A 115,343-nucleotide genomic window follows, 5' to 3' on the forward strand; every position below is an offset into this window, starting at 1 on the left:
CTTTTCTTATGGATTTCAGATACTGTCCGAAGTTAGGTTCCAAAGCTCACTCCTCCTTATAACCGAAATAATAAACGAAAATATCGCAAAGTGCAATAAAATTAATTGCAATCAGAAATAAAATGATTTATGATAATATTGCAAATAGCAATATATTGCATTAATCAATATCTGGAGGTTATGCCAATGGGAGCTTTATGGGATGCTGCAAAACTGGCGGAGTTTTTAGGAGTTAGTCAATCGACCATTTATGCAGGAGTGCGGGAAACTGGCCCCGGTAGAATTCCGCATGTCAAAGTAAGGGGGCGTATCTTATTCCAGCAGGAAAAGATCGTGGAATGGCTTGAGATCCAGCCTTCCAACAAAATTCCCGAAGTCGGTATGGAAGTGGAGGGTTAACCATGCAAAAGTTAACATTAAGCGAAGCGCGGGAAGAAGCAGGCTTTTCGTTGGAAGCTGCCGCCGAAAGAAGCGGCTATACGGTCCGTCAACTCAAAGCCATTGAGCGCGACAACAGCCGTACGCCCTGGCACGTATTGCTGTACCTAGCCAGCCTTTACAGTTACCCAATAGGCGCAATTAAGCTGGACAAGGATACCAAAAGCGGCGAAGCGACTTTACGCAGCCTTAGAAGGGACGCGCTATTAACGCAGGAGCAGGCAGCGGAACGAATCGGCATTTCTGTTCGCAAACTTCGAGCGATTGAAAAAGACAGCAGCTGCCTAATGCGTGATGAGCAGCTATTTACGGTATTTTGTGACGCTTACGGCGTGTTCCCGCACTATGTCTACTTGGGGCGGGAAGCCGACTTTATCCAGCAAAGGGGCGCTGCACAATGAACGCTGTTAGCCGGGAACACAGCCGTCACGCCGTATGGCTGGCCGTCAACAGCGAATACGGCGACCGCCTTACAGAAATCACGCGAGAGCATGTCGCGCTGGCAAAGTCGCTTATTATGGACCGGGAAAGCCTTTCAGACAGCGACCGGGGAATATATTCCGCCCGAATCGTCCAGCTGCGCCAGGAACGCGACGCGATTATCCAACAATTCGAAGAGAAATAACAAAGCCCGGCAGCGGGAAGGCTGCCAGGCTTTAGGTATGGCCCGGAGTGCGGGCGAATCATCCCGATTCGATTATACCAGCCTGCGCCCCGGTAAAACAATAAACGGGGAGTGTTTCGAATGGAATATAACGTTACTATGGACCGTCTTAACCAGGCTGCGGACCGACTTTATCGGGCTATCAACCGCATGGAATCGGCTATAATGGACGCAGTAGAAGCTTACAGGCTACAAATGGAAATCATTCGGCAAATGGCCGAACGGGGCATAAGCCCGGAAACGGTCCAGGACGAGATCGAACGGCTGACGGCTGAAATCGAAAGGGAGATTAACGCAGCTGCATAGTGTAGTACATAGCCCTGGCGCATAGCTGGGGTTTTTAACTTTATTAAGGGAGAATAGCGGGGTACAGGGCTTGCAGGGCCTTTCTGACGGTTCAGGGGTAAATATACCCTGCACAGTAGCATCCAATCCACAGCGTACTGCACAGTAGCATCCAATCCACAGCCGGGGCTTTTGTTGCCTGTAGATAACAAAATTTTACAAGAGTTTCGGGGCGTGATAATTTGTTATTAGAAACAATAATCGAATATGGCGTTTACGGCTGGTTCGTCGAATAAAAATCAGCCGGACGGGTACTTTCCGAAATAGATAGAGAAAGATTGCGAGAAAGTGCTAAACCAATGGCTGTTGTCGTGGTAACGCATGACAGGTTGTTTTTGTCAATATCTTTTTGAGCCAGAGCGATCATATTAAAAGTGAGCCACTTTTGTCTTTTGGTCTTACATAAATGTTTAATATTGTAAGGATTAAAGGGTTTAAAAGGTGCCCCCCTAGGGGGGCGGAAATTTGTAAATATGTTCCTTATTCCAATCCGGTCAGGAGATGCCGGAACCGTGTGTAGGCGGCGAGATGGTCAAACGTTTCGTATAGATCGCTGTGTAGATCCGGAAATGGCTTGTCCTGCCCCTGCGGTGTCAGCCGATTCATCTCCTGACGCAATCCTACCACCTGCTGTTCCAGACTCCTGCAGTACGCAGCGAGTGCGGCGATGAGTTCTTCTGTCTCCTGCCCTTCGAACGCCGCCAACGATTCCACATCATACATCGGCTCTCGAGTCTGCTTGTCATCCATGTCCCTGTTCCTCCTTGTTATCACAGGCTAACAGCATATACGGTTCGTCGATGGAGGACAAACTTGGTATCCTGCATCAGGACGTACCAATCGGTATCGAGCTCCAAGCGGCATTCGTACGCTTTGCTGCCCACATACAGAGTAAAGCATTCCCCGCAGTGGAGGGGGGACGGCCGCGCCGACGTGGGTACGCACCAGACATCTCGGTCGGCATCATAGCGGATCGTCTCCCTTTTACGCATCGTGTTCCTCCTGCGCTCGTCGCTGAAGACTTTGACGGAAGCGGTGGGAGTCTCCGTTCATCATCAGAATGTGCGCCCGGTGCGTCAGGCGATCCAGCAGGGCGGCGGTCAGCTTCTCGTCGCCGAACACCTGCGTCCACTCCGCAAAATCCAGGTTGCTGGTCAGAATGCTGCTCCCGCGTTCATAGCGGCTGGAGAAAAATTGAAACAAGAGTTCCGCACCCGCTCTGGAGAAGGGGACATAGCCCAGCTCGTCACAGATGACGACATCATATTTGAGCCACTGCTTCTCCATGTTCAGAAGCCGGTGTTCTTCTTTGGCCACGAGCAGCTCCTCGACCAAGTTGGCGGCAGTGATGAACCGCACCCGGAAGCCCTCCTGCACCATCTGCATACCGATTGCAATCGCAAGGTGGGTCTTTCCCGTACCGCTGTTGCCCAGCATCAGGACATTCTCTTTCTTCTGCACAAACTCCCCCTGCGCCAGCGTCATGACGCGGTTTCGATTCAGACTGGGCAGCAGGTGAAAGTCGAAGGTGTCGAGCGTTTTGCGGATCGGAAACGCGGCGCGCTGCAGCTTCTGCTGCCGCTGGTTCGCTTCGCGTACGGTTTGCTCCTGTTCAAGCAGTGCCAGTAAATACGCTTCGTAGCTTAGATTGCGCTCTTCCGCTTCGCGTGCCAGGGAGCGGTACTGCTGACGAATGGTCGGCAGTTTGAGCAGCTTGGTCAGGTTTTCAAGGAGCAGTTCAGTCGTTTCGCCTCTCACTTCGCAGCACCTCCACGTGTGAGCTCGCCGTAGCGGTTGGGATCGGCTTTCCGAACGCGGTACTCCGCGAGATCCGCCGGCAGGCTGGCTGCAGGCAGCGCGGCCGGATTCGGCTCCTGTCCGGTAAGCTGCTGCACGATCTGGCGCAGTCCTTCGTAGCGGAAGATCCCAGCGGCCTGTGCTGTCTGAACCGTCCGAATCAGGATGTCCATCCCCACTTCACGGTGGAGCAGGAGGAAGCGGACAAATCCGCGGTCGCCATCCGCACCATACTTCGCATTCATCTGCCGATGAAAGCCGCGCAGCTCCTGCGGAACATCCGCCGTCTGCATGGCACGGGCGTCGCGGACGGCTCGCGGTTTGCGAAGCAGCGCCTCCAGATAATGATCGAGCTTCAGGTGGATGCCGCCGTCTTCGTAGACGCGCCGGTGCTCGGCGATCACTTGGTTTTGAGCCACCACGATCACCTGATCGACAAAACCTTTCACCCATACCTGCTGCCCGACATAGTCGCACGGTACGGAATATTGGCTGCGGTCGAACGTGACGGTGGAGATTTTACTGACCCGGCATTCGGCGGTTCTGCAGGCTTCATAATCGGTGGTCGGAAGCGGATGAAGAGCCTGCTTTTCTTTGAGCCACTGCTCGTGAATCGTTTCCTGCGTGTACGGGACTTTCTTCTGCTGCGCACTCCGCTCGCACCAGGCAAGCAGGAGGTCGTTCAGTTCATCAAGCGACTGCACGTGGGGGACGGGGACGAGCGCGTTTCGCCTCGAATCGCCGACCAGACCTTCCACCTGCCCTTTTTCGTTGCCGGCCTCCGCGCTGCAAAATTCGGCTTTGAACACGTAGTGCGCCTGTAGGGCTTGAAACGCTTCCTGCTCCAATCGGTCGCGGCCCTGCAGCACTTTAATGACCGCCGTTTTGAGATTGTCAAAGAGCCCGATGGCGGGGACGCCGCCGAAGTATCGAAAGCCGTGGACAAATCCGTCGAGGAACGCTTCCTGCTTTTCGTGCGGATAGGCGCGGACAAACCGCTTGCGGCTTGCAGATAGCTGCATGCAGAACAGATACACGCGCGTCAGCCGGCCGCCGAGCATCACGTCGGCTTCTCCCCAGTCGAATTGAAACTGCTGCCCCATCTGGAATTCCAGCGGGATATACACTTCCGGCAGCAGCGTCCTGCGCTGGCGTACGAGGCGGCGAATGTTCGATTCTGAGCCGGTAAAGCCGTATTCGTCCACCAGTCGGTGATAGATGCGTGCTGCGGTATGCCGCTGCTTTTTCCACACGTTCTGATCAGCTTTGAGCCACTCGTCGATCAGCGGCACAATCCGCTCGGTTTCCCTGCGGAGCTTCCGTCCGCCGTAAATCCTCCTGCGTTCCATGGTTGTAGGCGGCAGCTCGGCCTCCAGATGTTTTTTGACGGTGTTGCGTGAGATGCCAAGCTTCTGAGCGGTTTGCCGCTGAGAGAGCCCTTCCCGCTCGATGCAATGTTTGATAAGATGAAACTGAGCCACGGTGATCATCCTTTTCTATCCTCTCCGCCAGATTGTCGACAAATCTAGCATACGAGGAACGTGATAGAATTGGAAATTCGGTGGCTCACTTTTATTTTGATCAAACCGCTTCCGAGTGGCTCAATTTTATATTAGCGAATACAACAGGTTAATCACCCAGTAACGCGGGTGGTGAGACAGGCAAGGAGCGTCCCATTCCTAAAAGCAGTTTTTGCTTTTGGGCGTGGGGCGCTTTTTATTTTGAAAAGCAGGAGGTAATCGAAGTGGAACAGCAGGCTTTAAGCCGGGAAGAACTTGTACGCGCAGGCTTTCGGGCGTATTACGAACAGAACCGGGAACGCATTAAGGCAAACAGACGGCGCTATTACCAAAGGCAGAAGGAACGTTTACAGAAAGAAGTAAGTGAAGTTGCACGCAGCATGAGAGAAGCGGAATCAAAACATCGAGAAGAGAACTTGCCATGAAAAAGGAAAATACAGCCCCGAAGGCTGAACGCCCCATGCCGGTGCAATTAAAAGTTTTCATCCCAGCAGAACGTATGGCAGCAGCACTTCGGCATTTAATTCCGGGCGTCATTTTGAGACTGGAACGGGAAGCGCATGAAAAAGAGCAACAGAAGATTGGATAAACAAGCCTTACGGTGAGAGGTTAACCGGGAACCTACTGGCGGCGGTCAACCAGGCATAAGGAGGTAGTACTCAACTTTTAGGGGAGATTAGCTATGGAGGACCGAGAAAAAGAGAAAGGCCGTCCCGAACAGGGCGACCCAAAAAATATAGAGCAAGTTAGTAATATTATACCACAAAAACGGCGAACGGTCGCTAGTTTTGATAATATCCCGGCAGAATTAAAGGCGCTTAAACAGTGGATAAATTGGAATTATGAAACGCGCCCAGGAGAAGAAAAGCCGACGAAAGTACCGAAGCAGACCAACGGACGGAACGCCAGTACAGCGGACCCGAATACCTGGACGACGTTTAACGCAGCTGCGGAAGCCTACAGCGCAGGCAGATTCGACGGCATAGGCTTATGCTTTAGCGAAGAAAACGGCTACATAGGCGTAGACCTGGATAAGATCGACGGCTGGAAGGACGAAGCCGACGACATTGTACGACTCCTGGACGGCTACACCGAAGTCAGCCCATCAAATAACGGTTACCGGGTATTCGTGAAAGGGAAGAAGCCTGGGACGCGAGAAAGAAAAGGCCCTTTCGAAATGTACGACCATACCAGCACAAGATTCTTAACAGTAACAGGGAACCATGTACCGGGTACGCCGACGACGATAGAGGAGCGCCAGGAAGCCGTAGAAAAACTGTATAACGACTACCTGGGGGCAAAGGAGTCAGCCAAAACAAAGAAGGGCGCGGCTAAAAAATCCCCGGAAATGACCGACGACGAAGTTAAAAAGAAAGCTATGCAGGCGGGAAACGGGGAAAAGTTTACGAAGCTGTACCGAGGGGAATGGGAAGAACTAGGCTACCCGTCACAAAGCGAAGCAGATATGGCTTTCACGGGAATGCTGGCATTTTTCACCCAGGACGCCGAACAGATCGACCGTATTTTCCGGGAATCGGGGCTGTACCGTGACAAATGGGAACGGGACGACTACAGGGAGGAAGTGATAGAAAAAGCCCTGGACACTCTTGCAGAAGTGTATACCGGGGGAGGGGGGAAAGAAAAGAAATCACAGGCGGAAGTTATGCTGGGACTGACGCAGGGCCTGGACTATTTTTGCACGGTTGAAGGTATCGCGTACGCTAATATCCCCCTGGAAGGTAAAAGCATATCGGTCCGGGTTCGTAGCGAAAGGTTTAAACAATGGCTGCGGAATCAATATTACGAAACGCATAAAAAGATACCTGGCAACCAAGCTGTACAGGACGTAGTTTACCAGTTGGAAGCCAGGGCTAGTATGACCGGGCCGCAGGAAGACGTTTATGTACGGATTGCTGGCGACTTTCGAACGATTTACGTAGACCTAGCGAACGAACGTGGGGAAGTCGTAGAAATCACAGCGCAGGGCTGGCGCGTCGTCCAGGAATCAAAAGCGCGGTTTCATAAGACCCAGGGTATGCTTCCGCTGCCTACGCCCAAGCGCGGCGGTACGATTAACGAATTACGGCCTTTTGTGAACGTTACGGAAGAAGAATGGCCCTTGCTAGTCGCGTATATTATCGGCTGCTACCATCCGAAAGGGCCGTACCCGCTTCTGATTCTACAAGGCGGCCAGGGTTCGGCGAAATCGACGCAGACCAAGGTTATTCAAAGCCTAGTAGACCCGACGACCGCCGTACTTATGAGCCTGCCGAAAAGCGAAAAGCAGCTGGCAATTACTGCGAAGAACGGCTGGGTAATCAGCTTCGATAACCTTTCGGAATTGTCGCCCAGTATGTCTGACGCCCTTTGCCGCCTTTCTACAGGCGGGGCACTAACAGATCGGACGCTATACACGAACGACGAACAGCAAATTTTCGCCTTTAAGCGCCCGGTAATCCTAAACGGCATTACGGATCTGGCGGAACGCGCAGACCTGGGCGACAGGGCCGTAACGATACACGCGCCCGAATTAAAGCGAAGGGACGACGAAGCGACGTTCTGGCCCCGGTTCGAAGAAGCGCAGCCCCGGATACTGGGAGCGATATTCGACGCCGTAAGCGCCGCGCTGCGGAACCTTCCAGGCGTAAGGCTGAAAAGTACGCCACGAATGGCCGACTTTGCGAAATGGGCCGTAGCTGCGGAAGATGCTTGCGAGCTGAACCAGGGCGCATTTATGAAGGCGTACGACGTTAACCGGAAGGATAACGCGCTGGTAGCCTTGGAACATGACGCGGTGGGGCGGGGCATTGTTCAAATTATGAAAACTACGACTTTTTGGGAGGGGAATTCCGAAAAGCTGATAAAGACCCTAAAGGAGATTAACCCCGAAGAAAGATGGCCGCCCGTAAACAAAATTAAAGGCCATATCGACCGCTGTAGGCCCGCGCTGCTTCACGTTGGTATCGAGATCGAACAGGAGAGAAGCCGCAAGAATTACCGCATTACGAGAGTAACGAAGAAGCCGACCGTACCGCAGCTGGCCGAAATGCCGGGCTGGACGCTGGAGGACGACCACTACAATCGGGTATTACGTCCTAACGTTCTGCTGTCTATCGAAAAGGATGAAGACGGTACATTCATGGCGTATGCTGCGACCTGGCGGGAAGGCCGCGAAATAGGGGACGGCAGGCCACGGGTTACGGAATGCCTGGCCGAAGGCGTAAGCTGGGCCGAAGCGTTCCAGGCCGCCGAAGAATACGCTGCGCGGTTCATGGGGAATGTGTAATTTCCAGATATTAGGTAAAAATCGCTACGGTTGCTACGGTTCGCTACGGTTGTTTTTCCTTTTTATCTAAAATGAAAAAAGAAAAGAAGAGAAGAAACCGTAGCAGCACCGTAAATAGAAAGCGCGTAACGTCGTATATAGATATATCGTGATTTTAACCGTAGCAACCGTAGCGTAAACGCGCAAACCCGCGCCCCGCCTGGGTTTAGGGCGCTACGGTTGTCAAAAAACAACCGTAGCGCAACCGTAGCGTGCTACGGTTGATTAAGACGAACCCCCGCTTTCCGGGCCGCTGGCCTGTAAATATACGGAACAAACTTATGAAGGGAGTATTCAAAAAATGACGGATTGGAACGACGAATACGTACGGGAACTGGAAGATTCCCAAAACTGTGAGTGGGCCGAGGACTACGAGGAATGGCAGCAGCATATGCGGGAGTTGGCCGCCGAACTGGAGGAACTTTGCGACCTGGCAGGACGTTCTGCCGACTCAAAAGTACGCCTGTTCGAAGCGCGGGTAGAATTCGCACAGACCAAGCTGCTAGCCGACGAACTAACGAAGACCTACAGGGTGTACCCCGAACTGCTGCGTGGTCCAGCGCGGAAAGAGTACCTGGCAAAGCTGCGGCAGTGTGACAAAGCGGTATGCAGACTTTTCGAAGCCGACAGCGCGAAGCGCGAAGCGCACCGCGAGGTTATCGAAGCTGTAATGGACCTTAACGATTGGTGGCGGCAGGACCAGGAACGTATGCGGGAGCGTACGCAGCGCCTACGAGAATTGAAGAAAGTACGCAGGGAGGGCTGATAGCGAAATGGCCGAAGAAGCGAACGCCCGCCGACCGCCGCAGGACAGCCTGGGAGAAAAGCGTAAGTTTCACCCGAAAGCCGATTCGCTAAACATGATCGGCGAACGGCAAGGGAAGCCCGCCCTGCTGTGCGGCGCAAAGCGAAAGAACAAAGACGCCAGGTGTCGGCAGTATGCAGGCGCTGGGACCGACCACAGCGGATACGGTCGTTGTAAATTCTGTGCCGGTCGCAGCACTGGGCCGCGTACCCCGGAAGGGAAAGCCGTCGTAGCGCAGAATCCGCGAAAGCATGGCTTTTACAGCCCTGCGTTATATGGCGCAGAGTGTGAGACATACGAACAGCTGCGGGCGAATGGCGTAGTATCGCTGGAAGACGAAATTTTCATGTGGAAAGCGAAGCTGCTGACGTACCTGCAGAAGTGGGAAAGAATTCGCCAAGAGAAAGGCGAAGAAGCTACGCGCGTTTGGTTTAAAGATGGGCACGAAAGGGCTTATTACTATGCCGGTACTGCCGAAGACCGCGTAGTAAGCCGGAACCTGGAAACGCTGGGCCGTCTCGTAGAGAAGTACGCCCGACTTCGCCCTGACGACGGCGAAGACCTGTTAAGCCAGATTAACACCGAACTGCGGGCGGCGTCTAAAGCACAGATAGCCATAACCTGGAGCGGCCCGGCGCAGCAGCGCTTAACTTCGGAAGAAGCCGGGAAATAAGCCGCAATAAGCTTTATCAAAATGAAACATAGTGAACGCACGAAAAAGGGGCGGCGCGAATGATTTACGACGACCACTTTACCGAACTATCCAGGCAGCACCTGGTAACAATAAGCGGCTTTTGCCGCAGCTGCCGGGAAACGGAGATATTCGACCGTTACCTGGTAACTGGCATAAACGAGATAACCGGGACGAAAGAAAGCCGCAGCGTCCAGGTATGCCAGGGCTGCGGACTCGAAGAACCTGGGAGGGCATAAACTTGCGACGGATACAAGACGTTATTTCCAGGAGAAACATAGAGCGCTGGCTAAGAAACTATCAGACGATACAAGCCGGGGACCGTATCGACGACGGCAGGCCAGTAAACAGCGGCCCGCGACCGCTGGACGGCGTAAGCGGCGGCAGGCTGAATAAGATCATGCTGGACAAGGCGCTGGCCGACTTAAAGCGCGAAAGGCCTTTTGTCTGGCGCTGTGTACTATGCCGCTGGGTAAAGCGCGTTACGCGCCGGGAAGCTTTGCAGCTGCTTGAGGTAAGCGCCCCGGACTATGCGGAGGGCTGCCGGGAAGGCGTAGACTTCATTTTTAACCATGTGAACGGTGGGGCCGCTAGCTACATTAAGCTGCTAACCGCAATACGTGACAGCAAGTAGTAAAGAAACAAAGAAATAAAGAAATCTTTACTTATCTTAACCTTCCCGATAGGCGGTAAAATCGGCCCCCTTCCCGATTATGAAAATCGGCAGCCTTCGACGGTGGGCGGTAAACCGATTATCAGTAATAGGTGGGGGTAATATGGCGCGTGAATTCGTAATGGGCGTAAAGCTGACCCTAAACGACGCTTTCAGCGGGCCGATAAAGGCGGCGGCGCGGGCGACGGGGGCCTTTAGGGAAGGCATGGCAACCGCGACCAGTCAAACAAACAGCTTCCGAAAAGGCGTGGAAGACGCTACCCGGCAGTCTAAAAGCTTCCGCGAAGGCCTGGCAGGGGTAGCGCACAGCGCCGACAGCGCAGGGATGGGCCTAAAGGGGGCTGTAGCTGCCATAGGCGGCATTACAGCGGCTGTGGGGCTGTTCAAAAAGTCGGTCGGCGGCGCTATGCAGATGGAACAAACGCAAATGCAAATATCGGCGCTGGTCGGGGACGCTGAAAAAGGCGCGAAATTATTTAATATGTTGAACGATATGGGCCTAAAATCTGTGTTTTCGGAAAGCGACTTCCTAAACGCGGGGAAAGCATTTCTGCCGATAACGAAGGACCTGGGACAGTTAAACAAAATGCTGGGCATTACGGAACGGCTGGCCGCGTCGAATCCGCTGGAAGGCATGGAAGGCGCAGCGTTCGCCATGCGGGAACTGGCAAGCGGGGATATAACTTCTGTAGCCGAACGCTTCAATATCGGTAAGAATGCCCTAAAAGACGCGGGTTTCGATTCGGCGGGCGACGCAATGAAAAACATTATGGCGCTGGATAAGGTACTGAACGACTACGGCTTTACTTCCAAATATATCGAAAAAGTAAACCAGTCGGGCGCTGCACAGTGGGACATGCTACAGAGCAACATGGCTACAGCTATTAAAAAATCAGGTATGGCTGCCCTGGACATGCTGAAAGGGCCGCTAAAGGAATTAAACGACTGGATGGGTGGCGGGGGGCTAAAAGCTTTCACAGATACGCTATCTAAAACCTTGGCGGGTACGGTGAAAGTGGCTATTTCCGTCGGTAAGGCGTTCGTTAAGTATTCAGAACCTATCAAGAACGTAGCGACAGCTGCGGGCCAGGCCTTCAAAATGGCCTACAATATCGTAGCGGGTGCATTACAGGGAATATGGAATGTATCCCGCCCCATTATCGCCGGGATAAAGAAAAACTGGTCCACATGGGGGCTTATTATCCAGATTACCAGCTATGCGCTTGCCGCATTCGCCGTAGGCCTGGGAGCAGTTAAGACGGCCCTTACGACTTCCAGCGTGGCTATGCGGCTGCTAAACGCGGCTATGCTGACGAACCCGATAGGCTGGATTATTCTAGGCATCGGGCTGCTGATAGGCGCATTTATCAAGCTAAACGGCGGCATAGAAGGTACGAAGAAGGTACTGGCAGGCTGGTTTAACCAGGCGAAAGCTTTATGGAAAAGCGACCAGGTACAGGGCTGGGTAAGCAAAGCTGTAACGGCCTTTAACTGGCTGGTACAGAAGGCAGGCGAAGTCATAGCCTGGATTCGCACAAACTGGCCGCAAATCCAGGCGGCCATTGTAGGGGCATTTATGAAAGTATGGTCCGTCCTCGGCCCCGTCGTAACGCAGATCGTAGCGAATATCGTAAGTGCCTTTTCAGCGGTCTATAACTGGTTTATGCAATACTGGCCGGGCATACAGCGTTTCTTTATCCTCTTTTGGGCCTGGGTGGGGCCGTACGTCATGGCTGCGCTGAAAATCCTGTGGTCCGTCATTTCCAACGGTTTCACGCTGATATGGAACACCGTACAAAACGTCTGGAACATGATAACGGGCGTAATTCAAGTCGCCTGGGGCATTATCAGCGGTATCCTGGGCGTAGGCCTTTCGCTGCTAATGGGCGACTGGAAAGGGGCCTGGGACGCTATGCTGGGTATGCTGCGAAACGTATGGGACGGCCTGGGTAAGTTTTTCAGCGGGCTAGGCGGCCTATTCTACGACAGTGGTAAGGCGATCATTAAGACGCTGGTAGGAGGTATCGAAGCTATGGCTATGGCCCCTGTAAACGCGGTAAAAAACGTCTTCGATAAGGTGCGCGAATTCCTGCCCTTTTCGGATGCAAAGCGCGGCCCGCTGGCCGAACTGACGTACAGCGGCGGGGCGATAATGACGACCCTTTCGGCTGGCGTCTGGAAGAAGGCTAGCAGCCTATCGAAGTCCATAAGCGGGGCCTTCTCCGAAAGCGGCATAAACATAGCCCCGGAACGGGTAACGGCAACGGCCCCGGCAGCCCCAGCTGTGGCAGCTGCGGCCCCCGTAATCAACGTCGGGGACATCATTGTAAACGCGCCCGAAGGAACGGACACCATAGCCCTGGCGCGTGAAGTGATAGACCAGCTTTACAGCCAGGCAAATGCCGCGGCGCGTACCCTTTCGTCGGGTAATAAGGCCGCGCTGCTGGGGTAAAGGAGGAATCGACGAATGAGCGATAACCAGGAAGGCGAAAAGCTGAAAGAAATGCTGGCCGCCGTAGGCAGCAAGCCGGGCGGCAGCTTAAAAGCCAGCAAAGCAGCCTTAACGCAGGAGCAGGAACAGCAGTTAAACGAAATGCTTGCAGCTGTAGGGATTAAAAAAGACAGCGCCCAGCAATAAGAAGTAAAGATAACTTTACCTATTAAAATGGAGGAATGTAACCATGATTAAAGCGTACGAAGACATGCTGGAGAATATCAAAGCGTTCGAAGCCGCCCAGGAAGCGGATAACGGGCAGCTGGAAGCCGCAGCTGCGGAAGTGGAACAGGCCCGCCAGCGGTATAACGCCCTGCTGGAAAAGGCCCTGGAGGACCCGGAACTGGCCGCAGACGTTGCCAAGGCCCAGGGGCTGGTAACTATCGCCGAAGCGAAATTACAGCGCCTATGGGCGAATCTGGACGCTGTAAAGAAGCCGTACCCGGACGGCATGGCGGTAGCCTTTATGAACGTCCAGGCCGAAATTCGCCGCAGAATTGCCGACGGCAGCCTGCTTCGAGAGGAATTTGGCCCCATGCTGGACAAAATGAAAGAGCATATGCAGGGGTATATGGACACGCTGGCCGCTGTATTCGTCAAAATGCACCAGGTAAACAAAAGCCTAGCGCATATCCAGCACAGCACAGCCAGCGCCGTACTGCGGTACATGGGCAAGGAAGAACGCTTCGGCTTAATGGGACCGGAACTGATTAAAGAATCTGACTTCAAGGAATGGGCCTGGGTAGATCATTACCAATACAATAACGACCTGGCAGCGATTCGCAAGGCAGCCCTGGAGGAAACAAGCCCCGAAGCGAGGCTGACCCCTGTGTATTCGCCGAACGTCATTACGCCGACAAGTAAGCAATTCCAGGACGCTAGGCAGCTGTAAAAGAGAAGAAACCCGGCGTAGCCAGGCTGTGAAGCCCCTGCGCCGGGTTCTTTAGTTTACTGCGCCCTTCGGCGTTCGAGGTACGCGCGGCACGTTACCCGAAAAGCGGACTTGGCCGAACGCCATTTCTATAATAATCTTTGCTGACAGCGGATTCTTCAAATGTTCGGTAAACGTCACAGATGGAACTGGCCCTACAGGTGTACCTTCCAGCGACAGCGCCAGGAATTCTACGCGGCGTACTGCTTCGGGGCTTCCTGACAGCTTCCCATTATCGTACGTAATTTCTGCCGTTTCGCCGCCTATCCTAACTTTCGCTGTGAATTTCATACCCCGGCCCCCTCAATTTGTAGGCATAGTCGCGCCGCAGCGTTTCAGCTAGTACCTTTTCGCCCATGCCTTCCAGTTGACGAAGCCGCCACTGGTAATGCTGGGTAATACCCGGCATTCTTACGTCACCTTCAACGAAGTCGGAAATAATCTGCTGCGCTACATGCGCATTTTCAGGGTTTTCAATCAATCCGGCGTAAGTGTAGGCGTTCATACCCCGGCCCCCAGGGCTGCCGCGACTTCTTCCCACAGCTGCGAAACAGGCTTTTTCCCTTCGGCCCACTCCCGCAGGAATGCCAGGGCGGCTTCCGCGTCGCGGTAGGATAGTTCGCTAATCTTTTTATGCAGCGTTGCCCGCTTGTAAATGTATTCGCGGTCTATCGGCAGCGGTGTTTCGTTTATCTCAGCCATAAGATACCCCCATAAAATATTCGGCAGAATAGCAACAGCATTTTAAAGAAACTGTTTTTTTACTTCCTCTGTGATCTTTTTTAATCCCAGGCTTGTCTTCGTGCTGCGCTTCTTCCTGGGGCCGCCGTTGTTCATGTAGCCGAACGGGTTAGGCGCTACGGGTACGTCAACCTGGAATGGTGTTTCGCCGTTAAGGTACGCCTTTAGGACCAGCTTATCTTCGTATAGGACCCCGGATGGAAACAGCCGCCCGATTAGCTCCATTTGTTCCTGGGGCGTCATTTCTTCGTCAAGATATAGCAGCGCTTCGAAATACTGGCTTACAGCTACGTAGTTAAACATTTGCTGCATTACGGCTTCTTTCTTGTTTTCCAGCTGGCGCTTCCGGGCAGTATGAACCTGGCGCTGGCTTTCTAGTTCTGCCTGCTTCGATTCCAGCAGGCCCCCGGAAAATCCCCCGCCGCCTTTAAGCACTAAATCCAGCAGATTGTCGTACATTTGCTGTACTTCGTTTAGCTGCTTGTTTACGCCTTCTATTTCCGCGTCTATGTCCTGGGGGTTGTATTCGAACTGAATATAGCGTCGGGCTGTTTCTTCGTTGTCCAGTATTTCCTTAACCGCCCGGATTAAATTAAAGTCAATGCGAATCGAATTTATGGACATTCCGCAGCCTGGGCTGTAGTCGGGCTTATGTTCGCGTCCATGCTTGTAATAAAAGTGTATGCCGTATTTTATGCTGCCGCTTTGTTTAAGCGAAAGCTTACGACCACAATCGCCGCATGTTACCGCGATATTCCGCATAAGGGCTGGGTAGATCGGGTTACGCCTTTGGTACTTCTCTTTTCGTTTCAGTTGGATTCTATGCCAGGTTTCTTTTGAACGTAGAGGCGGGTATACGCCTGGGGTTACAATCGTTTCGCCGTTTGAAAAGGACTTTTCCATAACGCCATGATAGGCCTTACTGGTAAGGCGCTTACTGATATGCTGGCTATTCCAGGGCTTCCCGGACGGCGGCTTTTTGATACCGTTAAGCACTTCCGCTATTTTTTCGTCGCTTAAACCCTGTTTTAAGTACAGATCGTCAATAGTCGGGATAACCCAGCTGTAGGCTTCGTTAACAGTATGCTTCCCGGTATTTTTGTCGTACAGGTATTCGAAAGGCGGCTTACCCCAGCCCTTACCTTCGCGGGTACGCTGCCGCTTCCCCCTCATCATGCGTTTAACTATTTTCTTCTTTTCCCGTTTGGCGAATAAGTTTTTTAAGTCGCTAAAGAATTCGTCGTCTTCGTCGGCTAGATCGGTTATTTTACCAGGTTCGGCTATCTTTACGCTGTTTTCGCGCAGCTGGCTTTTAAGGTATTCCCAGCTAACCGTATCCAGGCGGGAAAGTCTATCCTGGTCAATACATAAAACTACGTCGCCTTTGTCGTCGTCTACATCGTCCAGCATCTGCGTAAGGCCTGCCTTATCCAGTTTGCCGCCGCTATCTACGTCGCGGTAAATGCCGACGATAATCCAGCCCATTGAATGGGCGTACTGTACTAATTCCTGTATTTGTGCTTTAAGGCTGAAACGGTGTTCCTGTAACTTTGTCGAAACGCGGATATAGATAAATATCCGATAGTCTTTACCAGGTAAGGCGGCTTTATTGAAGTAGTAGACCGCGCTCCCTTTCGTGAAATGATCGGCTATATACTGAATATCTTCTACGGCCTGCATACCAGCACCCCCATAACCGCGTATGCTACTAATGTACTGTTTATTCATTTTACGATAACTAATCGCAGTTGTAACCAATTATCTCCAGATAATAGTCGTGATACAATATGGTAACGAATGTGAGTTTTCCGCAGTATACCGGATTCATGAAAGCATATCGGACGCTCGAATATGTCCATTCCCGCCCCCATAAAATAAAAAATAGATTAATCTACTGGTGCATTTGTGGTATAATCGATTCAAGAAATGCTTACAATGCAAAAGGAGCCGTGCTGAGAACACGACTCCCGATGCAATAGCCGCTTTTAAGGGCGGTAGGCTTGTATTAGGTGTTACGGTAAGAAATGACCGCTACCTTTGGACGAGGGCGGTCATTTCTTTTTCAGGTAGGCAAGCAGCGCTAAAATAAACATTCCGAACAGGAACATCAATTGCAGCGCTTGAAATACCTCCATGGCGTCACCTCCCTTCCGGGAGACTAAGCCAGACCGCCCTCGCAAGCCTATTCTATTGCACACCGATTATAGCATAACGCATCTTGGTAAGATAGCCGCATCGTCCGCCGCTGGATTGACTCGCTCCCGTTGGATTATACATTGTATTTTAGATCACCACGGCGATCCCTTCAAGGAGCAACGCTACGATTTTGATTGACGTGCAGAACGGCTTTTGCACGCGGCTGATCAAGGATTCTCAGCTGCAAATCATGAAACCCGGCAACGAGCATGATAAAAGCCTTGCAAATAGAGCACAAGACCAACAGCAGCCAAACCGGCTGCTGTTTTATGTGTTGTCAAGAAAAAATACCACTCTCCTCACGGGAAAGCGGCATTCGGTGATCAGTGTTTAGTTGGCTGATTTTGCAAACTCTTGAAGAAGATTTTCACTGCTCTTTTCAAGAACCATCGGATACAATTCGACCTTATCCGGAGCTAATGCTTTTAATTCAGAATAGACGGCCGCGGAAGCATACACCTTATCAGACTTCTCGATGTTTTCTTTCAAGAGTGCCTCATCATCTATGCCAATGGCATGGGATTGAATGTGTGTAATATTGGCATCCTGCACCCGGCTGGCCATCCATTGGCCGCCTGCTTTTCCAAGGCAAACGAAGCTGACCTGACTGCCTGGTTTGAGCTGCGCGATTTGGAGGAGCAGCGGCATTTCGATTGTCGCTCCTATGGTTAATACATTTTTTTGATAGCGGGCAAATAATTTTTTTACCTCATCAGAATGATTCAAAGTGGTGACAACGACGTTCGAATAGTCAAGCGCTTCGATCGTGACGCTTTCGGTCGTCAATAGATCCTCTAAAAAAACCGTTTTGATTTCGGCGCCCGTTACCCGTTTAATTTCATCGCGATAGAACGTATGATCATGTCCTTTGCATTCAACGAACAGGAGCCGCAATTGATCCGTCGGTGTTTGATGATGCAAGAGAATATATGCGAGGCTGGCTGTGAAAAATTCGGTTAAGGGAATACCTTGCGCTTCGGCTTCTGCGATTGTCTTTGTGACAAGCTCATGCATAGGTTGCCGCATTTTTTGTAATTCTTTGATTTTGGCGCTGTCGATGACTTGTGTGCCTCGGCCTTTTTGCATGGAAACATAACCTTCGTCACGTAACTGGTTATAAACCAAGTTAACCGTGTTTCGATTAATGCCTAATAAGTCCGCCATCTGGTTTGCGGGAGGAAGCATCTCGCCTGTTTTGATTTTTTCGATGCCGATCAGCCACTTCAATTGTTCTTTGATTTGGGTATTTATACAAAAAGTTAAGTTAGGGTCGACTTTCAAGAGGATATCATTATCCATTAAATATTACCCCTTGCATAGTATACTAGTTATTATCATCATTATACACCTATGCGCAATATATTCAAACCGGCGAAAGATGCAGACCCATTGCACGGTGTTGCGGTTGAGATTCAACCCGATCGGACAATGGATCTGCAGCCGGCAGAAGATCTCCAGGGTAATTTCTAATGAAATCTTGAACAGGACTATTGACACTCCGTAGTTAGCTTATTATCATTAATTACTAAATAACTATGTATTTATGAATGGAGTGAAGAGTGTGAATTCGCATTTTATTGGTTTTCTCATGAAGATGAGGGGGAAGGCCAGGAGCCCCCTGAAAGCCAATCCGTGGAATGCCTTTATGGGGTTTATTGGCGGGTTTCTGGCCATAGGCTTATTAGCTTTCTTGACAAATGTTACTTCCGATTTATGGATTATGGCTCCGTTCGGCGCGAGTTGTGTATTGGCTTTTGCGGTTTGGGATGCGCCCTTCTCACAACCCAGAAATATTATAGGAGGGCATTTCATTTCAACGCTGGCAGGCTTAGCGGTATATCATGCTGCAGGCAATGGTCCTGTTGCGATGGCTATTGGGGTTGGCTTGGCCATCAGCCTAATGGTTTTAACGAGAACAACCCATCCGCCGGCCGGAGCTGATCCATTAGTTGTCATGATGTCTGGAAGCGGCTGGAGTTTCTTGGTAGCTCCCGTTCTAATTGGGGCGGTCATGATTGTGTTAGTAGCTCTTCTCGTTAATAATCAGGACAAAAAGCGTAATTACCCGACGTTCTGGTTTTAATTTCCGGATCGGATGGCGCCATCGGCGTGGGTTCCGCCGTGATGTTCCCGGACCTAGTGTAACACTGCACCGGCCTCCCGATCGGTTCATTAGTTACGTACCACGAAAATGATAAGAAGAAAAAAATAAGCTTGTATATCCAGTTCATCAGGTAACATGACAAATGGATTTCAAGCTTACAGCTATCGGGGTTTGTGAATGGTAACATGATTTCGGATATGATTTGATTACTCCATACCAAAAGCGGCAATGCGCTCAAGAGCCGGCAGATCCATTACACAAAGGGTTCTCTTCCGCAGCTCAACTATTCCGCGTGCCCGCCAGTCATTCAGCACCCGCGTAACCATCACCCTCGAGGTACCCGTCAAAGCGGAAAGCTCCTGATGAGTAATAGCCAGCGAACGAAACCCTTCAGGCTGCCGCTTCCGTACGCGCTGTCCGGCTGCTACGGCGAGATGCGCTATCGAGCAGCCCTTGTTCAAAGAGGTTGGGCACGGCCATTATGCGGCTTGTCACGATCCTGTGATATAAGGCGGACAATATGCCGAGCTTTCAAGCGGCCATCGAAAGTCTCGTTTCAATTTCTTGAATTCCAATTGACATACTTGGTAATAATAGGTAAAGTATAGGATAAATCTATAGCTGTCAACCAGCTTTGGACTTTCTGGGACGCTTCTACGAACATCACGATTTCTCGCAGTATCCGCTTGACGCACCGTTTCCCGATATCGGGGATCTTGGAAGCAACAGCTTCCAGAGCGCAACGGACAAGATGAAAGCCTGGGCCAAGCAGGAGGGTCTCACCCTCCGTCAGGTGGCGCTGCGGGTTGCGACACCGAAGCCGACGTTTATCGGTACGCCGGAAGCCGTTGCCGATAAGCTTCAAGCCTGGTTTGAGGCGGGAGCGGCCGACGGCTTCATTGTCAGTTCAGCCGTGCCAAGGGGACTGGAGGAATTCGTTGATCTTGTCGTGCCGATTTTGCAGCAGCGCGGGTTATTCCGCAAGGAGTACGAATCGGATACGCTGCGGGGCCATCTCGGCCTGCCGGTTCCTGAGAACCGCTACGCGCAGAAACGAAAGGCCGTCACGCAGTAATAAACGTTGGAGAAGAGGATCCCCTCGGAAGACAGCACGAGACTGTCGATACGGGGGGATTTTCGATTTATATGGAAAAGTCTAAAACATCTTCATTTTCCTCGCGCCTGCTGCTTTGTTTTATCCGATACTCCTTTGGTGAGACGCCGACCATTTTCTTAAACGCTTTGGAAAAGGTAAACAGATCGGGGTATCCGACCGATTGCGCAATTTCCGTCATCGTATAATTGGTCTGCTCTATCAGCTGCTTCGCCTCCTTCATCCGCAGCTGTTGAATGTATTGGATGGGCGTAACCCCGTAAGCTTTGCGAAATTGTTTCGTATAATGGGTTCGGTCCACGCCGACAAACTCTGCTGCACGCTCTACAGTAATCCCTTCCACATAATGAATTTCCAAATATTCCTTTCCTTTCTGAAGCCAGGAGACCGTCCGGTTGTCCTGCGCACTGGGCTGGATATTCGCGCCGGAAAGCTCTTCGAAGATGCTGTAGAACATCCGGAGCCTCGCTAAATCCGTATGCTCGTGAGAGCTGACCAGACGGTAAAATTCCCACATCAGTTGAATAGATTGGGGGGTGAGGGCGTCCGCCGCATGGGGAGTGTGCGGCCGGAGACCGATGCGGTCCAGCAAATGGAGGGCTTGCTTGCCGTCAAACGCAAAAAATATTTTGCGCAAAGGGGCATCCGGGTCCGTGTAATATTCATGTATCACCTGAGGAAACAGGCAAAACATATCATTTTTCTTCAGCCTGAAGGTTTGATGGTTTTGAATGAATGTTCCCTGACCCTCCAGTACAAACAGCAGGTAATAGTATGGAGACGTTCGAGGGCCGATATGGTAGTTAGGCTTTGCTATATTATGTCCCAAGCGGATCGGCCAGGCCGCCCCGGATTTCTCGAATTCGGAGGGGGTGAAAAAGTAAATCTCCAGGTATTCATGATGGTCCTCGCGCATATTGCCAGTCATGGGTTTCACCTCATTTTGCTATGTTTATCCGGTTCATTTTGTTCATTATTGTATCATAACGCCACAAAATGACAAATTAAAATCACCTCATAATGACATTGACCCCATCCGGGGCGCTTGCTATAGTTTAATCACAAACTATTCCAAGTAGTTTTGTTGGATATCGACCGGTTCACTGGAGAATGTTCAAAAAAGGAGACTACAAGATGAGCAATCAGCAGAAGGAAATTCAGTTTGGGTGGTTTTTGCCTACAGCGGGTGACGGAAAGTATGTGGGGGTGGCACCGGAAAGAAAACCGACACTCGATTATTTGATCCAGGTGGCTCAGGCGGCGGAACATGCCGGATTCGGGTTCGTACTCATTCCGACAGGGGGAGCTTGTATGGATGCCTGGGTCGTCGGGTCCGCCGTGATGAGCCATACGAAGACGCTGCGGCCGTTGGTAGCGGTTCGTCCCGGTTTGATGGCTCCCGTCCTGGCGGCCCGGATGGCTGCGGCGCTGGACATCCTGTCGGAAGGCCGCGCGATGATCAATGTGGTGACGGGCAGCTCGGTTCAAGACTTGGAGGAGCTGGGAGACCAACTGGCCCATGCTCATGACGAAAGGTACGAAAGAGCACGGGAATATCTCGAGGTCATGACCCGGGCCTGGACACAATCGGGCGGCTTATCCGCTTCGGAATTTACAAGGAGTAACATCGGGTCGGATCCGGAACGGCAGCAGCAGCCTTTTGTCGGCAAGTACTATCAATTTCAGCGGCCGGTAAGTACACCGCTGACGGTCCAAAAACCGTATCCGCCCTTCTATCTCGGGGGCAGCTCTCCGATTGCCAAGAGAGTGGCTGTTGAATATGCAGATACATTCCTCATGTGGGGCGAGCCGCATGCCTGGATTCAAGAGCAAATCAAGGAAATCGAGAGCATACGAGCGGAGTACCGTGCGGAAAAGGGCATTGACCGTCCTCTGCGCTATGGCCTTCGAGCCCAGGTTCTTGTGCGCGACACGGAAGAGGAAGCTTGGGCTGCGGCATGGGAACTGATCAGCAAGGTATCTCCGGAGGCCATAGAACAGGCGCAGCGGCAGTTCGCCCAAACAGACGCAACGAACCAACGCAGGCAGAATGAACTGAGGGAGCAATCCAGGAACGATCGCTTCGTAATCGGCCCTAATCTGTGGACGGGACTGTCGCTGGTGCGGTCCGGGGGAGCGATTCTCATCGTCGGCACCGCTGAGCAGGTGACTGACCGGCTGCTGGAATACGCTGAACTCGGCGTATCGACCTTCATCCTGTCAGGCTATCCCCACCTGGAGGAAGCGGAAATTTTCGGACGGGAAGCACTGCCGCTTTTCCGCAAAAAATGGGCACAAAAGCAGCAATCATAATCCAAATATGGAGTACAGGAGGTCTTCATGGTGAAATGGAATCAAGTTAGATCGATCTTATTGGCTGGCGCCGTATCCTCAATTTCCCTATTATCTGCTTGCGGCGGAACAAGCGGAGGAACAGCGTCTCCATCGGCTCCGGCTTCGGATGCCGCGTCTCCGCAGGCTTCCGACAAGCCGGTCACGATCAGCTTCCTTCATTGGCGGGGCGAGGACGTAAAGTCCTTTAACGGCATCATTGAGCAGTTCCAGAAGGAATATCCGAACATTAAAGTAGAGATGCAAACGATGCCTTCCGATCAGTATCAATCCACAGCGCAGGCGAAGCTTGCCGACGGATCCGTAGGCGACGTTTTTACCTCCTTCCCGGGAGCCCAGTTTCAGGCGTTATCGAAGGCAGGCATTTTTAAGGATCTCACCGGAGAGAAATTTCTGGAGAATTTCAACGAGCCTTTAATTCAGGTCGGGAAGAAAGACGGGAAGCAGCTTGCTATCCCTTATCAGCTCGTATATAACGATCCGATCTATAACGCGAAGCTGTTTGAGAAATACAATCTGACCCCGCCGAAGGACTGGGAAGGCTTTCTGGCGCTTTGCGAGAAGCTGAAGTCGAACGGCATTATTCCGATTGCGTTCGCGGGGGCCGATATCGGTCCGGGACAGTTGATGAACACGATGGTCATGAACAACGGACCGGCCGATATCTTTACGAAGGTCGAAGCAGGAGAAGCGAAGCTGACCGATGAATTTTGGGTAAAGACGTTAACGCAGTTCAAAGAATTAAACGATAAAGGCTATTTCCAGCCGAACGCACTTGGCACGAAGGATGCCGCAGCAGGCGCACTGTTCATCCAGGAGAAGGCGGCCATTCTGGCCAGCGGTTCTTATCAGCTGGCGCAGAACAAGCAGCAGAATCCGAATCTGGTGCAAAAGCTGCTCGCTCCGATCACTGTCACCGCCGACAAAGCCGTCTATGAAGGCGTTCATACAAGCACCTTCCTGTTGGCGGTAAATAACAAGTCCAAGCATCCGGAAGAAGCTAAGAAATTTATTGAGTTCTTAAGCCGCAAGGATATCGCGGGCCAATATGCAAACGAGACAGGGCAGAATGTGACCGTTAAGGATGTGCAATACACCACCGATGAGCTGAAAGCAGCGGCAGAATGGGCGAATAAGAAAACCTTGTTCCAGCCGCGATTTACGATTACAAATGCCGAGAATCAAAAGGCGGTCACCAATTCCATTCAAGCCGTGTTGAGCGGCAAATCGCCAGAGGATGCTGCGAAGGAAGCGCAGGCGATTGTCGATCAGCAGCTGAAGAAATAAGCGATGAGAAATCGTAAGGCTCTATGGCTTTTTATTCTGCCCGGCACCTTGCTCTATGGTTTTTTGTTTCTGTATCCGACGATATCGGGTTTATTCTATTCCTTCACCAACTGGGACGGCGTTTCGCCGTCCTATCGGTTCATTGGCTTGGACAATTACATCCATACGGTACAAAACATTGTGTTCCAAAAAGCGTTGGCCAATAATGTAAAGTTTATGTTGGTTGTCGTTCTTTTTCAAACGCTCATTTCGTTATCCTTGGCGTTGCTTTTGGTCAAAAATACAAAAATCAACGTATTTCTGCGCGCCCTTTATTTCTTTCCAACCATTTTGTCCTCGGTTTCCGTGGGACTGATCTGGGCATTTATTTACGACCCTTCCATCGGCCTGTTGAATACGGGATTGCAACAGGCGGGGCTTCAAGCCTGGACGCAGAGCTGGATCGGAGATGTGAAGATCGCATTGTATTCGATTGCGGCCGTTCAGGTTTGGGCGCATGCCGGACAGATGATGATCGTATTCGTCGCCGGGCTGCACTCCATCCCTGTGGAGCTGTATGAGGCGGCGAAAATAGACGGCGGCGGACGATGGCAGGTTTTTCGTATGGTCACCTGGCCGCTGCTGGCTCCGTCGGCAACGATTGTAGTGGCTTATACCACGATTCAGTCGTTCAAAGCGTTCGATCTCATTTTTACGATGACCGATGGGGGACCAAACTATTCGACTGAAATTTTAACGACTTATATTTATCACCTGGCCTTTGCCAGCTATTCCTTCGGAGAGGCTTCGGCCGTTTCGGTATTGTTTCTCATTTTATTGTCTGTTCTGACGGTACTGCAGTTTAAAGCCCTGCGGGCAGACCGTGTATCGTATTAAAGAGAGGTTGAAGCGTCATGCTGATGAAATGGACTGGCCGACTGATACTGCTTCTGTATGCGCTGCTGATCGCGCTGCCTCTGTATGTCGTATTGATTTCCGCGTTCAAGTCGCCGCGGACGTTTTTTGCCAACCCGCTGAACTGGCCCAAGCCGTTCACGTTGACTAATTTTGTGTCCATGTTCAAGGAGCAGCCGATCTGGAGCTATTTTCTGAACAGCATCATCGTAACCTTGGGTTCCGTACTGTTGGAGCTCTTGCTTGGCAGCATGATCGCTTATGCGATTTTTCGCCTCGGAGGCAAAATAGGCAAAGGGATCTTCGCGTTGTTCGCAGCGGGTCTGATCGTTCCTTCGCAGGTGAACATGCTGCCGATCTACTCGCTTGCGCACAAGCTGGGCTGGTCTGATCAGCTGTACGGACTCGTGCTGGTCACCGTCGCCTTATTGCTGCCGGTGACGGTCTTTATGCTGGCGGGCTTTATGCAGCTGCTCAGCAAGGAAATTCTAGAAGCGGGGAGCATCGACGGAGCGGGAGAGTGGACGCTGTTTACCCGATTTGCCCTGCCGTTGTCCGCCCCCTCGATCGCAGCTGCGGCCTCGTTCCTGTTCGTGATGGTATGGAATGACCTATTGATTCCAATGCTGATGATTAACGGCAAGTCAAAGCTGACGCTGCCGCTGGCCATGCTGCAGTTTCGCGGAGAGTATGTCACCAATTATCCTATGCTTTTAACGGGAGTTGTGGTCACCTCAGTGCCGATGGTCCTGCTGTTTCTGTTCCTCCAGCGCTATTTCGTTGCAGGACTTACCGCGGGTTCGCTTAAGGGCTGACGTCAGGACTTTTGAAAATAAGGATGGCCAGAATGGTTCTTTGCCATATAAACTCTCTCCAGGTATGTCACAGATCATTGCGATTTGCTGTGATTGCAATCACACAGCCGGGCGGTTTCAGCTATTATACTTGGCTCATGGAAAGCAAACAGCTTGTGACAATGGAGGGAATGGTTATGCTAAGCAAAGAAACGATTCGGATCATCAAGTCAACCGTGCCGGTATTGGAAATCCACGGAGTGAACATTACCAAACGTTTTTATCAGCTGTTATTTTTGAATCATCCGGAACTATTGCATATTTTTAATCATGCGAATCAGAAGCAGGAACGGCAGCAGACCGCTCTTGCGAATGCCGTCTACGCCGCGGCCATGCATATCGATCATTTGCCGGCTATTCTCCCCGCTGTAAAGCAGATTGCACATAAGCACCGCAGCATTGGCATTCAGGCGGAGCATTACCCGATCGTCGGGAAATATTTGCTTGTTGCCATCCAGGATGTGCTGGGCGAGGCCGCAACGGAGGAGATTATAGCGGCATGGGCTGAAGCCTATAAAGTCATTGCTGATGTTTTTATTGGCATGGAAGCCGGCATGTATGAGCAGTCCGCGCGGCAGGCCGGCGGCTGGGAAGGGTATCGGGACTTTGTGGTGAAGCGCAAAGTGAAAGAGAGTGACGTGATCTCGTCGTTTTACCTTGTTCCCCGGGATGGCGGGCCGTTGGCCGGTTTTGAACCAGGGCAATACGTAAGCGTCAAGCTGGAAATTCCCGGGGAACAATATACTCAAATTCGGCAATACAGCCTTTCCGATGCTCCCGGGAAACCGTACTACCGCATCTCCGTCAAACGCGAAGAGGGGCATCCGGATCGCCCGGCGGGCAAGGTGTCCGTATATTTGCACCGGCAGGTGAAGGAAGGCGATATCCTCCGGTTATCGGCTCCCGGCGGTGCCTTCACGTTAAACCGCGAGGACCCGCGTCCGGTTGTTTTGATCAGCGGCGGAGTCGGAATAACACCGATGATGAGCATGCTGAATACACTGGCCGATACGGATCCGCAGCGTCCGGTGATCTTCATACACACGGCTGTGAACGGAAACATGCATGCCATGAGGGAGGAAGTTAAATCGCTGCTGCCCAAGCTTCCTCATCTATCGGTTTACTTCTGTTATACAAGACCGACGGATTCCGATAAAACGGCCCGTGTGCACCATCATGAGGGATACTTGAACCTGCCGTGGATGAAAACGGTGATTCCGACCACGGATGCCCAATTCTATTTTTGCGGTCCGGTTTCGTTGATGAAGACGGTATACCGGGCATTGAAAACCTGGGGTATTCCCGCAGCCGATATGCATTATGAATTTTTCGGACCGGCGGGGAGTCTGGACGATGTCGCCGAGCCGGCGGGAGCAGGCGGCTAACCCGATCTGAATTTAAACGTCGGCTTTATTCGATTGGGCCCGCAGCAGCCTGTTGACCGTCTCGCGACGGAGCCCGATCAGTTGGCCGATTTCGTCTTGTGTGAGCACATCCGTCAAAGGTTTGGGTCCGATATAGGTTGCAAACCATTGCTGCAGCTTTCGCAGTTTGTCCGCAGGAGCGATTTGGCTCAATTGGTCTATTCTTTGCTGCATCATGCGAAGCTTGTCCTGCAGGAGCCGGGCGATCTCAAGGCATTTCTCGGGCTCCTGTTTCAAGCTGCCGTACCACTGCTGCGGGGGAAGCGTTTCGATTTCGCTTGTCGTAAGTGCAATAGCCGTTGCGTGATAAGGCATTGGACTGATCAAGGAATGATGAGGAATGATTTCCCCGGGTACGATGATATTGATTAAAACCGGATTTCCGTTTTCGTGTAAGCGTACGATTTTGAGCAGTCCGCTTTTTACGTGATAGAGGGGGCCGGTTTCCCCTTGGCGAAACAGTGTCTCACCCTTATGCAGCAGCATCCCAAACACCTCATTTATTGGAAACGCCCGATGGTTTATGACGGGCGTTTTTTACTTATTTAAAGATATAGACTTTTCCGGACGGCTGCAAGAACATACGAATGGAGAAGGGAGACCGCGTTAAGCAGGAATCCCTTTCAATGCATCTTCCCTTGGAACTGTGTTATGATACTTGTATACTGGAATGGACAAAGGGGAAGTCTTATGCAAAATATTCAACAATTTAAATCGGAATTTTTCAAAGCGTTGGCTCATCCGATGAGAATCCGGATTCTTGAAGTATTAAGCGAAGGAGATAAGAATGTCAACGAACTGCAAAATATATTAGGCTCTGAAGGTTCGGCCGTTTCGCAGCAGCTGGCCGTGCTGCGGAATAAGAATGTGGTTTATGGCCGAAAAGAGGGGACTTCCGTCATTTATTCTTTACGCGATCCATTAATTAAGGATCTGTTGGCTGTGGCCAAACAAATTTTCGATAATCACCTGGTCGATGCGATTACGCTGCTGGAAGATATCCGTAAAGATTAGTTCCGAACAAGGAAAAGGGCAGGAAACGAAGCGTGGTTTCGCTTTAAATCGATTTGATGATTGTACTTTAAAGAGATGATCATTCTTGGCATTTGACAAAGGTGGAACAGGGACGTATCATCCTTTATATATTCAAATAATCAAATATTTAAAGAAAAGAAGGTTAGTCCGAATGAAACCCACTGGCAGATTTAAAGGTTATACCATGATTGCTTTTCGCAAAGATCTGGTTTCCGGACTGATTGTGGGGGTTATTGCCATTCCGCTTGGAATGGCTTTTGCCATTGCATCCGGCGTCAAGCCGGAATATGGGATTTACACAACCATCGTAGCCGGAATTTTAATTTCCTTACTGGGGGGCTCTAAATTTCAAATCGGCGGACCGACCGGCGCATTTATTCCGGTCCTGCTTGCCATCGTATTGCAGTATGGATATGAAAACCTGCTGATTGCCGGATTTTTGGCCGGGATACTTCTCGTCCTGATGGGAATATTTAGATTAGGGACTCTGATCCGGTTTATTCCGAAGCCTGTCACGATTGGCTTTACCGCCGGCATCGCCATTATCATATTCAGCGGCCAGATCGCCAATTTTTTGGGCTTGCGCGATATCGCCAAACATGAAGATTTCTTTTCCAATATGAAAGAAATCGCCATCCACCTACCGACGTTTAACGGCTACAGCATTCTGACGGCGTGTATTTGTTTGGTGATTCTTTTATTGTGTTCCCGGTTTACGCCTAAAATTCCGGGGGCATTAATAGGGCTTATCGTTTCCAGTGTGGTTGCTACTTTGTTGTTTAACGGGGAAGTGGCTACGATCGCTTCGACCTTCGGGCCTATTCCAAACACCCTGCCGCACTTCCAATGGCCGTCTCTGACCTGGGAGAAGATCGAAATGATGCTGATCCCGGCTTGTATTATTGCCATGTTAGGCGGAGTTGAATCGCTTTTGTCCGCGCTGGTTGCCGATGAAATGACAGGAACCCGCCACAACAGCAACCGGGAATTAATCGGTCAAGGCATTGCCAATATGGTGACTCCGTTATTCGGAGGCATACCGGCTACCGGGGCTATTGCACGGACGGCAACCAATATTAAAAATGGCGCCGTTTCCCCCATGTCCGGTATTATTCACGGCTTTATTGTACTATTGGTGCTGCTTCTATTGGCACCGTACGCATCCCTTATTCCGCTTGCAAGCATGGCTCCGATTTTAATGATGGTCGCCTGGAATATGAGCGAGCGCAAAGAATTCGTACGTATCCTAAAGACGAAAACCAATGATTCCATCATTCTCTTGGTCACATTTTTATTAACCATATTTACAACGCTGACCATTGCAGTAGGGATAGGTTTAATTTTATCCGTATTATGGTTTGTCAAGCGAATGAGTGACCTGAATACCGTTTACCAAATGCCGTCGAACCATTCGGCCAAGCAAGTGAAGGTGAAAGCGCTTATGGACGCCGACAGCCGGGAATTGCACCATATGAACATTTATACGATTGAAGGGCCTCTTTTTTTCGGGACAGCTCTTCCTTTGGAAGAGAGCATTCTCGGCAATCTGCATCATAAGTCAAAGATACTGCTGCTTCAGATGGGGAAGGTTCCGTATATCGATACGACAGGGGCGGCCCATCTGGACCGGCTGATCGGGCATGTGATGAAATCGGGCGGTGTGGTGCTGTTATCGGAAATAGGGCAGCAGCCCTTATCCATTCTGGAAAGGACAGGGCTGCTCCAACGTGTAGGTCGTGAGCACGTATTCGGTCATACGAGCGAGGCGATCGAATTTGCTATAAAAAGACCGGCGAGAATCCGCTATGCCGAAAGCACAGCGATGAAATAATTTCGCCTGACGGCATGTCCATGGTGCTGCGAACCGGTACATCCGGCCGGCGCCTGAGAACGATCCGGAAGGCCGGCTGCACCAAAAATGGGCCGACCAACTGCAGTCAAAACGACTGCGGTTGAGTCGGCCCCGATTTTATGTACCCATCTTGTTAAGAGCGCCATGAAGAACAGGGCCGTCCCTCCGTCATTTTCATGACTTTTGGAACGGCCCTTTTTCAATTAAGGATGAATGTTCTTTATAAGGTTAGACCGATTTGGGAACACTGTTTCTGATCGGTTGAGTTTCTTCCGCCGTTTGTCCAGCTGCGGATTCAAGCTGCCCGCCAGGATGAAATTCGTTTTCCGATTTGGCGACGATGACGGTGGCTACGCCGTTGCCGATCAGATTCGTAATGGCGCGCGCTTCCGACATGAACCGGTCGACGCCGAGGAGCAGAGCCATACCCGCCAGAGGGATGGAGGGAAAGGCGGCCAAAGTGGCGGCAAGCGTGATGAATCCCGAACCGGTGACGCCCGCCGCGCCTTTTGAGGTTACCATCAGTATGCCAAGCAGCGTAAGCTGCTGCCAGATGGTCATTTCCACCCCGGATGCCTGGGCGACAAACATGGCGGCCATCGACAGGTAGATGGCCGTGCCGTCCAGATTGAACGAGTAGCCGGTAGGGACGACCAAACCGACGACCGACTTGGAACAGCCGTATTTTTCGAGCTTATCCATCATGCGCGGCAGTGCCGACTCGGAGGAAGAAGTGCCCAACACCAGCATGATTTCCTCTTTAATGTAAGCGATAAATTTAAATATGCTGAAGCCGTATGCTTTGGTGATCATTCCGAGAACGACAATGATAAACAAAGCCATCGTAATATAAACCGAACCCATCAGCTTTCCTAGAGAAGTAAGGGACTCAATCCCGAATTTGCCGATCGTATACGACATGGCGCCGAAGGCGGCAATCGGAGACACTTTCATGACCATGTTTACGACACCGAAAAAGGCGTGCGAAAGTTTATCGAACAGATCAATGACCGGCTTGGCCTTGTCGCCCATAGCGGTCAAAGACAAACCGAACAGGATCGCAAAGAACAGAATCGGCAGCAGATCTCCGCCGGCCATGGCGGCGACGACATTATCGGGTACGATGCCTACAAGAAAGTCGACAAAGCCGTGATTGGATTGTTCCGCCGCTTTCTCCGTGTACTTGGAAATGTCTCCGGTTGCTTTGGAAGCGTCGATCCCTGCACCCGGTTTAACCAAGTTGACAACCACAAGACCGATCGCCAGCGCGATCGTGGTAACGATTTCGAAATATAAAAGCGCTTTCCCTCCGATGCGGCCAACTTTTTTCATATCGCCCATGTTTGCGATCCCGTGCACAACGGTAAAGAACACGATAGGCGCAATAACCATTTTGATTAACTTGATAAAGACATCTCCAAGGACTTTCAATTTTTCGCCCGTTGCGGGAAAGAAATGTCCAAGGAGGATGCCTAGTATGATGGCAATAACGACTTGAACGGTTAAGTTTCTCAAATTGATCCGGAATTTCATGGGACAGCCTCACTTTCACTTTTTTGAAAACGTTTTTTCGTGTCCCAAGTGTATTAAAGAAAGCGGATCAAAACAATAATACGGTCATATTGTTTGTTTAGTATCTTTTGGTCAACGGATCTCATTCATCAAGTCTTTCCCGATGATGACGGTGAATTCCTCGTATAACGGCTCAAAGCGTTTTTTCCAGAGGGCCTTTTCCTCATCGGAAAGCGTGATGATTTGCAGAGACTGATTTTGAAGAAGGGATTGCAGCTGATTCTGGTGCAATAACGATTCACGGTTATTCCAATCCGACGTTTCCTTTAACGCTTCCTGGAGAAGCTGCTGTACGTCGGGAGGGAGATTTTCCCAAAACCGCTTGTTGAATGTGACGACATAGCCAAGATAACCGTGGTTGCTTATCGTCATAAAGCGCTGAACCTGGTACAGCCGTTTGCTTAGAATATTGGAGATGGTATTCTCCTGCCCATCCGCTTTGCCAGTCTCCAGCGTCCGGTAAAGTTCATTAAAAGGCGTGCTGATCGTCGATGCGTTCAGCGCTTTAAACTGCCGCTCCAACACCGTGCTTGGCTGAATCCGGAATTTCAGGCCTTGAAAGTCTTCAGGCGTCCGCAGCGGACGGACGTTATTGGTGACCTGCCGGAAGCCGTTATGCCAGAAGGCGGCTCCTTTCAAACCTTTAGCCTCCAGCGTCGCGAGCAGGCGCTGACCCAAAGCTCCTTGAAGGGATCGGTCGACTTCCTCCTGATTCTGAAAAAGGAACGGGAGATCCATGACAAGCCACATGGGATCGATTTTGTTCATATTAGAAAATGAGGGAGCGATCATTTGAACGTCGTCATGCTGCAGAGCGGCGATTTCGGTGTCTTCCGTGTACAGCATGCCGTTCGGGAACACCTGGACTTCGACCCGGTCCTGCGACTTCTCTTTGACGAGCTGGGCAAAATGAGCCGCGGCGAGTCCTTTGGGCGTATTCTCGGCGACGACGTGGCTGAATTTGATGATAATCCGGTCTTTGAGGCCGGTAAACTCCTCATCGTAAGGCAGTTCGCCCTTGATATCAGGTTGAAAACCGATGACATATGCGGCAAGCAAGCCAAGCACAAGAAAGATGCCGATTCCCGCAACCGTTTTGATATGAACTCACCTCCGGGTTATTGCTATTTCAGCCCTATTATTTCACAATAAGGTAGAAAAATAAACCGCACGAAAGGAAGGGGAAACGGTGAACCGGCTGCGCATCTATTGGAAAATCATGCTTCTTTCGTTCGGATTGGTCCTTTTCTCCCTCCTGATTGGCGGCATTGTACTGATCGGCAGCCTTACCCGGCTCAAGGAGGATGAACTGAGAAACCGGATTACGATAACGGCGCAAACCGTTGCCAATCTGCCGAATGTCATCGAAACCATAGATGATCCCGATGCCGCGGCTCATATTGCTCCGGTTGCGGACAAGATCCGGATTTTAAATCGTGTCTCCTATATCAGCGTGCTTGACATGAACCGGAGACGATTGTCCCATCCGTTATCGGAGCGCATCGGCGGAACGTTCGCCGCAGAAGAGAACGAGACGGCATTCGCCGAGCACACGTATGTCTCAAAGGTGCGAAACGAAGCGGGCGTCGGCCTTCGGGCTTTTGTACCGGTCATGAACGCCGCGCATGAGCAGGTCGGGGTGGTCGTGGCGGGCGGCCTGCTCCCGGGCATAGATGAGCTGATCCGCGAGGAAAAACGTCCGCTCGCCGTTACTTCCCTGATATCGCTTCTGTTCGGCATTTTCGGCTCCGTACTGCTGGCCCGCCATATCAAGCGGCAGATGTTTAATCTGGAGCCCCAGGAAATCGCCAGAATGTTCAGGGAACGTACGGCGGCGTTCCAGGCGATGCAGGAGGGGATTATTGCTATCGACCGGAGCGGAGCCATTACGATATTCAATGAACGCGCCAAACAAATTTTCGGCATAAAACATGATGCGACGGGACGGCCCATCGGCGATGTCATTCCGGAAACCCGGCTGATGGAAGTGCTCGATTCGGGACAGCCGGCGCTGGGCAAGGAACTGAAATTCGGAGGGACGATCCTGTGGAGCAACCTGATTCCGATCCGCGAGGCGGGGGATACGGTCGGAGCCATCGGGATCTTCCAGGATCGGACGGAAGTGACGAGGATGGCCGAGGAATTGACCGGCGTACGTGAATTTGTCCATGCTCTACGGGCGCAACATCATGAGCATATGAACAAGATACACACCGCGGCGGGATTGATTCAGCTTGGAAAACAGCAGGAGGCGCTCAATTATCTGTTCGAAATCGCAGATCAGCAGGAGGAGATCACGCGGTTTCTGCAGCAGCATTTTGACGATGACGGCGTGGCCGGACTGCTTCTGGGCAAGATCAGCCGCGGCAAGGAGCTTGGCATTGAGCTCCGCATTAACCCGAACAGCAGGCTGAAACGCTTTCCGGAGCTTCTTGACCGCCATGACTTCGTACTGCTGCTCGGCAACCTGATCGAAAATGCCTTCGATGCCCTTGCCGATGTGGAAGCCGAGCATAAAGAAGTATATGTCAGCATTGAGCAGAATGAGGAACTGCTGTCCATCGCGGTCGAAGACAACGGGTGCGGCATGTCGCAAGAGACGATTGACCGCATGCTGGAACGCGGTTTTTCCACCAAGGAGGGGGAGAATCGGGGGATGGGCCTGTATTTGCTGAACGATATTGTAACCAAAGGCAACGGCAAGTTAACATGTGAATCGTCGGTCGGTTTGGGCACAACGATGGAAATCATATTTCCGATGAAAGGCGGGACAGGTACACGTGATGAATAACACAGAGAAGCCGTATTTTCGGGTGCTGTTGATTGAGGATGATCCTATGGTCCAGGAAGTGAACCGCCAGTTTGTGGAGCAGGTGGAAGGTTTTCATGTTGTAGGCATGGCAACCAACGGTTTAGAGGGACTGAAGCTGATCGAGCAGTTGAAGCCGGATCTGGTCTTTCTTGACATCTTCATGCCCTCGCTTGACGGAATTGCCACCCTGCAGCGCATCCGCTCTGCAACGATGCCTGTCGACGTGATCGTCGTGACGGCTGCCAAAGATGCCGAGACCGTGCGTTCGATGATGCGCAACGGCGCGTTTGATTATATCATTAAACCGTTCAAGATCGAGCGGGTTCACAAGACGTTGGAGCGGTACCGTGAACGGCACATGACGCTTAAGCCCGGAGCATCGGTAACCCAGGATCAGTTGGATAACATTCTGATTAGCGGCGAATCCGCAGGTGAAGCGGAAATGAAGAAAACGCCGGTGGATTATTGGCAAATTTCGTCTGACGATCTGCCTAAAGGGCTTAATGCGGCGACGCTTAAACAGGTGCTCAGCGTCATGGAGCATCAGGGCGGCCGCCTGTCCGCGGAGGAAACGGCTGCAGGAGTAGGCATCTCCCGCGTGACGGCAAGACGATACCTGGAATTTCTTGAGAAACGCGGGATCGTGCGTCTTGAGGTACATTACGGCACGATAGGCCGTCCCGTCAATAGATATGAATTGCTGCATGATCAAAATGACCAAAAATAAGTGCGATAACGAAATAGATAGGACGATCGCGGGAACGGTTGAAAAACAACCTTGCTTACGATCGTTTTTTTGTTGATTTTTTTAAAAAAACTTATATACAAGAATGGTAGTGTGGTTGTATACTAGTGTGGGAGGAGTTGATCCAGATTGGAATGGGGAAGAAAGATGATGGCCAGATCTACCCGGGATCATGTGTATCAATTACTAAGAGAAAACATTTTAAACATGCAGTTGGAACCCGGAACCAACATTTCGGAGAATGAGATTTCTGAAAAATTCACAGTGAGCCGAACCCCGATAAGGGAAGCCTTTCTTCGCTTGGCTCAAGAGGGCCTGCTGGAAATATATCCGCAAAAAGGTACCGTTGTTTCTTTGATTGATCTGGAACGGGTGGAAGAAGCCAGATTTATGCGCGAGCAGGTAGAAAAAGCCGTCATTCTTTTGGCTTGTGACCATTTTCCAAAGGAATATCTCTTTGAGCTTGAAAAAAATCTGAGAATGCAGGAGCTTTGCACTCAGGAGCACGACTATACCAAATTGTTTGAACTGGACGAGCAATTCCATCAAACGATCTTTGAAGGCTGCAATAAAAAGCGCTCATGGCAGACGATTCAATCCATGAAGATGGACCTGGACCGGATTCGTATGCTGAGATTGGCTACGGATTACAATTGGACCGACATTCTGATGCAGCATCAAGAGATCGTACAAGTGATCAAAGAACGGCAGTCCGATCGGGCTGAAACCATCATACGGCAGCATCTGAATCTGGTTACTCACGATCGGGATGCGTTGAAAATGAAATATCCCGCATTTTTCAAATAGATAAAGCGCTTCCTTGCAAACAAGGAGCGGATCGGATTTGAAAGCGGATACATATTCTGAATTAACATAGGTGGTGATAAGGGGCAACGGATGAAGGTTCTTTTTGCAAACGCTTTAATTCATATGATCATTAGGAGGTCAAAAACATGAAGAAAGCACTCATTTCCATTCCGCTTGCTGTTCTTACAGCAACAACGCTGCTTGCAGGATGTTCAAGTAACGAAGAGGCGCCAGCTTCACCCGGCAGCGCTTCTACGGAACCGGTTGAATTGAATCTTTGGGGAGGCCATCCGGAAATCGATCCCTGGTATAAGAAAATGGCTGAAGAATATAAAAAGAGAAGCCCAATGTAAACGTGACGATTTCATCGTTTCCTCTGCGTGACTTTGAAAAGAAAATTGCAGCGGCCCTGCCTTCCCAAAGCGCGGCGGAAATTGTAACGATCAATCCTGTCGTGGCTTTGCGATATATTGAAGGCGATATGCTGCATAAGGCCCCGGAAGATCTGGCCAAATTGGTCAACACGGAGAGCAGCTTCCCTAAGATCATTTCGGAGACCGCAAATTATAACGGCAATGTATACGGCATTCCGCTTCATATATCGAAAGCCGTTTTATTCTATAACAAAAAAATGTTTGAAGAAGCGGGTCTTAGCGGTCCTCCGACCACGATGGATCAATATTTGGAGTATGCGCAAAAAACAGCAAAACGAGACGCGTCCGGAAAGCTGATCCGAGCCGGACAATCTCTCCGCTTGAGCGGCGGCGGCAGCGGCGTTGCCGAGAAATTCTGGGTTTTGCTCATGCAAAACGGCGGCAGCGTCGTGAAGAAAATAAGCGACGGGCAATATAAAGCGAATTATGACAACGATGCGGGTTTGAAGACGGTTCAAATGTATGTGGACATGGTTCACAAATATAAAACCGATGATCCGACATTGAAGCACGATGCAGAAGCTTTTGAAATGGAAGCGGCGGCCTTCTTCTCACGGGAGTCCTGGGTGGTCGGCGATATTCAGAAGAAAGCTCCAAATCTGCAGTATGATACGGCCCCCATGCCGAAGGCGACTTTGGTTGTTCCTTTTAACTTCCATGTCAGCAAGTCGGCGGAAGGCAATGTTGCGGCGGCCGCTTGGGACTTCATTCGCTTTATGATGAAGCCTGAAAATCAAGTGGAGCTGATGCGCATGACCGGCTGGCAGCCCGCAAGGGAGGATTTGGATTTGGAGAGCCTGTTCAAGGAAGTCCCTCAATATAAGAGCTTCTTTGAAAAACGTGAATTGGAAACGTATCCGCCACTGCCGGAGTTTGATGAAATTATGACCAAGTTTGCAGACAGGCTTGCCAATAAAATATTTACCGATGCCAGCTTAGTGGACAATCCGGACAAAATCAGAGCGTTGTTGGCCGAGGCTGCCAAGGAAACGAATGACATCTTGAAACAATACGGACATCTGGCTCCATAATCAATGACAAATTGGCAGATTCGGTCATTGTATGGCCGGATCTGTCAATATCCTAATGGAAGGGGAATCGTTCTCTTGTCATCAACAACGATTAAACCGGAAGGTTCGCCGGCTAAACGTGTGAAGCGTTCCAATAAACTGACAAGATCAGCGACTTGGTTTTGTTTCCTGGGATTGCTGCCGATCCTTGCCTTATTTACTTATATCCGTCTCATTCCTATTGTCAAAACGTTCTATATGAGTCTGTTTCAATGGGACATGGTTTCTCCTAAGAAGCCGTTTATCGGCTTGCAAAACTACATCACCTTGTTCCAGAATGAAAACTTTCTGATCTCGTTGAAAAACACGACGATTATCGCTTTTAATGTCTTTCTATTCAGCGTACCGTTCGCTTTAATGTTAGCCGTGCTTATATTAAACCAGGTTCGGTTCAAGTCATGGTATGAGGCCATCTACTTCCTGCCCTTTATTGCACCCATGGTTCCGGTGACGGTGATTTGGAAATGGATTCTGGATGCGAACAATGGATTAATGAACTACTTTATTTCATTCTTCGGCATTTCCTCCAAAGCGTGGCTTCTGGATCCCAAGCTGGCTATTGTTTCGGTCATTATGCTGACCGTATGGAAAACGCTCGGGTACAATATGGTCATTTTCATGGTAGGGCTTAAAGGGATTTCCAAAGAATACTACGAAGCGGCTGCCATTGACGGAGCGTCGGGGATTAAGGCGTTTTGGCACATTACGGTGCCGATTCTCAAGCCCATCACGGTGTTTGTCTCGGTCATCACCTTAATCCACAGCTACAATGTATTTAGTCAAATCTATATTCTGGCATCCGACGTGCAAGGCGCTCCGGGTTATGTGGTAAGGGTGCTTGTGTACGATATGATCGAGAACGGATTCCGCTTCTTTAAAATGGGATATGCTTCTGCCGAAGCCGTTATTTTATTCTTGATCGTACTCGCTTTAACGTTGATTCAATTGGGATTGGCTAAAGAAAGAACGTCCTCGAAGAAGGGGCTGAGCTGATGATTCGTACTGTACGTTTACAAAACATACTGGCGGGAAGCGTTCTGATGCTGGGCTCGATCGTCATGCTGATCCCTTTTATCTGGATGATTCTGACGGCATTCAAAACAGCTCCGGAACTGAACCAATGGCCGCCCAGTATGTGGCCGCAGCAATGGAACCTGCACAATTTTGCAGAGGTGTTTAGTAAAGTGGAAATTCCACTGTACTTGAGAAACAGCTTGGGCATGGCCTTGATCTCAGCGGCGTCGATCGTTTTTACTTCGACGTTATCGGGATATATATTCGCCAAGTTCCGGTTCAAAGGCAAGAACTTCTTGTTTGCGCTCGTTCTGGCAACGGCGATCGTCCCTTTTGAGATTTATATGATCCCGCTCTATTTGCAAATGAAGGAATTGGATTTAATCAATACCTTCCAAAGCTTGTTTATCCCTTATTTGATTATGAGCTTCGGGATCTTCTTCATGAGGCAAAACATCATTCAACAAATTCCCGATGAAATCATTGAATCCGCAAGAGTGGAAGGTGCGTCGGAGTGGGGAATTTTTGTTAGAATTATTGTTCCGCTTTGCAAATCTCCGATGAGCGCACTGGCCATTTTTGCCTATATCGAGGCATGGAATGCTTTCGTTTGGCCGCTTCTTGTCATGGGGAAGAAAACCTACTATACGATGGAGCTTGGGCTGGCCATGCTGCAATCTTCATTCGGAATAGAGCTCAATATTATCTCAGCCGGTGCAGTGATTTCCGTTTTGCCGATTCTCATAGTGTTTATCTTCTTGCGCAGATATATTATCGAAAGCGTGAGTATGACCGGACTGAAGTAGAATCCTTTAGACTTTGCAGGTGGTGAAAAGCGTGGCTGCCAATCAGATCGAATTAAAGCCGTTTAAATTATCGAGAAACCGGGTTTGGCGAACATATGCCGGAGGGGAATGCCTGGAGCGGTGGCAGGGCGGCTCCCATCCATCGGACAGCTCTTTTCCCGAGGAATGGGTAGCCTCGACGGTGATCGCTTCGAATGCAGGAAGAGAAGAAGTGGTGGAAGGATTAAGCGAGATTGTACTGGAGAATGGAAAGTCCATCACTTTAAAGGATCTCATCCGTTCCAATCCGGAAGATATCTTAGGCCGTCGGCATACGGCGAAATATGGTTCCGAAACGGCGGTGCTGGTGAAAGTTCTGGACGCCGGGGAGAGGCTGACGATTCAGGTTCATCCGGACCGTGAATTCGCGCAATCCGCCTTCCAATCCGTATTCGGCAAAACGGAGGCCTGGTATATTCTCGGAGGCCGCACCATCGGCGGGGAAGATCCGTATGTGCTGCTCGGGTTCAAACCGGGAATGACGCAGGCCAAATGGAAGAAGCTTTTTGAAGATCAGGATATTCCGGGCATGATCGGCGCGCTGCATAAAATTCCTGTGCAGCCGGGCGATGTCTTTCTTGTGGAAGGCGGGGTTCCGCATGCCATCGGGAGCGGATGCTTTTTAATCGAAATTCAAGAGCCTACGGATTACACCTTGCGGGTGGAAAGAACGACGCCCAGAGGCCATTCGCTGCCGGATCAGGCCTGCCATCAAGGGTTAGGCTTTGAGCGGATGCTGGAATGCTTCCATTATGAAGCCTATGACGAACAGGAAACATTGAGCCGATGGAAGAAAGAACCGGTTTTAGTCAGACAGCTGGCCGGCGGAAGCGAGTACGCACTCATTGATCAAAGCTCTACAGACCGGTTCCGCATGCATTTGCTGGAGATACAAGACGAGCTGCAGGTCGAAGGGAACGGCACATTTTCTATCGCTATTGTGATTTCCGGCACGGGAACCATCGTTTGCCGGGGGCAAGCCCAGGACGTCAGCCAAGCGGACGAGATCTTTTTTCCTGCCGTTCTTGAGCAAGTGAACTGGATCAATACCGGTAAGGAGCCGATGAAAGTGATTCTTTGCTATCCTCCCGAATAAGATGCGGGCTGCTGCCCGATTGGAGGCCGTTGGAAAGCCGATGTGCATGTTTACTGTGTGGAATCCCGATAATCAATGACTGAAAGGCAGGAGCAAGCGTGAGAATGGTATTCAGATGGTTTGGCGAGGGAAACGATCATGTTTCTCTTGACCAAATTAAACAAATCCCCGGCGTAGAGGGTATCGTATGGGCGCTTCATGACGTTCCCGTCGGGGAAGAGTGGCCCATGGACAAAATCATTGAAGTTAAAAACCATGCCGAACACTATGGGTTCAACATCGATGTCGTGGAAAGCGTGAATGTTCATGAGGATATTAAGCTGGGTCTTCCGACCCGGGATCAGTATATTGAAAACTATAAAAAAACGATAGAGAATCTGGCGTCGGTCGGTGTAAAGGTGATTTGCTACAATTTCATGCCGGTTTTTGATTGGATACGAACCGACTTGTACAAGGAGCTGGAGGATGGCTCCACCGCCCTCTTCTATGAAAAGGCGAAGCTGGAACAGATAGACCCGATGGAATTGGTGCATCAAATTGCGGACAATCCAAAGTTTACGATACCGGGCTGGGAGCCGGAGAGATTAGCTTATCTTTCCCAATTATTCGAAGCCTATAAGCATGTAACGGAGGAAGATTTATGGAATAACCTGCACTATTTCCTGGAGCAGATTATTCCCGTAGCCGAGGCGAACTACATCCGTATGGCGATTCACCCCGACGACCCGCCGTGGTCCGTATTTGGACTGCCGAGAATTATTACCAATCGGGAGAACATCAGAAGGCTGTTAAAGCTTGTCGATAATCCATACCATGGCGTCACGCTTTGCAGCGGTTCTTTGGGCGCGAATCCAAACAATAATATAGCGGAGATGGTTCGGGAGTTCGCGGACCGGATTCCATTCGCCCATATCCGCAATGTAAGGGTGTACGATAACGGCGATTTTATTGAGACTTCCCATCGAACCCGGGACGGTTCGGTAGACATATATGATATCGTCAAAGCTTATCATGAGAACGGGTTTACCGGGTATGCCAGACCCGACCACGGCAGACATATCTGGAATGAAGAGTGCCGTCCCGGCTACGGGCTATATGACAGGGCTCTCGGCATCATGTACCTGTGGGGAATCTGGGATACACTAGAAAGACTGCAAAAGGAGAGAGCGTAATGCTGCAGTTGAACAGCAATTTGCAAGGGAAAGTCGCGGTCGTTACCGGTGGAAGCGGAGTCCTGTGCGGGGCCATGGCCAAAGAGCTTGGACGACAAGGCGTCAAAGTGGCCATTTTGAATCTGAATGAAGAAAAGGGCCGAAAGGTGGCTCAGGAAATCAGAAATTCAGGCGGTACGGCCATAGCTGTCCCCTGCAACGTATTGGATGTGGAGAGCGTAAAGAAGGCCGAGGAAATCATTTCGAAAGAGCTGGGCATTTGCGACATCCTGATCAACGGAGCGGGAGGTAATCATCCCAAAGGAACGACGACGAATGAAATCTTAAAATTGGAAGATATTGATAATCATGAAATCACGACTTTTTTTGATTTGAGCAAAGAAGGGTTCGAATATGTTTTTGATTTGAATTTAATGGGTACGCTCATTCCGACACAAATCTTCACCAGGAAAATGATAAACCGCAAAGGCGCGGTGGTCATTAATATGTCCTCTATGAGCGCGCCGTCCCCGATGACCAAGGTTCCTGCCTACAGTGCGGCCAAAGCCGCGATTGACAACCTGACTCAATGGTTGGCGGTGCATATGGCGAATGTGGGCATTCGCGTCAATGCCATTGCTCCGGGTTTTTTCCTGACCGAACAAAACCGGAAGCTGTTAACCAACGAAGACGGGTCTTTAACGGAAAGATCGAATAAAATTTTGGCCCATACCCCGATGCGGAGATTCGGATCTCCCGAAGATCTTCTGGGAACGATGATCTGGTTGGCCGATGAGCAGATGTCGGGCTTCGTAACCGGAATTACGATTCCGGTAGACGGCGGATTCATGGCGTATTCAGGGGTCTGATGATCAGGCGGTGCGAAAGCTGTCCGAAAATGTCGGGAAAGCCCCTCTTGTTGGGAGGGGCTTTCGTTTGTTCAAGATGATTTGGGCTTTATGTTTTCCGCCAGCAGCTCGCCCATCGGCGTCCATTCCGTTTCCTTCGGCCGTTGGGGATACGTGACGGGCAATCTCGGGAACAGCAGCTCCGAAATTCTGTACGCTTCTTCGAGATGCGGATAACCGGAAAGGATAAACGTATCGATTCCAAGAGCCGCATATTCCTTCAGCCGTTCGGCCACTTCGTCGGGGCTGCCGACCAGTGCGGTTCCAACGCCGCCTCTCACCTGACCGATTCCGGCCCAAAGATTCGGGCTGATTTCCGGCTTGTGCCGATTGTCGCGTACGAGCTGGGTCATGCGGCGCTGGCCGACGGAATCGAACCGTTCGAGCATCGCCTGCGCCTCGCGAACGTCCTCTTCAGACACATACTGTATCAGCTTCCGGGCTGCCGCCCATGCTTCTTCCGCCGTTTCGCGGACAATAATCTGGACGCGAAGTCCGAATTTGATCCGGCGGCCGAGGGCTTGGGCGCGGCTTCTCACATCGGCGATTTTTTCCGCTACCATGGCGGGCGTTTCGGCCCACGTCAGGTACGTATCGATATGCTTGGCAGCCACGGCATGGCCCGCCTCCGAAGAGGCGCCTATAAAGAGCGGCGGAGACTGCCGGCTGAAAGGGACGTATTGCAGTTTCGCCCCTTCCACCCGGATATGTTTTCCGTGGAAGGTAACGGTTTCGCCCCTCATCAGCCGTTTCCATACGGTCAGGAATTCGTCGGTCGCTTCGTAACGCTCTCCGTGTGAGAGGAAGATGCCGTCGCCCTTCATTTCGACGGGATCGCCGCCGGTCACCACATTGATCAGCAGCCGTCCGGACGACAGCCTTTCGAACGACGCCGCCATCCGGGCGGCGATGCTTACCGAAATACCGCCTGGACGGACCGCAACGAGAAACTTCAGCTTCTCCGTCGCCTGCATCAGCGCCGAAGCCACGACCCATCCGTCTTCGCAGGCGTGTCCCGTGGGAACAAGCATTCCGGAATAACCGAGCTGGTCCACCGCCTGCGCGATCTGGCGGAAATAGTGCATATTCGTGATTTTGGCGCCTTTCGTGGTGCCCAGATACCTCCCATCGCCCATCGTGGGCAAATACCAAAATATTTCCACGTCGATTCCTCCTAGTATTGTGCTGTGCGGCCTCCTGCGATCAGGGACACCAAATGCTGCCGTAATGCGGCAAATTCCTTGTCGGCGCGCAGTTCATTGAACGACACGCCGCCTTCCCGCCGGAACAGCGGATTGACAAAGTCCTGCACGATCCGCCCGGGGTCCGGCTGCATGACCAAAATACGACGGCCCAGCAGAAGCGCCTCGTCCACATCGTGGGTAATGAAAAACATGCATGTAAGCGTCCGCCGCCAAATGTCGCGTAAATGCAGCTGCATCGATTCCCGGGTGAGGGCGTCCAGCGCGCTGAACGGTTCATCCATCAGTACAATGCTGGGCTTCGCGGCCAGCGTCCTCGCCAATGCGGCGCGCTGCTTCATACCGCCGGAAAGCTGATGCGGCAGCAGGTCGGCCGCCGCTTCCAATCCGACCAGGGCCAGATAGTCGGCGGCTATGCGCCTGCGCTCTTTCCGGCGGACGCCGGCCATCCGCAGGCCGAATGCGACGTTTCCGGCAATGGTCAGCCACGGGAAGAGGTTGGCGTGTTGAAAGACGACGCCAACCTGCGGATCGGGCTTCGTATGAAGCGCGCCGTTGATGCGCACCGAGCCGTCGGTCGGTTCCAAATAGCCCGCGATAATGTTCAGCAAGGAGGACTTGCCGCAGCCCGAAGGCCCCAGCACGCAAACGAACTCATCGGGTTCCAGAGCAAGGTTGATGTCCTGAAGCACATGCAGCGGTGTGGAGCCTTGACGGTACGTTAACGCAATGTCCGTCAGTCGGATCCCCGCCGTGTCCGCCGGTTTTGGAGGAGAAGCGGATAACGCCGGTCGACCGGGTTCCGTCAGGCCGGGAACGGCCGGCGATTCAACATATGCGCACATGATCATGCCACCTTTCCGAGATAGGGTTGTTGCGTTACTTGGTATACAGATCGCTGCGGATGGCCTTTTGGAAGACATCGGCATCCGGCGCGCTTTTAATGGATTTCTGCTCAACGAGGAAGTCGGCCGTTGCTTTCAGCAGCGCACCGAATGCGCCCGGCTGTTCCGGCGTTCCCATATATTTGGCGTCCGTCTGCTGGGAGGCGTCGAGCACGGTAATCTCGTTCATCGCCTTGAGCGTTTCCTCCGGCGTCAGGCCAAGCTCTTTGGACAGCGACTCGGCCGCTTCCTTCGGGTGGTCGCGGTAATACTTTGTTCCTTCGTCAAGCACTTCGATATACTGTTTGACGACGTTCGGGTATTTGGCGATAAAGTCGTTGTGGACGACGCCGAATTCGCCGGTCGGTGCGCCTTGATCGGCAACCTCTTTCGAGTTGATGATGACCTTGCCGCTTGCGGCCAGCAGCTTCGATTGAACAGGCTGCCAGGTATAAGCGCCGTCGATGTCTCCCCGCTGCCAGGCTGCAAGAAGATCCGGCGCCTGCATGTCGATGATTTTGATCGTCCCCGGATCGATATTGGCTTGTTTCAGCGCCGACAGCAGGCTGAAGTGGGAGGTGAAGCCGAAGGTCGTGGCGATGGTTTTGCCTGTCAAATCCTGCAGCGACCGGATACCGGATTTCTCCTGCACGACAAGCGCTTCGCTCTCTCCGATGACGTCATGTATATAGTAGATTTGGTTCGGCAGCCCTTGGGCGATGCCCGAAGCGCCCGGCGGTGTACCGACCAGGCCAAAGTCGATGCTTCCGCTGGCGATGGCGGTATTGACGTCCCGTCCGGAATCGAACTTCAGCCAAGAAATTTTTACGCCGGGAAATTTCTTCTCTGCGAGTCCGAGAGCCTTGGCCATCAGTTCGCCGTTCGGGGATACCTGGTAGCCGATACGGATTTCTTTGGGCAGCTCTGCGTTGGGTTCGCCGGCAGATGCGGCGCCGGTACCGGTCGTTTCCTTTGTGCCGCCGCCGCAGGCGGCAATAAGCAGCAGCAGCGATGCAATGAGGGAAACGGCGAACAAACGGGAAGATATTTTGACGAATCGGTTCATGGTTAATCGCTCCTAATCCATTGTTATTGTTCAATCCAGGGGGATACCCGCCGAATCAGCAGCCTTATCGCCGAATCGATGAGAATCGCAATGATGCCCATAATGATGATCACGGCATAAATAATATCGCTTCGCAAATATTTGCTGGCATCCAGCACCATCCAGCCGATGCCCGAGACGGCTGCGACCATTTCCGCCGCCACGAGGGTGGCGTAGGTTACTCCGACCGCCGTCCGCAGGCCGGTTAACAGATCGGGCAGACAGGAAGGGAAGATGACAAAGAGGTACAGGCGGAGTCCGTTCGCGCCTAACGAGCGGGCTCCGTTGATCCGGTCGACGGGAATGCGGCGGGTGCTGTACACGGCGGCAATGAACATCGGGGCGAAGCCGCCGAGGAACAGCAGAACAATTTTGGACGTGTCCTGAATCCCGAACCAGAGCACCAGCAGCGAGTAGTAGGCAAGCGGCGGAAGCGGCCGGTAAAACTCGATGAACGGATCGAAGATGGCGCGGAGCAGACGATTTCTCCCGCAGACAATCCCAAGCGGCACCGCTGTAAGGAAGACCAGGATCAAGGCGAGGAAAATCCGCCGGAAGCTTGCGCCGATATGGGCAAGCAGGGTCGATCCTTTGTAACCCTCATGGACGATATCGGCGAATGCCGACCATACCTCCGAAGGGGAGGGAAGGAACAGCGGGTTCACCCACGCATGGCGGCTGGCTATCCACCATAACAGCAGGACGGCGATGACCGAGCAGGCGGAAATGGCGAGATAAAAGCCATTTCCCGGGGACGACCGGCGGCCGTTGGATTGGCGGATTTTGATGGCCACACGATCACATCCTTTCGTTCGAATCTTATTAATCGGATTGAAATAGTAGGTTTTTGCGGCAAAATGACGAAATAAGGCGCAGTCCGATCATGCCCGCAGCGATGGCGCTTAGTTTAGAACAGCTTCCGTTTGCTGTATGTTTCATGGAACAGCAGGATGCCTGCCGCCACGGAACCGGCTGAGCCGATTCCTGTGAATACGGCGCAAGCCGTGCCGATCGGGAGGAGACAGGCCTGGTTGGCGTAAAGGCGCAGCTCCCTGCAGCGCAAACCGGCGGGAGGCCCCCCGGTACCGTCGCCGGAAAGCCGTGGGAGCTTTCAGTCCGGGCGCCCGAGCCCGCCAAAGTACACGTACGGCCGCCCCCTACGGTTGCGGTTCACGGCTCTCCACCTTGGTCAGCAGGTAGGCCAGCACTTCGGAACGAAGCTGATCGTCGAGCGGAGCGAACCCGAACAGCTCGCAAAAGAATAATCCGTCCGCCGCCAGCCGGGCAACCGTCGCTTCAACCGGGTCTTTGCATTCCTCCGTCATCCGGCTTTGCCAGAGTAGGTACCGCTGCCGCATGGGTTCAAGCAGATTGGGTTGATTCGCGGCGGCCGCCAGAATACCGAAACTCATCTCCAGATCCTCCTTGCTGATCTCGAACGTCTTGATCAGATACGCCTGCGCCCACCGGTTGTTAAGCGCGGTGTTGCGGGCGGCTTCTTCATCCGTGTCCGAATCGAACCGGTCCAGAAAGTCATCCAGGGCAGCCTGAATCAACGCTTCTTTCGTGGGAAAGTGATAGAGCAGACCGCCTTTGCTAACGCCCGCCTCTTTGGCAACGGCATCCAGCGTCAGATGGGAAGCCCCCAACTTTCTGACCAGCCGGCAGGCTACCTGCAAAATCGTGGTGCGTTTCGAATTTCGGTTCATGGCTCACCTCCATAATTTACTATACTGTCCGGACGGTACAGTCGTCAATACAAAATTCGTATAATTCCTATATATAAATAGGGATTAGATACGGCCTGCTCAATGAATTCGCTTCGAAACCGATGCGGGAAATCCCGAGAGAAGCCTGGCTACCTATCGTTCTATAGCGGTCCGTTCATGCGGGAAGGTTCCGCGCGCGGTCCAAGATATGTTTTACACTCCATTAACACTGTCCTAACAATCGAAGGTTAACCTTAGAACGTTATCCGCTTGTACTGTGCAAGGCTTGGATATTCATTTGGTTGCAGGAGGTGATGAATGATGGAGCACAAAAAGAATCGGTTCCGGCGATTGAAGCTGACAGGTATCGCGGCTGTGACGGCTTTGCTGCTGTTCGTGTCCTGTACGGGCGAACCGAGCACAAGCGGGGGGGCGGCTGAAGGCGAATCGTTTTCGAATCCGGTAAAGAAAGCGGCGTTTTATGACACGTCACTGCATCAAGACAAACTGGCCATCCGATACTTTGACCTGGAAGCCGGGGAAAAATCGGGTGACGCCATCCTGCTTACGGCTCCTGACGGCAGGCAGCTGCTTGTCGATGCCGGTATTCCATCCGCCGGACCGCAAATCGAGGAGAGGCTTAACAAGCTTGGCATCCATAAGCTTGATGCGGTTCTCAGCACCCATCCGCATATCGATCATATCGGCGGGTTAACCACGCTTCTTCTGACGAAACCGGTAGGGGCATACTATCACAACGGAATTCCTCACGATACGGAAACGTACAGGATGGTGCAGAAGCTGCTGGAGGATAAGCGCATTCCGCAGACGAAGCTCCTTGAAGGAGAACGGCTATCGTGGGCATCGGATGTAACGGTCGAGGTGTTGAATCCTCCGGTCGGCACAACGCCCGGGTCCTTTGAAAAATGGGGAACCGAGGAGCTGAATAATCATTCGCTGGTGCTGCTGATTACCCATGGGAGCAACCGCATTCTTTTGACAGGCGACTTGTACAAAAACCAGGAATACGCTCTCGTCGAGAAGTATGGAGATCGTCTGCAGGCCAAGCTGCTGCACGCCCCGCATCACGGAGACATGACCTCTTCGTCCGGCCCGTTTATTAGAAGCGTTCGGCCGGAGATTGTAATGATCAGCGCGAATGTTTTGCAAAGCCTGGATATTCTTAAACGCTATGAGAAGGAAAACGCGACGGTATACAGCACCGGATTGAATGGAAACGTCTTGTTTGTGTCCGACGGTGAAAAGGTGACCGTGTATCCCGAGCAAACTCGGCAAAACATTACAAAACCATAACAATACCATAACATTCTCATAACAATCGGGTAGTAGACTGGGATTAATCTTGATTCCGTTGGTAGCACAAGATTCTGCTTAAAGCTCCATGCCTGATGCTTACAAGCGGGATATGGAAACAATTTCATAATGAAGCGGACGGGTGGAGACGATGAGAAAACCCAAAAGCGCGCTGCTTACGATGTATTTTGTAGGGGGTGGTCTGTCTTTTGGTCGGGTTTCTTGAAGTCTCTTTTTTAATTTCCAATGATTTTTACTAGTGAAGGGAGCCGAAATGCGGCATGAAAATGAAAAAATGGATGACAGCGATGGCAGCCGGTACACTGGCGGCGAGCTTGGCTGCCTGCTCCGGCGGAACAACGACGGAAGGAACGGCTCAGGCGGATGCCGGGTTGAAGGATGATACTACTCCGGTAACCATTCAATACTGGCACTCCCATGCCGAGGCCCAAATGGAAGGCTTGAACTACATGGTCGCCGAGTTTAGCAAGAAATATCCCCATATTACGGTAGAACCCGTTTTCCAAGGCGCTTACGCCGAACTCCATAAAAAGCTGCAGGCAGCCGTTGCGGCGGGAGACGTGCCGGCCGTTACCAACGTGGAAGTATCCTCCCTGCCGAACTTTGCCAACAGCGGTGTATTCGCCGATTTAACGCCATGGATTCAAAGAGACAAGGTGCAGTTGGATGACTTCTCCAAAGGGATGCTGCAGGCTTACGCATATAACAACAAGCAGTACGGCTTCCCTCTGATTGTCAGCACAAGCGTATTCGTGTATAACAAAACCTTGCTGGATCAGTTGGGCGTGCAGCCTCCGCAAACGTGGAGCGACATTGACGCCTTCAACGAGAAGGTGACGCAGAAGGAGAATGGAAAGACGGTTCGCTATGCCTTCTCCGTGCCGGGCTGGGATACCTGGTACTACGATCCGTGGCTGGTGAACGGCGGAGGAACGATCCTCACCTCCGATATGAAAAAATCGGCTGTGGAGACACCGGAGTCACTACGCTATATCGAAAAATTCTATAAGTGGAAAAATGAAGGGCACATGCATATCGGATATGGAAAAGGGGCATCCGACAACATGCGGCAAATGTTCCTGAACGGTCAGATCGCCATGGTTCAGCACACGTCCGCCATGCTGAAAATGTATCGGGAAAATGCCGGGTTTGAAGTGGGCGTATCGTTCCTGCCGGGTGACAAACAGCGCACCTCCAATATCGGGGGAGCGGGTATCGTCATGATGGAGCAGGAGGATGCGAAAAAGAAGGAAGCCGCCTGGAAATTCATCGAGTTCATGACGTCTTCCGAACACAATATTAAGTGGGCCGAATCGGTTGGCTATTTGCCGACGCGCAAATCGGCGATTTCCTCGAACGAAGGCAGCGAATATTTCAAAAGATGGCCGCAGTATAAAGCGGTATTCGATAATTTCGACAGCGTGACCCCTCGCCTTCAGCATCCGGCTTATCCGGAATTCAGCAAGCAGTATTTGGAAGTGATGGGGAAAATGGCGTTAAACAATGAAGACCCGGTCCCCCTGATGAAGGAAGCCGCTAACAAAATAAACGATATCTTGGCGGATTTCGAGTAAATGAACATGAAGAAGGAATGGCATGCTCATCACAGCGGGAAGGCGGCGTCCGTTACGGAAGCCGCTTCCTCTCGCCGCCGATCCGGTCCCTTACGGTGGGAAGCCCTGAAGGATTTTTCGTTTGCTTTGCCGGCATTGGGATTTTTAGGTCTCTTTTTGTACTATCCGCTCTTCTATTCCATTTATATCAGCTTCACAAATTGGAACATGACCCGTCCCATCAAAAAATTTGTCGGGGCGGACAATTATGTCCGATTGTTAACCAGTGAGGATTTTTACCAATCTTTGAAGGTCACCATGATCTATACCGGGATGGACGTCGTGTTCACGCTGGTCGCCGGATTGCTGCTGGCGCTGCTGTTTAATGTGGCCAATTCCCGCTTTTACGCTTTTATGCGCGGCGTGATCTTTCTGCCCTATTATGTATCGATGGTCGTAGCCGCGATGGTATTTATTTGGATATATAACAATCAATACGGTTTGCTTAATTATCTCATAGGCATGCTTGGATTCGAGCCGGTCAATTGGCTGGTGGATCAAAAGACGGTGCTTCCCGCGCTTGTGGCCGTTTCCGTGTGGAAAGGCGCGGGCTTTGCGATGATTTTATTTATCGCCGGTATGCGCGGCATACCGTCAGAATATTATGAGGCGGCGTCCATCGACGGTGCCGGCCGGTACCATTTATTCCGTCATATTACGCTGCCTTTGCTGTCGCCTATGACATTATTTCTGGTGATCACGACATTCATCTCATCCATGCAGGTATTCCAATCGGTAGACATTATGACGAACGGAGGGCCGCTGAAGGCGTCCAACGCATTGGTCTACTGGATTTACACTATGGCGTTCGACGAATTCAAGACAGGGCGGGCTATGGCCTTGGTCATCATTTTGTTTGTGATGATTCTGGCGCTTACTCTTGTACAATGGATGATCAGCCGAAAGAAGGTGCATTATGAGGGGTAGCCGAAACCGTCTGACGGCCGCGGCCGCGGTAAGAGCCGCAGCTGCGGTCATCGTGACCTTGCTCATGTTCTTTCCTGTGTTTTGGATGCTGGTAAGCTCCTTGAAGACCCAGTTTGAAATGAGGTCGGCCATTCCGACATTATGGCCCCAATCGTTCGCATGGGAAAATTATATGGCAGCCTTTCAGGTGATTCCCTATGCGCGTTTTTTCGGCAACACGCTCATCATGTCCCTCGGGATGGTGGTGCTGCAATTGAACGTATCGCTCATGGCGGCGTACGCCTTTGCCAAGGGGCGTTTTCCGGGAAGGGAGCCTTTGTTTTTCCTCGTGCTCGCAGCTATGATTGTTCCGGATCAGGTCACCTTCGTGCCCGTATATGTCATGATGTCCAAGCTGGGCTGGCTGGACACCTATTGGGCGCTCATCGTCCCGCACGGCGCATCGGCATTCGGCATCTTTCTGCTTCGTCAGGCGCTGAAGTCCCTCAATAACGATGTATTGGAAGCGGCCCGCGTCGACGGTGCCGGCCGGTTCGGGTTGCTGTACCGCATTCTGCTTCCTATGGCGCTTCCGACCGTTGTGACGCTGGGCGTTCTCATTTTTATATCCGGCTGGAATTCCTACTTCTGGCCGTTAATCATGACCAATTCCAACGAGATGCGTGTATTGACCGTCGGGATTGCCATGCTGCGCGATTCCATCGCCGGCAACGAAGCCATGGAGTTTCATATCATCATGGCGGCGAGTGTGATGGCGATTATCCCTATTGTGATTATCTTTTCGCTTATGCAAAAGCATATTGTGGCCGCTATGGCCAATTCAACCTTTAAATAAATATACCGCGGCACAAATTCGGGAGATATGGTAACAGGTAGTAGTAGGCTGGTAGGGGAAGGCTGCTTCGGAATCATGGAATAGTTCATAATATGGAGGTAGTGATGGATGGAAATCAGAGGCTTAGCCCATCGAGGATATCCTCTAAAATTCCCGGAAAACACAATACGCGGCTTCCGAGCCGCTTTGGAGCTTGGTTTTACCCACGTGGAGCTTGACGTGCATCTGACACGCGACGGGGTTCCCGTCGTCATTCATGACCCCAGCGTCAATCGGACAACGAATGGGCAAGGACTCGTCAAGTCTTATACGCTTCAGGAGCTTCGCGAGCTGGATGCGGGGGATGGCGAGCGCATTCCGACATTGGAAGAAGCGTTGCTGTTCGCCAAGGACAGAATGATTGTTGATATAGAGCTGAAGCAAACCGGCGATTTTTATCCGGGCTTGGAAGAAGCGGCAGTGGATGTGATCCGGCGCACCGGGATGGAGAAGCAGGTCATTGTGACTTCTTTTGACCACTATGCCGTCGAACGGACGCGCAAGCTGCATAACGGGCTTGATTTGGGGCTGATTATTTATGGTGCAGCTCCGGCGGTTTTCCCGTATATGAAGGAATGGAACATCCGTTACTTGTCGATGAAGTACGTTTTTTTGACACAGGCCTATATGGAAATGTGCCGGGCCGAGAACGTTCAATTGATCGTCTGGACACCGGACGACGAGAAGACGCTAAGCTCTTTGACCGCTTATTCCGACCTCCTGGTCTGCACGAACAATTTGGAGGGCTGGGCGGCTGCTTTGAGGCAAGCTTAGCATTACCGGTATGTGAGGCGCGCGTTGGGACTGCACGGCGGGTGGTCAGACAGACCCCATCAAAAGCTTCATCTAAACCACGAATGGTTCTTCCTCGAAAGGGCTTCGCTTCAGAAGCTCTTTTCTTTCGATCGGCCGAATGTGAAAGCGATATTAGCCTCAAAGCAAGAGGGTTTTTGCCGGTCATTAACGAATGTTTATAACAGAAAGGAAAAAAATGTGATCGGTTTCTAAAAGACCGAATATCAAAATTACAAAAACTGTAGTGCCGCCATCATTGTACAATAGAAATAACAAACGTTTGAGGAGTCGGTCACAATGGATTTGGGAACAGCGTTTGATTATGCCATTGAGAGATACCCGAACAAAATCGCTCTTGTGCAGGACCATAAAGTGTTGACCTTTCAGCAATTGAATGAAGAAGTAAACCGGCTGGCCTTTTCTCTTCAAAAACTGGGAATCGTCAAGAGGGACCGGGTTATGGCGCTGCTCAAAAACCGGCTGGAGACGGTTTGTTTGTTTTGGGCCGTACAAAAACTGGGCGCGATCTTTACGCCGATTAACCTTCGCCTTTCTCCCGAGGATACGCAGTACTGCATCAATGATGCGGAACCCAAAATCGTTGTATACGAGAAATTCAGTCAGCGCTCCGTTCAATGCGCCAAATTTAATGAGCGTCCCATTCTTATCAGTCTCGATCCGGATGAAGGCGACCTTTCTTATCAGGAGTTGATTTCCAGAGGGATCGGCGATTTTTCCGGTTTTTCCCATAATGATAGCGACGATATAGCCGTCATGCTGTACACTTCAGGCACGACCGGGGTGCCCAAGGGGGTCCCGAGATATCACAAAAATGAATATGCCTCCACGATGGCGCACATTATCCAAAACCGCTATGAAATATTCGACAGCACGCTGGGGGCCATGCCTTTATATCACACGATGGGGATCCGCTCGCTTCTTTCCATGTGCGTATTGAACGGCAAATATGTGCTATCCCCGGACTTCGACGTTCGAAAAGCCCTTGCGCTTCTGGCTGAAGAAAAGATCACCTGCCTCTATATGTATCCGAGCATGTACCTGGAATTGTTGAAGGATCCCCGCTTTTCAGATTTTGATCTGTCCTCTCTTCAGAAAATCGGCTATGCAGGTGCACCGATGTCTGCGGCGCTAACCAAAAAGTGTTTTGAGATGTTAAAACCGGCTCACTTTATCAATCATTATGGGAGTACGGAAATCTATACCTTCACCACCTGCTCGAACCTGGATAAAAAGCCGGGATGCGCCGGAAGGCCCGGGATTCATCAAAAAATCCGGCTGGTTCCAACCGACGGCTCCCAAGCCTCTTCTTCCGATGCCATCATCCGCCCGGGAGAAATCGGGGAAATCACGGTCCAGGCCGAATCGATCGAAGCCTTTAAAGGGTATTGGAACCGGCCGGACGCAACTAGAAAAGCGATCCGGAATCATTGGTATCATACGGGCGATTTGGGATACTTTGATGAAGACGGAGATCTGTATGTGGTCGGCCGAGTGGATGAAATGGTGATTTCGGCGGGAGAAAACATTGCTCCTACGGAAGTGGAGGAGGTTTTGCTTCAGCACCCTAAGGTATGGGAAGTCGTAGTTATGGGTGAGGAGGATGAACGCTGGGGACAGATTGTTGCCGCATTCATCGTACCAAAAGACAGCAGTCTCACGGCCCAGGAACTCGATCAGTTCTGTAAGCAGCATCCCAAGCTGTCCAATTTCAAACGGCCGCGGAAGTACGTTTTTATCAACGAGATTCCAAAAAGCCCTTCGGGAAAAACGCTGCGCCGCGAATTGCGGAAAGAACATTTAACGATCACGGAATTATAAGGCAGGAGGGACGGTCTTGACTGGACTACTGATTGTAGACGATGAAGCGGAAAGTCGCCAAGCCATTCGTTTAATCATTGAAGAAAGCCAGTACAACTACCTCTCCGTTTATGAAGCGGCTTCTGCCGAGCGGGGGTTGTTTCTGTTAAAGCAAAATCAGCCGAACATCGTCATCCTGGATTTGTCTTTGCCCGATTTGGACGGGATCAAGCTGGGGAAAAAGATGATGGAAATGAATCCGAAGGTTTCGATCATCGTAGCGACGTATTTGAAAATGTTCGAAACCGTACAAATGGCCATGAACGCAGGATTTTCCAAATATTTTCTGAAACCGCTTACTGACACGGAGCTGCTTACGGCCTTGGACGGCCTTCTGCTTCCGGGGTTAATGATGGAAACCAATTATTTGGGGACCCCGCCATCCCCCTCCAAACCGGTCGAGATGGATCTCGGAAATCCGATTCAAAGCGTAATCCGGTATATTCACAACCATTTCTACGAACCGATTACCTTGAACGAAGTGGCCGATTGGGTGTATCTTAGCGCTTCTCATTTCAGCCGTTTGTTTAAAGCGGAGATGGGCGTTACGTTTATCGAATACTTGACGAAATACAGGGTGGAACAATCGAAGCGGCTTATCAAAATGACCTCGCTGCCGATTGAAGTCATTGCGAATAATACCGGATTTGCGAATGCCGGCTATTTTGCCACAACCTTTAAGCGGCTGGAAGGGAAGACGCCTACAGAGTACCGAAGTTTGTTTTCCAATTTAATGAATAATTAGCATAATTGTTAAAATGAGATTGAAGCAATAACAAAACCGTTCCTGACGAATCTTTTTTACAATAAAAATACGGACTCGCAGAGACGACGAGTGAGGTGAATGACACATGCTTGAGATCGCGAAAGCGCTGCAGCAATGTTGGACGAACAAGGAACGAGCCGCATTGGCGACGATTGTGGATGTGGATGGTGCGGCATACCGGCGGGAAGGAGCAAGGTGTCTGGTCCTGGAAAACGGGAGCGTCATCGGAACGCTCAGCGGCGGCTGTGTGGAGGGGGATTTGCTCGAGCATGCGCGGCAGGTGATAGACACGGGCATCCCCCGGGAGATCCGCTATGATTTCAGGTCGGAAGGCGACCTGTTCTGGGGATTGGGAGTGGGCTGCAATGGCGCCCTGACGATTTGGCTTCAGCCTTTTGACCCCGTGCATCGACCCGAACAAGCGCAGCGGCAGCTGCAAGCGTTTGAACAAAGGGTGTCCGCTCTTAATGAATATACATCGGGCCTGGTGCTGGAATCGAAAGATCCGGCCCGGGTTCCGGCGGGCTCATACTTGATTTTAAACCGCGGGGAAACGGAATTCGGGGATCCTGCCAGTGCCGGTGTAACGTGCGGACTTGCGAACAATACGGTACACGGCGTTTCCGTTAAGCTGTTTGTAGAAACGGTGAAGCCCAGGCCCAGATTGATGATATTCGGGGCCGGTGCAGATGCCGTTCCGCTGGTGGAGGGAGCCAAGAGGCTTCACTGGCATGTGACCGTAGCGGACCATCGCCAGGATTACCTCGATCGGGATCATTTTGCGGCAGCGGATGAGCGTGTGCTGATGTCCCGACATCAATATTCGCATATGTCCGTTATGAATGAAGCTTATGTTGTCGTGATGACGCACAACTACGAGCTGGACCGCATGCTGGTTCAATCGCTGCTCCCCGGTTCGATCTCGTATTTGGGGGTGCTGGGATCCCACAATCGGATTCAGCGTATGCTCGATGAGATTCAGGCGGACTGTGGAGAGCTGAACGAGGAGTCATTGGAAAAGCTTCACTCCCCTGTCGGTCTGGATATCGGAGCGGATTCGCCGGAGGAGATCGCTTTAAGCATTCTATCCGAACTGGTTTGCCGCAAAAACGCGCGCAGCGGCCAATCCCTCCGGCTGCGCAAGGGGCTCCTGCATGAACGGCAGTATAGCGGCAGGCTTCTCGTGGTGAACCTATGAAACGATCGGTATGGTTAGTCATCCTTGCCGCCGGTTATTCCAGACGCATGGGCATGCGGAAGCAGCTTCTGCCGATTGGCGAGGAGCCGATGCTCCGCTATGTGGCCCAAAAAGCCCTGCGTGTAAAAGCGGCCGGCGTCGTCGTTGTCGTTAATGCCGAATTTCCCGAACTGGCCGCCGCCATTCACGATTTGCCTCTGGTCGTCTTGTCCAACTCCGAGTCCCATCTTGGGATGAGCTCCTCTCTCCGTTTAGCGGTGGATTACCTCGCCCGCGTATCGGCGGATGCGGGATGCATGCTGCTGGCGGATCAGCCGGGAATGGATCCGTCCGTCATCGAGCAAGTGCTGGCGGATTACGAGAACAGCGGGGCGCCGATAGTCCAGGCCGCGTATCAGGGCAAGCCGGGTCACCCCGTATTGTTTAGCCGGACGGTATTCGATGAATTGCAGCAGGTCACCGGCGATCAAGGCGGGCGGGAGCTGATCAAGAAATACGCGGAGGCGCGGCGGCTGGTCCATGTGCCGGCAGCCGAGCCGGAAGATATTGATGTCTATGAAGACTATGAAAGACTGAAGGAGAAGGGAGGCTTCCATCGATGAATCCGAATCGAATTGGCCGGCCGATGTCCCGGGTGGAAGATGCCAGACTGACTTCGGGACAGGGCACCTACATTGAGGACATGAATCCGCTTCCCAATATTCATCATGCGGCGATCCTGCGCAGCCCGTATCCCCACGCAAAAATCAAAGCGATTCGAACGGACAGGGCGGCGCAAATGCCGGGGATAAAGGGGATTGTTACCGGACAGGACATTGCGGGGATGACAGCGCCGTTCCCCGTAGGAGTTACCGCGCCGGTAAAATATTATTCGCTGGCCGTCGGGAAAGTGCGATTTGTAGGCGAGCCTGTCGCTGTGGTCGTAGCGAAAAACCGGTATTTGGCGGAGGATGCGCTTGAGGCGATTGAAGTGGAATACGAACCGCTGCCTGCCGTGGTTGACATTGAAGAAGCGCTGGAAGCGGATGCCCCGCTGCTCCATGAGGAGGTCGGCTCCAATGTCGCCAATCATCGTACTTTTGATTACGGGAATGTGAATCAAGCTTTTGCTGAAGCGGATATCGTATTAAAGCATAAGTTTCTGTATCCAAAATACAGCGCCACCCCGGTAGAGACCTATGGGGTGATTGCCCATTACGAGTCCAGCGGCAACCATTTGACAATCTGGTCGAATTTTCACGGGCCCTTCACGCTGCAGTCGGTGATGGCGGCCGCGCTGCAAATGCCGAGCAATCATCTGCGGATCATCATCCCCAAGGATGTGGGCGGCAGCTACGGCATCAAATCGGGCGTATTCCCTTACATGGTCCTGATGGGAGTGGTCTCCAAAAAGCTCGGGCTGCCGGTCAAATGGATCGAGGACCGTCAGGAGCACCTGATGGCCAGCTCCAGCGGAACCGACAGGGTGACCTGGATCGAGGCGGCGGTGCGAAAGGACGGAACCGTAACAGGGTTGAAGATGAAAATGGTCGATAACGTCGGCGGCTACATCCGGGCTCCTGAGCCGGCCTGCCTGTATCGAACGCACTCCAACAGTACCGGAGCGTACCGGATTCAAAATCTGTTTATGGAAACCATCGCCGTCATGACAAACAAGTGCCCTACGGGTCTGATTCGGGGATATGGCGGTCAGCAGCTGTATTTTCCGCTCGAACGGATCATGCAAATGGTCGCCGACAAGCTTGGAATGGATCCGGCGGATGTCATCAGACGAAATCTGATTCGGGCGGAGGAATTTCCTTATCATACCGCTTCCGGAGGGATATACGACAGCGGAGATTATCACGCTGCCTTTGAGAAAGCTCTGGAGAGCGTCGATTATAGGCGGTTCCGGGAGCGTCAGGCGCAGGCCCGTAAGGAAGGCAAATATCTGGGAATCGGGTTGGCGTGTATCGTAGAACCTTCCGGATCGAATATGGGGTATATCACTATTGCCCTCACTCCGGAGCAGCGGGCGAAGTCACTGCCCAAATCGGGATGCGCCGAAGGGGCCACCGTATCGATCGATCCCTCAGGCGGGATTTCCGTCCGCATCAGCACGACGCCAACCGGTCAAGGCCATGAAACGGTTGCGGCCCAAATCGTAGGGGAAGTGCTGGGCGTAGATCCGCGGTCAGTCCGGGTGATTGCCGAGATGGATACCCTGACGAGTCCCTGGTCGGTGGCATCGGGGAGCTATTCCAGCCGGTTTGCCCCGATCGGGTCAAGCGCCGTTTATCAAGCGGCTGGAAAAATTAAACAAAAATTACTGTATATTGCTTCTGGTCAAATGAACAAGCCGACAGAGAGTCTGGACATTCAGAACGGTAAAGTGGTGGCCTTGGACGATCCGCAGCAGCAAATTTCATTGAAAAGACTCATCGGCTCGGCGCACTGGAACCCGCAGGGCCTGCCGGCGGGGGTGGAGCCCGGCATCCATGAAACCGCTTTTTATTCCATCCCGACTGCGCTTCCGCCGGATGAGAACGACTTTGTTAACGGTTCGGCCACCTACGGCTTTGTGGCTGATGCGGTCACGGTCGAGGTCGATGCGGATACGGGAGAAGTAAAGATCCTCGACTATATCACGATTCATGATGCCGGCAAACTGCTCAATCCGCTTATCGTTGACGGTCAAATTATGGGAGGATTGGCTCACGGGCTCGGCGGAGCGTTATACGAAGAGTTGGTATATGATCAAAACGGTCACTTTCTTACCGGAAGCTTCATGGACTACTTGTGCCCGACGGCGACCGAAATGCCGAGGGTGACGATCAAGCATTGCGAAACGGCTTCCCCGCTGACGCCGTTGGGCGCCAAAGGCCTGGGCGAGGGGAACACCATGAGCGCCCCGGTTGTGATCGCGAATGCGGTTGCCGACGCTCTCTCGCCTTTGGGTATCTCGATTGACAGCTTGCCTTTGTCGCCGAATCGAATATGGACTTTAATGCAGGAAGCCCGAAATAGAACGAAGTTGTTAAAGGAGGAACCGGTTATATGAACGGCAGTGGTGAAATCAGCTTGAATGCGCCTATCGATCAGGTATGGAACAAATTAATGGATCCCGATGTGCTGGCAGAGTGCATCATGGGATGCAAGAAGCTGGAGCTGGTGGAGGAAGGAAAATACCGTGCGGATCTTACGGTCGGTATTGCGGCGGTAAAGGGAAAATATGACGCGACGATCACGCTGGCCGATGTGCAGGCCCCGGCCAGTTACAAGTTAATTGTGCATGGGGAAGGAGGGCCGGGCTTTCTGGATGCGGAAGGGCAGCTTCGGCTGACCTCGCTGGACGATGGAAAAACGGCGCTCTTTTACAGCTATAACGCGGAGGTCGGCGGGAAAGTGGCAGCGATCGGGCAAAGAATGCTGGGTGGAGTGGCGAAGCTGATTATCAGCGATTTTTTCAAAAAAAAAAAAAAAAATTGAAAATGACCAACAATCGGCGTAGGAACGGTTCTAAAGCATAGAACACAAGCCTAGCTACGAGAGGAAGGGAAGGGCATGAAACCGGCATCCTTTGATTACTTCCGTCCCTCGACGGTGGAAGAAGCGTTTCAATTGCTGTCTCAGTCCGGGGACGAGGGAAAGCTTATCGCCGGAGGACAAAGTCTTATACCGATTTTGAATATGCGGCTCTCTGCTCCGGGGTGCTTGATTGATATCAGCGGGTTGCAGGATATGAACTATATCCGCCGGGAGGACGAATGGATCCGAATCGGCGCCACAACCCGGCAGCGGGATGTGGAGCGCTCGGGACTGATTCGGGAGCTAAGCCCGCTTCTGTCGGAGGCGGTTCCGTTCATCGGGCATATGCAAACCCGCAACCGGGGGACCGTAGGCGGCAGCGTGGTCCATGCGGATCCTACGGCAGAGCTTCCTTTGTCGCTGCTGGCGCTGAATGGAAGAGCCGTCATTCAAAGCGCCGACGAAACCAGGGAGGTAGAGCTGCGCGAGTTTTTCATCACGTATCTGACCACTGACATTATGCCCGGCGAGCTGCTTACGGAATTGAAAATCCCGCTGAAGGGGATGCCCAAGGGGTACTCGTTTCACGAATACAGCCGGCGGCATGGCGACTTTGCCTTGGTGGCGGCCGCCTGTGTGATCGATACCGATGCAGAGGGACGAATTACAACCGCACGGCTCGCATTGGGCGGAGTGGATGCCGTTCCGCTGCTGGCGGAAGAGGCGGCGGACCTCCTTCTAGGAGAGAAACTGACGGAGTCAATATTGGAAGAAGCGGGAACGCTGGCTTCCGCTCATGTCGATCCGGAAGGGGATCTCCATGCGTCCCGGGAATACAGGCTTCATTTGGCGGGCGTATTCGCCAAGAAGGCAATAAAAGCCGCTTACCACAGAGCGACCGGAAAGGAGGGGGACGCATGATTCAAGTGTCCGCTAACGAAACGATAGAGGTTCGTGTGAACATTAACGGCAAGGTGTACGCCGAACGCGTGGAGCCTCGAAAGCTGCTGAGCGACTTTCTGCGCGAGGATTGCGGATTAACCGGTACGCATATCGGCTGCGAGCATGGAGTCTGCGGAGCGTGTACCGTACTGGTGAACGGATCGGCGGTCCGAAGCTGTCTGATGTTCGCCGTCCAGGCGGAGGGCATGGAGATCACAACTGTGGAAGGCTTGGCCAAAGACGGCAGGCCGGATCCCCTGCAGGAGGCATTCAACGAGTGCCACGCTTTGCAGTGCGGCTTCTGTACCCCCGGTATCCTCATGTCGTCTGTCGAATTCCTGGGTACTCATGCCGACCCGACGACAGATGAGATTAAGGAAATGCTGTCAGGCCATTTATGCCGATGTACCGGTTACAAGGGGATTATTGAAGCGATTGAGAAAGAGGCGATCAGACGAAAGGACGGTGAGAACGTCAATGAATCTGGGGACACTGTTTGAATTTGCGGTCGAGAGGCATCCTCAGTTCGAAGCTCTCATTCAGGGGAACACCCGGTTCACTTATAGAGAGATCAACGTTGAAATCAATAAGGTGGCCTCCGCTCTGCAAGCCATGGGGGTGGAACAGGGCGACCGGGTAGTGCCGGTACTGAAAAACCGCCTCGAAATGGTGACGCTGTATTGGGCGGTCCAAAAGCTTGGAGCCGTTTTTACTCCGATCAATTTTCGGCTGTCACAGGAGGAGATCAAGTATTGTGTGCAGGATGCGGCAGCTAAAGCCATCGTTTATGAACCGGTAAGCGAAAAAACGGTGCTGGAAGCGGTCAAAGACCTGCAAGTTTTGAAAATCAGCGTGCAGGGCGCGCAGGGTGCCGATGTGACGTACGAACAATTGCGGGAAAAGGGATCGGGAAAACCGGTTCAGCCGAAAATTCACGATGATGACATTTGTCTCATGCTATATACGTCAGGCACGACCGGACGTCCCAAAGGCGTACCGCGAAGCCACAAAAATGAGTACACGGCGGCGATCGCCCATATTATCCAAAACCAATATGAAGTTCAGGAAAGCACCATAGGCGTCATGCCCTTGTATCATACCATGGGCATGCGTTCCCTCCTATCGATGGCTTTCCTGAACGGAAAGATGGCGATGATACCCGATTACAGCCCGCTAGCTGTTCTTGAGCTGATCGAAAAGGAAAAAATCAGCTGCGTGTATCTGGTGCCAACCATATTCCATGATGTAGTATACCATACCGAGTTTGCAAATTATAATCTTTCTTCATTAAAGAAGGTCGGATATGCCGGGGCGGCGATGACGGAAGTCCTGACACAGGAAATTTTCAACAAGCTGAAGCCTGAGGTTTTTGTTAATCATTACGGCTCCTCCGAGGTGTATACGTTCTCCTATTGCAATTATTTGAACAAAAAAGCGGGATGTGCGGGAAAAGCCGGATTTCATCAGCATCTTCGCGTAGTCATTCCCGATCCGGAAGGCAACTCCACTCCCGATGACATCGTGCCTTACGGTGAGCCGGGTGAAATTATCGTCGATCTAAGGTCGAGTGAAGCGTTCCAGGGATATTGGAACCGTCCTGACGCCACCAAGAAGTCGATCCGGGACGGATGGTACTTCACGGGCGATATGGGGATGCTCGACGAAGACGGCGACCTGTTTGTCCTCGGACGTCTGGACGATACGATTATATCCGGCGGGGAGAATATCCATCCGCTGGAGGTTGAGGATGTGATTGCGAAGCATCCGAAGGTGGCCGAGGTGGCTGTAGCAGGCTTGCCCGATCCGCGTTTCGGAGAGGTGGTCACCGCCTTTATAGTCCCTAAGGATTCTTCTCTGACGGTAGAGGAGCTGGACGAATTTTGCAAGGAGAGCAATGAATTATCCAACTTTAAGCGACCGAGGAAGTATGTATTGGTTGCCGCCATACCGAAGAGTCCCGTCGGGAAAATATTGCGCCGGAAGCTGCGCAGCGGAGAATATGAAGAATTATATCTGAAAAAGGAGAGTGCTTCGTAAATGGAACAAAAACTAGGACAAATCGAATGGGATCATATCCGCGTGGAAAAAAGACCGGAACGCAAGACGGCGACCATTATTCTGGATCGTCCCGAAAAAATGAATACGCTCAGCTACATTGCGCGATCTCATCTAAATCAAATATTCGAACAGTTAAACAAGGATGACGAAGTGCATGTCATTATTATCAAAGGGGAGGGGGATAAGGCGTTTACTTCCGGAGGCAACATCGGCGAATTTTTGGAGCGGTCCCCGGAAGAGCTTTCCGTACTGCACAAGAACGTAGCCGCTCCGGAACGTTCTCCTAAGCCGGTCATCGCCCAGCTGCAGGGCTATACGTTCGGAGTCGGGCTGGAGATCGCCCTGGCTTGCGATTTCCGGGTCGCATCGGACACGACTTTACTTGCCCTGCCGGAGCTGAAATTGGGAATGATTCCGGGAAGCGGCGGCACCCAGAGAGTCGCGAGAATCGCAGGACTGGGCCGTGCCAAAGACATGATCATGCGCGCACGGCGAATTCCTGCAGCGGAGGCTTATCAATGGGGACTTCTGACCCTGGTAACGCCGCAGAATGAACTGGAGGCTGCGGTACAAAGCCTGGTGGATGAGCTGCTGGAATTCTCGCCTTTGGCGCTCAGGACCTTGAAGCAGGTGCTTAACGCCTCTCAGGAGGGTCCGCTCAGCAGCGGTCTGGAGATCGAGGGATATGCATACGGAATGCTTAGAAGCACAGATGATTTCAAGGAAGGCGTGGATGCCTTCTACAGCAAAAGGAAGCCCAATTTTACCGGCAAGTAAATGGTTATTCATCCGCCCCGGGTTGATTGTTTCAACCCGGGGGCAAAGCGATCGCATGCATCACATACCCAATATCGGAGGGAAAGAAGATGTCACTCGCTACTCAGGAAAATACCAATAACAATGTGCCGAATGTTACGGTAAGCCGCAGACAAATGATTAATGCTTCAATTGCGTCACTTTTGGGCTGGTCGTTGGATTTGTTTGATTTGTTTATCCTGCTTTTTGTGGCGCCTGAGATCGGAAAGCTCTTCTTCCCAACGAGTATACCGACACTTTCTTTGGCTGCCGTCTATGCTTCGTTTGCCATCACTCTGATTATGAGACCGCTCGGCTCGGTGATTTTCGGCAACCTGGCGGACAGAACCGGCAGAAAGCGGGCGATGACCATCGCCGTTACCGGCGTAGGTATTTCTACCGCCCTGTTCGGAGCGCTGCCTACCGTTATGCAGATCGGGATTTTTGCATCGGTCCTGTTTATCATTCTGCGTTTGGTGCAGGGTATATTCGTCGGCGGTGTCGTTGCCTCCACACATACGATCGGCACCGAATCGGTTCCGCCCAAGTATCGCGGATTCATGTCAGGGCTGATCGGCGGCGGCGGAGCCGGACTGGGTGCGCTGCTTGCCTCCATTGTTTACTTTATCGTATCGGCCATCTTTCCGGGAGAGGCCTTCGGTGAGTGGGGCTGGCGGTTTATGTTCTTTACTGGGATTCTCAGTTCCATCCTTGGCCTTTTTGTTTTCAAGTCGCTGGAGGAGTCCCCCTACTGGGCGCAGCTTAAGCAGGTCCAAGACGATTCCAAACCCCAAAAAGCGCCTGCTCGTGTCGTATTTTCGCGGAATTACCGCTCCATTCTGATTGTGAATGTGATGATTGTGGCCGGCGGCGGGACGGCGTATTACCTGACCAGCGGGTATCTCCCCACTTTTCTTAAAATCATCAACCAGATCCCTGCGGAAACCGCATCGATGATTCTCATGGGCGCCAGTGTGATCGCGATTATATCCTCCGTGTTGTTTGGCACCCTCAGCGATTTTATCGGGCGCAAAAAAACGTTTTTGATCATCGGAACGATCAATCTTGTCATGCTTCCCATCTGTTATAACCAATTGGGAGGCGCAACCGGAATTGCTTCCATCACAGCTTATGTCTGGGGGCTGGCTTTTTTGGGCAATGCCGCATACGCCCCGGTTCTCATTTTCCTCAACGAACGTTTCCCTACAGCCATACGGTCCACCGGTACCGGACTTTCCTGGAATATGGGGTTTGCGGTTGGAGGCATCATGCCGACATTTGTTCAATTAGCCAGCGGAACGACGCAAAACATTCCTGCGATGCTCGGCTATTTTACCATAGGGATTTTTGTTATCTATCTGATTGGAAGCGTCATCATACCGGAAACCAAGGGAGAGTTCAAGTAATCGCGTCTGCACTGCAAAATTATCATGCTGCGGGAGATGATAAACATGTCTTCTTTAACCGAACAGAAACCGGCTGTTTATTACAATTACGTCGGCGGCGAATGGACGGAGTCCGCATCGCGGGAAAGGCTGGAATCGCGAAATCCGGCTACCGGGGAATTGGTCGGCTATGCGCAGAAATCAACGGAGACGGATATGCTGCAATCCATCGATTCTGTATACGAAGCCTATCGCACCAGTGACTGGGGAGTGAATCCGAAGCGGCGTTATGAAGCTTTATTGGAATTGGCCCGGCAAATCGAGAACAATATCGAACATTTGGCCCGGCTGATGACGATGGAGCAAGGAAAGCCGATCCGTGAATCCCGTGTGGAGCTTGCGGGGTGTGTGGATACCTTGAAATATTTTGCGGGCGCCGCCCGGACCGTATTCGGCCGCTCGGTACAGCTGGAGCCGGGGAATTTCGGCGTTATAGCCAAAGAGCCCATCGGCGTCGTAGGGATTATCTCGCCCTGGAACTGGCCGGCGCTGCTGATGATTCGGGAGCTGGCCCCCGCTTTGGCGGCAGGCAACGGAGTCATTGTCAAACCGGCGAGTCTTACGCCGATCATTTCCGTAGAGCTGTTTAAACTGATTGATCAGGTCCCGCATTTTCCCAAAGGCATTGTCAGTATTGTGACCGGTCCCGGACAATCGATCGGCGCCGTCATGGGATCGAGTAAAAAAATAGATATGATCAGCTTTACGGGAGATACATCCACCGGGAAAACGATCATGGCGCTTGCCGCAAGCAACATCAAAAAACTGGCTTTGGAGCTGGGCGGCAAGTCGCCGAATGTCGTGTTTGAGGATGCCCCGTTGGATAAAGCGATACCTCTGATCGGACGTTCCATTTTTATTTCCGCCGGACAGATCTGTATGGCCGGTTCCAGACTATTGGTTCACGAGTCCGTCAAGGAGGAGGTACTCTTCCGCTTGAAACAATATACCGAGAAGCTTTCAGTCGGCAACGGACTGCTGGAATCTACGGATATGGGCCCGCTGGTTTCGCAAAGTCAGCTTGATTTAGTGAACGAATATTGTGAAATCGGCCGCCGGGAAGGGAACATCATTACAGGCGGTTACCGTCTGACTGGCGGAGCGTACGATCAAGGCTATTTCTTTGCGCCAACGATCATTGACGATCTTTCATCGGACTGCCGTGTCGTCCGGGAAGAAATTTTCGGCCCGGTGCTTGCGGTGCAATCCTTTTCCAGTGACGAAGAAGCGCTTGCGCTGGCCAACGATACCGACTTTGGCTTGTCGGCGGGGGTGTGGACGTCCAGCTTGAACCGTGCGATGCGGATGTCCCGCGGAATTCAGGCCGGGACTGTCTGGATCAACACCTATAATAAGAACTTTCCGGAGGCCGAATTCGGGGGCTACAAGCAGAGCGGTCTGGGACGGACCAGAGGTGTGGACGGCCTGATGGAATATTGCGAAACCAAGCATATCCATTTTGAAATGGATTAACCAACGGATTGCGAGAGGAGGCAGGACAACGATGATCGGAAAGCTGGCGGTCGAACCGAAGGAATTTGAGTTTTCCTTCCATCTTCCTACGTTAATTGAGTTCGGATACGGCAAGGCGGCTCGTCTTGGAGAAAGATTGCTGCAGCTTGATGTAAGAAAAGTATTCATAGTCAGCGACAAAGGGGTAGCGTCAGCGGGCTTGCTTACCGCGATGACGGAATCGCTGCGGTCATCCGGGATCACGTTCGATCTCTATACGGATGTGGAGCCCGATCCCGGCCTGGAGACGATCGATCGCGGAGCTGCCGCATTCAGGACCCAACCTTACGACGGCATCGTTGCCGTCGGCGGGGGCAGCTCGATCGATGCCGCCAAAGGCATTCGCGCAGTAGCGGCCAACGGGGGAAGTATCGGAGATTATGCCGGTGTCAATCGAATTCCTGCGGCCAATCCCGTTCCCCTTATTGCCATCCCGACGACTTCCGGTACGGGAAGCGAGGTAACGATATTCGGCGTTTACTCGGATTGGCATAATCAAGTGAAAGTAACCGTAACAAGCCAGCACATGGCTCCGACGATCGCTTTGGTTGATCCGGAGCTCACGATGAATCTGCCGGCAAGGATGACGGCGGCTTCAGGTATTGATGCCTTGGCGCACGGGATCGAAACGTTCTTCTCCGTAAGATCCCGCCCGGCATCCGATGCCCTGGCCATGCGGGCCATTGCCGCCGTCAGCGCCAACTTGCGCCGTGCCGTTCATGACGGGTCCGATATCGAGGCCCGCATCGGAATGTCCCATGGAAGCTTGCTCGCCGGCATGGCTTTCAATAACGGATTTTTAGGCTTGGCCCATGCGATAGGCAGCGCTCTGTCAGGACATTGCCACGTTCCGCACGGGGTCGCGATCGGGCTGCTGCTTCCTTCCGTCGTCGAATTCAATGCCTCCGTCCGTCCGGAAAAGGCGGCGACGATTGCCCAGCTGATGGTTGCCATAGCCAATGGTGCGGGAACTAAAGCGGAAGGAGCCGCATCGGCTGTTGCCCAGATGGTGCGCGATATCGGGCTTCCAACCCGGCTTCGGGATGTCGGCGTACCGGAAGAGAAGCTGACGGATATCGCCAGGGATTCATTCAAAAGCGGTATGATGAAGTTTAATCCGCGTACGCCGACGGAACATGAAGTATTGGAGTTATTAGAAGGAATTTTCTAGTTTTACAAAGAATGTATATTATATTGGGGAGGTAATTGATGATGAGTCTAAACGAGAAGCAAGTTGAATCCGGGGATCTGATCCCAAGCCTTGACCGGTCTACGGACGAAGTGGCGTGGGACTTGTACCGCAAAGCGATCCGCTTCGGCACCTGGGACCCGGCCGCCATTGATCTGAGTCAGGACAAAGCTGATTTTGAGTCCCTTGATCCGGATCTTCAAGGCTATCTCATTCATTTTTGCACAGGCTTCCTGGATGCGGAAGAAAACGTGGCCCTAAAGTTCTGTCCGTGGATTATGCTCGGTTCTTCTACGGAGCAGCAGGCTTTTTTAAGCACTCAGCTGCTTGAGGAATTTAAGCATACGGAGTTTTTCATGCGTTATTTCAAGGAGGTTTTCGGTAAGGAACGCATTCCCGGTGTGAAAAATATCGTTCAGCAGAAGCTCGATGATCGGGTGAAAAAGATGCTGGCAGCTCTTGAGCAAGGACCCGGGGACCGTGAGGCCGCACTGGTAGAAGGGCTGACCCATTACCAAGGGATCATTGAAGGCGTTCAGGCCATGACCGGGTACGAAGTATTTGAAGCGGTATACGGAAGCAAAGGGCTGCTCCCGGGACTGGCGGAAGGATTCGCCCGCATTAAGGAAGACGAGGGCCGCCATGTCGGCTTCGGACTGCGCATGTTGAAGCTGTTTGCACGCAATCCTGTCCATGCCAAGCGTATTCGTGCAGTGTACGACGATTATCTTCCGTACATTCTGATCCGTTATGACCAGCCGGTCGTCGTGAACGGGAAGGAGTATCCGACGCCTCCTGAAGTTCGCGGGCGTGAACGTTTAACCAAAATGTTCGAACGGCGGCTTAAAGATATATTCGGTAAGCCTGCCGCAGTGTAAGCAAGCAGGAAACAATCATGCGGGGGAGGCTATTCTTTATGAAGGCCAAGACATTTCGCACATGGATAGAGTACCTTCACTCCAAAGACCGTTTGGCGGTCGTTGACAAAAAGGTCAGCTTGCAGTACGAAGCGGCGGCTGTCGCCAAAAAGCTTGACGGTGTGAAAGCCGTATATTTCTCACACGTGGAGGACTATCCGATTCCGGTTGTGTCGGGAATATGCTCTGCGCGGGAAGATTTTGCGGAAGCATTGGAAACCGATCTAAACGGAGTCATTCCGAGGTTTACCCAGGCCGTCTCCTCTCCACTTCCTTGCAAACCGGTTGATCGCGCGGAAGCGCCTGTCAAAGAAAATATCATTCGGGAGCATATCGATTTGATGAAGATGCTGCCGATTCCGGTTCACCATGAGAAGGATTCGGGAAATTACATCACCGCAGGGTTGTTTATCGTGCGCGATCCGGTCACGCGCAAACAGAACGTTTCGATTCATCGTTTGCAGGTTTCGGGAAAAGACAAACTGGGAGCCCTGCTGCTGCCCCGCCATACGCACCACTTATTTAAACAGGCCGAGGAGACCGGCAGGCCGCTGGAATGCGCTATTGTCATCGGCGTTGATCCGGTCACGCTGCTGGCTTCTCAAGCCAGCACTCCGTTTGGGGTAGATGAGCTGGAAATCGCAGGAGCCCTGCGCGGAGAGCCCCTGGAGGTAGTCCGCTGCGAAACGGTCGATATTGACGTCCCGGCGTATGCGGAGATCGTGCTGGAGGGCCAAATCCTGCCTCACGTACGCGAGCCGGAAGGGCCCTTCGGTGAATTTCCCAAGTACTATGGTCCCCGCAGCGATAAAGAAGTCGTCCAAATTACCGCAGTGACGCACCGCAATCATCCGATGTTTTACACCATCGTTCCCGCAGGCTATGAACATCTGCTGCTTGGGGGCATTCCCCGGGAAGCGAGCCTGTTCCAAACGATTCGCCAAACCGTACCGACGGTCCGGGCAGTCCATATGAGCGCCGGCGGGACTTGCCGCTACCATGCTGTCGTTTCCATCAAAAAAAGAAACGAAGGGGAAGCCAAAAATGCGATATTCGCCGCCTTTGCAAACAGCTTTGACATCAAGCATGTCGTCGTTGTGGATGAAGACGTGGACATCTTCAATATGGAGGAAGTGGAATGGGCGATCGCCACGCGTTTTCAGGCGGATAGGGATTTGGTGGTCGTCCATGGAGCACAGGGCTCCAAGCTCGATCCCTCTACGGATGAGGGGACGGGGGCAAAAATGGGGCTCGACTGCACGATTCCTCTGCAAAGCGAGCCCATGCGGTACTTGCGGGTTCGGATTCCGGGATTCGAAAAGATCGAATTGGAGGATTATGTGAATTCCGAAGCGGGAGTCCGTTCAATTCACCTGGAAGGAAAAAGCAGGTAGCGGCATGAACAGAGCCGGATTCGAGGTTTCTGGCGGTCACTCATCATGAGAAGGGGGTAGAAATCATGAACAGCACTTTACGTCATTTTACAGAGGAAAAATTAAGCGAGTTGATTTCTGTCTCCCGGTTCAGAGCACCGGCAACCGCTTGGATCAAGGAAGCCCACATACTTAACCTATATACCGGCGAATGGAGTAAACAAAATGTCGTCCTTTTTGAAGACCGCATCGCCTACGTGGGTGAAAAAGAGCCTTTGACCGATGCGAATACCCAAATCATCGAGGCGCAAGGGTATACCCTTGTGCCGGGCTACATCGAACCTCACGCCCATTCGTTTCATATGTACAATCCGCGGTCGCTGGGCGAATATGCGTTAGCCCGGGGAACAACAACGATCCTGCATGATAATATATCCTTCTTTCTTCAACTGCAGCAGCATGAATTCGAAGGATTGATCGAGGCTTTAGAGGGGATGCCGGTCAAAAATTTTTGGTGGGCGCGCCTGGACCCGAACGTAAGGGAAAAGGAGATGCAGCGGCAGTTTACAGCTGACCGCGTTCGGCGCATGCTGCGGAATCCGTCTGTGCTGCAAGCGGGGGAGCTTACCTATTGGAAGGAAGCCATTAACGGCGATCCGTCTATGATCGCCCGCATGCGGGAAGCGCGTCTCGCCGGCAAAAGGATCGAAACCCACAACCCCGGCGCATCCGTAGAAACCTTGAATGCTGTAGCGGCTGCGGGCGCGACCGGCTGCCACGAAAGTATTACGGCGGAAGAAGTGATGAGAAGGCTTCGTTTAGGCTACTATGCCACCCTTCGTCATTCTTCGATCCGGCCTGATTTGGGTGAATTGATCAAAGGCTTGCTCAATACCGGCTGCCGCTACTGGGACCGGATGATGCTGACAACCGACGGCTCACCGCCCTTCTTCCTTGCCGAGGGATTTACGGATGCCTGTATACGGATCGCCATCGACGCAGGATTGAACCCGGTGGACGCCTACCGGATGGCATCGCTTAATCCTGCCGTCTATTACGGTCTTGATCAGGATTTGGGAGGAATCAGTCCGGGACGGATCGCGGATATTGTCTTTCTGGAAGATCTGAGGAATCCCACTCCTGTGAAAGTGATGGCCAATGGGCGGATCGCTGCTGAGAGGGGGATGCTGACCGCCTCCTTTCCTGAGGTGGAATGGAGCAGGTATGGTATCGGGTCCCTTGCCGTTATGGATCCATGCGTACAGCCGGAATGGTTCGAGGTATATTGCGCGGAGGATAAAATACCGGTGATCGAACTGGTCAATGCCGTGATTACTCATAATCGATTGGAGCGGCTGACCGTCATCGACGGAAAAGTGCGGCTGACCGATTCACCGGGTTATGTGTACGTCTCGCTTCTTGACCGCAGAGGGGAATGGATCACGGTGGGCGTGATGAAGGGTTTTGGCGAAGTGGATGCTTTGGCCTCTACTTATTCTCTTACAGGCGATTTGATCGTTCTGGGAAGAGATCCGGTTCAGATGGCCCGGGCGGCCAATCATGTCCTTGCGGGTCAAGGCGGGATTTGCGTGGTTCATCAAGGGGACATGCGTTTCGATTTGTCCCTGCCCTTATTGGGTACGATGAGTCTGCTGGATATGGACGCCTTAATTGCGGAAACGTCACGATTGCTTGAGCTCCTGCGCGAATCGGGCTTTGGTTTTGCCGACCCGATTTATTCGCTTGAATTTTTATCTTCCACTCATTTGCCTAAGGTAAGGCTGACTTCCCAAGGGGTGATTAACATCAATAACGGAGAAATTTTAATTCCTTCCCGCCCGTTGAGATGAGACCACGGACCGGATGAACAGGGGAAGACATTGGTTGCATCAGCGGAGCGGCGCTATTCGATTTCGATAAAAGGAGCCATTCCTGTAATGAAGTAAATTGAGGTTTGAATGAAAAAAGCGTCTCCTGTATGCTGGGTCTTGGAATGGGACACATTCACTGCCCTAATTAAAAGGAGGACGCTCTACCATGAAGTATAAGCTGAAACAGAAGCAAAATCAACGAATTACAAGAATTTCCGAAAGAACGCTTGTCATCGGTGCGGACATTGCCAAGAAGATTCATGTAGCTCGTGCTGTGGACTTCCGTGGCCTTGAACTAGGCAAGGAATGCACTTTTTACAACGATCAAGAAGGGCTAATGAAACTAGCCTTGTGGATGAAGGAACTTCAGCAAGCTAATGCCAAAACGGAAATTGTATTTGGCGTTGAGCCTACTGGACACTACTGGTTCCCGTTGGCTGCATTCTTAGAAGGGCAAGGCATCAAAGTTGTAGTGGTGAATCCGCATCATGTAAACAAAACTAAAGAGCTGGAAGACAATTCACCGACCAAAAGCGACTACAAGGATGCTAAAGTCATTGCGGATTTAATCCGAAATGGCAAGTACTCTGAGCCCAGTCTTCCGACGAAGGAATATGCGGATTTGCGTATTCTGATGAATTTTCGAGAGAAGGTATCCATCAATCTCAAGCAAGTGAAGGCACGAATCGGGAACTGGTTCGATCGCTTCTTCCCAGAGTATTCCAGCGTATTTAAGGAATGGGACGGCAAGACCTCGCTTATGACCATGCGACGGTTTCCAACGCCAGAGGAGGTTGTCTCTACAGGCGCCAGAGGCATTCTCACACACTGGAAGACGGAAGTAAAGCGAGGCGTAGGCATCAAGCGAGCAGAGCAACTCTACGCTGCTGCAACGTCCTCCATTGGATTAACGGAAGGAACCATGGCAGCAAGGTTGGAATTATCCGCCCTATTAGAGCAGTTCGATCTGTTTATCAAGCAACTGGAGTCCACGATGCAGAAGGTGATGGAAATCCTGGAGAAAATTCCGGGAGCTGCACACATGCTAAGTATCCCAGGGGTTGGAGAAGTCACCGTAGCTGGATTTCTGGCTGAGGTAGGAGACCTGAACAAGTACGACCATGGCCAGCAGATCATCCGCCTGGCGGGTCTCAACCTGAAAGAGAACAGCTCTGGTAAACGTAAAGGGAAGACCGGCATCACCAAGCGAGGGCGATCTCGCCTCCGAGCGCTTTTGTTCCGTTGTATGATGCCGATGGTGGCCAAGAACGAAGTGTTCAAGGCTCTACACAAGCACTACACCACGCGGAGTCAGAATCCGCTGAAGAAAAAACAGTCGATCATCGCCCTATGTGGAAAACTCATTCGAATCTTATACACCTTGGGGACAAAGCAAAAAGAGTATGATGCAATCGATGTATTAGGACCCGTTCGACAAGCCCAGCTACAACGGAGTGCAGCTTAAAATTAATCAATGTCATCCTGAATTCTCACGTATTCATATGTGTACAACTTTGACAACGGAAGCACCGGAGAAGCCGAAGAACAATACACCATAAGGGCAACGACCCAGTAAGGGAGCAAGAATCGGCCTCCACCCCTTGAGAGGTAGAACGAAGGAATGTAAGGGCATAGACCCAGCGTGACATGGGAGGGTAAACCCCAAGGGTGAATGTGGAGATCCACTGTGCGATCATACCAATATATCCATAGTTTGGATAAAATCGAGTTCAAGCTCTATTCCCGCCACCGGCCCTTACAGAAAAAAATGTAATCTATTCAATTGTTCACCAATGTCTATCAACATCCTCAAGGCGTCAAAGTTGAAAAACTAAGAATGGGCGGGAAAACAGGAGAAAAAATTACTTTATAGTGGGAGGTGTTAAAGAACGTGGTGACAGGCAGGTTGGCATTTCTTAGGGGAGGTGATGTCTGTTCCATACACACGCTAAGGCCGTAAATTCACAACTGAACCGGATGATGATGGTTGTCAAGGATCGATAATAAACTTAATGAGGAGTGAAGCGGCATGTCTACGGTGTCTCCTGCTACGTTATGGAATAAAATTTTTATCGGCGGCGAATGGAAAGAAGGATCCAGTCAGCGGACCGCAGCGGTTACCAACAAATTCAGCGATGAAGTGATCACTGAAATTAGGCTCGCCAATAAGCAGGACATCCATGATGCCTATGAAGCGGCAAGGAAGGCTCAAGCGGAATGGGCGCAGGTACCCCCGCATGAGAAAGCCGCACTGATGGAAAAGGCTGCAGCACTTATAGCCGAACGTCAAGAGGAGATTGTCAAATGGCTTGTGGAAGAAAGCGGAAGCTCGCAATTAAAGGCATCAATTGAAGTGGGCGCTGCCATCGGGGATGTCAAGGAAGCGGCCAAGTATTGCTTCCGGATGAACGGCGAGATTCTTCCTTCCTTTATACCGGGAAAGGAGAACCGTATTTATCGTAATCCGGTCGGTGTCGTCGGAGCGATTACACCTTGGAACTGGCCGTTCTATTTGAGTATCCGGGTGGTGGCGCCGGCGATTGCGACCGGTAACGGGATTGTATTAAAGGCCGATTCCCAGACCCCGATCACAGGCGGCCTGATCATAGCCCAAATCTTTGAGGAAGCGGGAATACCGAAGGGATTGTTCAGCGTAGTGGTGTACGACCTGGAAGAAGTCGGCGACGATTTTGTGGAGCATCCGATTCCAAGAGTGATTTCATTTACGGGCTCTACAGCGGCAGGGAAAAGAGTTGCCGAAATTGCGGGCAGGCATTTGAAGAAGGTGGCCTTAGAGCTTGGCGGCAACAACGCATTTATTATTCTTGACGATGCGAATGTGGATCAAGCCGTCGCTTCCGCAGCCTTCGGCAAGTATTTGCATCAGGGTCAAATATGTATTGCAACCAACCGTTTTATCGTAGATCGCAAAATCTATCCGGAATTTGTTGAGAAATTTAAAGAAGCGACTTTAAAAGTGAAAGCCGGAAACCCGGCCGAGCCCGATACGATTATCGGTCCGATGATCAACCAAAAACAAATCGAAAAGGTTCAAAGCCTGATCACACAAAGCCTGAGTGAAGGGGCCAAGCTTGAGCTTGAAGGCAAAGTCGCAGGAAACGTCATCGAGCCTTATATTCTTACGGATGTAACGAACGATATGGCTGCCGCCAGGACGGAGATCTTCGGCCCTGTGGCGGTTATTATTCCTGTAGACGGCGAGGAAGAAGCGATCCGGATCGCGAATGATTGCGATTTTGGATTAAGCGGCGCGGTACACTCCGGATCGATCGAGCGGGGGATTAAAGTGGCGCAGCAAATTGTAACGGGCATGATTCACGTCAATGATCAGACCGTAAACGTGGAATCCCATATCCCGTTCGGCGGGGAAAAATCGTCCGGACTGGGCCGGTATTGCGGAGAATCAGCTTTGGAGGAATTCACAACGGTGAAATGGATTTCCGTCCAGCAGGAACCTCGGCAGTATCCGTTTTCTTAGTATTGCGGATGCTCCCGCGCATTTTCCAGGATCGAAGGTATACATTTGCAGCGGTGCTGTACACTTTTTTTATCACAGCATATGCTGGTTATAGTTTGTTTTTTCCGGGGCTGTTGATGGTAAATCAACAGCCTTTTTAACATAAAACTAGGAAAATCTTTTTTTTTCATAATATGAAAACAGTTTCATTGATAACGCTTTCCTGAATTGTTATACTACTCTTAATTCCGGAAATATTATACAGAACATTCTGCTATGACAAGCAGCAAAATGTTGAATGCCCGATCACTTATAAAATATGAAGGGGTGATGAATATGACTTAAAAAAGCAAGATGGATATGGTAGCTGCTCCACAGGGTCAGTAGACATAAGCATAACTTTAAAATTAAGAGGTGAAAAGTTTATGTATCCGGCACCGATATCTGAATATTATGCTCCGTCATCATTAGAGGAGTGCTTAGAGCTGCTAGATCAGTACGGAAGCCAGGCGAAGATTGTCGCCGGCGGTCAAAGCGTGCTGCCTATATTGAAGCTGAGAATGATGGAAACATCAGCCGTCATTGACATTAACAAGGTGATGGAAATTCAGGAATTTGGCGAAAGATTCCGGGAACCGGGAAATCGGATTCTCAGAATCGGTGCATTGACCCGACACAAAACGCTGGCCACCCATCCTTTGGTGTTATCCAAATATCCTATTATTTCTGATGCGGCAAAATATATAGGAGATGTACAGATCAGAAATAGAGGAACCATTGGGGGCAGTTTGGTTCATGCGGATCCGGCAGCCGATCTTCCGGTACCGATCCTGGTTTTGGACGGCACCTTCCGGATTCGTTCGAAGGAAGGCGAGAGCATTTATTCTGCAGAAGACTTTTTCCTTGGTTTGATGACGACGGTTGTCGAGGATAACGAACTTCTTGTATATATTGACATTCCATCCCCGGAGCCGGGATCGGGATCTGCCTACAGTAAGCACGCCGTCGTGTTTGGCGATTTTTCGGTGATTAGCGTTGGAGCCCGGGTTACTCTGGCGGACGATATTTGTCAATCTTCCCGAATTTACGTCGGCGGAGTGAACCCCCGTCCGCAGCGAGCTGTAGACACCGAAAAGTTCCTTGTCGGGAAAACGGTTACAATGGAGCTTCTGCAGGAAGCAGCGGATGTCCTGGCCCAGGAAATCGAAGTGGAATCCGATATGCGCGCGACAGCTTCCTACCGCAAGGTTCTTCTCAAGGAATACGGGGTTAATGTGTTATCCAAAGCAGTCCGAAGAGCAAAGGGGGAAATTCTCTAATGGCGAATTCAGTACAGGGCGTTCAAACGGCCGGTGTAGATGGAACAAAAACGATTCAGGTGCGCGTCAATGGCCGGATCGTAGAGAAGCAGGTTCCGATCCGTATGCTGCTGGTGGATTTCTTGCGGGAAGAGCTGGGCTTTACGGGGACTCACGTGGGATGTTCGGTGGAAGGAAGATGCGGAGCATGTACCGTGGTGCTGAACGGAGAAGCGATCAAATCTTGTTTGATGTTGGCGGTTCAGGCCGAAGGCTCCAACATTATGACCGTAGAAGGACTGGGAGAGGCCGATAATCTTCATCCCATTCAGGAAGGCTTCTGGGAAAAACACGGCCTGCAATGCGGTTTTTGCACCCCCGGAATGATGATGTCCGCATATAATTTATTAAAGGTCAATCCGCATCCATCCGATACCGAAATCAGAGAAGCGCTGGTCGGCAACTTATGCAGATGTACCGGTTATCAGCACATTATCGAAGCGGTACAATATGCCGCAGATCGTTTAGCCTCTATGCCTAAGGAGCAGCGGGATAAATTATTGGCTAACTAGGATAAATAACTATTCTCTATTAAGGAGAGGATTCGGTGTATGACTACTACAACTGCATCTGAGACGAAATGGGTGGGACGGCCTATTCGTCGTCGTGAAGACCCCCGGTTATTAGTGGGAGAGGGAAAATATATTGCCGATTACACCTTACCCGGAACAACATATCTTCATGTGGTACGAAGTGTTCATGCGCATGCGCGAATTCGCCATATCGATATCAGCAAGGCGGAGAACTACCCTGGTGTGGTAGCGGTTGTGACCGGTGCGGAAGTGGCCGCAGCCATGAAGCCGATGCTCGTTCCATCCATTATCCCTAATTTGGGCGGGGAACTGCAGCTCCCGACCGTTTATCCGCTGGCGATCGATAAAGTCCTATGGGTAGGCGATCCGGTCGTGGCTGTGATAGCGGAAAGCAAATATATTGCCGAGGATGCGGCGCAACTGGTCGAGATTGAATATGAACCTTTGCCTGCTCTTATCAATCCGGAGGAAGCGCTCAAGCCCGAAGCTCCGAAGATCTATGAGGATTGGAAAAATAATGTGCTTTGGCATGGCGTACTCGCCAATGGAGATGTGGATAAAGCTTTTGAGGAAGCGGATTTTATCCTTTCCGAACGGTTTTACGGTCATCGTACGGGAGCGGCTCCGATGGAAACGCGGGGGGCGCTTGCCACCTATGACGGATTTGAGGGTTTGACCGTTCATGTCAATTCACAACGGCCGCATATTTTGAGGATGGCGATATCGCAAATCATGAACATTCCTCATCATAAGGTGCGGGTCATCGCTCCCAAGGACGTCGGCGGCGCCTTTGGAACCAAGGCTCCTGTCTATCGTGAAGAACTTCTCATCAGTTATTTGGCGTTAAAGCTGAAAAGACCTGTCAAATGGGTCGAAAACCGAATGGAAAGCCTGATGACGATCGGTCATGAACGTGACCAAATTCATAACCTGGAGCTTGCCGTTCGCAAGGATGGCAAAATTCTCGGCCTTAGAAACCGTATGATTGCCGATGTCGGGGATGGCAGAATCGGAGTTTACCTGGGATTTGTCATGTCATGGTTAGGTGCGGCGTACTTAACGAACGCTTACGATGTTCCAAGTGTCCATATCGATTTGTCTTGCGTAGTAACCAACAAGCCTTCATCCACACCCAGCAGGGCGTTCGGAGAATTCCCCGGCCGGTTTGCAATGGATTATGCGATGCATTTGGTAGCGAGGGAGCTGAAACTGGATCCCCGTCAAGTGTTTGAAACGAATATCATCAAGCAGTTCCCCCATGTTACAGCTACAGGAATCACGCATGATAGCGGAGATTATGAAGGCGCTTTCCAAAAGCTTCTCGAACACCTCGATTATGACCGGGTGAAAGAGGAGCAAAAAGAAGCGCGAAAGAACGGGCGTTTGATCGGTGTCGGCTTTGCTATGGGCTGTGAAATGTCCGGTCTGGGCTCGCAAATCTTTGTGCCGATGGAAAATCAACCGGGTTATGGGGCGGCTACCATTAAGATTGATGCTCATGGCATGGTTCAGGTATTTGAAGGGGACTCCCCGCAAGGGCAGGGCCATGAAACGACCATTGCGCAAGCCGTAGCGGACGAGCTTGGGATTACGATTGACGATGTATATATCAGTTATGGCGATACGTTCGGTACTCCATTCGCTTCGGGAACCTTGGGGAACCGGGGAGCGTCCTATACGGTTAGTGCCGCTGTTCTGGCTTGCCGGAAGCTGAAGCCGAAAATCCAAAAAATCGCCGCCCACATCCTGGGAGTAGACGCCGAACCGGAAGATTTTACTTTTGCCAATGGAGAAGTCATTTGGAATAAAGAACCGAGCAAAAGAATAAAGCTTAGGGATATCGCCGATGTAGCGATACTGGGGCCAACCAAACTTCCGGCCGGAATGGAAGCCGGTTTGGAAGCGACCGCTTACTTTGAAGCGGATATTGCCGGGATGCTGAGTATTGGTGTACACGGTGCGGTGGTTGAAGTGAATCCGGAAACGGGAGATTACAAGATTTTACGTTATGTCGTCGTAGACGATTGCGGAGTTCCGATTAATCCCATGATCGTTCGCGGGCAAGTTCACGGCGGTGTAGTTTTGGGAATAGGCAACACCCGGTATGAGAAATATTACTTCGATGAAACGGGCCAGCCTTTATCCACGACCTTAATGGAGTATCATATGCCATCGGCTGCCGATGTTCCCGATATCGAAATGATCGAGTACAACGTTCCCACTCCTTATACACCTTTGGGCACAAAGGGCAAGGGAGAGGGAATTCCGGGACCGGTCCCCGCTACCTTAGCCAGTGCGATCACAGATGCGATCGACCGTCCGGGGTTTAAGCTTCTGAATCTGCCTTTGACTGCGGAATCGATTTGGAGAACGTTAAATCAAAAGTAAAAACACGATTCTCGGGAGTTCTCTCCCGGGAAGTTTTTCTTCAATAAACAATGCTCAAGGAGAGTGGAATGAATGAAGGTGTCCGGTACTTATGAACTTCCGACCAATTCGGCTACGGCATATCAATTGCTTACGGATCCTGATGTTTTGATCCGAACCATGCCAGGGCTGAAATCGCTGCAAGCCATTGATGACAATACTTACAGTGCGGAGCTGGAGGTTGGAATCAAGATGGTGAAAGGGCGTTACAAAGGGACGGTAAAGCTGTTTGATGCGGTGGAAGGCGAACAATTCCGGTTGAGTATGGACGGCCAGGGGCCGTTAGGATTTGTACAGCAGGAAATGCTGATCAAACTCGAGCAGGTGGCCGACAACCGAACCAACGTCATATGCGAAGGCGAGGCTACGGTCGGGGGAGTGATTGCCGGGATCGGACAGCGGATGATGTCGGGTGTAGCCAGTTTATTAATGGGGCAATTTTTTAGCGCGATGAAGAAAGAAGCAAGCTGAATGACACGCAGCGACGCTGCATGACGGCTGACAATAAACTTCATTTCACGAGCACCAAAATCGCTGGAAGACAAGTCTGTGGTTTATAGCGGTTTTGGTGTGATTTTTCAATAGGGGAAGGTGGGAGGATGGTGGGACAGCAACCTATGGTATGGAAAGACTTATTGGATACTGCTAAAGACCTTGCCGAAGTCATTCGAAATCATATGGATAAAGAGACGGATAAGGAACGGGTGCTGTTAAAAGTTTGGCCGCAGCTCATACAAGCCGGGTTTCACCGCATGCTGGTGGACTCCCGTTTCGGAGGACTGGGGCTGGATCTGAGAAGTTACCTGCAGGTGATAAGGCAATTGGCTTACGGGGACGGAGCATTGACCCTGGCGGTTCATGTTCATAATGTTGCTGTGTACATGGTGTATGAGGTGGGAAAGAAAACGTTTCGGAGCCGCCTGAAAACATGGCTGGATGATGCAAGCCTGTTTGCGCTTGCCCGGTCAGAGGACGGAAGAGACTACAGGTATGATTTTTCTACCCGAATCTCGCAAAACCATGCTTCGATGATTCTCAACGGCCAAAAGGATTTCTGCACTCTTGCAGGTCTGGCTGATTATTATGTTGTTTTTGCACAGCCCGAGTGGAGTCAGCCATCGATGGACTCTTTACAGCTTTGCCTGGTTAACGGGAAGCATCCGGCCGTTGAAGTGATCAAATCCAATGGTCTGGATGCCATGGTCGCTTCTTCTACCTACAGCGTCCGTTTCAAATCCTATCCATTATCTCCGGCTGAGTTGGTCGGACAGCCTGGAGCGATTACGGGTTTAACCCATCCCGACATTCTCCCCCTTGGAATATGCGCTATCAACATCGGCATGGCCGATTTAGGAATAGAGCTTTTTATAGAGAAAGAAAGACAGCGCTGTGTCAAACCAAATGAAGACATGGAGATCGTGAGATGGCTAGGCCAAATCGATGTGCTTTCACACAGCGCACAATTATTATTGGATAAATCCATTGATTCCCGACCCATGTCCGAGGGCAATTCCGGCATTTGGTTGAGACGCGCAAAGGCAGCTTCCGACACGTTGATTCAGGATGTGACGGAAGGCGCTATCCGCCATTTGGGCATGGATGGAATCAAGTCTCCCAATCCTTTTATGTATTTAAGAAATAATTCATATGCCACTCGGATATTGCCTCCAAATACCCGAAAGTGCTTGTTGACACTCGGCTCTGAGCTAATCCAATGAATGGTTGAAGAGAAAAGCAGCGTATGAAAAATATATTCATGTCGGAGGAGTAATGGCTATGAATGATTCTTACCGGATTCTAAAGAAAATGAAAGAAAAGAAACAACAACGATTCGCCATGGCGACGATCATTGCCGTAGATGGTTCCACATACCGCCACCCGGGAGCAAAAATGTTAATCGGGGAAGACGACAGCCAATATGGAACGATTAGCGCCGGCTGTTTGGAAGAAGATTTAGCTTACCATGCCCGTGAGATCATTAACCATCGGCAGCCCAAGACAGTCATTTATGACTTAAGGTCGGAGGACGATTTGTCCTGGGGGCAGGGAGCCGGCTGCAACGGGAGCATCAAGGTTTATGTGGAGCCTAATGAATGGGAATATATCCCTCCTGATCACCATCAGCCCATATGGCCTGAAGTGGAATCGGTTCTGAATAACGGCAGCAAGGTTGCAAGCGCAAAACGTGTAAGTGACGATGACGCGCAAAGGGTGCATTTATTTTATACGGACAACGGGGCGGTCCTTGGGGACGCGGAAACAGGCTTGAAGGAGAAGATCATACCGGAGTTAAAGCGGTTTTTAATCAGCGGCAGGAAGATTGAATTAATCCGTTTAGCAGACGTTGAAGGCGAATTCTTACTTGAGCTGTACGAACCCAGAGAGCAGCTATACATTTTCGGGGCAGGGCCGGATGTGGAACCGATAGCCAGACTGGCCTCTCATTTGGATTTCTTTGTTACCATTATCGACCCCAAAACCAGTCGCTGTAACGCAGAAATTTTTCCAACGGCGGATCAATTGATCCCTGAGCATCCGGAGACTTATCTGCAAAAAAATAACATTCCCCAAACAAGCTATGTACTCATTATGACGCACAGCTTCCAGCGGGACCAATCGATTTTACGCGATTTGATTGCATCGCCGCCTCAGTATCTGGGGGTATTGGGACCCCGATTGAGAACCACGCGCCTCATGGCGCCCGATGCTTTGCCTGATTGGGTGCATTCACCTATAGGTTTAAGTATCGGTGCGGAAGGGCCTGAGGAGATCAGTGTCAGCATTATGGCCGAGCTGCTGAAAATCAAAAATAAAAAAATAACATGAGGGGGAGAGAAGATGGATCAGATCAGCAAAATGACAGACTCATTACAGCGCCCTCTACGTGATTTGCGGATTTCCGTAACCGATCGCTGCAATTTCCGCTGCCGTTATTGTATGCCGAAAGAGTTGTTTGGTCCAGACCATCTGTTCCTTCCAAAAGATCAGCTGCTCGGTTTTGAGGAAATCGCCCGTTTAGCCCGCATTTTCGCATCCCTCGGCGTTGAAAAAATCCGCATCACTGGCGGAGAGCCGCTGCTGCGCAAGGAACTGCCGAATCTAATCCGGATGCTGCGGTCGATCGAAGGTGTGAATGACGTCACCTTAACCACCAATGGTTCACTGCTGGCAAAATATGCAGAGGAGCTGAAGAATGCAGGTCTTCAGCGGATCAATGTCAGTTTGGACAGCATAGACGAGAACCGGTTTGGCCAAATGAACGGCGGGCGATGCGATGTCCGAACGGTAATGGAAGGCATCGATGCCGCATCGAAAGCCGGGATGAAAGTCAAAGTGAACATGGTCGTCATTCGAGGGATCAATGATCAGGATATCGTGCCTATGGCCCGATTTTTCCGCGGGACGGGGCATATTTTACGTTATATTGAGTTTATGGATGTCGGAAACAGCAACGGCTGGAATCTCAAGCATGTGGTGTCCAAGCAAGAAATCATCGAACGCATTCATGCCGAGATGCCTTTGGAACGAATGCGTTCCGATTATTTGGGGGAAGTGGCCGACCGCTACCGCTATGAGGGAACGGACGAAGAAATCGGCGTTATTTCTTCCGTAACCGATTCCTTTTGTTCGACCTGTACAAGGGCTCGCCTGTCGGCGGACGGTTTCCTGTACACCTGTCTGTTTGCTTCTCAAGGAACAGATCTGCGTTCGCTGATCCGCTCCGGAGCGGAGGATGAAGAGATACGCCGGTTGATTATGGGGGTATGGGGCAGCCGCCGGGACCGTTACTCCGACGAGCGGCTTCTCCACACCAAGAACCCGGAGAAAAAGAAAATCGAGATGTCCTACATTGGAGGCTGAAACCGATATGGCGTTATATATACCTAATGCTTCGCCCATTCCGTTGGAGGAGGCGCAGCGTCTTGTTCTCGCCACAGTTCGTCCCCTTCCGCTCGCTTCTATTCCTTTATCCCGAGCGTACGGGTATTGTCTTGCGGACCCTGTGCTGTCCGATCATAACGTCCCGATGTATGACCGTTCTACGGTAGACGGGTATGCCCTGAGGGCGGAGGACGTGAAATGGGCCAGCCGTTCAACCCCTGTGAAGCTGAACACTATTGAAGAAATTCCCGCCGGACATATACCGGAGAAGCAGATTGCCCCGGGCATGGCCAGCCGCATTATGACGGGAGCGCCTATCCCCAAAGGCGCGGATGCGGTAGTCAAAGTGGAGGAGACGGAGATTGGGGAAGATAAGGGGCGATCAAGCGTATGGATTTACCGTTCGGTTACGGCCGGCGAATCGATTCTAAGGAAGGGAGCGGATGTAGAGGAGGGCACAATCATCCTCCCGGAAGGGACCTTTATCGGACCTGTTGAGGCGGGTCTTCTGTCCACTTTTGGAGTCGGGGTTGTTCCGGTTTACGATAAACCTAAGGTCGGGATTCTCTCGACGGGAAGCGAGCTGCTGCATGTCGATCAACAGATCTCCCCCGGGAAACACCGTGACAGCAACGGTGTCATGCTGGCAGGACAGGTGAGAGCGGCCGGAGGCGACCCGGTTTATTTGGGGATTGTGCAGGATCACCCGGAAGAGCTGGAAAAACGCATAACCGAAGCGCTTCAGCAGGTGGATGTTCTGGTCACCAGCGGAGGCGTTTCTATGGGGGACTATGATTTCCTCGGAAATACATTTGAGAAAATCGGCGCAAAAGTGGTGTTCTGGAAAACATTAATCCGTCCAGGGATGCCTGCGCTGTTTGGAACCTGGCAGGATAAGCCCATTTTTGCCTTAGCGGGAAATCCGGCCTCGTCTTACGTGAACGCTTGGCTTTATTTGTTGCCGGCGATTCGCAGGATGTGCGGGCGGAGGAATCCGCTGCCTCAACGGTTAACCGGGATATGCGACGAACCGATTGCCATGATGCCGATGCCTCATACCCGTTTTTTACGCGGGTTCGCTTATATTTCTTCCTCGGGTGAATTGCGGGTGAAGATTGCCCGCAAGCAGGCTTCCGGTATCCTGTCCAGCTTTTTGGAAAGCAATTGCCTGGTTAGAGTGCCCGGGGAAAAAGGGTATGCCGCCGGCGAACGGGTTGAAATGGATCTGATAGGAACGCTGGGGGAAAGCGTTTGCCCCTGATCAATCGATTTGCTTTTTTAAGTGCAGCCCCAATGCTTATAAAATAAGCCTGTTGATTTGATGCAAATTAGCGTTTTTACTCGAAAATCCTTGAAACTTCAGGGGTTTTTTTGTCGTATATGATCAGATATTTTTGAATTATTCAAATATTTCATATTATGAATTTATTTTCATTGAATTAAACGATATTCACTGTTATATTTTCATTAGGGTGATGCTATGGAAAAGGAGAAAACTAGGATAAGGTCGGTTTCCAAGGCACTTCAAATTTTAAATCTGCTCGGGAAAAACCCGAGAGGATTGCTCATCAAGGAAATCAGTATTGACCTCCGTTTAAACTTAAGCACGACTTACCATTTAATCAATACGCTGCTCGATTACGGGTATGTCATCAAAACCAAGGATGATGTCTACTCGGTAGGTTATCAGATCCCGTTTTTAAACAATGCTTTTTTGCAATCGATGACCCCTGATGCCACACTGAACATGTATTTGCAGGAGCTTTCCAACATTACGCAGGAAACGGCCTATTTAGGCAAAGAGATTGATGATTCCGTGATTCTTACGGGCATTATCGATTGTCCTCAAGCCGTAAAAGTGAAAACGCTTTATATCGGGTATAAGGAATATCCCCATGCCCGCGCTCTGCCTAAATCGGTCATTGCGTTTTGGCCTGAATCCAAAATCGTGAATTATTTTAAAGACAATCCGTTCGAGCAATTAACGGAATCGACCCCATCCAACCTGGATGAATTAAAAACGGAGTTGGCTGAAGTCAAAAAGCGTGGCTATTGTTTGGACGATGAAGATTTTATGAAAGGGATCTGCTGCATCGCAGCTCCGGTTTTTGGAGCGAATAAAAAACCGATAGCAGCCTACTCCGTGACGATGCCGGTCGAACGATACAGACATCATAAAGACGAGTATATCCAGAAGGTTTGTATGATTGCCAAACAAGCCTCGCAATCTTTAGGCTATTATGATTTTGAAGGAGGTGATTATCAGGTTTATCAGAGGTGAAATTCAACCCGGCAAGCCCCAACATCCGTTCAATATCTTTGCAGTCCGGGATGATCAAGTGGATCAGGCTGCTTCTCCTTCGCTTTCTGAAAGCGTTTGCGGCCATCATTTTATATTAAAAAAACGGCAGAGGTAGTGAAAATCAATTTTGATTTTCCACATAAAAAAATTTTTTGAGGAGGAATACCAATGAGTAATCTAAAGGATGTTCACAAACGTGTAATTCGCAGACAGGACGTAAAAGCCAATTGGGATGCATTTCCGGATTTTAAGAAAGCGACTTACAGATATATCGGCACATTGGCGGCTACGGAAACCACCATTCCGCCGGTGCTGATGGACAGCGCAATTTCGTTGGGCATTATTGAAGCGGGACCTGGTCCCCAAGCCAGATTGCATGACCATGAAGTCGAAGAAATTTTTATGCCTCTCGATGGACTATGGGAATTCTTTTGGGGTCCTAACGGCGAAGAGAGAGCAACATTAGGTCCATTGGACGTGATTTCGGTTCCGCCCGGGGTATTAAGAGGCTTTAATAATGTCGGCGGGGGAACCGGGCGCCTGCTGGTATTGAATACGAGCGCAAATGCCGAGGGAGCCGCTTTTGTGGCCAAGGAAGATCTCACTAACGTAACGGAAACGAACTATAAAAACTAAAATGAACCGGGTGTTACCCGTCATCTGATTGGCGGGTAACCCATTGTTAAACCGGCCTGCATAAGTGTTTCAATTTATGAAACAAAAGAGGGATAACATGAAAATCGGTTTCGCAGGACTGGGTAGAATGGGCTTTGCTATGGCACAAAGATTATTGCAGGCAGGCGTTGATCTGACCGTCTGGAACAGGACCAAGTCCAAGGCCCAGGATTTGTTGGATCAAGGTGCGAAGTGGGCGGAAACTCCGCTAGAATTAACTGAAAATTGCGAAATCTTATTTTCGATGGTTGCAGATGATCAAGCGGTTAAAGATATGTATACAAGCGAAGCCGGCCTGCTGCAAGGCGGCCTTAACGGTAAGCTCTTTATTGAAATGAGCACGGTTCATCCGGCCACCATCCGTGAATTAGCGGAAATGATCTGCCAAAAAGGCGGGAGTTTGATCGATTCGCCGGTATCAGGAACAGTGGTGCATGCCCGCGAAGGCAGCCTGATTGCTTTGATGGGCGGAGATGAAGAGAGCATTTCCCGGGCGAAGCCTGTTTTGGGGACATTTTGTAAAAGCATGAAACATATCGGCCCTGTGGGAACAGGCATGGTAATGAAGCTCGTTTTGAATATGCCGATGAATATATACTCCTACGCCTTATCGGAGGCCTTGGCCATAGGCGTAAAGGCGGGTATTGATTTGAAATCCATGCTCGAGTTCATTGCGGAAAGTCCTGCGGGAATCAAGGTCCTTCCCGTTAAGATTCCGGCGATACTTCAAGCGACGGAAGAAGTATCCTTCGATATCAAGGGGGTCAAAAAGGATCTGGCCAATATGATATCGGCCGGTCAATTCTATGGAGTTCCGACTCCTGCCGCCAGTATAACGCTTCTTTCCTATACGACAGCGGTTGCGGACGGTTGGGGCGACCGGGATTGGGGGGCGATCGTTCCTTATTTCATTGAAAAGGTTCTGAAAATGTAAAAAGAGGGGGAGCCTATGAACAATACGATAGAACCAACCAAACTACCGAAAAAGACAAAGTCCGCTATGAAGGTCACGCCTAACCTTATGCTGCCCTTGATTATTGTTGTGGTAGCGCTGTTGACGACGATCATTCAACCCCGATTTTTCACTTTGTTCAATTTTCAAAACCTGTTGATTCAGGCTTCCTTTCTGGCTATTTTGGCTTTTGGGCAAACCTTTGTCATGCTGACCAGAAATTTTGATCTGTCCGTAGCTGCCAATGCGGCTATTGTCGGTGTGGTCACCGCGATGACGATAAATCAATACGGAATGGCGATTGGCATCCTTGCCGGTCTGCTGCTCGGGGTAGTCATCGGCTTGATCAATGGACTATTGGTTGCTTATTCCATGGTTCCCTCTCTGATCGTCACCTTGGGTATGATGACGATTCTTAGAGGACTTGGTCTTCTCATTACGAACGGAGAGCCGGTTACCGGGCTTCCTCCTGCTTTCAGAGAAATCGTTGTCAGCTTTATTGGCCCCATTCCGCAAGTCGTGCTGATTGTTTGCGTTTTGCTTGCCGTTTCGTATTATGTTTTAACCCAAACCGTGTTTGGCCGGCACATTTATGCCAAGGGCGGAAATGAAGAGGCGGCGAAGCTTACCGGAATCAATGTTCGCAAAATTGATATTTCGGTTTTCGTCATCAGCGGATTGGCTGCGGCAATCGGCGGAATTCTGCTTGCATCAAGGGTAAATTCCGGGCAGCCGACGATTGCCGAGGGACTGGAGCTGGAGGCCATCGCTGCTGTAGCGATCGGCGCGGTGTCTCTATCGGGGGGAGCGGGAAGCATCATCAACGTTGCCTTCGGCGTCCTTTTGCTGGCTCTTTTAAATAATGTCATGAACTTGATCGGTATTTCTTCTTATGTACAGGACATTGCACTCGGCGTCGTTTTGGTATTGGCAGTCAGCCTCGATCAAATTCGCAGAAGGAAAAAACGTCACCAAACATAAACCGTGCTAAGGGGGAACGGAGAATGATCGGACAGAACAAGAAGAAGACCTTATTGCTAATGGCCATTGTTTTTGCGCTGACTGCTATAGCAGCGGGTTGCAGCCAAGGCGGCGAAACCGCCGAAGGAGGTTCGGCTCCCGCCACTACGCCCGCCGGCACGGCATCCAATGAACCCAGTGTAGTCGATCTTGAACCGGAAGAGGCTCTGAAATGGTATCTGCAGCAGCCAGACCCCGTGCCTAAAGAGAAATATCAAATCGGAGCATCGCTTGTCTATCTATCCGATCCGCTTTGGGTTGGCTTCCAATATGGGATAGAGCAGCAGTTGGAAAAGCTGGGCTTGCCCAAGCCTTACGTTACGGCCGCAGGCGGTTATCATAAGCACATGGAGCAAATTGCACAAGTGGAAGATTTACTCTCTCGCGGTATCGACGGCCTGCTGCTAGGGCCTGCCAATCCTGATGCATTGGTGACTGCGGTAGAGGTGGCTGAAAGAGCAAAAGTCCCTGTCGTCAATTTTGCCGTAGGAATCAATACCGACAAAATTGTTACGGATATTCAGGCGACGCAAGAAATGCTGGGCGCAATGACGGCTGAATACCTGGGCAAGGAAATGAACGGTAAAGGTAAAGTATATATGCTGTCCGGGGTAGCGGGCTCTTCCTGGGCGCTCGGCAGAGAAAAGGGATTTATAGAATACATGCAAAAAAACCATCCGGATATCGAGATTGTAGGTAAACACTACGGTAAAAACGACAGGGCCGAGGGACTCAACGCCGCCCAGGATGCGCTGCAGGCGAACCCCGATATCGATGCCTTTTATGCGGGGGCCGATCTGATTGCGGCAGGGGTGGCGGATGCGATTAAAGCGGTAGGCAAGACAGGCCAAATCAAAGTGGTGACCATGTCGGGAATCGGTAAGGATACGCAGATGCTCATTAAAAATGGCGAAATTACGATGTCCCTGCCTTATCAGGCTGTGGAGCAGGGGAGAATGCTGGTCAACATAATGGTGCGCTATTTGAACGGCGAGAGAAATCTCCCGAAACGGATCGGAGTTCCTGTGGAAACGATCACAAAGGAGAATATCGATCGTTTTGATGTGAACAAGTATTTGGCGCCTGATCATTACAAACCTTCGGTCGCTCAATAAAACCGGAAGCAGCATATGGATTCTCACGGAGGAGGGCGGGAAATGGCTGAAGTATTAAGAGTGGAACAAATCACGAAGCAATATCCCGGGGTTCTGGCTTTGGACGATGTATCATTTGATGTTCAATCGGGAGAAGTCCATACCCTTCTCGGGGAAAACGGTGCAGGCAAATCTACATTGATCAAAGTCATAGCCGGGATTATCACCCCAAATTACGGTAAAATATTTGTTCAAAATGAGGAGGTCCATTTTGACAGTCCGTTGGATGCCATCCGGTCGGGGATCAGTACAGCGTTTCAGGAAGAGGCGCTGTTCCACGAACTCTCCGTCGCAGAGAATATTTTCATGGGCCAGATTCCAAGCCATATGGGGAAAATCAATAAATCCCTCATGATTGAACGATCGGCGGATTTGCTGAAGCAGGTAGGTCTGGACACCGTTCATCCCGACATTCCGGTTAAGCATCTCAATATTGCCACAAGACAGCTGGTCCAGCTGGCGCGGGCCTTTCTGAATAACGCACGGGTTCTTATTTTGGATGAACCGGCTACCGCACTAACCCCGCATGAACGGGAAAAATTGTTTCAGGTCGTACAAAAATTCAAGGATCAGGGCGCGGGAATTGTTTTCGTTTCGCATCATTTGAAGGAAGCATTAAGCATCAGCGACCGCATCACCGTTCTTAAAGACGGCAGGAAAGTCACGACGACACCTGCGGAAGGAATCAACGAAAAACAAATCGTTCATTGGATGGTCGGCAAAGAAATCGGGGATATTTACCCTGCCAAGGAAGTGAGGAAAGGCAAGGTCGTTTACGAAGTGAAAGGGCTATCCTTGTTACCGCATTTTTCAGATGTCGGTTTTCAACTGCATGAGGGAGAAATCCTTGGCATCGCCGGATTGATGGGATGCGGGAAAACCGAGCTGGCCCAGGCATTGTTCGGACGAATGGAGCCGGATAGAGGGTTGATTAAAATAAACGGCGAGGAAACCCGTGTTCACAATACGAAAGCCGCCATTGATAAAGGCATATTTTTGATTCCCGACAACCGGAATGAAGCTCTGTATTTATCCAAATCGATTTGTGAAAATGTCAGCCTGCCTGCGATTCGGAACTATTCCAACGGCGTGAGGATCAACCGGAAAAAGGAAACCGAAGACGTTGAGGAGCTTGCGGGAAGATTGAAGGTACGCGCCGTGAATGTGGATTATCATGTGGATACGTTAAGCGGAGGGAACCGTCAAAAAGTCCTGATTGCCAGAGGGGTGTTTGCTCAAGCCAAAATTTTGATTTTTGTCGAGCCGACACTAGGGGTTGATGTAGGAGCCAGATCTGAAATATATGATCTGATTGCCGATCTTTCCAGAAACGGCCAATCCATTATCGTGATTTCCTCGGATGTTCCGGAGATTGTGGGGATATCCCACAGAGTGCTTGTCATGCATCAAGGAGAGCTGAAGGCGAATCTGGAAGGAGATGAAATTTCAGAATTCCAAATTTTGAATTATATGGTAAGTCGTCAGGAAGAGGCTTCTCGCATGGAATTAACGTTAAATTAACGTTAAGAGAGAGGAAATGAATTTATTTGGCGCATTATACATGTTTCCGGAACAAAGCAGTTGCTATTTTGGGAGGCGCAGAAGGAATTGGAAAGTCGTGCGCCTTTCTATATGCACAACAGCAGGCTGACATTTATTTGGCGGATATTAACGAAGAAAAGAGCATGAAGCTATGCCGGGAGATCAAAGAACGGGGCGGACGGATCACGTATGTTAAAACCGATGCGACCAAACCGGAGCAGGTTCGCAGGTTCGCCGAAATTGCAGGGGATAGCACGGATTTATACGCCGTTATCCATTGTACAGGCGGGTTTACGGGCTATACACCCACGATCCATTTAACCGATGAGGAATGGGATAAAGTCATTCGGCTCAATATGCACAGTATATTCTACAGCTCCAGGGAGTTCGCCAAGCGGATGATGTATTCAAGAAAGGGTTCGTTCGTTAACGTGAGCTCCATAGCAGCCCGCACCGCCCTGAAAAACACGCCGATTCATTATTCCTGCGCCAAGGCTGCGGTTGAATCCATGACAAAAGTTCTCGCAGCGGAACTGGGACCCTATGGGATCCGGGTGAATGCCGTAGCTCCAGGCACAACGAAGACGGATCGCGCTATCGCCGTAAGAGGAGAAGAGGTCATGGACCTGTGGGGGAAAGAGATTCCCCGTGGAACGTTGGCTTCTCCAGAAGAAATTGCTCAGGCCATTGTATTTTTAACCAGTGAAGAGGCTATCCACATCACAGGTGTATGTCTCGATGTCAATGGGGGCCAACTGATCGTGTAGCCCCCATTTTATCAAACTTAACAGGAGGTTCCCATGGATAAAGATTTGCTGACAGAAGCTTATACCATAATGAAGACCATCAGAAGATTCGAAGAGACGTTAAGCGTATTATTCGCCGAGAATTTCATCAGAGGTTCCATTCACTTGTCGATCGGTCAAGAGGCGGTAGCTGCAGGCGTTGGTTTAGCGATGGCGCCGCAGGATAAAATGACCACGACATACCGCGGACATGGACATGTCATTGCAAGAAAAACACCGGTGAAACTGCTGATGGCAGAAATGCTGGGAAGGGAGACCGGGATCAATAAAGGACGCGGAGGCTCGATGCACTTTACTGACGTAAGCCGGGGCGTGCTTGGAGCGAATGCGATTGTGGCCGCAGGACTTCCTCACGCCGTTGGTGCGGCGTACAGCGCCAAATATCTCAAAGAAGATTATGTGACGGTGACGATCTTCGGCGATGGAGCGACGAACCAGGGAGCGTTTCATGAGGCGTTGAATTTGGCCGCCGTATATAAGCTTCCCGTATTATTTGTTTGTGAGAACAACCTGTATTCGGAAATGACTCCGATTGAAGAAATCGTACCGGTCGAGCATATGGCCGAACGCGCGGAGGCGTATAAAATTCCCGCCCATATGGTCGATGCCTACAATGTAGAGGAAGTCTACGAAGTGGCCAAAAGAGCGATTGAAGACATTCGTGCCGGAAAAGGTCCGATATTTCTGGAAATGAAAACGTATAGGCTTGTCGGCCATATGTGCGGGGATCAGGAAGTTTATCGCAGCAGGGAAGAAGTTGCGTCCTGGGCGGCCAGAGATGCGCTGAAGACGGCAGCGGAGAAGCTGTCCCAACTGCAGGTCGATGTGAAAAAGCTGGATGCGTCCATAGAACAGGAAATCGAAGATGCGGTCAAATTTGCCAAAGAAAGCCCTTGGCCGGATCCGAAGCATTTATTTGACGGGTTATATTACGCAGAATAGGAGGAAAATACATATGGCTCAGAAGATGACCTATACTCAAGCGCTCAATTTGGCGATCAAGGAAGAAATGGAACGTGATGACCGGATCGTTTTGTTCGGGGAGGATATCGGCAAACCGGGAGGTGCCTTCCAAGTTACGAAGGGGCTGTGGGAACAGTTTGGATCAGACCGGGTATTGGATACCCCCATCTCGGAAACGGGATTTTTCGGAATGGCGATCGGAGCCGCGCTGACCGGGTTAAGGCCGGTTGTGGAGATTTTATATATGGATTTTTGTGCGGTTGCCATGGATCAGCTGATTAATCAGGCGAACAAATTGACATATATGTCGGGCGGCCAGTTTCCGGTTCCGGTCGTGTTTCGCGGTCAGCAGGGCGCGGGAAGAGGCAACGGTGCGCAGCACTCGCAAAGCTTTGAATCGTTATTTTGTAATATGCCCGGTATAGAGGTCGTGCTTCCATCCAGCCCCAATGACGCTTACGGGTTATTTAAAACCGCAGTGCGCAACAACAAACCGGTCATCTTTCTCGAACATAAATTGCTTTACGGGATAAGGGATGAGGTAGAAGTGGGCGGGGATCCGATTCCATTCGGCAAAGCCAACGTGATCCAAAGTGGCAGCGATGTGACCATTGTAGCGGTATCAAGGATGGTACAGCTTGCCAAAGAGGCCGCCCATCGGTTGCAGGAAAGAGGAATCTCCTGCGAAATTATCGATCCCCGTACGCTGGTACCGTTTGATTTGGAAACCGTGAAGCAATCGGTTCAGAAAACGGGACGGCTTATCGTTGTGGAAGAATCGCACAAATGGGGCTCGATCGGAACATCCATCATCTATGAAGTAATGGAGCAGGTGTTTGATTATTTGGATGCCCCACCGAAATTAATAGGGACGGAGAATGTTCCGATTCCTCACAGCAAGCCGCTCGAGGATGCTGCACTTCCGTCTCCCGAAAAAATTGAGAATGCGGTCTTGTCCCTTGTTTAAGCGAAAGCCATGGACAAAGCGATGTGAAAGGAGGGATTTCCATGCAAATCATCTTACCCAAACTCGGCGCAAATATGGATAGTGCCGTCCTTACCCGATGGTTTAAAGCGGAAGGGGATCCCGTGGAAGCCAATGAAGTGATAGCGGAAGTGTCCACCGATAAAGTGAATATGGAGATTGAAGCCCCCGAAAAGGGCATTCTGATCAAACAATTTTTTAAAGAAGACGATGATGTGCCTGTAGGCGCTGCGATTGCGGAGATTGGAGCCGCAGCGGCGAAGGCGGACGCGCCTCAGCAAGAAGAGCGGAAAGATGTCCAACCGAATAATTCCTTCATCAAAATATCCCCATCGGCCCGCAGGCTGGCCCATACCTTGGGGGTAGATATATCCAAGGTGAAGGGGACAGGTCCCAACGGGCGCATTGTCCATCAGGATATACAAAATTATGCAGAAGCGGCGAATACGGTTGTTGAGGACCGTGAAGAGATTCAACAACCGCAGGCAGAGGATCACAGCCCGCCGCAGCCGCAGAACATGGAAATTTATCAGTTGAACCGCATTGAAGCGATCAGCGGAGAACGAATGCTGCACAGTCTTCAGTCGACGGCACAGCTTACGATGACCAGGGATGTCGATGTTACCGATGCCGTGGCTCTGCTGGAATCGGTAAAAAAGGTCCAAAAGGATAAGATCACCTTTACAGCATTCATCATTTTGGCTGTGGCCAAAGCGCTGCAGATACATCGGCGCTTCAACGGGAAGCTGGAGAACGGGAAGATCGTCATCCCCGCAAGCGTCGATTTGAATGTGGCTGTGGCTACCGACAAAGGGCTCGTGGTGCCGATCATCAAGGATGTACAAAGCAAATCGCTGGCAGCGGTCGCCAGGGAGCTGAACGATATCGTGACGAAAGCCAGAAACTCGAAACTCGAGTCCCGCGATGTGGAGAACGGCAATTTTACGATCACCAATCTGGGAGCGAGTGGAGTCGATACGTTTACTCCTATATTGTATCCCGGCCAAACCGGCATTTTGGGCCTGGGGAGAATCCTGAAGCGTCCTTGGGTAGTAGAAGACCGGATCGAGATCCGTTCTATTCTATCGTTATCACTGACTTGGGACCATCAGGCCGCAGATGGAGCCCCGGCTGCGCAGCTGCTGAAATCGATTGCCGACTATCTGGAGACCCCGGGATTGATGTTGTAACCACCATACGGCATAGGATGAAACCAGGCAGTTAAAGACTTGCCTGGTTTCTGGCCATTTGCGGATTAAAGGGGTGTTATCCATTGCGCATTTGTTTAACCTCAATGCATCGGACACTTCCGTTTTTTTTGAGCAATACCTTCTTCATGGTTGGTGCGGCTTCGCTTCAACAGGTTCGATTATGTTAACCCATATCGTGGTCAGCATTCAATCGATGGCACTGGTACAAAAAACAGAGCTCTCTCGGGATATTTATGATGCTGCAGGCAGCTCCATCCTATGGCAGGCAACATTATCGGGAACGGGTTGGTTGTATCTGTGCTGTCTTCTATTTTATTTCAAAAGTTGGAAAAATATTTAAATAGGAACGGAGGAGTGAAAGATGGCTCTTGAGCTTGATGTCGTGGTGATCGGTGCGGGTCCCGGAGGATATACGGCAGCCATCCGCGCGGCCCAATTAGGTAAAAAAGTGACGGTGATTGAGAAAGAGAATCTGGGGGGAGTCTGCCTGAACGTAGGCTGTATTCCTTCCAAAGCGCTAATCTCGGCGGCTGAAGCCTATCAAAATGTGTCACGCTATCAGGAAATGGGCATTGAAATCGATGCCGATCATGTCAAACTAAATTATGCCAAAGTGCAGAAGTGGAAGCGGAGCGTGATTGACAGACTGACCGGCGGCGTAAGCAGTTTACTGAAAGGACATCAGATTGAATTCATCCAAGGCGAAGCCCGCTTCGTCAGCAAGAACGAAATTGTCGTTACCCATGCAAACGGCTCCGACCATTACCATTTTCAGCATTGTATTCTTGCAGCGGGCTCCCGGCCGATGGAACTGCCCGATTTGCCGTTCAGTCAAAGAGTTCTTTCATCAACAGCTGCATTGAATTTGGAAGAAGTGCCTAAACGGCTGGCCGTGGTCGGCGGCGGATACATAGGAATTGAACTGGGTCAAGCTTTTGCCAAATTCGGCACAAAGGTTACCATTCTTGAGGGCGGAGCCTCCATCCTGCCCGGCTTTGACAAACGTTTAGTAAGCACAGTGAACCGAAATTTGAAAAAGGCGAACGTGGATGTATATACCAAGGCGTTTGCTAAACATTGCTCGGAAAAGAATCATGAGGTCACCGTCACTTTTGAAGCAGCGGGGGAGGAAAAACAACTCACAGCCGATTATGTATTGGTTACGGTTGGACGCAAGCCCAACACGGATCAATTAGGTTTGGAAGCGGCGGGCATACAAGTAAATGACAAAAAATTGATCGCTGTGGATCGCCAGTGCAGAACAAACGTATCCCATATTTATGCCATAGGCGATATTGTTCCCGGCCCTGCTTTGGCACACAAAGCTTCTTATGAAGGAAAGGCAGCAGCGGAAGTGATTGCCGGCAGGGGAAGTGTGGTCGATTACCGTTGTATTCCTGCGGTTGTGTTCTCGGATCCTGAAATCGCTGTGGTGGGCGTATTGGAAAAAGAAGCCAACGACCAAGGGATTGAAACCAGGGTAGGGAAATTTTCTTATGCAGCCAACGGCAGAGCCTTGTCCCTGCATGCAGCGGAAGGATCGGTGATCCTGATTGCCGATAAGAAGGAGGGCGTAGTGATCGGCGCTCAAATTGTAGGTCCTGAAGCATCAAATTTGATAGCCGAGGTGGGATTGGCTATTGAAATGGGAGCGACGCTTGAAGATGTGGCTTTGACGATTCATGCTCATCCAACGCTTGGGGAAATGATCATGGAGGCAGCCGAAAATGCGCTGGGGTTAGGAATTCATTCGATGTAATATAGCTCAAAAGTAAAGATGAAATACGACGCGTCGAGGTGCCCGGAAACGGTGCCTCGACGCGTCGTATGTTAAGAAGATTTCGATAGGATCCCGAAACGGCAGGGTGTAGAGTGAACATACGAAAAAAAGAATTTAAGGCGGCTTTTGAAAACGATTGACTAACATAAGACGTGTACCGTATAATGTACAATGTATACACAAAGAAAAGAAAGTGTGGTTAATGATGCCTAGTTTTAATCTGAAACCCATCGATAAACAAATTACAACCAAAGAGAGAGCATATAACGAAATTAAGGATGTCATTTTAAATGGGTATATTTCTTCAGAAGAAATATTCACGGAGGTGAAGCTGGCCGAACTGCTGAATACTTCTCGCACTCCGGTTCGGGAAGCGCTTCAAGATTTATTAAAAGAAGGCTTAATTGTTACGATTCCCAGAAAAGGGATGGCTGTGCGGAACGTAACGGAAAGCGAAGCCGAACAAATCTTTTTGCTTAGAACCACCATTGAGGGTGAGGTCATTAAGAAATTAACCGAAACGATCACACCTGAGCAATTGGAGCAGCTAAGACAAATTTATCAAAATCAGCAGGAAGCCATGGAGAAGGATGATGAAATTTCATTTATCAGCCTGGACCAAACCTTCCATATCACTTTAACCCGATTTGCAGATTACCACTTGATTGAGCAGGTATTATTGAACTTGCACAATTTATCTCAATTGATTGGTCTGAGAGCGATTAAAAAAAGAAATCGGATGAGGGAGGTTTTATCGGAACACGAATATATTATTCTTTGTATGGAAAAGAAAAATTCGGATTTGGCAGCTAAAGCCATGATCCATCATTTGAGTAAGACCAAGGAATCCTGGAAAAAGTAGATTAAGAAAAACTGGAGATCCGCTGGAAGCTTTTTTCTGTCGGAATCTCTTCAAACCTGATACAGAATTTCTCAGTTCAACTAACGCTTTAGTGAGCTTGAAAATTCTGTATTTTATTAAAATAGTAAAAATGGAAAAATTTGAACATTCTATTTTGTAAGCGTCGTCAATATGGGAAAATATTTGACGTTATTCGACAAAAAATCCAAAAAAACGAGCACATGTGATATAACGTAACATTCAAACGAAAAAAATATTGACAACAAAATCGAACTATATTACTATTTATCCCATAACATAAGTCACTAAGTTAAGATTAAAAACGACAAAATTTTTGTGTATACATCATACAGTGGACGAAATCCTTTCCTATTTTGCTCCAAAGCCCGCTGTTTTATTACACTGTTGATTTATAAAATGCCTATAGATCTGATATTCCAAAAAGGAGAGGAATGCCATGTCAAAAGTTTTAACGGAATTGACTCCCGAAATGGTGGATGCGCTGCAGGGAAACAACATCGTGCTGCTTAATGTAGTTGAGAAGGAAAGCGGGGCTATTTATTCGACGGCTTTGTCTTGGGTGTATGCCGTAAACGCAACAACGATTCGTTTTGCGATCGACGCTAAGTCCGATTTCATCAAAATCATTGAACAAGATCCTGCGGTGCTTTTGAATTTTACTGCTCAAGAGTCCGTATTCTCCTTAACGGGAAAAGCTTCTGTCAAAGTAGCCAAAACCGAAGGGCTGACCTTGAAGCTTGCCTTGATTGAAGTACAGGTAGAAGGAATCAGAGATATTATTTTCTACGGCGGGAAAATCACTACGAAGCTTGAATTTGTTAAAACATATAATGCTGACCTGGTCAAAAAACTCGATACTGAGGTCAAAGAGGCCATCTATAACGCATAATTATCGTTATCAGTGTATACATCATACAGTGTACAAAATTTAAAAATATATTTACCTTCGGAAAGGAAGATCAAAAGCATGAGAAACGGCAAACAATATGTAGAATCTCTGAAGGATAACAGAACCATTTATATCGGGGGAGAGCGTGTAAAAGATGTGACGACCCACCCGGCATTCGCAGGAATCGTGAACACCTTCTCCAAGATGTACGATATGTCCGCCGATCCGGCTAACGGCATGACGTACACAACGGAAGACGGTACGGTTGCCAACAAGATGTTTATGATTCCAAGAAGCAGAGAGGATTTGGCTGCACGCCGTGAGGCAATGTATAAATGGGCGGAAGCCACCTGCGGTTTTGCCGGACGCAGCCCGGATCATGTGGCCAGTTTCCTGGCAGGGTTCGCGAGCCATCCTGAGGTATTCGGCGACCGTGCCAAGTATGTGATTGATTTTTACAAATATGCAAGGGACAACGATCTGTTCGTCACTTACGTCATCATTCCACCGCAAATTGACCGCAGCAAAGCAGCCAACGAACAGGAAGAGAAGTTCCTGCCGGTAGGTGTATACGAGGAAAGAGAAGACGGCATTGTCGTGCGCGGCTCGCAAATGCTCGGCACAAGCTCGGCCGTCAGCAACTATTTGTTCTGCAGCTGCATTACACCGCTGCGTCCGGGAGACGAGGATTATGCGATTTCGTTCGTCGTGCCGATGGATGCACCGGGACTGAAGCTTTATGCCCGTCCCAGCTTCGCAGCCGACAAGCCGAGCACTTTCGATTATCCGTTGTCGACGCAGTATGATGAGAGCGATTCGCTTGTTGTATTTGAGGATGTGTTTATCCCTTGGGAGCACGTATTCGTGTACAAAGACATCGAAGCAACCCGCGCGCAGTTCCACGGAACGCCTGCTCACGTCTTGGGCAACAACCAGGCGCAAACCCGCTTGTCTGCCAAGCTGAAGTTCGTGATCGGCGTGGCAAGGAAAGTAACGGAAATGAACGGTACCGATAAATTCCCGCAGGTTCAGGAGCGGCTTGGGGAGCTGGCGTCGCAAGCGGCCATGGTGGAAGGCATGCTGATGGCCTCGGAATATCAGTGCAGCATCGATAAGAACGGCGTAGCCCGCCCGAATGCGCGTTATCTGTATGGCGTCGTAGGGATGCAGGATACCATTTATTCGTCTGTTATCCGCATCTTGAGAGAATTGGTAGGCGGCGGCGTACTGCAGGTGCCTTCCTCCTATAAGGAAATGATAAACCCTGAAACGAAAGACGACATGAGAAAATATATCCGTTCCTCCACAGGGGCCAAAGGGGAGGAAAAAGTAAAACTGTTCAAATTGGCCTGGGACATTATCGGATCTGAGTTCGGCGGACGCCACCAGCAGTACGAAATGTTCTACAACGGAGCTCCGTTTGTGGTTAAAGGGTACTCGTTCCGCAATTACGGATACGGAGAGCCGGTTGCTATCGTTGACCGCTTCCTGGCAAGCTACGGGCTGCCTGGGAATGAAACGGCAAAAACGGAAAAAGAAATCGAGGTAGGATAATTCCGGATCTGCTTAACAGAAAGGAACTGAGGGCATGAAAGTAGCATCCATTCAATTAGAAATCAAGGACAGCGAAACGAAAGAACAAAGAATCGAACGGGCGGATGGTCTGCTGGATCAGGCCAAGGGCAGCGATTTGATCGTGCTGCCTGAGATTTGGGCTACCGGGTATTTCTCGTTTGACCGCTACAAGGCGGAAGCCGAACCTATGGACGGCCCGTTCGTAAAGCGGTTTTCCGCAAAAGCCAAAGAAATGAACGCGTACTTGTTTGCCGGAAGCTTTGTGGAGAAAGACGGGGATAAGTATTATAACACGAGCGTGTTATTTGACCGGACGGGAGCCATCGTGGGTACGTACCGCAAAATCCATTTGTTCCGCTATGGTTCATTGGAAGGCGAATTGTTGACGCGGGGAGAAGACATTGGAGTCTACGATACCGAATTCGGACGCGTCGGACTCACCACCTGCTATGATCTGCGCTTTCCTGAATTATACCGTAAGCAGGTGGACGCAGGCGCCAAGCTGCTGCTCGTTACATCGGCATGGCCGCATTCCCGCTTGGCGCATTGGCAGCTGTTTAATTCAGCCAGAGCATTGGAGAATCAATGCTTCCTCATCTCTTGCAATTGCGTCGGAACGACAAGAAACGTCTTCATGGGGGGCCACAGCCGAGTTGTGGATCCATGGGGAACGGTTGTCGCATCCGGCGGGGAACACGAAACGATTGTGAAAACTGAAATCCATCCTGAGCAAGTGGACCAAATTCGTGAAGTCTTCCCTTCTCTAAAACATCGCGTTTTATAATGATAAACCCGGGAGGATAGATACAGACATGGAATTTCAGCACGAGAGAAAAATATTAAATTTTGTACCGCAAAGATTGGTTATAGCGGGATATACCAATAAAGACCAGGAAGCGGTCAAACACCATATTGAAGAATTAAAAGAATTGGGGATACCGGCTCCCCGGCAGGTTCCGATGATGTACGACCTGGCGCCGGAATTATTAAGCAATACTGACGTGATCAGCGTTGTCGGCAATGACAGCAGCGGCGAGGCGGAGGTCGTACTGCTGGATATCGACGGCACCTGGTATATCGGTTTGGGCAGTGACCATACCGATCGTGTGCTTGAGGCCGTATCGATTCAGAAGTCAAAACAGGTGTGCGCCAAAATCATTTCCAAGCAATTGTGGACGTTTGAGTCGATTTCCGAACACTGGGACGAGATTGAGCTGAACAGCTGGGTTCAAGTTGACGGAGAAGAAGTGCTGTATCAATCAGGTACGCTTGGCGCCTTTTTGAATCCGATGGATTTGCTTGAATTGGTAAAGCAGCGCGGGTATGACAGCCCTGGTATTGCACTGTATTGCGGAACGCTTCCCTTGAAAACTGAAAAATTTTACTTTGGAGGTATTTTCAAGGCGGAACTTCATGATAAGATAAACAATAGAAAACTTACCATAAATTATGAAACCAAAATTTTAAAGGACTCAGAGGTGGATTAACAATGGCAAAACCGGAACTGGAATTTACCGATTATACGAAATTTGAACAAAAGCCTTTTACCAACGTAAAGGGTCTAAGTGAACGAGTGATTGCGAAGGACCCGGAAACGGGAGTGGCTACACGGATTCTTATCTTCGAACCGGGCACGGACACCACTCCGAACGGTGTGCAAATTCATGATTTTTGGGAAGAGCTTTACGTGATCGAAGGCTCCTTGATTGACCTGACGCTCAATCAGGAATTTACAGCGGGAATGGTAGCTTGCCGGCCTCCGGGTATGAAGCACGGCCCTTGGATATCTCCAAATGGCTGTAAGACGTTTGAGGTACGTTATTATTCCAAAGGCCAATAAAATTCATGCGTGATAAAACCATTTGCAAAAAATGGTCAAAATGATAGAAAAAAAGGCAGCAGGAATGCCGATATAGGTATATAGCAGGTCTTATTGTGAAAATGACGGATTGAAGTACGGACGTGCCTGGCAAAGATTTGCGATTGCAACGTGACAAAGGGAAGAAGCACGATGAGTGCCGCTAATGGCTGCAGGTTGCCTCCGCTCATGGGCTTTTACACCCTGGCTTTTACACCCTTTCCATGAAGGGTAGCTGCGATTTGGATTCTATTCAGACTGGTTAAACCAGCCCTGTATATAGAACTATTTTTACTCTTGTATCATGTGTGCACATTAAGTTAGGAGGCTTACAGAATGAGAAAAACAAAAAAAGTGTTTAAAACCGCGGCAATCGGGATCATGATTGCGTCCTTGCTTGCTGCATGCGGTGGCGGAGGCGAGAGCGCCGGTGGGACAAGCAGCGGTGATGACGGGAAGAATCAACAAAAGCTGGTATTGAAATTTGCCAACATTACGAAGGAGAACAGCGGACTCGCCCAAACGGCATGGAAAATAGGTGAAGAGCTTAATGCCAAAACCAACGGCCGGATTACCGTTCAATTGTTCCCGGGAGGGCAATTGGGTAACGAAACCGATATGATGCAGCAGTTAAATACCGGATCTCTGGATATGGCGATCATCACCACAGCTCAATTGAGCAGTTCTTCCCCTGCCTTTGGCGCATGGTTAATGCCTTTCCTGGTGAATGACCACAAGCAAGCTTACGAATTGTGGACAAGCCCGGAATCCATGGCCTTATTTGATACATTAACGAATGACAATGTCAAAGGCTTAGGCTATGCAAGCTCCGGTTTCCGATACTTCTTGGCTACGAAGCCGGTGACAGGAATTAAGGATCTGGAGAACTTTAAGCTGAGAACGACCCCGAGCCCAACCATTCTTGACTTCTTGACTTCGCTCAAAGTCAGCCCGACCCCAATGCCGCTAACCGAAGTGTATACGGCACTGCAAACCGGCGTAATCGGCGGTGTGGATATCGATACGGAGTCGGTCATTTCCGAGAAATTGACGGAGATTGCCAAGAACATGACGCCGAGCAAACATATGTATTGGGCAGGCGGCATTCTGATCAACAAAGACAGATGGAACGGATTGTCCGATGAAGATAAAAAGCTGATAGAAGATGCGGTTGATGTAGCCATGAAATACAATGTTGAATATGTGGAAAAGAATGAGGCAGATTTGCTCGCAAACGCCAGCACAAAATTTGGACTGACTACGCATCAATTAACCAACAAAGCGGAATTTGAACCATACATTAAGGCGGTTCAGGATAAGTGGATTGCAAAGGCTCCGGAAATCGGCAAGTTCCTAGAAAAAGCTAAAGAGATTTCGAAAGAGTAGGTATCTGTTCTATGGAAGAAATCCAACAAATTCAACCCAAACCCAATATCATCTCTACTATAGCTAACATCATTGACAGGTTACTGATTTGGGTCAGTGTAGCCATAGGAGTCGTATTAACGTTTAACATGATCGTTGCGGTTATGTTTCGATATGTGTTAAACCATCCGATTTTCTGGGCCGATGAGTTATCATTGTACCTATTTTGTTGGATTACTTTTTTAGGCGCGAGCTTAGGGGTTAAACGTGCCGATATGGCGGCGGTCACCTTCCTCATTGACCGTCTTTCCCCCAAGTTCAGGCTGATTACGGACATCTTTATTCATTTATGCACCTTACTGTTTGCAGCGGTGATTGGCTACTACTCTATCCTGTGGGTTAAGAGTCCCAGTGTGGTCAATCAACTTTCAGCCACGATTCCCATCAATTTGTGGATTTTGTATTCCGTCGTCCCTATATCTATGCTGTGCATTATTGTATTTACTATCGATCATATCAACAAATTAGTGTCGGCATATATTTTTAGGGCAAGGGGGGATGCTAAATGACTACAGCGATCGGTTTTTTTGCATTAATGTTTATTGGGGTGCCGATTGCGATCGTGCTGGGTCTTACGACACTGATCTACGTGTTAACGACGGGCAATCTCACTATTTTACAGTCTATGCCGTCCAAGCTGTTTAACGGATTGCAAAATTTCGGCCTTGTAGCGATCCCGATGTTTATTCTATTGGGCGAATTTATGAATCAAGGCGGGATTACCAATCGTTTGCTTGAATTTGCCAAAGTCATATTCGGACATTTTCGCGGTGGGCTTGCTTATGTTAATGTCGTAGCCAACATGTTTCTCGCCACGATTATCGGATCATCCACCGCACAAACGGCGGTGATGAGCAAAACGGTGGTTCCGGTAATGGAAAAGGAAGGGTACAGCCGGGATTTCAGCAGTGCGCTTACCGCATCCGCATCGGTTGTAGCTCCGCTCATTCCCCCCAGCATGCCGTTCATTATATACGGAGTAACGGCGGGCGTATCGATCGGCAGCTTGTTTTTGGCAGGGATTCTGCCCGGTATTATTTTTGGTCTGGGCTTTGGATTATATATTTACACGATTGCCAAAAAACGAAATTTTCCGAGATCCGATCGATCCAGTTGGTCCCAGGTGCTGAAAGGTACCGTTTATGTGCTGCCTGCCTTGAGCATTCCGGTGCTCATTATGGTTGGGATTACTACGGGGATCTTTACAGCAACGGAATCGGCGGCGGTTGCGGTTCTGGTTGCATTTCTGGTCGGCGGTTTTGTTTATAAGGAGTTGAAATGGAAGCATTTGCCGGGCATTCTGGTGCGAACCATTATCACCACCTCGACTGTCACCTTTTTATTGGCGATGTCCGATATTTTCGGTTGGGTCTTGAATTTCAATCAAATTCCCCAGCTGATTACCGATGCTTTCCTGGCCGTAGCGGATAACCAGTTCGTCTTTTTGTTATTGGTCAATCTGCTGCTGCTGCTCATAGGTACCGTTCTGGAGGGAGTGCCGGCTTTGATCCTGTTAACTCCAATTCTTTTACCTATAGCCGTTCATTATGGGGTTGATCCTATCCACCTGGGTGTGATCATGGTCATTAACTTAACTTTAGGGCTGATCAGCCCTCCGGTCGGATCCATCCTGTTTGTGACCTCAGCGGTTGCGAACGTTTCAGTCGAGAGGCTTACGCGAAGCTTAATTCCGTTCTTAATTATTTCATGTCTTATTCTTATGATTATCACCTATATCCCTTGGACGACTTTAGGACTTCAAAAACTGCTGGGTCCTTAATGTCCGAAACGAGAAGCCCGCCGGCTAAACGCCTGACGGGCTTTGTGTTCGTTATTCCAGTACTTTCCTGAATTCCCGGATGAGCAGGGGAACAACCTCGAACAAATCTCCGACAATGCCGTAATCGGCCATTTTAAAAATAGGGGCTTCCGGATCCTTATTGATGGCGATGATGATGCGCGATTGGCTCATGCCGGCCAGATGCTGGATGGCGCCGCTGATGCCGCAGGCGATGTAAATTTCCGGCGTCACGACTTTGCCGGTTTGGCCGATTTGCAAGGCGTAATCGCAATATCCGGCGTCGCATGCGCCACGCGATGCGCCGACGGCCCCATTTAATACCTCCGCCAGCTCTTCGAGAGGCTTGAAGCCATCCGCGCTCTTGACCCCGCGGCCGCCGGATACGACAATTTGCGCCTCTGTCAGATCTACCTTGCCTGACGTCTTGAGGACAACGTCTTTCACCACGGATCGAAGGGTCGGGGGAGGGGAGTAAGCGGTTTTCACGATGGGGGCTTTCGCTCCGCCGGCTGTCGGGACTGCGGGAAAATTGTTAGGCCTTATGGTGACAGCCCATGGGAAATCGGTAAACCTTTTTTTCTCAAAGGCTTTCCCTGCATATACGGGCCGGGTGAATAGGATCCCTTCGCCGGACGACTCGGCCGCAATGACATCCGACAGCTGGCCGGCTTTCAGCTTCGCAGCGATGGCAGGGGCAAGGTCGCGCCCGACAGCCGTATGTCCTATGAACACGGCGTCCGGACGAATCGTATCAAGAACGCCGGCAAGCGCAGCAAGATAAGCCTCCGGATGGTAATGCCGAAGGCTGTCATGCTCGATCAGATGAATGTCTGCAAAGGGATAGGCGGCGAGCTCATCGGCCAGAGAATCCACTTGGCTTCCCATGATAATGGCCGTAATACGGCCCCCTTCCGGTAACGCGATTTGCGCTGCTTGAAGTGCTTCCAGAGTGACCTGACGCAGCTTTCCGTCACGATGCTCGGCAATGATCGCATACGTTCTGCTCATGGATATTTCCTCCTTCACAGGCTGTCTAAATGACCTTGGATTGCGTGCGAAGCAGTTCGACAAGCCTGGCTGCCTGTTCAGGCATTTCGCCCTGCAATATTTGTCCGGCCTGTCTTGCCGGAGGAAGAAACAGCCCGATTAACGACGTTTTGGGTATAAGAGCCTCTGGTGTCACGGACAGATCATCAAGCGTCAGCTGTTGAAACGGCTTCCTCTTTGCCTTCATGATGCCGGGCAGGGACGGGTATCGCGGTTCGTTGAGCCCCTGCTGGGCGGTGAACAGTGCCGGAAGAGATACCTCCAGCAGCTCCACATTGCCTTCGGCATCGCGCTCTGCTTTGGCGGTTCCGGCGGAAAGCTCCAGCTTGATAACGGAGGATACGTGAGGAAGATGCAGCAGCTCCGCCAAACGCACGGCCACCTGACCTGCGCCGTTATCGATGGAAAAATGGCCGCCGAGAATCACATCATACGTCTTATCCGCGAAATATGCGGCGAGAACTTCCGATACCACATATTCGTCCTGGGAAATGCGGTCGTCCGAAATCAGGACGGCTTCGTCCGCGCCCATGGCAAGCGCGGTCCTCAGCGCCTCGGAAGCGCGTTGGGGCCCGACGGAAACGACAACAATGCGTCCCCCGAACCGCTCCTTTATGCGGATTGCCTCTTCCACAGCATATTCGTCGTAAGGATTCATGACGAATTTGACGCCTTCTTCCGAGATCTTTCCATTGGCAATGACGATCTTTTCCTCCGTATCAAACGTCTGCTTCAGCATCACATACACATTCATCCGGATTTCCCCTTTCCAAGGTAAATGGCAGAAGAAGGTCAAGGCTTAAGGGCCTTAAGGAAAAACTCGACGGTCGGTTCGATCTGCTTGCTCAGCGAATATTTGCGTCCTGAGATCAGCCAGGAGGTGACGGCTTCATCCATGGCTCCGAAGATCAGCAGCCGCGTTAATTTGACATCCAGCCCTTGGCGGAAGGTTCCTTCTTCCATGCCTTTGACCAGTACGGCTTCTATTAATTGAATATATGGTTTGACTGCTTGACCTATGGCTTTGCGCAGCTCCAATGAACTTTGCCGCAATTCAATTTGGGTAACGTAAGCGAGGTCCGTGTTTTGCTCCAGCTCGGTGTAATGAATTTCGCATATTTTGCGGAGCGCTTCATCGGCCGTGGACGACGCTTCGACGCTTTCCTTGAACTTGCCCACCAACTCGCCCAGCCGTTCCCGAAAAAGCGACACGAGAATATCCTCCTTGTTTTTGAAATATAAATAAATGGTTCCGTCAGCGACGCCGGCTTCGCGGGCAATTTTCGACACTTGCGATCCATGATAGCCGTTTTCGGCGAAGATTTTGACAGCCGCGTCCAGGATCAAATGGAATTTATTGTTTATTTTTTTACTTGTCATCTTCGCACCCCGGTGATAAGATTGAAATAAATTATGAATGAATATTCATTCATTTTCTGATTCCATCTTATGAAATCCGCTAACCGTTGTCAATGGTTCTTGTATAAATGGAATAACAATAGATGTAAGGGGTTACAGAGCGGTATTCGGTCATGCCAAAGTCCAAGAACAATAACAGGTACAGGAGGTAAGAGGCGCATGGCAACAAACATCAATAGAGCTGCCGTGATCGGCTCAGGCGTCATGGGGGCGGGCATTGCCGCCCATCTCGCCAATGCGGGCATTCCCAGCCTGCTGCTGGACATCGTTCCGGCAGCATTGACGCCGGATGAAGAAGCCAAAGGATGGACGCTGGAGCATCCGGCCGTCCGCAACCGCCTGGCGGCAAACGCGCTTTCCGGACTGACCAGACTCAAACCGTCGCCGCTGTATGACGACGCCTTCCTCAGCCGGATTACGCCGGGGAACCTGGAGGACGATCTCGGTAAAATTCGGGACGTCGATTGGGTCATCGAAGCGGTCGTGGAAAACCTGCATATAAAGCGGGAGCTGCTGGCCAAAATCGAAAATCATTGGAAGCCGGGGATCATTGTGAGTTCCAATACGTCGGGCATTTCCATCGACGGGATGACAGCAGGCCGGAGCGAAGCGTTTAAACGGCACGTTCTCGGCACGCACTTCTTCAATCCTCCGCGCTATATGAAGCTGCTGGAAATCATTCCGGGTGAAACGACCGATCCGGATATTGTGGCCCGATTGACGGAATTTTGCGGGAAAAGACTTGGCAAAGGCGTGGTGGTAGCCAAAGATACACCGAATTTTATCGCCAATCGAATCGGAACCTACGGTTTATTGGTCACGCTGCAAACGATGATCGACAAAGGCTATACCGTTGACGAAGTAGACGCCGTCACAGGCCCGGCCATGGGCCGGCCGAAAAGCGCCACCTTTCGGACGCTGGATCTTGTGGGATTGGACACCTTTGTGCATGTAGCGAATAATGTCTATGAAAAATTGGACGACGGTCCGGAAAAACAGGCTTTTCAAGTGCCGCAGGTGCTAAAGGACATGGTGTCTTTCGGGTGGATCGGCGAGAAGGCCGGTCAGGGCTTTTATAAGAAGGTCAAGGGAGAGCAGGGCAGTGAAATTTTGTCCCTCGATTTGGGCGCGATGGCTTACGGCAAGAGCAGGAAGCCGGCATCCCCCTCGCTTGAGGCGGCCAAAACGGCCAAAGGAGCCAAGGAAAAGACGAAGGCGCTGCTCGACGCCAAGGATCGCTATTCCGGGCTTGCCTGGGACATTTTGAAGAAAACGCTGCTTTATTCGGCGGACAAAGTCGGGGAAATCGCCGATTCGATTGCGGATATCGACAAGGCGATGAAATGGGGCTTTCATTGGGAGCTGGGGCCGTTTGAAACGTGGGATGCGATCGGGCTCGTAAAATCCGTCGAACGAATGGAGAAGGAGGGGGAGCGCATACCGGTATGGGTCAAGGAATGGATTGCATCCGGGAAGGAATCGTTCTATCAGCATGCCAACGGGAAATCATTTTACGTATACAAAGGGGAATATAAAGCGGCCGATCAGCCTGCCGAGAACATTTCGCTGCGCAGCTTGAAGGAGCAGAACAAGATCATCCGCGCCAACAGCGGCGCCAGCTTGATTGATGTGGGCGACGGCGTGGCGTGCCTGGAATTCCATTCGCCCAACAACGCGATCGGCGCCGATATTCTGTTTATGATTCAGCAAAGTGTGGAAGAGGTGCGCCAAAATTACGACGCGCTGATCATCGCAAACCAAGGCCGCAATTTCTGCGTCGGCGCCAATATTATGCTGCTGCTGATGGAAGCGCAGAACGAAGAGTGGGAGGAGATCGACAGCATTATCCGAATTTTCCAGAATACGATGATGCAGCTCAAAGGTTTTGAAAAACCCGTTGTTGCCGCTCCTCACCACATGACCTTGGGAGGCGGCGTCGAGGCTTGTCTGCCGGCTGACGAGGTGTGCGCATACGCGGAGACCTATTACGGTCTGGTGGAAACAGGGGTTGGATTGATTCCCGCGGGAGGGGGCTGCAAGGAGCTGGCGCTGCGGCTAAGCCGGGCGAATCCAAATCCGGAGGCGGATTTGCAGCCGCACATCAACGAGCTGTTCATGAATATCGGCACGGCCAAGGTGTCGACAAGCGCCCACGATGCCCGGAAAATCGGTTACCTTCGTGCCTCAGACAGGATCGTCGCAAATCAGGAGCGCTTGATCCATGAAGCCAAGCAATCGGCACTTCGGCTCGTGCATGAGGGGTATGTACTGCCGCCGAAAGAAAAAATCCGGGTGGTCGGCGCAGACGGAAAGGCGGTTATGCAGCTCGGAGCATATACCATGCGGCAAAGCGGGTATATCAGCGACCACGATCTGCTGATTGCCGGCAAGCTGGCTCATGTGCTTGCCGGCGGGGACGTTCCTGCGGGAACCATGGTGACCGAACAATACATGCTGGATCTGGAGCGCGAAGCGTTCCTCAGCCTTTGCGGCGAACCGAAAACGCAGCAGCGTATGCAGCATATGCTTTCCAAAGGCAAGCCGTTGCGCAACTAAGCGAATCGAGGAGAGGTGAACGCTCATGAGAGAAGCCGTCATTGTTTCCGCTGTCCGCACCCCGGTAGGCCGGGCGAAAAAAGGCAGCTTGGCCCATACCCGGGCGGAGGATTTGGGGAGAACGGTGCTTCAGGCTGTCGTTGACCGGGTGCCGGGCGTGAAGAAAGAGGACGTGGAGGACATCATCATCGGATGCGCGATGCCCGAAGGGGAGCAGGGCTTGAATTTCGCCCGTATCATGTCGCTGTACGCCGGATTCCCTTCGACGGTGCCGGCCTTGACGATCAACCGGTTCTGTTCGTCGGGCCTGCAGTCGATCGCTTTTGCAGCCGAGCGCATTATCGCGGGCGGCGCCGATATCATCATCGCAGGCGGCGTGGAAAGCATGAGCCGCGTGCCGATGACCGGCTTCAAGCTGTCGCCGCATCCGAAGCTCGTGCAGGAGATGCCGCAGGCCTATATCGGCATGGGCCACACGGCGGAGAATGTGGCAGACCGCTTCGGCATTTCCCGCGAGGATCAGGACCGGTTCGCGATGTCGAGCCACCGCAAAGCGGCAGCGGCCGTCCGGTCCGGAGCCTTCAAGGAAGAGATCGTTCCGGTTCACACGTCGCTCAGAGGCTTTGGCGATAACGGCAAGCCTTGGGAGAAGCCGGTTGTACTGGATATGGACGAAGGGATTCGTCCGGATACGACGCTGGAGGGACTGGCCAAGCTGAAGCCGGCGTTCAAAGCGGGCGGCTCCGTTACCGCGGGCAACGCCTCGCAGATGAGCGACGGTGCAGCGGCCGTACTCGTGATGAGCCGGGAGAAAGCGGAGAAGCTGGGACTTTCGCCGCTCGCTGCCTTTCGCTCGTTCGCCCTGGCGGGGGTGAACCCTGAAATCATGGGCGTCGGACCGGTAGAGGCGATCCCCATGGCACTTGAGCGCGCGGGTCTCGGCCTGGAGGATATCCGGCTCTTTGAAATCAATGAAGCGTTCGCTTCTCAATGTGTGCATATTATCCGGGAGCTTCAGCTGGATGAGAGCCTGGTGAATGTCAACGGAGGCGCGATTGCTCTCGGTCATCCGCTCGGCTGCACGGGTACGAAGCTGACGGCAGGCCTGATCTACGAGCTGCGTCGCCGCGGCGGAGGTTATGGTGTGGTGTCGATGTGCATCGGCGGCGGCATGGGGGCGGCCGGTGTGTTTGAAGTGTACCCGAAATAGCGGGTTGAAATATCATACGATGGAGGAGAGATGGATATGGCGGACAAAGTGATAGGCGGCGGTTTTGTCTTGGAAGACCTGGACTGTCAAGCCATCGTTACACCGGATGAACTGACGGCGGAGCAGCGTATGATTGCGGAGACGACGGCAGATTTCGTGGAAGGCGAAGTGCTTCCGGTCGATGAGGAAATTGAGAAGCTGAACTACGAGCTGACCTTGAAGCTGCTGAAAAAGAGCGGCGAGCTCGGACTTCTGGGCGCGGATGTGCCGGAAGCGCTGGGCGGACTCGGACTCGACAAAGTCAGCACGACACTGATCAGTGAGCGGTTGTCCAAAGCCTCTTCTTTCGCACTGTCCGTCGGTGCCCATGTCGGCATCGGCACTCTCCCGATCGTTTATTTCGGCACGCCGGAGCAGAAAAAGAAATATTTGCCCGATCTGGCCAGCGGCAGGCTCATCGCGGCCTACTGCCTGACCGAGCCTTCATCGGGCTCGGATGCGCTTGGCGCGAAAACGACGGCGCGTCTATCGGAGGACGGCCGCTATTACGTCCTTAACGGGATGAAGCAATTTATCACCAACGCGGGCTTCGCGGATATTTTCATCGTTTATGCGAAGGTGGACGGAAAGGACTTCAGCACCTTCATAGTGGAGCGGAAGATGGAAGGCGTAAGCATCGGTCCGGAGGAAAAGAAGATGGGCATCAAAGGGTCCTCCACCTGCGCGCTCATCCTTGAAGATGTAAAGGTTCCCGTGGAAAACCTGCTGTGGGAGGCGGGCAAAGGCCATTTAATCGCCTTCAATATACTGAACATCGGCCGTTTCAAGCTGGCCGCGGGCTGTCTCGGCGCCTCGAAGGATGCAATCGAAATATCCGCCAAATATGCCAATGCACGCAAGCAATTCGGCAAACCAATCTCCTCCTTTCCGCTCATCGGCAAGAAGCTGGCCGAAATGAATGTTCGTACTTATGCGCTTGAAAGCATGGTCTACCGCACGGCGGGCTTGATGGATGCGGGGCTCAGCGATATCGATCACGGCAGTCCGGAAGCGGGAGTCCAGTCCGCCAAGGCGATAGCCGAGTATGCGCTGGAGTACTCCATCAATAAGGTGTTTGGTTCGGAAACCCTCCAGTTCGTAGCGGATGAAGGCGTGCAGATTCACGGCGGCTACGGTTTTATCCAGGAATACAAAATCGAGCGCATATACCGTGATTCGCGGATCAACCGCATCTTTGAAGGGACGAATGAAATCAATCGTTTGCTCATCCCCGGCACGCTGATGAGACGCGCCATGAAGGGCGAGCTGCCGCTCATCCAGAAAGTGCAGGCGCTTCAGTCGGAGCTGCTTCAGGTCGTTTCGGGGCAGCGGTTTGAGGGCATATTAGAGGAAGAAACGCACCTGGTTTCCATGGCCAAAAAGATATTTCTGATGACGGGCGGAGCCGCCGTCCAGAAATATCAGACGCAGCTTGAGCAGGAACAGGAAGCGCTCAGCCATCTGGCGGATATGATGATTCAGATCTATGCTATGGAAAGCTCACTCCTTCGTACCCGACAACGGATCGCAAAACAGGGCGAAGACAAAACGGCATGCGCCATCGATATGACAAGGGTCTTCGTGCATGAGGCGTTCGAAAGGATAGAGTCGCTTGCCAAAGAGACACTGTCGGCAGTAGAGACCGGAGACGTGTTACGCACTCAGCTTTCCGTATTAAAGAAGCTGGCCCGCCGTACGCCGGTCAATACGGTGGGGCTAAAGCGGCAAATCGCCGCCAGAGTGTTGGAGTCGGAGAAATTCGTGCGCTAATCCGATGGAACCATCTGAAGGATCCCGGCCGCGTGCCGTATGCCGGAAGATGGTTGGATATATGCGGCGGATATGGCGCGAATGGACGAGAAAGGGTATTATGATATCAAGGACCGTATGAGAGACAGAATTATTGCCGGAGGCTTCAATAGGTTCCCCGGGAAATCGAGGAGGCGCCGTTTATGCATCGGATAGGGAAGAAGCCGCCGCCTTGGGCGTGCCGATCCCCTTCCGCGGTGAAACGGTGTAAACTTATATTGTCCGGAAGGAAGAAGAGTCCTTGAAAGCAAAGGAGCTCGAACACTGGGGCAGGAACGTCTGGCCGCCGAATGGAGAGATACTGTGAATACTGAACAAATTCAAAAAAAATCGAACGCATGCTGGAGGAGGCTCAGCATACCTTTTGGGGCTATCTGGGCTGTGAATTGGTGGAATGGAACGAACATAGGGCCATCGTCACGCTGGATGTGAAAGAGCACCATCTGAATTTCATCGGCATTCTTCACGGAGGCGTGCATACGTCGCTGCTCGATACCGCGATGGGTCTTGCAGCGATGACCGCCCGTCCGGACAGCGATGTCGTCACTTCGGGCTTGAATATGCATTTTACCGCGCCGGCAGGCAAGGGCAAAGTGACGGCGGTGGCGGAAATCGTTCATATGTCAGCCAGAACGATTACCACCCAGGCAACGCTAAAGAACGAAAATAACATTTTGTGCTCGATGGCAACCGCGTCGTTCCGGGTTATCGACAAAAAATGAAGGAGGATTGCGATCTGGCTTGAAGTACCAGACTGTGCAGTGTTATCATAAGAGCTGCAGACCGTAGACCGGGTCCTTGGGCGGAGCGGTCTATTTCTTATGCGGAGGTAATTGACATGCCGCAGCACAAGACTTGAAGGAGGAAAAGCCGGCTGTTGATTTCATGACTTTGATTTACATTAGCACATACCATTCGACCCGGTCATGCCATAAATTTAGAAGCTTTGAAGGAATATTGCAAATACGTGTCGAATGCGTATAAGATTTGCCCCAAAATCAACTAGAAAAACTGGAGGGTTAACAGAATGAAAAAAGCATCACTCTTCGCATTGACTGCAGTGCTGTTCATCACCACTGCTCTTGCAGGCTGCGGGAATAAGGAAGCAGCACCGGGGAACGCAACAGAATCCGCCAAAACGCAAACGGAAGCGGTATCGGTAGAAATCGGCATGCTCAAGCTGGCCAGTTCCGCGCCATTATTTATCGGGCTTGAGAAAGGATTCTTTCAAGAGGAAAATATCGACGCGAAAGCCAAATGGTTCGATGCGGCGCAGCCGATTGCTGTAGCCACTGCAGGAGGAAGCGTGGATGTGGGGGCAACCGGAATTACGGCAAGCTTGTACAACATGGTAGCCGGCGGGCAAAAGCTCGTGATTGTTGCCGACAAAGGCAGAGAGCAGGAAGGCTATTCTTCTACAGCCCTGATGGTTCCATCCGATTCTCCGGTCAAAGCGATTGAGGAATTGAAAGGAAAGAAAATCGGTATTACACAAACCGGATCAACCTATCATTACATGGCCGGACGCCTGCTTGAAAAGCACGGACTGACGCTGAAGGATGTTCAATTGGTGCCTTTGAACAGTATTAAAGGCTTGATGGAGTCGCTCAAGAGCAAGCAGGTGGATGCGGTTATGCTGAATGAGCCGAACATCACCGCTGTAGTGAAGGAAGGTTACGGTAAAGTCATCGCTCAGGTAGGAGACGAAATCGAGTATCAAACCTCCGGTATTTTCTTCTCACCCAAGCTGGCGGGCAACCAGGATGCGGCCGTACGCTTTTTGAAGGCGTATGCCAAAGCTACACGCTATTACTACGATGCAGTGCTGACCAAAAAAGACGGCAAGCTCGTACCGGGAGCCAATTATGATGAAGTGGTT

Annotated in this window: 113 protein-coding genes and 1 pseudogene (2 of these 114 running past the window's edge); 89 read left to right on the forward strand and 25 right to left on the reverse strand. The window is 51.0% G+C overall.

Going from position 1 to position 115,343, the window contains the following annotated elements:
- Positions 1-43, reverse strand: the 5' end (the start) of a protein-coding gene (locus EXW96_RS20850) for a helix-turn-helix domain-containing protein (protein ID WP_174351306.1). The gene continues 458 nt to the left of window position 1, outside the view; 43 of the gene's 501 nt are visible here — the first part of the coding sequence; its start codon is at positions 41-43; its stop codon lies beyond the left edge, outside the window.
- A gap of 143 nt (positions 44-186) precedes the next feature.
- Between EXW96_RS20850 and EXW96_RS20855 the strand changes: the two genes are divergently transcribed.
- The 4 genes from EXW96_RS20855 (at position 187) to EXW96_RS20870 (ending at position 1,408) form a co-directional block, all read left to right on the forward strand.
- The gene (locus EXW96_RS20855) at positions 187-399 is read left to right on the forward strand and encodes a helix-turn-helix domain-containing protein (protein WP_174351307.1); all 213 of its coding nucleotides are present in this window, start codon (positions 187-189) and stop codon (positions 397-399) included.
- Between the two features lie 2 nt (positions 400-401).
- Positions 402-839 carry a helix-turn-helix domain-containing protein gene (locus EXW96_RS20860; RefSeq protein ID WP_174351308.1) on the forward strand — a complete coding sequence of 146 codons (438 nt, stop codon included), beginning with the start codon at positions 402-404 and terminating at the stop codon, positions 837-839.
- Complete coding sequence (locus EXW96_RS20865; protein ID WP_174351309.1) at positions 836-1,063, forward strand: hypothetical protein; 228 nt, start codon at positions 836-838, stop codon at positions 1,061-1,063. The genes EXW96_RS20860 and EXW96_RS20865 overlap by 4 nt, the downstream gene beginning before the upstream one ends.
- Positions 1,064-1,183: 120 nt before the next feature.
- Positions 1,184-1,408 carry a hypothetical protein gene (locus tag EXW96_RS20870; protein WP_174351310.1) on the forward strand — a complete coding sequence of 75 codons (225 nt, stop codon included), beginning with the start codon at positions 1,184-1,186 and terminating at the stop codon, positions 1,406-1,408.
- Positions 1,409-1,927: 519 nt separating this feature from the next.
- On the opposite strand, the gene EXW96_RS20875 is transcribed toward EXW96_RS20870, so the two are convergent.
- The 4 genes from EXW96_RS20875 to istA are packed head-to-tail and all read right to left on the reverse strand — an operon-like array spanning position 1,928 to position 4,734.
- On the reverse strand, positions 1,928-2,197 hold the full coding sequence (locus EXW96_RS20875; protein ID WP_174349756.1) for a hypothetical protein: 270 nt from the start codon (positions 2,195-2,197) through the stop codon (positions 1,928-1,930).
- A gap of 20 nt (positions 2,198-2,217) precedes the next feature.
- On the reverse strand, positions 2,218-2,439 hold the full coding sequence (locus EXW96_RS20880) for a DUF5348 domain-containing protein (protein ID WP_174349757.1): 222 nt from the start codon (positions 2,437-2,439) through the stop codon (positions 2,218-2,220).
- Positions 2,432-3,205 (reverse strand): IS21-like element helper ATPase IstB, encoded by a 774-nt coding sequence (istB, locus tag EXW96_RS20885; RefSeq protein WP_174349758.1) that lies wholly within the window; start codon positions 3,203-3,205, stop codon positions 2,432-2,434. Before istB ends, EXW96_RS20880 begins: the two co-directional genes overlap by 8 nt.
- Complete coding sequence (istA, locus tag EXW96_RS20890; RefSeq protein ID WP_174349759.1) at positions 3,202-4,734, reverse strand: IS21 family transposase; 1,533 nt, start codon at positions 4,732-4,734, stop codon at positions 3,202-3,204. The genes istB and istA overlap by 4 nt, the downstream gene beginning before the upstream one ends.
- Positions 4,735-4,988: 254 nt before the next feature.
- On the opposite strand from istA, the gene EXW96_RS20895 reads away from it, so the two are divergent.
- The 10 genes from EXW96_RS20895 to EXW96_RS20940 all read left to right on the forward strand — a co-directional run bounded on the left by EXW96_RS20895 (position 4,989) and on the right by EXW96_RS20940 (position 13,644).
- Positions 4,989-5,189, forward strand: a complete 201-nt coding sequence (locus tag EXW96_RS20895) for a hypothetical protein (RefSeq protein ID WP_174351311.1) — start codon at positions 4,989-4,991, stop codon at positions 5,187-5,189.
- Entirely contained in the window at positions 5,186-5,353 is a 168-nt protein-coding gene (locus EXW96_RS20900) for a hypothetical protein (protein WP_174351312.1), read from the forward strand. The genes EXW96_RS20895 and EXW96_RS20900 overlap by 4 nt, the downstream gene beginning before the upstream one ends.
- A gap of 93 nt (positions 5,354-5,446) precedes the next feature.
- A complete protein-coding gene (locus tag EXW96_RS20905; protein ID WP_174351313.1) occupies positions 5,447-8,050 on the forward strand; it encodes a phage NrS-1 polymerase family protein in 2,604 nt (867 codons plus the stop codon).
- A 340-nt stretch (positions 8,051-8,390) separates the two neighbouring features.
- Complete coding sequence (locus EXW96_RS20910; RefSeq protein WP_174351314.1) at positions 8,391-8,855, forward strand: hypothetical protein; 465 nt, start codon at positions 8,391-8,393, stop codon at positions 8,853-8,855.
- A 7-nt stretch (positions 8,856-8,862) separates the two neighbouring features.
- On the forward strand, positions 8,863-9,567 hold the full coding sequence (locus tag EXW96_RS20915) for a hypothetical protein (RefSeq protein ID WP_174351315.1): 705 nt from the start codon (positions 8,863-8,865) through the stop codon (positions 9,565-9,567).
- Positions 9,568-9,626: 59 nt separating this feature from the next.
- A complete protein-coding gene (locus tag EXW96_RS20920; RefSeq protein WP_174351316.1) occupies positions 9,627-9,824 on the forward strand; it encodes a hypothetical protein in 198 nt (65 codons plus the stop codon).
- Positions 9,825-9,826: 2 nt separating this feature from the next.
- A complete protein-coding gene (locus tag EXW96_RS20925; protein WP_174351317.1) occupies positions 9,827-10,219 on the forward strand; it encodes a hypothetical protein in 393 nt (130 codons plus the stop codon).
- A 142-nt stretch (positions 10,220-10,361) separates the two neighbouring features.
- Complete coding sequence (locus EXW96_RS20930) at positions 10,362-12,710, forward strand: phage tail protein (RefSeq protein WP_174351318.1); 2,349 nt, start codon at positions 10,362-10,364, stop codon at positions 12,708-12,710.
- Positions 12,711-12,725: 15 nt separating this feature from the next.
- Positions 12,726-12,896, forward strand: a complete 171-nt coding sequence (locus tag EXW96_RS20935; RefSeq protein ID WP_174351319.1) for a hypothetical protein — start codon at positions 12,726-12,728, stop codon at positions 12,894-12,896.
- 43 nt (positions 12,897-12,939) lie between these two features.
- Entirely contained in the window at positions 12,940-13,644 is a 705-nt protein-coding gene (locus EXW96_RS20940) for a hypothetical protein (RefSeq protein WP_174351320.1), read from the forward strand.
- A 51-nt stretch (positions 13,645-13,695) separates the two neighbouring features.
- Here the strand turns inward: EXW96_RS20940 and EXW96_RS20945 are convergent, their stop codons facing one another.
- The 6 genes from EXW96_RS20945 to EXW96_RS20970 all read right to left on the reverse strand — a co-directional run bounded on the left by EXW96_RS20945 (position 13,696) and on the right by EXW96_RS20970 (position 17,919).
- Complete coding sequence (locus EXW96_RS20945; RefSeq protein ID WP_174351321.1) at positions 13,696-13,974, reverse strand: hypothetical protein; 279 nt, start codon at positions 13,972-13,974, stop codon at positions 13,696-13,698.
- Entirely contained in the window at positions 13,952-14,188 is a 237-nt protein-coding gene (locus EXW96_RS20950) for a hypothetical protein (protein ID WP_174351322.1), read from the reverse strand. The genes EXW96_RS20945 and EXW96_RS20950 overlap by 23 nt, the downstream gene beginning before the upstream one ends.
- Entirely contained in the window at positions 14,185-14,385 is a 201-nt protein-coding gene (locus tag EXW96_RS20955; protein WP_062409821.1) for a hypothetical protein, read from the reverse strand. Before EXW96_RS20955 ends, EXW96_RS20950 begins: the two co-directional genes overlap by 4 nt.
- Positions 14,386-14,427: 42 nt before the next feature.
- Positions 14,428-16,104: a recombinase family protein gene (locus EXW96_RS20960; RefSeq protein ID WP_174351323.1), complete on the reverse strand. Its 1,677-nt coding sequence runs from the start codon at positions 16,102-16,104 to the stop codon at positions 14,428-14,430.
- A 371-nt stretch (positions 16,105-16,475) separates the two neighbouring features.
- Positions 16,476-16,559, reverse strand: a complete 84-nt coding sequence (locus EXW96_RS20965; RefSeq protein ID WP_156124776.1) for a putative holin-like toxin — start codon at positions 16,557-16,559, stop codon at positions 16,476-16,478.
- 391 nt (positions 16,560-16,950) lie between these two features.
- Positions 16,951-17,919, reverse strand: a complete 969-nt coding sequence (locus tag EXW96_RS20970; RefSeq protein ID WP_174351325.1) for a GntR family transcriptional regulator — start codon at positions 17,917-17,919, stop codon at positions 16,951-16,953.
- A 289-nt stretch (positions 17,920-18,208) separates the two neighbouring features.
- On the opposite strand from EXW96_RS20970, the gene EXW96_RS20975 reads away from it, so the two are divergent.
- Entirely contained in the window at positions 18,209-18,703 is a 495-nt protein-coding gene (locus EXW96_RS20975; RefSeq protein ID WP_254611494.1) for an HPP family protein, read from the forward strand.
- 227 nt (positions 18,704-18,930) lie between these two features.
- Here EXW96_RS20975 and EXW96_RS27765 read toward each other — a convergent pair whose 3' ends face one another.
- Positions 18,931-19,185, reverse strand: coding sequence for a Crp/Fnr family transcriptional regulator (locus tag EXW96_RS27765; RefSeq protein ID WP_174351327.1), 255 nt, complete (start codon positions 19,183-19,185; stop codon positions 18,931-18,933).
- A gap of 167 nt (positions 19,186-19,352) precedes the next feature.
- Here EXW96_RS27765 and EXW96_RS20985 point away from each other — a divergent pair.
- Positions 19,353-19,799, forward strand: a pseudogene (locus EXW96_RS20985) (LLM class flavin-dependent oxidoreductase); the annotation flags it as partial.
- 67 nt (positions 19,800-19,866) lie between these two features.
- Here EXW96_RS20985 and EXW96_RS20990 read toward each other — a convergent pair.
- Entirely contained in the window at positions 19,867-20,766 is a 900-nt protein-coding gene (locus EXW96_RS20990) for a helix-turn-helix transcriptional regulator (protein ID WP_074728607.1), read from the reverse strand.
- A 206-nt stretch (positions 20,767-20,972) separates the two neighbouring features.
- Here EXW96_RS20990 and EXW96_RS20995 point away from each other — a divergent pair, with 206 nt between their 5' ends.
- The 5 genes from EXW96_RS20995 to hmpA all read left to right on the forward strand — a co-directional run bounded on the left by EXW96_RS20995 (position 20,973) and on the right by hmpA (position 26,610).
- Positions 20,973-22,151: an LLM class flavin-dependent oxidoreductase gene (locus EXW96_RS20995; protein ID WP_174351328.1), complete on the forward strand. Its 1,179-nt coding sequence runs from the start codon at positions 20,973-20,975 to the stop codon at positions 22,149-22,151.
- Between the two features lie 27 nt (positions 22,152-22,178).
- Entirely contained in the window at positions 22,179-23,477 is a 1,299-nt protein-coding gene (locus EXW96_RS21000; protein WP_174351329.1) for an ABC transporter substrate-binding protein, read from the forward strand.
- A 3-nt stretch (positions 23,478-23,480) separates the two neighbouring features.
- A complete protein-coding gene (locus EXW96_RS21005) occupies positions 23,481-24,353 on the forward strand; it encodes a carbohydrate ABC transporter permease (protein ID WP_062409801.1) in 873 nt (290 codons plus the stop codon).
- 17 nt (positions 24,354-24,370) lie between these two features.
- Positions 24,371-25,186 carry a carbohydrate ABC transporter permease gene (locus EXW96_RS21010; RefSeq protein WP_174351330.1) on the forward strand — a complete coding sequence of 272 codons (816 nt, stop codon included), beginning with the start codon at positions 24,371-24,373 and terminating at the stop codon, positions 25,184-25,186.
- A 176-nt stretch (positions 25,187-25,362) separates the two neighbouring features.
- Complete coding sequence (gene hmpA / locus EXW96_RS21015) at positions 25,363-26,610, forward strand: NO-inducible flavohemoprotein (RefSeq protein WP_174351331.1); 1,248 nt, start codon at positions 25,363-25,365, stop codon at positions 26,608-26,610.
- Positions 26,611-26,622: 12 nt separating this feature from the next.
- Here hmpA and EXW96_RS21020 read toward each other — a convergent pair whose 3' ends face one another.
- Complete coding sequence (locus EXW96_RS21020) at positions 26,623-27,135, reverse strand: Crp/Fnr family transcriptional regulator (RefSeq protein ID WP_054817483.1); 513 nt, start codon at positions 27,133-27,135, stop codon at positions 26,623-26,625.
- A gap of 204 nt (positions 27,136-27,339) precedes the next feature.
- Here EXW96_RS21020 and EXW96_RS21025 point away from each other — a divergent pair, with 204 nt between their 5' ends.
- Positions 27,340-27,663: an ArsR/SmtB family transcription factor gene (locus EXW96_RS21025; RefSeq protein WP_235594164.1), complete on the forward strand. Its 324-nt coding sequence runs from the start codon at positions 27,340-27,342 to the stop codon at positions 27,661-27,663.
- A gap of 172 nt (positions 27,664-27,835) precedes the next feature.
- Positions 27,836-29,515, forward strand: a complete 1,680-nt coding sequence (locus EXW96_RS21030) for a SulP family inorganic anion transporter (protein ID WP_174351332.1) — start codon at positions 27,836-27,838, stop codon at positions 29,513-29,515.
- 249 nt (positions 29,516-29,764) lie between these two features.
- On the opposite strand, the gene EXW96_RS21035 is transcribed toward EXW96_RS21030, so the two are convergent.
- Together EXW96_RS21035 and EXW96_RS21040 are read right to left on the reverse strand one after the other, a co-directional pair.
- Positions 29,765-31,069, reverse strand: a complete 1,305-nt coding sequence (locus EXW96_RS21035; protein WP_174351333.1) for a dicarboxylate/amino acid:cation symporter — start codon at positions 31,067-31,069, stop codon at positions 29,765-29,767.
- A gap of 111 nt (positions 31,070-31,180) precedes the next feature.
- On the reverse strand, positions 31,181-32,209 hold the full coding sequence (locus EXW96_RS21040) for a DctP family TRAP transporter solute-binding subunit (protein WP_174351378.1): 1,029 nt from the start codon (positions 32,207-32,209) through the stop codon (positions 31,181-31,183).
- Between the two features lie 88 nt (positions 32,210-32,297).
- Here EXW96_RS21040 and EXW96_RS21045 point away from each other — a divergent pair, with 88 nt between their 5' ends.
- The 10 genes from EXW96_RS21045 (at position 32,298) to EXW96_RS21090 (ending at position 41,951) form a co-directional block, all read left to right on the forward strand.
- A complete protein-coding gene (locus tag EXW96_RS21045; RefSeq protein WP_174351334.1) occupies positions 32,298-33,899 on the forward strand; it encodes an ATP-binding protein in 1,602 nt (533 codons plus the stop codon).
- Positions 33,892-34,647, forward strand: a complete 756-nt coding sequence (locus EXW96_RS21050) for a response regulator (protein WP_062409797.1) — start codon at positions 33,892-33,894, stop codon at positions 34,645-34,647. Before EXW96_RS21045 ends, EXW96_RS21050 begins: the two co-directional genes overlap by 8 nt.
- Before the next feature lie 165 nt (positions 34,648-34,812).
- Positions 34,813-35,472, forward strand: a complete 660-nt coding sequence (locus EXW96_RS21055; protein WP_174351379.1) for a GntR family transcriptional regulator — start codon at positions 34,813-34,815, stop codon at positions 35,470-35,472.
- Positions 35,473-35,618: 146 nt separating this feature from the next.
- The gene (locus EXW96_RS21060) at positions 35,619-35,825 is read left to right on the forward strand and encodes a hypothetical protein (RefSeq protein ID WP_174351335.1); all 207 of its coding nucleotides are present in this window, start codon (positions 35,619-35,621) and stop codon (positions 35,823-35,825) included.
- A gap of 2 nt (positions 35,826-35,827) precedes the next feature.
- Positions 35,828-36,937 carry an extracellular solute-binding protein gene (locus EXW96_RS21065; RefSeq protein WP_174351336.1) on the forward strand — a complete coding sequence of 370 codons (1,110 nt, stop codon included), beginning with the start codon at positions 35,828-35,830 and terminating at the stop codon, positions 36,935-36,937.
- A gap of 75 nt (positions 36,938-37,012) precedes the next feature.
- A complete protein-coding gene (locus tag EXW96_RS21070) occupies positions 37,013-37,969 on the forward strand; it encodes a carbohydrate ABC transporter permease (protein ID WP_217437448.1) in 957 nt (318 codons plus the stop codon).
- Positions 37,969-38,796, forward strand: a complete 828-nt coding sequence (locus tag EXW96_RS21075) for a carbohydrate ABC transporter permease (protein ID WP_054817493.1) — start codon at positions 37,969-37,971, stop codon at positions 38,794-38,796. Before EXW96_RS21070 ends, EXW96_RS21075 begins: the two co-directional genes overlap by 1 nt.
- A 31-nt stretch (positions 38,797-38,827) precedes the next feature.
- Entirely contained in the window at positions 38,828-39,931 is a 1,104-nt protein-coding gene (locus EXW96_RS21080) for a type I phosphomannose isomerase catalytic subunit (RefSeq protein ID WP_174351338.1), read from the forward strand.
- Positions 39,932-40,029: 98 nt separating this feature from the next.
- Complete coding sequence (gene uxuA / locus EXW96_RS21085) at positions 40,030-41,103, forward strand: mannonate dehydratase (RefSeq protein WP_174351339.1); 1,074 nt, start codon at positions 40,030-40,032, stop codon at positions 41,101-41,103.
- A complete protein-coding gene (locus EXW96_RS21090; RefSeq protein WP_062409793.1) occupies positions 41,103-41,951 on the forward strand; it encodes an SDR family oxidoreductase in 849 nt (282 codons plus the stop codon). Before uxuA ends, EXW96_RS21090 begins: the two co-directional genes overlap by 1 nt.
- Positions 41,952-42,022: 71 nt before the next feature.
- Here EXW96_RS21090 and ssuD read toward each other — a convergent pair whose 3' ends face one another.
- The 6 genes from ssuD to EXW96_RS21120 form a co-directional block, all read right to left on the reverse strand.
- Positions 42,023-43,153: an FMNH2-dependent alkanesulfonate monooxygenase gene (gene ssuD / locus EXW96_RS21095; RefSeq protein WP_174351340.1), complete on the reverse strand. Its 1,131-nt coding sequence runs from the start codon at positions 43,151-43,153 to the stop codon at positions 42,023-42,025.
- A gap of 11 nt (positions 43,154-43,164) precedes the next feature.
- The gene (locus EXW96_RS21100; RefSeq protein WP_083351303.1) at positions 43,165-44,037 is read right to left on the reverse strand and encodes an ABC transporter ATP-binding protein; all 873 of its coding nucleotides are present in this window, start codon (positions 44,035-44,037) and stop codon (positions 43,165-43,167) included.
- A gap of 34 nt (positions 44,038-44,071) precedes the next feature.
- Positions 44,072-45,142 (reverse strand): taurine ABC transporter substrate-binding protein, encoded by a 1,071-nt coding sequence (locus tag EXW96_RS21105; protein WP_174351341.1) that lies wholly within the window; start codon positions 45,140-45,142, stop codon positions 44,072-44,074.
- Between the two features lie 23 nt (positions 45,143-45,165).
- Positions 45,166-45,969, reverse strand: coding sequence for an ABC transporter permease subunit (locus EXW96_RS21110; RefSeq protein ID WP_062411044.1), 804 nt, complete (start codon positions 45,967-45,969; stop codon positions 45,166-45,168).
- 119 nt (positions 45,970-46,088) lie between these two features.
- On the reverse strand, positions 46,089-46,244 hold the full coding sequence (locus tag EXW96_RS21115) for an SMR family transporter (RefSeq protein ID WP_082660873.1): 156 nt from the start codon (positions 46,242-46,244) through the stop codon (positions 46,089-46,091).
- Between the two features lie 94 nt (positions 46,245-46,338).
- Positions 46,339-46,890, reverse strand: coding sequence for a TetR/AcrR family transcriptional regulator (locus tag EXW96_RS21120; protein WP_054817497.1), 552 nt, complete (start codon positions 46,888-46,890; stop codon positions 46,339-46,341).
- 318 nt (positions 46,891-47,208) lie between these two features.
- Here EXW96_RS21120 and EXW96_RS21125 point away from each other — a divergent pair, with 318 nt between their 5' ends.
- From EXW96_RS21125 to EXW96_RS21375, 51 genes are all read left to right on the forward strand, one after another.
- Entirely contained in the window at positions 47,209-48,204 is a 996-nt protein-coding gene (locus EXW96_RS21125; protein ID WP_174351342.1) for a ComEC/Rec2 family competence protein, read from the forward strand.
- A gap of 281 nt (positions 48,205-48,485) precedes the next feature.
- Complete coding sequence (locus EXW96_RS21130; protein ID WP_074728583.1) at positions 48,486-49,799, forward strand: ABC transporter substrate-binding protein; 1,314 nt, start codon at positions 48,486-48,488, stop codon at positions 49,797-49,799.
- Positions 49,800-50,765 carry a carbohydrate ABC transporter permease gene (locus EXW96_RS21135; protein WP_254611489.1) on the forward strand — a complete coding sequence of 322 codons (966 nt, stop codon included), beginning with the start codon at positions 49,800-49,802 and terminating at the stop codon, positions 50,763-50,765.
- On the forward strand, positions 50,755-51,600 hold the full coding sequence (locus EXW96_RS21140) for a carbohydrate ABC transporter permease (RefSeq protein ID WP_062409789.1): 846 nt from the start codon (positions 50,755-50,757) through the stop codon (positions 51,598-51,600). The genes EXW96_RS21135 and EXW96_RS21140 overlap by 11 nt, the downstream gene beginning before the upstream one ends.
- Positions 51,601-51,708: 108 nt before the next feature.
- Entirely contained in the window at positions 51,709-52,413 is a 705-nt protein-coding gene (locus EXW96_RS21145; RefSeq protein ID WP_062409788.1) for a glycerophosphodiester phosphodiesterase, read from the forward strand.
- 318 nt (positions 52,414-52,731) lie between these two features.
- Positions 52,732-54,273 carry a class I adenylate-forming enzyme family protein gene (locus EXW96_RS21150; RefSeq protein WP_174351343.1) on the forward strand — a complete coding sequence of 514 codons (1,542 nt, stop codon included), beginning with the start codon at positions 52,732-52,734 and terminating at the stop codon, positions 54,271-54,273.
- 16 nt (positions 54,274-54,289) lie between these two features.
- Positions 54,290-55,057 (forward strand): response regulator, encoded by a 768-nt coding sequence (locus EXW96_RS21155; protein WP_174351344.1) that lies wholly within the window; start codon positions 54,290-54,292, stop codon positions 55,055-55,057.
- A gap of 106 nt (positions 55,058-55,163) precedes the next feature.
- On the forward strand, positions 55,164-56,276 hold the full coding sequence (locus EXW96_RS21160; protein WP_174351345.1) for an XdhC family protein: 1,113 nt from the start codon (positions 55,164-55,166) through the stop codon (positions 56,274-56,276).
- On the forward strand, positions 56,273-56,878 hold the full coding sequence (locus EXW96_RS21165; protein WP_074728571.1) for a nucleotidyltransferase family protein: 606 nt from the start codon (positions 56,273-56,275) through the stop codon (positions 56,876-56,878). The genes EXW96_RS21160 and EXW96_RS21165 overlap by 4 nt, the downstream gene beginning before the upstream one ends.
- Positions 56,875-59,316: a xanthine dehydrogenase family protein molybdopterin-binding subunit gene (locus tag EXW96_RS21170; protein ID WP_074728569.1), complete on the forward strand. Its 2,442-nt coding sequence runs from the start codon at positions 56,875-56,877 to the stop codon at positions 59,314-59,316. The genes EXW96_RS21165 and EXW96_RS21170 overlap by 4 nt, the downstream gene beginning before the upstream one ends.
- Positions 59,313-59,744, forward strand: coding sequence for an SRPBCC family protein (locus EXW96_RS21175; RefSeq protein WP_174351346.1), 432 nt, complete (start codon positions 59,313-59,315; stop codon positions 59,742-59,744). Before EXW96_RS21170 ends, EXW96_RS21175 begins: the two co-directional genes overlap by 4 nt.
- A 75-nt stretch (positions 59,745-59,819) precedes the next feature.
- On the forward strand, positions 59,820-60,704 hold the full coding sequence (locus EXW96_RS21180; RefSeq protein ID WP_074728564.1) for an FAD binding domain-containing protein: 885 nt from the start codon (positions 59,820-59,822) through the stop codon (positions 60,702-60,704).
- On the forward strand, positions 60,701-61,225 hold the full coding sequence (locus tag EXW96_RS21185) for a (2Fe-2S)-binding protein (RefSeq protein WP_137670372.1): 525 nt from the start codon (positions 60,701-60,703) through the stop codon (positions 61,223-61,225). Before EXW96_RS21180 ends, EXW96_RS21185 begins: the two co-directional genes overlap by 4 nt.
- On the forward strand, positions 61,203-62,762 hold the full coding sequence (locus EXW96_RS21190) for an AMP-binding protein (RefSeq protein WP_174351347.1): 1,560 nt from the start codon (positions 61,203-61,205) through the stop codon (positions 62,760-62,762). The genes EXW96_RS21185 and EXW96_RS21190 overlap by 23 nt, the downstream gene beginning before the upstream one ends.
- On the forward strand, positions 62,763-63,560 hold the full coding sequence (locus EXW96_RS21195; protein ID WP_174351348.1) for an enoyl-CoA hydratase/isomerase family protein: 798 nt from the start codon (positions 62,763-62,765) through the stop codon (positions 63,558-63,560).
- An 89-nt stretch (positions 63,561-63,649) separates the two neighbouring features.
- Positions 63,650-64,984 (forward strand): MFS transporter, encoded by a 1,335-nt coding sequence (locus EXW96_RS21200; protein WP_174351349.1) that lies wholly within the window; start codon positions 63,650-63,652, stop codon positions 64,982-64,984.
- A gap of 45 nt (positions 64,985-65,029) precedes the next feature.
- The gene (locus EXW96_RS21205) at positions 65,030-66,496 is read left to right on the forward strand and encodes an aldehyde dehydrogenase family protein (RefSeq protein WP_174351350.1); all 1,467 of its coding nucleotides are present in this window, start codon (positions 65,030-65,032) and stop codon (positions 66,494-66,496) included.
- Between the two features lie 31 nt (positions 66,497-66,527).
- The gene (locus tag EXW96_RS21210) at positions 66,528-67,706 is read left to right on the forward strand and encodes an iron-containing alcohol dehydrogenase (RefSeq protein ID WP_174351351.1); all 1,179 of its coding nucleotides are present in this window, start codon (positions 66,528-66,530) and stop codon (positions 67,704-67,706) included.
- Positions 67,707-67,744: 38 nt separating this feature from the next.
- A complete protein-coding gene (locus EXW96_RS21215; RefSeq protein ID WP_137670371.1) occupies positions 67,745-68,602 on the forward strand; it encodes a R2-like ligand-binding oxidase in 858 nt (285 codons plus the stop codon).
- Positions 68,603-68,640: 38 nt separating this feature from the next.
- Positions 68,641-70,035, forward strand: coding sequence for a UbiD family decarboxylase (locus EXW96_RS21220; protein ID WP_174351352.1), 1,395 nt, complete (start codon positions 68,641-68,643; stop codon positions 70,033-70,035).
- Between the two features lie 65 nt (positions 70,036-70,100).
- Entirely contained in the window at positions 70,101-71,864 is a 1,764-nt protein-coding gene (locus tag EXW96_RS21225; protein ID WP_174351353.1) for an adenine deaminase C-terminal domain-containing protein, read from the forward strand.
- 187 nt (positions 71,865-72,051) lie between these two features.
- A complete protein-coding gene (locus EXW96_RS21230) occupies positions 72,052-73,350 on the forward strand; it encodes an IS110 family RNA-guided transposase (protein WP_375256441.1) in 1,299 nt (432 codons plus the stop codon).
- Positions 73,351-73,914: 564 nt separating this feature from the next.
- A complete protein-coding gene (locus EXW96_RS21235; RefSeq protein ID WP_074728552.1) occupies positions 73,915-75,384 on the forward strand; it encodes an aldehyde dehydrogenase family protein in 1,470 nt (489 codons plus the stop codon).
- Between the two features lie 404 nt (positions 75,385-75,788).
- Complete coding sequence (locus tag EXW96_RS21240; protein WP_174351354.1) at positions 75,789-76,682, forward strand: FAD binding domain-containing protein; 894 nt, start codon at positions 75,789-75,791, stop codon at positions 76,680-76,682.
- Complete coding sequence (locus EXW96_RS21245) at positions 76,682-77,233, forward strand: (2Fe-2S)-binding protein (RefSeq protein ID WP_062409770.1); 552 nt, start codon at positions 76,682-76,684, stop codon at positions 77,231-77,233. The genes EXW96_RS21240 and EXW96_RS21245 overlap by 1 nt, the downstream gene beginning before the upstream one ends.
- Before the next feature lie 39 nt (positions 77,234-77,272).
- Positions 77,273-79,642 carry a xanthine dehydrogenase family protein molybdopterin-binding subunit gene (locus EXW96_RS21250; RefSeq protein ID WP_062409769.1) on the forward strand — a complete coding sequence of 790 codons (2,370 nt, stop codon included), beginning with the start codon at positions 77,273-77,275 and terminating at the stop codon, positions 79,640-79,642.
- A gap of 72 nt (positions 79,643-79,714) precedes the next feature.
- Positions 79,715-80,152 carry an SRPBCC family protein gene (locus EXW96_RS21255; protein ID WP_062409768.1) on the forward strand — a complete coding sequence of 146 codons (438 nt, stop codon included), beginning with the start codon at positions 79,715-79,717 and terminating at the stop codon, positions 80,150-80,152.
- A 128-nt stretch (positions 80,153-80,280) separates the two neighbouring features.
- Positions 80,281-81,399, forward strand: a complete 1,119-nt coding sequence (locus EXW96_RS21260) for an acyl-CoA dehydrogenase family protein (protein WP_174351355.1) — start codon at positions 80,281-80,283, stop codon at positions 81,397-81,399.
- 58 nt (positions 81,400-81,457) lie between these two features.
- The gene (locus EXW96_RS21265) at positions 81,458-82,507 is read left to right on the forward strand and encodes an XdhC family protein (protein ID WP_074728544.1); all 1,050 of its coding nucleotides are present in this window, start codon (positions 81,458-81,460) and stop codon (positions 82,505-82,507) included.
- 12 nt (positions 82,508-82,519) lie between these two features.
- Complete coding sequence (moaA, locus tag EXW96_RS21270) at positions 82,520-83,542, forward strand: GTP 3',8-cyclase MoaA (RefSeq protein WP_174351356.1); 1,023 nt, start codon at positions 82,520-82,522, stop codon at positions 83,540-83,542.
- 7 nt (positions 83,543-83,549) lie between these two features.
- Entirely contained in the window at positions 83,550-84,824 is a 1,275-nt protein-coding gene (locus tag EXW96_RS21275) for a molybdopterin molybdotransferase MoeA (protein ID WP_174351357.1), read from the forward strand.
- Positions 84,825-85,043: 219 nt separating this feature from the next.
- Positions 85,044-85,844, forward strand: coding sequence for an IclR family transcriptional regulator (locus EXW96_RS21280; protein WP_074728538.1), 801 nt, complete (start codon positions 85,044-85,046; stop codon positions 85,842-85,844).
- A 189-nt stretch (positions 85,845-86,033) separates the two neighbouring features.
- A complete protein-coding gene (locus EXW96_RS21285; protein WP_054817529.1) occupies positions 86,034-86,501 on the forward strand; it encodes a cupin domain-containing protein in 468 nt (155 codons plus the stop codon).
- Positions 86,502-86,577: 76 nt separating this feature from the next.
- A complete protein-coding gene (locus EXW96_RS21290; protein WP_302621138.1) occupies positions 86,578-87,474 on the forward strand; it encodes an NAD(P)-dependent oxidoreductase in 897 nt (298 codons plus the stop codon).
- Between the two features lie 15 nt (positions 87,475-87,489).
- Entirely contained in the window at positions 87,490-88,473 is a 984-nt protein-coding gene (locus EXW96_RS21295; protein ID WP_137670367.1) for an ABC transporter permease, read from the forward strand.
- 23 nt (positions 88,474-88,496) lie between these two features.
- Positions 88,497-89,627 (forward strand): TMAO reductase system protein TorT, encoded by a 1,131-nt coding sequence (locus EXW96_RS21300; protein WP_074728531.1) that lies wholly within the window; start codon positions 88,497-88,499, stop codon positions 89,625-89,627.
- Positions 89,628-89,669: 42 nt separating this feature from the next.
- Positions 89,670-91,187, forward strand: a complete 1,518-nt coding sequence (locus EXW96_RS21305) for a sugar ABC transporter ATP-binding protein (protein ID WP_174351359.1) — start codon at positions 89,670-89,672, stop codon at positions 91,185-91,187.
- 26 nt (positions 91,188-91,213) lie between these two features.
- Complete coding sequence (locus EXW96_RS21310; protein ID WP_054817535.1) at positions 91,214-91,975, forward strand: SDR family NAD(P)-dependent oxidoreductase; 762 nt, start codon at positions 91,214-91,216, stop codon at positions 91,973-91,975.
- Positions 91,976-92,008: 33 nt separating this feature from the next.
- A complete protein-coding gene (locus EXW96_RS21315; protein ID WP_062409758.1) occupies positions 92,009-92,956 on the forward strand; it encodes a thiamine pyrophosphate-dependent dehydrogenase E1 component subunit alpha in 948 nt (315 codons plus the stop codon).
- Between the two features lie 13 nt (positions 92,957-92,969).
- Positions 92,970-93,944: an alpha-ketoacid dehydrogenase subunit beta gene (locus EXW96_RS21320; RefSeq protein WP_062409757.1), complete on the forward strand. Its 975-nt coding sequence runs from the start codon at positions 92,970-92,972 to the stop codon at positions 93,942-93,944.
- A gap of 41 nt (positions 93,945-93,985) precedes the next feature.
- Positions 93,986-95,152 carry a dihydrolipoamide acetyltransferase family protein gene (locus EXW96_RS21325; RefSeq protein ID WP_074728527.1) on the forward strand — a complete coding sequence of 389 codons (1,167 nt, stop codon included), beginning with the start codon at positions 93,986-93,988 and terminating at the stop codon, positions 95,150-95,152.
- Between the two features lie 382 nt (positions 95,153-95,534).
- Positions 95,535-96,932, forward strand: a complete 1,398-nt coding sequence (gene lpdA, locus EXW96_RS21330) for a dihydrolipoyl dehydrogenase (RefSeq protein ID WP_174351360.1) — start codon at positions 95,535-95,537, stop codon at positions 96,930-96,932.
- Between the two features lie 223 nt (positions 96,933-97,155).
- A complete protein-coding gene (locus EXW96_RS21335) occupies positions 97,156-97,815 on the forward strand; it encodes a GntR family transcriptional regulator (RefSeq protein ID WP_054817543.1) in 660 nt (219 codons plus the stop codon).
- A 457-nt stretch (positions 97,816-98,272) separates the two neighbouring features.
- Entirely contained in the window at positions 98,273-98,725 is a 453-nt protein-coding gene (locus EXW96_RS21340) for a PNPOx family protein (RefSeq protein ID WP_062409754.1), read from the forward strand.
- Between the two features lie 78 nt (positions 98,726-98,803).
- Positions 98,804-100,279, forward strand: a complete 1,476-nt coding sequence (locus EXW96_RS21345) for a 4-hydroxyphenylacetate 3-hydroxylase family protein (protein ID WP_054817545.1) — start codon at positions 98,804-98,806, stop codon at positions 100,277-100,279.
- Between the two features lie 34 nt (positions 100,280-100,313).
- Complete coding sequence (locus tag EXW96_RS21350) at positions 100,314-101,084, forward strand: carbon-nitrogen family hydrolase (RefSeq protein WP_054817546.1); 771 nt, start codon at positions 100,314-100,316, stop codon at positions 101,082-101,084.
- 28 nt (positions 101,085-101,112) lie between these two features.
- A complete protein-coding gene (locus tag EXW96_RS21355) occupies positions 101,113-101,787 on the forward strand; it encodes a DUF2848 family protein (RefSeq protein ID WP_174351361.1) in 675 nt (224 codons plus the stop codon).
- A gap of 2 nt (positions 101,788-101,789) precedes the next feature.
- Positions 101,790-102,140 (forward strand): cupin domain-containing protein, encoded by a 351-nt coding sequence (locus tag EXW96_RS21360; protein WP_062409752.1) that lies wholly within the window; start codon positions 101,790-101,792, stop codon positions 102,138-102,140.
- Positions 102,141-102,494: 354 nt separating this feature from the next.
- Positions 102,495-103,544, forward strand: a complete 1,050-nt coding sequence (locus EXW96_RS21365) for a TRAP transporter substrate-binding protein (protein ID WP_174351362.1) — start codon at positions 102,495-102,497, stop codon at positions 103,542-103,544.
- Positions 103,545-103,555: 11 nt separating this feature from the next.
- Positions 103,556-104,092, forward strand: coding sequence for a TRAP transporter small permease (locus tag EXW96_RS21370; protein ID WP_074728519.1), 537 nt, complete (start codon positions 103,556-103,558; stop codon positions 104,090-104,092).
- Entirely contained in the window at positions 104,089-105,363 is a 1,275-nt protein-coding gene (locus tag EXW96_RS21375; protein ID WP_074728517.1) for a TRAP transporter large permease, read from the forward strand. Before EXW96_RS21370 ends, EXW96_RS21375 begins: the two co-directional genes overlap by 4 nt.
- 51 nt (positions 105,364-105,414) lie before the next feature.
- Here the strand turns inward: EXW96_RS21375 and EXW96_RS21380 are convergent, their stop codons facing one another.
- The 3 genes from EXW96_RS21380 to EXW96_RS21390 are packed head-to-tail and all read right to left on the reverse strand — an operon-like array spanning position 105,415 to position 107,811.
- A complete protein-coding gene (locus EXW96_RS21380) occupies positions 105,415-106,392 on the reverse strand; it encodes an electron transfer flavoprotein subunit alpha/FixB family protein (RefSeq protein WP_174351363.1) in 978 nt (325 codons plus the stop codon).
- A 25-nt stretch (positions 106,393-106,417) separates the two neighbouring features.
- Positions 106,418-107,185, reverse strand: coding sequence for an electron transfer flavoprotein subunit beta/FixA family protein (locus EXW96_RS21385; RefSeq protein ID WP_054817553.1), 768 nt, complete (start codon positions 107,183-107,185; stop codon positions 106,418-106,420).
- A 38-nt stretch (positions 107,186-107,223) separates the two neighbouring features.
- Entirely contained in the window at positions 107,224-107,811 is a 588-nt protein-coding gene (locus EXW96_RS21390) for a fatty acid metabolism transcriptional regulator FadR (protein WP_074728513.1), read from the reverse strand.
- A 198-nt stretch (positions 107,812-108,009) separates the two neighbouring features.
- Here EXW96_RS21390 and EXW96_RS21395 point away from each other — a divergent pair, with 198 nt between their 5' ends.
- The 5 genes from EXW96_RS21395 to EXW96_RS21415 form a co-directional block, all read left to right on the forward strand.
- On the forward strand, positions 108,010-110,406 hold the full coding sequence (locus EXW96_RS21395) for a 3-hydroxyacyl-CoA dehydrogenase/enoyl-CoA hydratase family protein (RefSeq protein ID WP_174351364.1): 2,397 nt from the start codon (positions 108,010-108,012) through the stop codon (positions 110,404-110,406).
- 25 nt (positions 110,407-110,431) lie between these two features.
- Positions 110,432-111,616, forward strand: a complete 1,185-nt coding sequence (locus tag EXW96_RS21400; protein ID WP_174351365.1) for an acetyl-CoA C-acyltransferase — start codon at positions 110,432-110,434, stop codon at positions 111,614-111,616.
- Between the two features lie 36 nt (positions 111,617-111,652).
- Positions 111,653-113,425, forward strand: a complete 1,773-nt coding sequence (locus EXW96_RS21405) for an acyl-CoA dehydrogenase family protein (RefSeq protein ID WP_174351366.1) — start codon at positions 111,653-111,655, stop codon at positions 113,423-113,425.
- A gap of 377 nt (positions 113,426-113,802) precedes the next feature.
- Entirely contained in the window at positions 113,803-114,186 is a 384-nt protein-coding gene (locus EXW96_RS21410; RefSeq protein WP_074728637.1) for a PaaI family thioesterase, read from the forward strand.
- Between the two features lie 305 nt (positions 114,187-114,491).
- A protein-coding gene (locus tag EXW96_RS21415; protein ID WP_174351367.1) for an ABC transporter substrate-binding protein crosses the window boundary here: on the forward strand, positions 114,492-115,343 show its 5' portion. It continues 210 nt past the right edge of the window; 852 of the gene's 1,062 nt are visible here — the first part of the coding sequence; the start codon lies at positions 114,492-114,494; its stop codon lies beyond the right edge, outside the window.

The sequence above is a fragment of the Paenibacillus sp. JMULE4 genome (genome assembly GCF_013337105.1).
Taxonomy (GTDB): domain Bacteria; phylum Bacillota; class Bacilli; order Paenibacillales; family NBRC-103111; genus Paenibacillus_G; species Paenibacillus_G naphthalenovorans.

Coding starts and splice junctions, on each gene's coding strand:
- EXW96_RS21150 (WP_174351343.1), top strand. CDS start 52,732: ATGGATTTGGGAACAGCGTTTGATTATGCCATTGAGAGATACCCGAAC.
- EXW96_RS20990 (WP_074728607.1), bottom strand. CDS start 20,766: ATGACTGGCAATATGCGCGAGGACCATCATGAATACCTGGAGATTTAC.
- EXW96_RS21285 (WP_054817529.1), top strand. CDS start 86,034: ATGAGTAATCTAAAGGATGTTCACAAACGTGTAATTCGCAGACAGGAC.
- EXW96_RS21205 (WP_174351350.1), top strand. CDS start 65,030: ATGTCTTCTTTAACCGAACAGAAACCGGCTGTTTATTACAATTACGTC.
- EXW96_RS21280 (WP_074728538.1), top strand. CDS start 85,044: ATGGAAAAGGAGAAAACTAGGATAAGGTCGGTTTCCAAGGCACTTCAA.
- EXW96_RS20875 (WP_174349756.1), bottom strand. CDS start 2,197: ATGGATGACAAGCAGACTCGAGAGCCGATGTATGATGTGGAATCGTTG.
- EXW96_RS21245 (WP_062409770.1), top strand. CDS start 76,682: ATGGCGAATTCAGTACAGGGCGTTCAAACGGCCGGTGTAGATGGAACA.
- EXW96_RS20910 (WP_174351314.1), top strand. CDS start 8,391: ATGACGGATTGGAACGACGAATACGTACGGGAACTGGAAGATTCCCAA.
- EXW96_RS21000 (WP_174351329.1), top strand. CDS start 22,179: ATGGTGAAATGGAATCAAGTTAGATCGATCTTATTGGCTGGCGCCGTA.
- EXW96_RS21340 (WP_062409754.1), top strand. CDS start 98,273: ATGTCAAAAGTTTTAACGGAATTGACTCCCGAAATGGTGGATGCGCTG.
- EXW96_RS21160 (WP_174351345.1), top strand. CDS start 55,164: ATGCTTGAGATCGCGAAAGCGCTGCAGCAATGTTGGACGAACAAGGAA.
- EXW96_RS21020 (WP_054817483.1), bottom strand. CDS start 27,135: ATGCTGCTGCATAAGGGTGAGACACTGTTTCGCCAAGGGGAAACCGGC.
- EXW96_RS20940 (WP_174351320.1), top strand. CDS start 12,940: ATGATTAAAGCGTACGAAGACATGCTGGAGAATATCAAAGCGTTCGAA.
- EXW96_RS21185 (WP_137670372.1), top strand. CDS start 60,701: ATGATTCAAGTGTCCGCTAACGAAACGATAGAGGTTCGTGTGAACATT.
- EXW96_RS21380 (WP_174351363.1), bottom strand. CDS start 106,392: ATGAGCAGAACGTATGCGATCATTGCCGAGCATCGTGACGGAAAGCTG.
- EXW96_RS20965 (WP_156124776.1), bottom strand. CDS start 16,559: ATGGAGGTATTTCAAGCGCTGCAATTGATGTTCCTGTTCGGAATGTTT.
- EXW96_RS21195 (WP_174351348.1), top strand. CDS start 62,763: ATGGAACAAAAACTAGGACAAATCGAATGGGATCATATCCGCGTGGAA.
- EXW96_RS21250 (WP_062409769.1), top strand. CDS start 77,273: ATGACTACTACAACTGCATCTGAGACGAAATGGGTGGGACGGCCTATT.
- EXW96_RS21325 (WP_074728527.1), top strand. CDS start 93,986: ATGCAAATCATCTTACCCAAACTCGGCGCAAATATGGATAGTGCCGTC.
- EXW96_RS21050 (WP_062409797.1), top strand. CDS start 33,892: ATGAATAACACAGAGAAGCCGTATTTTCGGGTGCTGTTGATTGAGGAT.
- EXW96_RS20855 (WP_174351307.1), top strand. CDS start 187: ATGGGAGCTTTATGGGATGCTGCAAAACTGGCGGAGTTTTTAGGAGTT.
- EXW96_RS21355 (WP_174351361.1), top strand. CDS start 101,113: ATGGAATTTCAGCACGAGAGAAAAATATTAAATTTTGTACCGCAAAGA.
- istA (WP_174349759.1), bottom strand. CDS start 4,734: ATGATCACCGTGGCTCAGTTTCATCTTATCAAACATTGCATCGAGCGG.
- EXW96_RS21370 (WP_074728519.1), top strand. CDS start 103,556: ATGGAAGAAATCCAACAAATTCAACCCAAACCCAATATCATCTCTACT.
- EXW96_RS20915 (WP_174351315.1), top strand. CDS start 8,863: ATGGCCGAAGAAGCGAACGCCCGCCGACCGCCGCAGGACAGCCTGGGA.
- EXW96_RS21100 (WP_083351303.1), bottom strand. CDS start 44,037: ATGTGCGCATATGTTGAATCGCCGGCCGTTCCCGGCCTGACGGAACCC.
- EXW96_RS21055 (WP_174351379.1), top strand. CDS start 34,813: ATGATGGCCAGATCTACCCGGGATCATGTGTATCAATTACTAAGAGAA.
- EXW96_RS21140 (WP_062409789.1), top strand. CDS start 50,755: ATGAGGGGTAGCCGAAACCGTCTGACGGCCGCGGCCGCGGTAAGAGCC.
- EXW96_RS21335 (WP_054817543.1), top strand. CDS start 97,156: ATGATGCCTAGTTTTAATCTGAAACCCATCGATAAACAAATTACAACC.
- EXW96_RS21125 (WP_174351342.1), top strand. CDS start 47,209: ATGATGGAGCACAAAAAGAATCGGTTCCGGCGATTGAAGCTGACAGGT.
- EXW96_RS20905 (WP_174351313.1), top strand. CDS start 5,447: ATGGAGGACCGAGAAAAAGAGAAAGGCCGTCCCGAACAGGGCGACCCA.
- EXW96_RS21170 (WP_074728569.1), top strand. CDS start 56,875: ATGAATCCGAATCGAATTGGCCGGCCGATGTCCCGGGTGGAAGATGCC.
- EXW96_RS21295 (WP_137670367.1), top strand. CDS start 87,490: ATGAACAATACGATAGAACCAACCAAACTACCGAAAAAGACAAAGTCC.
- EXW96_RS21215 (WP_137670371.1), top strand. CDS start 67,745: ATGATGAGTCTAAACGAGAAGCAAGTTGAATCCGGGGATCTGATCCCA.
- EXW96_RS21315 (WP_062409758.1), top strand. CDS start 92,009: ATGGATAAAGATTTGCTGACAGAAGCTTATACCATAATGAAGACCATC.
- EXW96_RS21275 (WP_174351357.1), top strand. CDS start 83,550: ATGGCGTTATATATACCTAATGCTTCGCCCATTCCGTTGGAGGAGGCG.
- EXW96_RS20860 (WP_174351308.1), top strand. CDS start 402: ATGCAAAAGTTAACATTAAGCGAAGCGCGGGAAGAAGCAGGCTTTTCG.
- EXW96_RS21390 (WP_074728513.1), bottom strand. CDS start 107,811: ATGACAAGTAAAAAAATAAACAATAAATTCCATTTGATCCTGGACGCG.
- moaA (WP_174351356.1), top strand. CDS start 82,520: ATGGATCAGATCAGCAAAATGACAGACTCATTACAGCGCCCTCTACGT.
- EXW96_RS21300 (WP_074728531.1), top strand. CDS start 88,497: ATGATCGGACAGAACAAGAAGAAGACCTTATTGCTAATGGCCATTGTT.
- EXW96_RS20950 (WP_174351322.1), bottom strand. CDS start 14,188: ATGAACGCCTACACTTACGCCGGATTGATTGAAAACCCTGAAAATGCG.
- EXW96_RS21225 (WP_174351353.1), top strand. CDS start 70,101: ATGAACAGCACTTTACGTCATTTTACAGAGGAAAAATTAAGCGAGTTG.
- EXW96_RS21365 (WP_174351362.1), top strand. CDS start 102,495: ATGAGAAAAACAAAAAAAGTGTTTAAAACCGCGGCAATCGGGATCATG.
- EXW96_RS21120 (WP_054817497.1), bottom strand. CDS start 46,890: ATGAACCGAAATTCGAAACGCACCACGATTTTGCAGGTAGCCTGCCGG.
- EXW96_RS21130 (WP_074728583.1), top strand. CDS start 48,486: ATGAAAATGAAAAAATGGATGACAGCGATGGCAGCCGGTACACTGGCG.
- EXW96_RS20920 (WP_174351316.1), top strand. CDS start 9,627: ATGATTTACGACGACCACTTTACCGAACTATCCAGGCAGCACCTGGTA.
- EXW96_RS21190 (WP_174351347.1), top strand. CDS start 61,203: ATGAATCTGGGGACACTGTTTGAATTTGCGGTCGAGAGGCATCCTCAG.
- EXW96_RS21005 (WP_062409801.1), top strand. CDS start 23,481: ATGAGAAATCGTAAGGCTCTATGGCTTTTTATTCTGCCCGGCACCTTG.
- EXW96_RS21025 (WP_235594164.1), top strand. CDS start 27,340: ATGCAAAATATTCAACAATTTAAATCGGAATTTTTCAAAGCGTTGGCT.
- EXW96_RS20870 (WP_174351310.1), top strand. CDS start 1,184: ATGGAATATAACGTTACTATGGACCGTCTTAACCAGGCTGCGGACCGA.
- EXW96_RS21145 (WP_062409788.1), top strand. CDS start 51,709: ATGGAAATCAGAGGCTTAGCCCATCGAGGATATCCTCTAAAATTCCCG.
- EXW96_RS21090 (WP_062409793.1), top strand. CDS start 41,103: ATGCTGCAGTTGAACAGCAATTTGCAAGGGAAAGTCGCGGTCGTTACC.
- lpdA (WP_174351360.1), top strand. CDS start 95,535: ATGGCTCTTGAGCTTGATGTCGTGGTGATCGGTGCGGGTCCCGGAGGA.
- EXW96_RS21320 (WP_062409757.1), top strand. CDS start 92,970: ATGGCTCAGAAGATGACCTATACTCAAGCGCTCAATTTGGCGATCAAG.
- EXW96_RS21235 (WP_074728552.1), top strand. CDS start 73,915: ATGTCTACGGTGTCTCCTGCTACGTTATGGAATAAAATTTTTATCGGC.
- EXW96_RS20955 (WP_062409821.1), bottom strand. CDS start 14,385: ATGGCTGAGATAAACGAAACACCGCTGCCGATAGACCGCGAATACATT.
- EXW96_RS21060 (WP_174351335.1), top strand. CDS start 35,619: ATGAAGAAAGCACTCATTTCCATTCCGCTTGCTGTTCTTACAGCAACA.
- EXW96_RS21220 (WP_174351352.1), top strand. CDS start 68,641: ATGAAGGCCAAGACATTTCGCACATGGATAGAGTACCTTCACTCCAAA.
- EXW96_RS21345 (WP_054817545.1), top strand. CDS start 98,804: ATGAGAAACGGCAAACAATATGTAGAATCTCTGAAGGATAACAGAACC.
- EXW96_RS21035 (WP_174351333.1), bottom strand. CDS start 31,069: ATGAAATTCCGGATCAATTTGAGAAACTTAACCGTTCAAGTCGTTATT.
- EXW96_RS21105 (WP_174351341.1), bottom strand. CDS start 45,142: ATGAACCGATTCGTCAAAATATCTTCCCGTTTGTTCGCCGTTTCCCTC.
- EXW96_RS21395 (WP_174351364.1), top strand. CDS start 108,010: ATGGCAACAAACATCAATAGAGCTGCCGTGATCGGCTCAGGCGTCATG.
- EXW96_RS21385 (WP_054817553.1), bottom strand. CDS start 107,185: ATGAATGTGTATGTGATGCTGAAGCAGACGTTTGATACGGAGGAAAAG.
- EXW96_RS20975 (WP_254611494.1), top strand. CDS start 18,209: ATGAAGATGAGGGGGAAGGCCAGGAGCCCCCTGAAAGCCAATCCGTGG.
- EXW96_RS21375 (WP_074728517.1), top strand. CDS start 104,089: ATGACTACAGCGATCGGTTTTTTTGCATTAATGTTTATTGGGGTGCCG.
- EXW96_RS20930 (WP_174351318.1), top strand. CDS start 10,362: ATGGCGCGTGAATTCGTAATGGGCGTAAAGCTGACCCTAAACGACGCT.
- EXW96_RS21135 (WP_254611489.1), top strand. CDS start 49,800: ATGAACATGAAGAAGGAATGGCATGCTCATCACAGCGGGAAGGCGGCG.
- EXW96_RS21010 (WP_174351330.1), top strand. CDS start 24,371: ATGCTGATGAAATGGACTGGCCGACTGATACTGCTTCTGTATGCGCTG.
- EXW96_RS21230 (WP_375256441.1), top strand. CDS start 72,052: ATGAAGTATAAGCTGAAACAGAAGCAAAATCAACGAATTACAAGAATT.
- EXW96_RS20880 (WP_174349757.1), bottom strand. CDS start 2,439: ATGCGTAAAAGGGAGACGATCCGCTATGATGCCGACCGAGATGTCTGG.
- EXW96_RS21030 (WP_174351332.1), top strand. CDS start 27,836: ATGAAACCCACTGGCAGATTTAAAGGTTATACCATGATTGCTTTTCGC.
- hmpA (WP_174351331.1), top strand. CDS start 25,363: ATGCTAAGCAAAGAAACGATTCGGATCATCAAGTCAACCGTGCCGGTA.
- EXW96_RS21350 (WP_054817546.1), top strand. CDS start 100,314: ATGAAAGTAGCATCCATTCAATTAGAAATCAAGGACAGCGAAACGAAA.
- EXW96_RS20970 (WP_174351325.1), bottom strand. CDS start 17,919: ATGGATAATGATATCCTCTTGAAAGTCGACCCTAACTTAACTTTTTGT.
- EXW96_RS21265 (WP_074728544.1), top strand. CDS start 81,458: ATGAATGATTCTTACCGGATTCTAAAGAAAATGAAAGAAAAGAAACAA.
- EXW96_RS20945 (WP_174351321.1), bottom strand. CDS start 13,974: ATGAAATTCACAGCGAAAGTTAGGATAGGCGGCGAAACGGCAGAAATT.
- EXW96_RS21200 (WP_174351349.1), top strand. CDS start 63,650: ATGTCACTCGCTACTCAGGAAAATACCAATAACAATGTGCCGAATGTT.
- EXW96_RS21240 (WP_174351354.1), top strand. CDS start 75,789: ATGTATCCGGCACCGATATCTGAATATTATGCTCCGTCATCATTAGAG.
- EXW96_RS21075 (WP_054817493.1), top strand. CDS start 37,969: ATGATTCGTACTGTACGTTTACAAAACATACTGGCGGGAAGCGTTCTG.
- EXW96_RS21405 (WP_174351366.1), top strand. CDS start 111,653: ATGGCGGACAAAGTGATAGGCGGCGGTTTTGTCTTGGAAGACCTGGAC.
- EXW96_RS21165 (WP_074728571.1), top strand. CDS start 56,273: ATGAAACGATCGGTATGGTTAGTCATCCTTGCCGCCGGTTATTCCAGA.
- EXW96_RS21400 (WP_174351365.1), top strand. CDS start 110,432: ATGAGAGAAGCCGTCATTGTTTCCGCTGTCCGCACCCCGGTAGGCCGG.
- EXW96_RS21360 (WP_062409752.1), top strand. CDS start 101,790: ATGGCAAAACCGGAACTGGAATTTACCGATTATACGAAATTTGAACAA.
- EXW96_RS21260 (WP_174351355.1), top strand. CDS start 80,281: ATGGTGGGACAGCAACCTATGGTATGGAAAGACTTATTGGATACTGCT.
- EXW96_RS21290 (WP_302621138.1), top strand. CDS start 86,578: ATGAAACAAAAGAGGGATAACATGAAAATCGGTTTCGCAGGACTGGGT.
- EXW96_RS21175 (WP_174351346.1), top strand. CDS start 59,313: ATGAACGGCAGTGGTGAAATCAGCTTGAATGCGCCTATCGATCAGGTA.
- EXW96_RS20900 (WP_174351312.1), top strand. CDS start 5,186: ATGAAAAAGGAAAATACAGCCCCGAAGGCTGAACGCCCCATGCCGGTG.
- EXW96_RS21255 (WP_062409768.1), top strand. CDS start 79,715: ATGAAGGTGTCCGGTACTTATGAACTTCCGACCAATTCGGCTACGGCA.
- EXW96_RS21410 (WP_074728637.1), top strand. CDS start 113,803: ATGCTGGAGGAGGCTCAGCATACCTTTTGGGGCTATCTGGGCTGTGAA.
- EXW96_RS20995 (WP_174351328.1), top strand. CDS start 20,973: ATGAGCAATCAGCAGAAGGAAATTCAGTTTGGGTGGTTTTTGCCTACA.
- EXW96_RS21210 (WP_174351351.1), top strand. CDS start 66,528: ATGATCGGAAAGCTGGCGGTCGAACCGAAGGAATTTGAGTTTTCCTTC.
- EXW96_RS21305 (WP_174351359.1), top strand. CDS start 89,670: ATGGCTGAAGTATTAAGAGTGGAACAAATCACGAAGCAATATCCCGGG.
- EXW96_RS21180 (WP_074728564.1), top strand. CDS start 59,820: ATGAAACCGGCATCCTTTGATTACTTCCGTCCCTCGACGGTGGAAGAA.
- EXW96_RS20865 (WP_174351309.1), top strand. CDS start 836: ATGAACGCTGTTAGCCGGGAACACAGCCGTCACGCCGTATGGCTGGCC.
- EXW96_RS20960 (WP_174351323.1), bottom strand. CDS start 16,104: ATGCAGGCCGTAGAAGATATTCAGTATATAGCCGATCATTTCACGAAA.
- EXW96_RS20935 (WP_174351319.1), top strand. CDS start 12,726: ATGAGCGATAACCAGGAAGGCGAAAAGCTGAAAGAAATGCTGGCCGCC.